We start from the raw sequence: 114,990 nt of genomic DNA on the forward strand, positions 1-114,990 counted from the left end.
ACTTGGCGGTACTCATTGTTCTAATGAAAGGGCAATTTTTGGCTGCCACAACTGTCGATCTTGAAACATGTGATCATGAACCGATCCACCTCATAGGCGCGATACAGCCGCATGGCGCCCTAATTGCTGCCAAAGTGCCGGATTTGCAAATTGACTTCGCTAGCGCGAACACCAAATCTTTCCTTGGAGCCCGGCCCGAGGACATCCTTGGCCGGAACCTGTCTGACGTGATCGGAATTGATAATGCCCGGCAGCTTCTTGATATGCCGGTCGAGCTGTCGGTGCCCGACCTTCTCAAGCCTTGGTTCATACGTTTTGAGGGAGTTGATGGTGAGGCCATAGATGCCGAATGCCTGCCTCACCGCATCAGCAGCTACATCGTTTTGGAATTCCTACACCCCGAAGACGCACCCGTTGCGGTCTGGGAAGACGAAATCCTCCGGCGAGGAGTGATTTCGGAACTCATCAAACCTGGCGCCCTTCTGGAACTGGCCGAAGCCAGCGCGCGGATCATACGGGAAGTGACGGGTTTTGACCGGGTGATGATCTACAAGTTTGCAGAAGACAAACACGGCGAGGTTATCGCCGAGAGCACCAATCGGCCCGATAGTTTCCTTGGTCTGCACTACCCGGCATCTGACATTCCTGATCCTGCCAGGCGGCATTTCCTTTTGAATATTATGCGCTCGATTCCTGATATCAACAGCCCGCACATCCCCATTCTCGATCAATCCGGAATCGCTGCAAACGCTCAGTCGGATCATCCGTTGGACTTGACGTATTCCAAGCTGCGGGCCGTCGCGCCAGTGCATGTCGAATACCTAAATAACATGGGCGTTGGCGCAAGCCTGTCGATTTCTCTTATCACGAATAACGAACTTTGGGGGCTAGTGGCCTGCCATCATTATGGAACGCGTTTGATCTCCTCGAGCAGGCTCAGGTTCGCAGAATTGCTCGGCAGCACTACCTCCGCCCTATTGCAAAGCATCGAGAACACCAAACAGCTCGAAAAAAGCATCGTTGCCGAAAAGACCGCTTATCAGATTGAATTGAACGCGCGATCCGGCAGGTCATTGCGCGATTTGATCCAGGATCAGTCGCCAAACCTGATGAAGCTTTTTGATGCGCATGGCATGGTGTTGATGCTGGATGATGAGCATGTTGAAATCGGACGGGTGCCAACGCCGTCCATGGATTTCAGCAGTTTGCTGGGTTTCCTTGTCGATGGGGTCGCGACCACTTCACATTTGTCGAGCGTCATTGAAATGAATGAGGACCAGATGCAGGTGGCGGCGGGTGCTGCAATGCTTGATCTGTCTGAAGACGGGCGTGACTACTTGGTGCTGCTGCGCAGTGATTTCGATCAGACAATCAAATGGGCCGGAAAGCCTGACAAGGTGGCCAGCAAGACGCGTGACGGGGTCACGCGTCTTTCGCCCCGCGGGTCGTTCGAACTCTGGCGGGAGGAGCGGCATGGCAAGAGCCGGCCGTTCGACGCGATGGACCTCGACGCATTCCGGATCATTCGCCGAGCCCTTTTTGCACTGAACAGCCTAGAGCGTGAACGCGCCGCGCGCGAAGCCCAAAAAATTGCTGAAACCGAAGAAAGCCGTCTGCGCCATGCGTTGCTGGATTCGGCGCGAGCCAACTCCATGGGTGAACTTGCCTCGGCCATCGCACATGAGCTGAACCAACCGCTGTCTGCGGTTGCAAATTTCGTGAATGCCTGCCGCCAGGAGTTTGCCAATGCCGGTGCCGATATCCCCGCACGCGCGGAGCAGTTGATGGATGAGGCCGTGGCTGAAACCACGCGGGCAGGAGACCTGGTACATCGCATCCGGAATTTCATTTCCAAAGGGGATCTGAACGCGGAGGAAATCAACATCAATGATCCGGTGAAACAGGGCGTCGATCTGGCTATGGTGTCGAGCGAATTGCCGGATTTGCACGTCAATCTCATCCTGCCGCCGGATGTGCCCCGCGTGCTAGTTGATGGTGTTCAGATTGCCCAGGTTGTCCTGAACCTCGTTCGCAACAGCATCACAGCCATGGAAAGCGCTGCAAAACAGGTATTGACGGTCGAAGTGATCGACACGGAAAGCTTCATCCAGGTGCATGTTCGCGACACGGGTTGCGGCATCGCGGTTGAGCAGGAAAGATACCTTTTTGAGCCATTCTACGCGTCAAATTCCAAAGGGATGGGCATCGGGCTGTCGCTCTGCCGCTCAATCGTAGAAGCGCATGGCGGAACTATCCGGTCGCTGCCGAGGTCAAACGGCGCTACGTTCTTGTTCCAGTTGCCCAAGGCGGATGTGAACGATGGATAAGGCAACAGATTTTTTCTCAATCTACGTTGTCGAGGATGATGAGGCTGTAGCAAGATCACTGTGTGCGTTGCTGGACGCACATGGGCATTCCACGATCCCCTGCGGATCAGCCGAGGCATTTCTGTCGCAGTTCGATCCCCGGTTGCGCGCCTGCCTGATCCTCGATCTGCGTTTGCCCAGTGTCAGCGGATTACAGCTTCAGGCGCAACTCAATGACATGAAGGTTGCCATCCCGGTCATTGTAGTCACGGCGCATGGTGACGTTTCGATTGCCGTGCAGGCGATGCGGGCAGGGGCCATTGATTTCATAGAAAAACCTGCCGAAGAAACGCGTCTGCTTGAAGCCATTGAAATGGCGCGGGCAATCTTGTTCGACAGCAAACCGCCCGATTTGCCAAAGAAGGTGATAGCGGATCGCCTGTCCAAACTGACGGAACGTGAGCGCGAAGTTCTCGATCACCTGCTCCTAGGCAAGTTGAACAAGGAAATTGCCATCACTCTGGGCGTCAGCCAGAGGACCGTCGAAGTTCACCGCGCGCGAATTCGCGAAAAAATGCAAGCCCGTGGTGTCGCCGACCTCATTCGCATGATTGGCTGAGTTTCTCAGGCCCGGCATAAGTAGTTTTGCGTAGTGGTATTTGCGAACTATCTGACTCTCCCGCAGGAACATATCCTGTAAAGAGTTCATCGTGCGGCCAGACAGAGACATCCATGCCGTCGAGCCAAACAGCAGATCTTGGGTGGACGTGCTGAAGGGTCTTGATGATTATGATGCGATTTGCCCGCGCTCTGCCTAGCAAAAGTGAAAGTCATGAGCACAGACACTGAAAAGGGCTGTTCGACAACGGCTGATTGGCTACGAAGGGGTTTCGAGAGATTGCATCGCAGATTGCAATCGAACCAAATCGCGTGCCGCAGGGCGACAATGCGGCTCATGATGCTGTATCGCATAGGTTTTTGCGTGCTGTTGTATCCGGGCACAAAGACATGGCCATGGAACTGATCGACCAGCTTGGCGACGGTGACCACTGGCTGAAGCTCATCCTTCTGACCGCAAAGACGCTGGAACAGGAATGGCTGGATCAAAAGCTGTCGTTGTCCGATGTCACGCAAGGCTTCTGGACCACGCAAAACATTTTTCGGTGGATGCGTGGGCGATCGGAGGGATCAAGGATCACGGAGTTTGCTGCCAGAACTTGTGTGTTCTGGGTTCAGCCGGGTGACAGCCATACCCTGGGCGCACACCTCATGAGTGACATGTTCGAATTGGCAGGGTGGTCCGCCGAGTTGTTGGTAAACGACGCGGCAGAGACCGTACTGACCCATCTGTCGGACAACGAAATTGATGTTCTGGGCGTGTCGATTGGATGCGATGAGCATCTTTTGGGAGTCGCGGACTTCCTGACAGAGGCACGTATTAGGAGCCTCAATCCCGGACTGAGCCTCATGGTTGGTGGTCCGGCGATGGAAGGGAATTTGTCACAATATCGTTTCTTAGGAGCAGATATCCTTGCAAAAGACGCCGAAAGTGCATTAGTCCAAGTTGGTGGTAAGCGTGGCGCTTGAATCTGTGATATGACCGAGAGTAAGCCTTTTTCCCGAGACCTTCCTGCTTTGTCGGCCCAACAATCGCAAAGCCTAGCGTTTCAGTGTTCAGATATCGTTCTGAATTTGAGCCATGACATGGTGGTCTTGGACGTGGCCTGTTCCGGCAGTGTCACTCGAAGAAGCATCGAAGGATGGGAGGGGCGCGACTTTGCATCTCTCGTTTCTGAAGACAGTCAGCCAAAAATCGAAATTCTGCTGAATGATAACTCGGCAATGCGGGATGTCGGCGGAAAATGGCGGCACTTGAATTTCCTGTCCGCGCACTCGGAAGAACTGCCGCTTCTGATCAAGTTTTTTCGCTTTGCGCATGAAGGCACGGCAACCAATCTTGTCTGTGCCCGCGACCTGAGGCCGCTGTCCGAAGCCCAGGAACAGTGGCAAAATATACAAATCTCGCTGCAGCAAAATTACGAAAGCGAACTGGCCGATCTGCAAAACCAGCTTCGGATCGACCGCGTGTTGCATAACATGGTCACTCAAGTAGGGACGCAGCCGCTGGGCAGTCTAGTGTCTCATTCCTTGAAATACCTAGAGAAGAAGTGCTGTGTCGAAGCCCTCCGCCGGAGCAACGGCGAACTCACGGCTGCGGCTGACCTTCTGGGTGTCACCGTTGATCTCTTGGAGCTGAAACTGGCCGAGGAGTAAGAACACAGCTGGAACGGCGCGTCGCGCCAGCCCGTTGAATTAAAGAAATTTGTTTCCCTGGGTCCGCGTTTGCGCCCCATTTCCATCGGATCCTGTCGTGTGATTGGACGCACCGGACGTCAACGATTTGACTATAAGAAAACTTTTTCTCGCGCCACTGGTGATCCTTGCCAGATCCTCGGCTCCAGCGCCGGCGGTTTCGATCGTCGACGTAACATACGCCCAGGTCTTCTTCGAGATATGCAGATTGATAAAGGCATTTGGCGCCTTAGGTAGAATCTTAGTGATATTTTTGTTGGATTGCATTCGACCAAAAGTCGCTCCAAAGGCTACATAAAGCCCGCCTAGCATTTCGACTTCGTCGATAAAACAAATTGTAGATCGGCCGACGGGTAAAGAAGGCAGATCCCTTTTTAGTGCGCAGCATTCCTTGTTCAATGACATGTACTGCCAATCGAAAAAACGCAAACGTTCCGTTTCGACGTGATGGTAAAACGAGTGAAAGACCGTTAGGGCTCTTAAATAGTCATGCAGCGTTACGTCTGGTTCAATCAAACGACAAAGTATCGGATCTTTATGCAGTTCAAGGTGAATTGACCGGGTTGCATTGATAATCTGTTTTCGAACACGTTCCATAATTTGTTTTGTCGCGCAAAAATCAATTTTCGACAACGAAGATCCGATTGACGCAGGTTTTTACATAAGGATTTTGCTGCCAAATTACGCAAGTTTCCATAACCCAACTGCCTTGCTGTCTCCCAAATTAGACACCGTGGCGAGTTCCAAAAATGGAATTGCACGGCGAACTGAGAGGGCAATTGTGGAAATACCAAAGGGATTTGTGCGTGGTTGATAAGAGAAGCTAGTTTGGGTTCTGAGCAGGCATGCGCTGCACATATCCAACCCCATGATATTCTCAACCGTCAACATCGGGTTGTCGTTGTGGGAGGGCGTGGCGGATCGGAGGATCAATCATGGATATACCAAACTTACCCGCCATTCGCGCACTCAGGCCCGCCTGGAACAAGGGCCGCATCGTTGGCCAGAAACGCCCACTGAAGCCGAAACATGTTTGGGCCATCCGCGTTCGCCTTGAATTGGCAGAAAATCATTGGGATCTCGCTTTGTTCAACATGGCCATCGACAGTAAGTTGCGTGGCTGCGACCTGGTCAAAATGAAAGTTGTCGATGTGATGGCGGCTGGCCAGATCAAGGAGCGTGCATCTGTTCTACAGAGCAAAATCAATAAACCCGTTCGGTTTGAGATCATGGAAGGCACACGGGTCTCGCTCGAACGCTGGATGGAAGACCCGCTGATGGTCGGGTCCGAGTATCTCTGGACCGGGCGATTTCACGAGCGCCTTCACATCTCGACACGACAATATGCCCGGATTGTCAGAGATTGGGTGACGTTCATTGGCCTTGAAGCAACAGCATATGGCACACACTCGATGCGCCGCACGAAGGTCACTCACATTTACAAGAAAACAGGCAACCTGAGAGCGGTCCAGCTTTTGCTAGGTGACACCAAGATGGACAGTACTGTCCAGTACCTGGGCGTCGAATTGGAAGATGCACTGGCCATCGCCGAAGCCATCGAAATCTAAAAGGCTGGACCGCTCGATAAGGGTGGCCCAAAGCCGACATTGAGCATGGTCTCGGAATGCTGCGGTCGCAGCCCGCATAGCGGACATCGGCACTTGCGCGCACTATCAAGAGCTTTTCGTTGACTGGTATGCGGGACACAGTGGACTTCCTTGCGTCCTCTTTGGCTCTAAGGTTCTTCAATTAGTGACTTGTTAAATGTCCGCGCTGATAATTAGACGTCTTTATTGAGGTAAGCCATGAACTTTTATCACTGCTCAATTGATCTACGTAACGATGCAAAAGCTTTGTCGTTTGCATTGGCTGTCGATAGTTGGATGAAAAACTTGAAAGCAAGTGGCTCGATCCAGTCCTGGAGACTTTGCCGTAGGAAACTGGGATTTGGTGCGCCACATGCGCGTGACTTCCTTCTAGAAGTCGAAGTGCGGGATCTTTCACAACTGGATAGCGCCTTTCGGTACACTGGCAGCCGTGATGAAGAAGTTGAGCGCCTGTATTCGACAGTCCATCAGATGATTGGAGAATTCGATGTTGCACTTTTTCGCCCTTTTCCAGATCAAGAGAATGCGGAAAGAATGGCTTTGATCTGAACTAAACAGAGGTAGCCGGTCATTGGGTCGTACCGACAAGGGCTTGAACATTGATTCCAGAACGCGAAAATTCTCAGTAGTTCAAAAATACTCTAAGAGCGCGGAGGTCAGACAGCAGGGATAGCGGGCTACTTCTTTGAATAAGTCAACGTACCTCTTGCGCGGATCGTTCCTTGACAGATCGCCAAGCAAAGAGTTCGCCGTGCGCTGCTCGTTAGCCGCGGTGATTAAACAGAATTGTTTACACGGCCAATTTTTTTTGCGTTTCTGGCGACTACAACGATCCCTGTGGTCCTTTCGCCAGTCAACAAAGCCCCGTAGCTTCCACATCGACAAAAGAAGCAACGACATCTCTTTCACTAGGCTGAGTTCGATGCACTCCAACCACATTTGGGCCAGACCTCATCACGCATTACACATGCACGCACCAGTACCTGAATCCTCATATGAGATAATTCAAATCAATTGTACTAAAGCTGGGGTTGTACAGCTAAGGGTTCACGAATTAGCTGCTCACTAGACAAGGACGAATTAGACTGCCGAAGTTATTAGAAAATATACAGACCAGAGCGCTCAAAGAACGAAGTTTGCAGCTAGACTGGAATTGTAGATTTTAACTTGGGCAGTTCTATTTGTGTTTCCAGGACCGAGCCCAACCGGTCCGTTGATGACGCAAAATATAACCAGTGTTTCTATTACCGCCGCGTCGCCGCAACAGGTTCGGAAAAAGATTTTCCTGTTTCAGTTTGTAGGAAAAGTAAGAGTATTGCTGGTTTAAAATATCGATATACTGATACGTAAAGAATTCGTCGTAGTGTGCGAGTGATTGTCATTATTGAGCGAGGTTTCATTGAGAATATTGTTGGCAGATGATCATGAGCTTGTTCGGGAAACCATCGCTGCGTTTCTTGAAACTGAAGATGGTTTTAGAGTCACGCAGGCAAGCGATCTTGAGGGCGTAGAAAAGGCCTTTCAAACGCATGACCCTTTCGATCTTATACTACTCGACTTTGAAATGCCCGGTATGGACGGGCTGAATGGTTTGCAAAAAGCCATGGACCTGGTCGGGCGCAAACCCGTGGCATTGATTTCTGGTGCCGCCAACAAGGCAATCGCAGAACAGGCGCTTGATATGGGTGCCGCCGGATTCCTTCCCAAAACGATGGCGGCGTCCTCATTGGTGAACGCGGTCAAGTTCATGGCGATGGGGGAAAAATACGCCCCTATCGATTTCATGACAAAGGAAGAAGAAACAAAAAAACACCCCTACCATGATCTGTTGTCAGAACGGGAAATGCAAGTTTTGTCCGGGTTGGTACGCGGTTTGGCCAACAAGGAAATCGCGCGCGAGATTGACTTGCAGGAGGTCACTATTAAGCTCCATGTCAAAACGCTTTGCCGCAAGCTTGATGCAAAAAACCGAACTCAGGCCGCAATAATGGCCAAGGAGACGGGCCTTTTCTGACCCGCCTCTAAATCGCACTATAGCTCGATGCCATCACCGACATGACTGAAAAACGTCTCGCCCAGATCGCCATGATCCAGCAAATGCACGGACAAGTTCCCGATATCAATCGTGACACTGAAATCGATGTTCTGCGTGACGTGCTCCAAAATCCAGTCAACGACCGATTCTCCTACATCAAGCAGTGAGAGCCCGCGGAAATCGAGGCGGTCGTTTTCGACCCCGTCATGCGTGTAATCACCGATCGTGTCCGAGCGACCGTCGACATCGTTGGCGTTGAAAACAAACCAATCCGTGTCCAGGCCGCCATAGGCCAGATCGTAACCGCCACCCATCAGGATCTTGTCGCGGCCATCCCCGGCGTAGATAGTGTCGTCGCCGATGGATGCGTTGATATAATCACTGCCGCTTCCACCGTCGATGACGTCATTCCCAGACCCGCCGTAGATCTTGTCTTTGTCAGCACCGCCGTTCAGTACATCGTTGCCGGTGCCACCCTTGAGTTCATCCCGGGCTTCGCCACCGGACAGCGTGTCATTACCGGATCCGCCATCAAGATAGTCCGCGCCGGTGCCACCGGTCAGCTGGTCATGACCGCTGCCGCCGCTTAGGCTGTTGGCTCCGGATGAGGCACTGAGCACATCGTTTCCGGTGCTGCCTTCCAGCGTGTCATCACCTGCACCCCCAATAAGGTTATCGTTCCCGATGCCACCCTGAAGCAGGTCATTTCCAAGCCCGCCATCCAGAATGTCATCACCGGTACCTCCTTTCAGAGTGTCTGCGCCGGCATCACCATTCAACGTGTCTTCGCCGTAACTGCCGACAAGCATATCATTGCCGTCACCGCCGCTCAGGTCGTCCTTTTCCGACCCGCCGGACAACATGTCGTCTCCGTCACCACCCAGCAGTGTATCGAAACCTGATCCGCCATTTAGACTGTCATTGTCGATTCCACCATCCAGAAGATCATGGCCAGCCGACCCGAAGAGCGCATCTTCGCCGCTTTCACCGTAAAGGATGTCATCATCTGCCTTGAGCAGGTTGCCGTCGAAGTCAAAGCGATTGCCGTCCTCGTCGTAGTAGCTGAAGATCGGTGGCTGAACCTGGTCGGCATTGCCGCCATACAACCTGTCGTTTCCCGATCCCCCCATGAGGCTGTCACTGCCACTTTGTCCAACTGCGGTATCATCACCAATACCCGCGCGGATTTCGTCGCTGCCGGCGCCTGTTTCAATCGTGTCGTCATAGGTGTTTTCGCCATCCGCCGTGGCGACAAGCTCGATCTGTCGTATCAGGATCGCTGCAGACTGATCCACGTCGGCAAACGGGTCCATTGCACGTGGATCAGCGGTGCCGTCGTTTGAGCGGGATCGTGGGCTGTCGCTCACCAGTTCCAGAATGGTCTGACCCGAACTCTCATCCTCAACAACGCGGTAAATTCCGCCGGATGACGCAGTCGCGTCGTTCATGTCGTGATCGCCGCTGTTGCCTGCGACGTAGAGGTTTCCATCGGCATCCTGAATTGCGGCGCCAAACGTAATCGCGGGAATGCCGGACTTCAGGGTACCATCTATCACCGTGCCCGAAATCTCCGTTGTCTCGAACACCGGTTCGCCACCGGATGAAACCGCCGAGATATCGATTGTGTAGAGAAGGGCGTTTTCGCCTTCTGACTTGGGGCGCGTGACGCCATAAAAACTGTTGGAGCCGGCATCAAAAGCCACGTCCCACAATTGATCGGTGATCATAGAGGTCGGAAATTTGAAGGTGAGCGAGACTACGGCGCCCGAGGCATCGACGTTATCGACATCGATCATCGTCAGGCGGTCCATGCTTGAGTGAAATGCCCATAGATTGCCTTCGGCGTCGAAGTCGCCGGTCCAGGACCTGTAAGGCGTTGACCCGATGCGATAGCTGGCCCCCTCGGCATCCAACATGACAAGGTCGGCTTTTGACACCGCCGTGCCAAGACTGTCGAAGCCATCGGATACAGCGATGCCATAGATCAGGTTGTCTTGCGTGTTGAACCCTATCGCATTGACCGTGACGGTCGCGTCCTGTCCGGCCTTGGTGTAAGTCGCCGTTTGCGGATCAAAAACATAGAGAGTGCCGTCGATCACCTGATAGATATTCGCCTGGGCCTCGGCGAAGGCTTTGACCGTTACGGTCGATCCGCCGATGTTTTTTTCTTCATCGTAGTAAAAGATGGGGCCGTCCGTATTGATGGCCGGTCCGCTGTGTGTCGCAGGATCAACCGAACGGAACGTAAGATCACCGATCCCGCCTGTGCCAACGAAGCTCAGCGAGGATTGCGAAAACTCGGCGCTGTTGGTGCCGAAACTTCCGATTACCTCGCCATTCCAAAGGACTTCGACCGCGCCACTTACCGTGCCTGAGCCGTAGTTGGCGGCGAGATCAAAGCTGATCGTGTAAACCTCGCCGGTTTGCGTTTCCACGGACTGGCTCATGCTTGTGCGGCCATCGGCGTCGTCGATGACACTCCACTCTCCGGTCGCTCCGTATTGAGTGAAGCTGGTTGCACCTTCCGTGCCGGACAGCAGACTTCGGTCCTGAAAATCACCGTGCACGACGTCGTCGCCGCCCGCACTGATGATCGTGTCATTGCCTGACAGGCCCACGATCGTGTCAGCCGTCATGTCGCCCAGCAGATCTTCGGATATGTGAGTTCCGACCAGAACGGATTCATACTCTTTAACTGGCATAGTCTTTCCTTACGTTTTGATGGATGAAAGGGGGTGGTTACCAACCAATCCCCTGGTAATTCCGTGACACCATTTCGGGGTTCACGATGCGAACCACGTCGATGACGGGTTTGCCTTCAACGTTCATGACCACGTCACGGTAAACAGCATTGTCGTGCGTGACGATCAGCGCATCCGAGGCCTGCACAACCTGATCCACGTCGGCACGCATCATGCCGGGTAGCTCGTCGGCCATTTTCTGGAGGCCGGTGCTACCGTTCAGAACATAGGCCAGCTGCCCCGCCAAGGGTGTTTGAGGCGTTATGGCCGGATCATGGATGGTGACGTCTACGCCGTCTTCCCGCAGAGCGGCAATCACTTCGAGAATTGGACTTTCGCGCAGGTCGTCCGTGCCCTGCTTGAAGGCCAGCCCGAGGATGCCCACCCGCTTGGCACCCGTTGCACGGGCCATTTCAACTGCTTCTTCGATATGAGCTGCGTTGGAAACACCGAGGCTTTCGATCATTGGAAGATCAACACCCTGTTGCCTGGCAATATGGGCCACGGCACGTACTTCCTTGGGAAGGCATGACCCGCCAAAAGCAAAACCCGGTTTCAGGTAGTAGGGTGACAGGTTCAGTTTCGTATCCTGAACAAACACATCCATGACCGCGTGGCTGTCAACGCCAAGCGGCTTGCACAAGCGACCTACTTCGTTGGCAAAACATACCTTGGCGGCGTGCCAGACATTATCGACATACTTGACCATCTCTGCGGTCTCGACCGAGGTCACGATCGGCGCATCGTCAACGGCATCGTAAATGCGGCTCAGGATGTTGGCGCTGCGGTCGTCATTAGCGCCAATAACTGTTTTGGCTGGGGCGTAGAAATCGTCAACGGCCACGCCTTCACGGAGAAACTCAGGGTTAAAACAGACACCGAATTCTTCTCCCAGCGTCTTGCCGGAAACCTCTTCGATGATCGGGGCCATGAAACCCATCGTGACGCCGGGCGGGATGGAACACCGCATTACGACAACATGGAACGTGTCCTTGCGGCGCAAGCCCGCGCCAATCGCACGTGCTGCTGCATCGATATAGCTGTGATCGCATCCGCCATCTGCGGCGGTTGGTGTGCCGACCGAGACAAAGGTGACATCGGTGTCGACAACGGCCTGTTCCAGGTCATCTGTTGCGGATACGAGCCCGTTTTGCAGGCCGTCGGTTAGCAGGCGTTCAAGGTCTTTTTCGTGAATGGGCGATTTGCCCGCGGCAATGGATGCCACTTTCACCGGGTCAATATCCACTCCAATAACCTGGTGCCCGAGGCTCGACAGACAAGCCGTCGAAACGGCGCCGACATAGCCGAGACCCACGATGCTGATTGCAGGTTTTTCGTCAACGATGCGCAGGGGCGCGGTGGGTTGAATTTGTGACTGTACGGGGCCGAAATCAAACATGTTACTCATCCTTCATTGCAGTTTGAGAGATGTGTATCTCTTTGAATTAAAATGATCTTTGTTCTGTCAGGATAGTGCGATCAAACTTCGTATTACCGCGCTATTCTTTGGGATAGCGCCCTTTCTCCATTCGAGTCGGCACAAAAAAACGGCGCCCAAAGACGCCGTTGAAGGTGGTGTGAGAGTGCTTGTTCTTCTTGGTTTATGCCACTTTGTCACGCGCATAGATATCTTCGTAACGCACGATGTCATCCTCTCCGAGATAGGCGCCGGTCTGCACTTCAATCAGGTGAAGCTCGAGCTTGCCGGGGTTTTCCAATCGGTGGATTGCACCGAGCGGAATGAAGACAGATTGGTTTTCCGAAACGAGCTTTACATCGTCCTCGACGGTCACGTTCGCGGAGCCTGCAACCACGATCCAGTGTTCGGACCGATGCACATGGCTTTGCAGGGACAGGGCCGCACCGGGTTTGACCACGATCCGCTTGACCTGGAAGCGTTTGCCAAGAGAAAGCGTCTCGAAATAGCCCCACGGGCGGTGATCCTTTGGAAAGCTTTCCGCCTGTTTCACCTGTTTGGCTTTCAGGTCTTTTACGGCGGTTTTCACGGCTTCACCACGGTTCATGTCGGCCACGAGAACGGCGTCGCCCATTGCAATGGCCGTGATATTGTTCAGGCCGATCCCAACCAGCTCAACACCGTCGGTATCCGATCGCAGAAGGGTGTTCTGGCAATCGATGGCTGTTGTCTGACCTGTTTGAACGACACCGTTTGCGTCAGCCTTCCCGTTTTCCCAAACAGAAGACCAGCTTCCCAAATCGGACCATCCGCAATCCATGGGAACAACAGAAAGGAGTCGCACAATTCCATCACGGCGTAATCGATGGAGATATTTTCGGCGGATTTATAAGGTGTCTCATCCAGTCGGAAGAAGTCCAGATCCTGGCGTCCGGATTGGACTGCGCGTCGCACAGGAATCATCAGACGCGGACACAGAACTTCAAAGGCTTCGAGGATTTCTGCCACCCGGAACATGAAGATACCCGCGTTCCAGAAGTGCCGACCAGAATTCAGGAATGTGTAGGCCGTTTTTTGATCTGGTTTTTCAACGAAGGCCTTGAGCGGTTGTGCGAACGATGCTGCCGTCGTGATTTCATCAAAGGTTTCAAGATATCCATAACCGGTTTCCGGACGGTTGGGTTTGACACCGAAGGTCACCAGTTTTCCAGCTTCCGCTGCCGCTTGACCGGCCACTATGCCCGTCATGAAAGCTTCTTCATCACTGATGGCATGATCGGAGGGCATTACCAGCAACACTGCATCGGGTTTGTCTTGTAAGTGCTGCGCCGCGGCAAGTATTGCAGGGGCCGTATTGCGCCCTTCGGGTTCTATCATGATCGTCGATTTTGTGTTGTTCGAAACTTGCAACTGCTCGGCCACGGTGAACCGATAATCGGCATTTGTCATGATAACCGGTGCCTCGAACTCTGGGCCCTGAACCCGCGCCACGGTTTGTTGAAACAAGCTTTGCTCGCCATTCAGAGGGGCAAATTGCTTGGGGTAGCTTTTGCGGGACAGGGGCCACAGGCGCGTGCCGCTTCCGCCACACAGGATAATTGGATGGATCATTTCTTTACTCCTTACACTCTCACTTGGCTTTGTGGCCAATAAGGAGGTTCTAGTCTGTACCCAGAGAAGCGTCATTCCACCAAGAGAACAGGAAAGACAGATTTGGGATGGGTCGCATAATCGAAAGTATATTTCGGAAAATATACATACCAATCAATAAATTAGATTGGATACCAAGGTGGGGGGCGGGATCAGTCCGATGAATACCGCGAGGATTGTGACAAAGCCAACCATAGTCGTTATTAGCTGAAATTTTGCCATCGAGTTTTGTGCCTTGTCGATGAACCCCGTGCCATTTCCAGCAGTCTGATTGCCGCGATTGGACCATTTTTGCTTGCTTAGGTGGAAAATCATGAAGACCTTCACCCCTGCATTGATGATTTGATTGAAGTAAAGAATGAATGGCCAACTAAGATCAGTTGAACGGGCATACCGGAAAAGAAACAGACACAAGATCATGCGTGACAACACGATCCATATCACGCAGTGAAACAAGTAGACCGGGGTCACAAAGAGCGTCAGCAAGGCCAACGTTGGACTGACTAGCATGGTCCACATGGCGATCCGCTGATCGACAAGGCACCACCAGATAAACGGGGTCACGATCCGTGGTCCCAAAGAGATTGCGCGCGATCCGTTGCGCAACATGTTACCTGACCAGCGGCGGAAGTTCTGCACCATGCGTCTGCTGCCTGAACCCTGGACCTGTTCGATCGTGTAAACACACGCGTCGGGTACATATGTCATTTTTGCGCGGCAGCTGAGTAGGTGATACCAGGTGCTTTTGTCATCGCCTGAGAGAAACCGAAACCGCCCCCAAAGCCAGTGGTCCAGATGGTCAGCTTCGATCGTTCGGATGAATTTGGCATCCATTATGCTTCGTGCGCGAAAAACGCTCATCCTGCCCGTGAGTGTTAGAACCTTGTCTGACAGTGCGTGGCTTTGCATGGCTAACCGGCGCTGCGCAAACCGCATCGATAGCCAACTTTGAATCCATTTAGGTCCGTAGCAGATGACCTCTTCGTTCGTTGTCAGTGCCTGCAATTCTGGGTCCGCACCAAACATCGAGCAGGTTTTTTCCAACACGTCATGACCAAAAACGGCGTCCCCATCCATGAAAATCACGAGGTCATCTTTCTGGATCCGTGCACGGTTCATGGCACGCAGGATCATCCCGATTGCCATACGTTTTCCCGGCTGGTTCTGACGTAGAAAAACCAGATCTGCTTCGACATCCTGTGCGTGGGTACGGATGAAATCTGTGATGATTTCTTCGTCATACGACGAGCCCGTTCCGATGTAGAGCGTAGTTGGAATACCCTCGCGCCGAATCTGTCCAATGATTGAGCCGATGACACGGCGGGTAATGGCCGGTTCTTCGTAATATGTCGTCATCTGGATGTGCAGCATCCTTGGACGCCATCCGTCCTGCCAGACATTACGGGCTTTTCTTCGCATGCCCGGCCATTTGGTACGCGCATAGACTTCGGCCCGGATGGCATGGTTGAACCACCAGCCGAAGCGCCAGAGCCCGAGGCCGCCCAAAACGAAGGTAACGACGAGGAGATCGGGATCGAGAAAAGCGTTGGGCCAGAAAACCAATGCGGACAGAAGCGACATAAGTAGTACAGAAAACCGAGCCCAGAAAGTCGATGTCCACTTCTGAAGGCCCGTCGGCGAAGGCCCAGACAAGCTCGCAAGCCAGCTATCAAGGTGCTTTTCGAAGGCGTAAATGGTCTCAGGGGCTTTCATGATTGCCTCCGCCCAAAACACCTTTCAATGGTTGTCGCTGCAATTGGATTTTTGCGGGCGCGTTTCTCCGAAACCATTTGCGGGATTTCAAAAGTCCGACGCCTTCGGCCTTCACGGTGACAACCATGCCGTATTTGTCAGGTTGGTTCGTGTCTGATCCGGCCTGCAGATCAACGACCGTGCCGTGCACGGACTGTGATTGGCCGCGGAAACTGTACTGGATTTTTGCGGGCATTCCGATGTAAACGCTGTTGACCATGTGATCGTCCAGCCATCCAACTACATGTCTTGGCGTATCTTCTTCGATTTCGGCGATCGTCTCTCCACGGCCAACGAACTCTCCCTTTCGCGGATGGACTGCAAAAACCGTGCCGCTGGTTCTGGCGCGGATAACGTATTCGTCGGCTGCGGATTTACGGTGCCTGAGTTCGCGTTTCCACCGCCGTAAATCGAGGTCAAGTTCCTCGACCTGCCGAAGAAGGTCGGTCTCGATTGCATGAAATCCGCCCGGCGTGACGTCATGCCCGCGATCAAACCGATAAAGCCTGTCCCAGGCCCTCTGAATGTCTGCGGGATAGACATCGGCGCGTGGGTCATGGGCGCGCCATGGGCGCCAGAGGCGTTCGAATTCTTGCTGAAGCGGGGCGCGATATCTGGGCTTTTCGGTGATGTGTTGGGCCAGTCGCTCTTGCCTTGAGGCAAGACGGCGCTCGGCAATCAGGATTTCGGCCCGAACTTCCTCAACAACGCTTTCGCGGTCCGGGTCTTCCAGACGCGCGATAATATCGCCTTTTTTGACCTTTTCGCCGATGCGAACATGGAGACGCTCGACATAGCCAGTGTCCGGCGCTTGATACTGTGTGACCGGCGCGACGAACCTGCCATGATCAAGAGTGATCTGCGAGAGGCGTTGCCAGATCTGCCCCCCCACAAATCCGCCAAGGAAGAGGGCCAGACACAGATAGAAGGCGATGTTCCAAAGAACTCGCAGCGCACGCGGTTTCACCTTGGCCAACCCTTCGGCCTTTTCGCTGTCGGTTTCACCCATCGGTACAAGATCGACGGGGGTGTCGAGACTGGTGATGATATCGTCTGTTGCCACCATCTTGCCGGACAACACGCCTTGGTAGAACACCGCCAGCGTTTCGCGCTGTCTGACAGTCAGCTCAACAAAGGCGTAACGCCCTGCCTCTTCCGTGGTTGCAAGATTGATTGGGAATGAGACGTCGACGCCCTGAAAAGGCACGCACAATGTTGTGCCACACGTCAGGTCGTAACCTGCCGCATCAATCCAGATGCCTTCAAGCGACCAGCGTCTTGCGTTCAAAATCGTACCATCCGAAGCCTGAACAAGCAGGGGTGCGGCGACCGCAAAAGAAAGGTCAGGCAGCGGACATTCGTGGCGAATGTTCATTGCATACTCCAGTTTAGTACCAGTTTCCTGGCGACTCTCACCAGGATGGCTTAGCAGGCCTTCCAGCGGCGGACGTCGCCTCTGAAGGACAGTGGCCGGAACAAAGGGACAAGGGTAATAGCCGAATGGATAGTTCTAGATCGCGGAAGTCAGCGCAGTCTTGGTTCTGGGCCAGTTTTCAAAAACGGCAAGAGCCGCGACCTTTGCCCCTTTGTGATCACCCGAGCGGGCGGCCTGCTCCAAGGCTCGCAAATCAAGCTGATAGCTCAGAGCCCCCATCATGCCGGCCGATCCGATGCACTTATGGCATCTTTGCCCCAGCGGTTCGAGGTCTTCGGAAGACAGGTGATTTGGCAGGTCATGGATCAATGCGTTGATTTCGCTTTCAAATTTTTCAATCAACTCGGCGAGTGTGTCGGCCTTCAAAATCTTCTGGAGATTGCCGAAAATATCTTTGTCTAAAACAGCTTGGTGACTTTGGTGCACCTCCTGTGCGCCAGGGGCCGTGCCGCCGAACAACACGTCTGACAGTGCACCGGCCAATTCATCCTGCGTGACGGGTTTGTTAAGGCAGGTATTCATTCCTGCCTTCAGGAAGCTTTTACGCTCTTCTTCGAGAGCATGAGCCGTGAGGCCCAGAATGGGAATGTTATCGTTTGGATTTTCTTTTTCGCGAATTTTTTTGTGGCGTCGACGCCGTTCATCTTAGGCATACTCACGTCCATCAGGATGGCGGCATAGCGTGCTTTCTGCGCGGCTTTGACCGCCTCGAGCCCGTTATGGGCTTCCGATACACGAAGCCCCTCGTTTTCCAGCATCTCACGAATGATCAACCGGTTGATTTCATTGTCTTCCACCAACAGCACGTGGTGACCCTTCAACTCCGGCCTCTCCGTGCCGGTTTCTGCGCTTACATATGCTTCGGGCGATTGATCCGTCAGTTTCAGCGGAACTGAGACACTGAATGTCGTGCCTTCGCCGGGTTCGCTTTGCAAAGCGATATCGCCGCCCATCTTGTCTACGATCTGTTTGCAGATCGTCAGCCCAAGGCCTGCGCCTGACGCCAGCCTGTCATAAGACTTTTCTTGAGTGAAAAAACGTTCGAAAACCTTTGCCTGATCCTCATATGGGATGCCTACACCGGTATCCTTGACGTCAAATTCCAAGCGTAAACCTTCCGGCGTTTCCCGGGTCTTGGCTGACAGTGTGACCGTGCCATTATTGGTGAATTTCAACGCGTTGCTGATGAGGTTGAAGGCCACTTGCCGCAAGCGTTGTTCGTCTGTTAACGCAGCAGCGTCAGGCAGATTGGATACGTCGAGAAGCAGCTTGTTGCCTTGCGCCACGGCGCTTGGTTCATTTGTCGTGATCACACCACGGAAGAACTTCGCGAGGTCGAAAACGTCCTCTGAAAACTCGAGTTCGCCGGCATCGATCCGGGTCATGTCCAAGACATCATTGACATGCAGTAGCAGGATGTCACCAGACTTCTTTGCAATGTCGAGATACTCTTTTTGCGATTTCGTAAGCCGCGTCTTTTTCAGAAGTTCTATCGTGCCAAAGATCCCGTTCAGCGGTGTCCGCATTTCATGGCTCATCACAGCAAGGAAATTTGATTTGGCCTTCTCCGCCAAAAGAGCTTCATCGCGCGCCTGTTTCAGCTCCTTTTCCGCCGCCGATCGTTCGGTGATGTCACGCAAATACGAAATGAAGATGGTCCCGCGGTGGTCCTGCGCCTGCCCAATGGAGATTTCGACAGGAAATTCCTCGCCGGACTTTCGCAGTGCAGTGATCTCAATTCGTCCTTGACCAACAAGCCGCGGCTCCTTGGTTTTATTGAATCTTTTCATGCCGGCGTAGTGCGCGTCACGCAAATGTCCGGGAATGATGAGCTCGGCCATTTGAGCGCCAAGCGCTTCTTCACGGGCATAACCAAACACCTTTTCAGCAGCTTCATTGAAATCGAGGATAATACCCTGATCATCAGCAACGACGATCGCGTCCAAGGACACTTCGAATGTGGATTGAAGCCGGGTATTCGCGCGTTCGATCTCTCCCGAGATTTTGCGGTGGGTCCGTTGCTGGCGCAGTTGAAAGAACAACATCAATGCCAGGAACCCGATTAGCGTGAGCGTTATGGCCGCTGCGACCCAGAGAAGTTGGGAAAACCCGGTTCTTTCTTGGTCCGAGGATTGAGACCGCAGCCTAATGCCCGTCAGCGCAAGATCATGCGCTTCCTGGCGGACGAGGGATAAATCCTGTCCAAAATCAGGGAGCGCCTGTCGCAAGGCCGTGTCTTCCCCGTCAATGAGAGGTATCAATTCGTCCAGATGCGATTTGATTTTTGCCAGCTGCCCGGCGAAGGTCTGATCGCCGAGCATTGGTATAAAGACCGCGCTTTGGCCGATACCGGATACGCGGCTGTAAAGATTATCGAACCTGCGACGAACATCCTTGATTGGACTGTTGGGATCCTGTGCCGTCTCAGAGGCTTCTTCGGAGAGCAACAGAACCTCGATTTCCACCTGGGACAATGCCCAAGTCAAATTGTCTCCGGGGGCTTCGCGCAACAGGTTTAGTTTTTGCGTGATCACAAAGAACAGCACCAGCAAAGCAGTAATGCTGATGCTTATGATGGTAAGCGGCAGGATACGTCTAAACGCCGTTCTCTTCCGGATCAAATCAGCATCCATCGGTTGTGCTACTCAACCGCGACTATACGATCCAATTGCCAAATGGAACGTGAATAAACCACTTCGCTGCGAAACTTCGCGTTTTCATCGTAGGGATAGACAATCCAGAGCGGCCCCTTGTCTCGCGCTGACATCTCCTTGCCGTTCATCAAGTAGGCGATGATCGGAGCACCGTCGTCAATATCGCTCGCCGGAATTTCAACCTTGTAGTCGTTCAAGGCGACAGCTTCGATATTTGAACCTTCGAAACCGGCGTGATCCAACACGTGTCGCAAGCTGACACCGGTGAATTCAACTGGAGTCTCAGTCCAGATGGTTGAAGTCGTGAACTGTACTTGCGGCATTGCCTCAAGCATGTTTCGGTCCAGCAGAATTACACCATCTCGGGTTTCATTCTGGATTTCGCCGGAAATGGTTAGCAATACATCCCCGTTAGGTTCAGGCAATGACCCGGCGGTTGACGACGTCGCGATGTACAGGGCGGCACAAGCGGTGGCCAGAAACGTTTTCATGTCTACATCCAATCTCACACATCAGGATGCCGCTTAGATACTACCTCACGCGTCTTGAACCCATCGGGCATGCGTATAGGCCACTATACCAAGGTATATTGGCCCATATGCTTTCTATTTTTCCTCATTTTATCAGATGGATAGTGATATCGTTCGCTTCTTTTGCCAAACGAATTTTGAACCGCTTCACGTCTTTGATCGGTAACGCGGCCAGGGAAAGGGACCACGTGTCACTCCGGGCTTCCGCTGTTACACGATCGGATTTGACAAGGTTGGTTCGTATTTTCTGACCATTGGCATCATAGAGTTCGACGCCGAGCTTGCCCTTGGTCACGCTCGGAGTCTTGAGGTGCAACGCTGCGAAGTTTTCAATGGAAAACCCATGATCGACATTCATCCAGTCCGAGCCGACAGAGCCCGTGTAGACATGTGTGGCTTCACCATTTTCCTGCAAGATGCCAAGGATTTGGCGCAGACCACTGATATTGGTCAAGGGTGCGGTATAAGGGGTTTCCCAGATCACGGTGTCGTACTGTCCGCTGGAAAATGCCTCGCTGCGCAGGAAAGCTTCCATTGCACCCGTCATTCCACCGCCGGTGACGGAGAAGTTATCAACCGGCTGATCCAGCGCGTGTGTCAGTGCACTGGCCACTTGATACGCATCGCGCTGGTAACGGTCAGAAAAACTGGTGCCGATGAGCGCGACTGACGCATCGTCTTGAACTGATAAGAGTGTGGTCGCGTCACCCTGTGTCGCAAAAACAGGTGCGCTGACAAGCTCGGTTTCCGGTCTAGTGCCACAAGTTGCCTCAACAACCGTGCTGAGCGACCCTTTTTCCGTGTACGTTTCGTCGAAAGACACGTTCGCAATTGTATCTGCTGCCGGCTGACCTGTAACTGCCGCAGAAAGATGTGCGGCAGCGATGGCGGCGCCGGCAGGTGTCCAATGCGTATCGCGGGCAAAATAGAAATCGGCTGCGTGGGATGTGTCGCGCACGACGCTCAGGTCTGGGGCGGGAATACCTGATGTGTTCATGGCGGCGATATACGATGAGAACGCCTCCTGCGCCGCGATGGCGTTGTAAGTGCCAGGCAAGGCGTTTTGAGGCGCAAACAATGGACGTGGCGGTGCTGTCAGGACGACCAGTTTGACACCTTTGGTATCAAACCCCTCGACGAGCGCGTTCCACAGTGCAGAGGTTTCTTCCGTCACGTCGAACTCTGTCTTGAGCTGATCCTCTCCGACAAGCCAACCACTTGGCGGATCGACATGAAAGGGTGCTCGCTTGGCGTATTTTTTCGGAACCTGATCAGGATCCGCAAGAGCGGAGCAATATGGATCGGCCACGGCCGCGCCCGCCAGGCCAAGGATCGCGGCAAGTGCTGCAGGTATGGTAAGACGTTTCATTGTTACTTGTCCTTCGAGATGTATCGTGCAGGGATTTCCCAGATCACGACTTTTGGGGGAGTTGTTTGGAAGAATTCGGACGCAAGGAATGCGTCCATAGGTGCAAAGGGGCCGCGGCCCTCCTGAGCGAAATTGACGAGATCGGCTTGCAGGGCGTGTTTTAGGAAACCTTCGAAGTGCAAGTCGGGCTTCGCGCTAAAGCTTGTGCCTACAAGCACCACATCGATGGAAGCGTCGCCCAGAAGACCGGCATTGTTCTGAACCGACGTCTCAAAGCGTTCTATGGATTGCTGTGCAGGGCCGACAAGCCCACGAAGCGCGCCCGTTGGAACGAAGGCAAGAAGGTCGCCATCGAAGGAAGCCTGGCCCCTTGAGATCGTTGTAACGTCGGCTGCCGTGAAGTTCATCCCCGTCAGCCAGGAAGCAACTTCCATCGCGACTGCACGGCTGCCTATTGGTGACCAATGTGTGTCATCCTTCAGGAATACCTCCCCGTGGGCCTTTGCTCTTGCAAGGGCATTCGACGCATCGATATGGATAACACCGGCTTCGTTCAAACGACGAATCAGCGTGGGTTTTCGTGTCTTGATGAGATCCGGCCGCGCGATGCCAAGCTGGTTTTCGTAAATTTCTGTCTTGTCCGGAACAATCACCGGTAACAAGACGATGTTCTGGCGAGCCAGTTCATGGTGGACTTTGGCAATGCGCTGCGCCGATGTCTCGATGTTCTTATTGAACGTCGGCGTGGCAGAAAGTTCTTCCGCCGTAAAAATCCAGCCATTTCGGCCGACGATTGCGCCCGGAGCCGCTTGCCCGAAAACCGCGTACTTCATCGCTCCCATCGCGGGAATGGCAAATTGTTTCATGGGGTTGGCAGATGTGAAACCGTCTTCGTATACCGTTTGGGCCGACCCATCGATCATGCGTGACAGGTCAAGGCCAGTCGTATGGCCAATGTGGCTCCCCAAGCCCATGGTCGCGAATGCCGCAAGGATCAGTGCCGATGTGAGATTGGATGAAGTCAGAGTAGGCATCGGATATCTCCTTAGAATTGAAAGTACAGGAACGGGGAATGCGTCTGTGCGACCAAGGCTGTGCAAGACAGCGTCACCAACCCACCCAAACCCGTTGTGCGAACTGCCTTTGGCGTTGCGTGCACAATCATCATCATGCGAGCGCCGAAGACGCTGATCAGTCCACCGGCAATCAGAGCAACCCATTCCGTCGTCTGGATTTGCCACGCCAGGTCCGACGAGATTACCCAACCGTTCAGACCCAGCATGCCACCATAGATACCGGCCGCTTGCGTTAGTGTTTCCGCCCGGAATAGGACCCACCCGATCATCACGAGGACCATCGTGATGGGCCAGGCCAAGACCGGCGGCCAGATACTTTTGCCTTGGCGCGCGCCCAGCATCCGTTCGAATGCCAAGCACGCGCCGTGCCACGCCCCCCAGAGCATAAAGGTCCAATTTGCCCCGTGCCACAATCCGCCCAGAACCATCGTCAGCATCAGGTTCAGATAGGTGCGAGCAGCGCCACGACGGTTGCCGCCCAACGGGACATAGAGATAGTCGCGCAACCAGTGCGAAAGGCTGATGTGCCAACGGCGCCAGAATTCGGTGATGGAACGACTTGTGTACGGGGCATCAAAGTTTTCGATGAAGCGGAAGCCGATCATCAGACCCAAACCTATCGCCATTGCAGAATAGCCCGCAAAATCGAAAAAGAGCTGGACCGAGTAAGCGAGTGTTCCGGTCCAGGCCTCCGCAGCCGTCGGGCCAGTCGTAGAGAAAACACGATCGGCAAGCGGGGCGACGTTGTCCGCGATCAGAAGCTTCATGGCCAAACCTTGGGTGAACCTCACGAGGCCCTTGTTGAATTTCTCGAAGGAATGGATGCGGCGCTCGAACTGATCTGCCAGTTCCTTGTACCGCAACACCGGTCCAGCGATGAGTTGGGGGAAAAGCGAACCAAACGCCAGGAAGTCCACGAGGCGCCGGGCCGGTGGTGCATCTTTGCGTGCGACATCAATGATATAACTGATTGACTGGAAGGTATGAAAACTAATTCCGATGGGCAGGATGATCGAGGGTACCGTGATGTCGTACCCGCCGAACGCCGCGGACAAATCTGCGAGACCACCCATCAGGAACATCGTGTATTTGAAGTATCCCAGGATCAGAAGATCGAAACCGACGCCACAGCGCACAGCCCATTTTCGTGTCGTGGCTTTGTCGGCTCGAAAGGCAAGGCTTGCCGCGACATAGCTGACCAGTGACATGCCGAAAACAACCGCAAGGTAGTCAAGCCTCCACCATCCATAAAACGCGTAACTGCCCAGAAGGATTACCCAGGATTTCGCTTGTTTTGGCACCGAATAGTAGATGGCCAGGAAGGTCGGCAGAAACCCGAAAACGAATATGGTACTGGAAAAAATCATGACGGTGGTTCCTTGGCGGCGGAGTTAGAACGCAACTGCTCCGAAACGGTTCTCGATCATTCGGATGCCAGCTTGATCAGCGATGAAACTGATGTTTTGGCCGCGTTTCAGGGTGACGTCGAATTGGGCCAATGGGATGTCTGATCCATTCTCGAAAACACCAAGAGTAACGGTGACCGGGTTCACGCCGCGTTGCGCGGCACTCCCGGTTTGAACCGCGTCGATGACCGTTGCACTATTGTCGGCAAGACGCAGGTCAAGCGCGCGGTGAGACGCGTTTACAAGGAACAAATGGACCTTTGATGAGGTATCGCGCGGTCCCTCGATGATCGTTGTGTTTTGCCCTTCTTCGCCACGTAAAACGGTCACGAAAAGGCCAGCCGGTACGTTTTCCAGCAAAGCACTGGATACCGGGATATACGCGGTCGCGTCTTCCTTATTAACCTCGAAAGATTTGCCGCCAAATTCAGGTGCCTTGCCTTCGTTAAAACCGAAAAATCGCACAAAACTGGCGTCCTCAGGCACTGTTTCGGCATAGAGGCTGTTGTCGAGGGCCAAGGCTTGATTTGCCATTGAGGCGATGGCCAGTGATGTCAGAAGCTGCTTGAACATGGTCTTCATCCTTTTGACTGAACTAAAAATACGTGGTGAAACGGGCGTAAAAACGTTTGGCAGGTTCACGGTTTGCAAAAGCTCTGCCGGGTTTGAAGACGCCTGCGCCGAACTCGACTTTGGTCTTCTTGCTGGGCCGCCATGCACCTACGAGACTCACCTCTGATCCCAGATACGAGGACCGGCCGGTCATGGTCCCCGTTACGCGAGCATCGGGTGATTGGGTCGAACGGGTTAGTTGCGCGTAGGCATGGCCGTAGAGGTCCAGGGAAAACTTACGCGACGGGCGCAAACCCAAACCTACAGTGGCCACAACCATGTTCGTCAATTCGGGTTGAAGGACATACCCGAACCTATGGAACTGTGTCTGCCCACCATCATAAGTTTTGTTGCTTTGAAGGCCCGACGGACGATACCCTTTTGTGCCTGCCGCGAACCCAAAAGTGATCTGCGGTTTTCCAGGCTGACTCGAAAAACGATGCATGGCCCGGAAATCCATGGCAATTCCGGATGTTTCCCCATTTGCCGCATCTCCAAACACGGCCGCACCATTCAGGGTGTAGCTCAGGTTCGACGTTGGTTTGCCGTTCAGGTAAGCGGCCAGATGCAAGCGTTGGTCATGATCGTTCTCTTCGGCCAGAATGTAAAAACCGGAGCTTCGTGTCTTGGAAAACCGCGTCGCATGCAACATGGCGTAGTTGCCGCGGTCTTTGAAAACATCTCGAAAAAAGGCCGCTTCAAGCGCGCTGTTGGGTGCCTTGAAAGCGTAATGCACGCCGTCTACAGAAGCATCTGCCATCGATTTATTGGTGTCGGCAAAGCGCAAGCGCCCCGCGCTGATTGTCTGGTTACTGGTCAGACGAACCGCCAACAGAGCTTCTTTTACCTTTAATTTGGTCTTGACTGCGTATGACTTGCTGTGGCTCGTTTTCTGCCGGATATCAAGCTCGGCATGGCCGAATGCCATAACCCTGGAGGACAGATTTGCCCTGACAGCAATTCCCAAGTAAGCGGCGAATTCGTCGGAATAGTCTGAGCGTTCGTCGTCGAGGCGGATGTTTCTTTCGCCTTGGTACCGCGCGCTGGCATAGGCGAAGTAAGACAGGTACTCGGTGACCTGTGTCTTGGTTTTCTTACGTTTGGATGCGTCAAACGCCAGACGCGAATGGTCTTTGGGTGCCTTCTGGGCGTTCGCCGTTTGGCCGGTCCCAGTCAATACGAGACCAACCAACCCCAAAACCGTCACAACATGACTAACTCTTTCAATCGTAAACACAGTACAATCCTCACACTGACTTGGTAAGGTGTGTTTATTCAAAGGGAGATCATGTCGTCATTTCAGCAAAGGTTTAGCCAAAGTGGAAAGAGAATAGAGAGGTTATACTTCGGTATATTCAGGCGTGTTATCCCTGTCGTTTCGTTCTCGCCGCAAGCGACCCACCTTTACTGAATACACATCAATTCATTGAATGTCCGTTTCCTCGGATCTTCAATGAAAGTGGCGCGTTCGCAGCGAATGACCGCTTTCCGCCCAAATTACAGTTTATGATTCAGAATTGATGCTGTGAAGTGTGGTATACATTGTGGTTTTAACGCGAAAACAGAGATTTAAGTATATAAAAAACAATAAGTTAAAATGAAACAAATGAAGATCCTCGGTCCGCAGTCACTACACTTGCTGGTCGGCACGCAATTCTGCCTTGTGCGACTGCCCTTTGCCATTCACGAAACGTAGATTTCCTTGCTGGCTTTGTGGTGGGATTGGTCGTGATTTCTATTTCAAATCCAAATCTAAACCGCGACCCAAAACGGGTCCGCGGAAGGTGTCGCACCAAGTAACGAAACCTTAGACGGAATCTGTTTGGGTAAAGCGGAACCTCGATCTCAGGTAGCTTTGTAAAACAAACCTGATCGGTTTGTTCGAAGTTAAACTTCCAGAACAATCTTGCCGATATGGGTCGAGCTCTCCATTAATTCATGGGCTTTCACAACATCAGCCAGTGGAAAGGACTCCGCCATTACCGGTTTCACTTTTCCCGCTTCGATCAGAGGCCAGACCTTTTCTTCGAGGTTGCGGGCGATAGCTGCCTTTTCGTCGTTAGTGCGTGGACGAAGTGTGGAACCGCTAAGTGTCAAACGCTTTGCCATAACTTGGGTAAAGGTGATTTCGGCTGTTGCACCCTGGAGGAATGCAATGCTGTGGATGCGACCCTGATCGGCAGCCAATTCGATATTCTTTTGAAAATACGAACCGCCAACCATATCGAGGGTCAGATCGACACCCTTACCATTCGACGCTTCCTTCAGTACCTCAACAAAATCAGCATCGCGGTAGTTTACCACAACATCTGCGCCAAGTTCCTTGCAGACCTTTGCTTTCGCCTCATTGCCCACCGTTGTGTAGACGGTAGCGCCAAAGGCTTTTGCCAACTGGATCGCTGTTGTGCCAATCCCGGAAGACCCGCCGTGGACAAGAAACGTTTCGGCTTTGGCCAGCGCACCGCGGTCAAATACGTTGGTCCAGACAGTAAAGAATGTTTCCGGCAACGCCGCCGCTTCCGCCATGCTCAAGCCTTTTGGAACGGGCAGGGCGTGATCCTGGTGCGTGACCGCGTATTCTGCGTAGCCACCGCCTGGCAGCAGGCCACATAGCTTGTCACCAATCGACCACCGGGTCACGTTCTTGCCAAGGGCAACAACCTCGCCCGATGCTTCAAGGCCCAGAAGGTCCGATGCGCCGGGTGGCGCTGGATATGCGCCAGCGCGCTGCAAGCAATCCGGGCGGTTCACACCGGCAATTTCTACCTTGATCAAAATCTGGTTTTCACTCGGTGTTGGAACAAGGCGTTTCGCCGGTGTCAAAACATCGGGACCACCGGGCGCCGCGAACTCTATGAATTTCATTTCTGTCGGGAGTGTCATCGTCAATATCCTTTGGCTTTAGCGTTTTCGTCGTCTTCAAATTTCGGGCTGAGTGGTCTCGTTGCCTTGAGCGATAGAGCTGTTCTTGCTTGACTGCAAGACAAATCTTACATATACATAGGTAACATATATTGGGATACACATGGCTTCTACACGCACAAAAATTCTCGATTTATCTGCGGAATTCACTCGAAAAGTGGGTTTCAACGGGTTCAGCTACCTGGATCTCGCCAAAGAGATCGGCGTGAAGCATGCGGGCATTCACTATCACTTCAAAACGAAAGATGATCTTGCATTGGCCTTGGTCGATAGCATCCGCGACAGAAACGCAGCCGCGAGATCACAATTCGAACAACAGTTTGATGATCCCAGGGAACGCTTGGAAGCAATGGTAGGCTTTTTTGCCGATTACCCGAGTAAAAATAAATTTTGCATGTGCGGCATGATGGCCGCGGAGTTGGCAACATTTGGGCCCGAAGTCAGGCGATCACTCGCCACGTATTTCAAAGAATTCCAAAATTGGCTTGCTGTCCAATATGCGCTTTTGGATCACGAAGATCCGCAGCGATCCGCCCTACAGTTCATCAGTGGTCTTGAGGGGTCGCTGCTTATTGCCCGTCTGGAAGGCGACGCGGGTGTTGTCACCAGAGCAATGGCGCGTTTCGCCATGCAAGAGGACAAAACTCACTGATCGACCTATGCTTATGTCAGTAAGCTCTTCAACATAAAAACTGACAATTAACCGGGCACTGCGCCCTAATCCAGGAGATGACTATGCCACTTGTCCGAATTTCACTTCGTGAAGGAAAACCCGCAGAATACCACGCCACGGTGATGGAGCAGATATATCTCGCTATGCGAGAAGCCATAGGAACACCCGAAAATGACCGTTTCGCAATTATCCATGAACATAAAGCAAGTGGTTTTAACACCAGTGGCGACTATGCCGGGGTCGATCGTTCAGATGACTTGACCATCATTCAGATCACCATGTTGGCCGGTCGTACCGTTGACCAAAAGAAGGCGCTCTATGCCGCCATTGCAGAAAAGCTATCTCAAGACCCGGGCGTCCGGAAAGAGGATGTCTTTGTGAACGTGTTGGAAGTCGCCAAAGAAGACTGGTCGTTGGGCAATGGGATCGCCCAATACGCTTGAACTGGGATTGCTGCACTAAATGGGTTGGTCGCGGAATGCGCGACCTCGAACAGAAATCTGCAACTACTTCTCACGTTCGAAAAGCAATCGACATCTGGATGCAGTCGCGTCGGTGTTGGAAAACAGCAAGTTCATTTAGTGTAGCGGTGTCAAAACCGTAATGATCCCGCCATGCCGAGCTCTTAACGAAGTGGCTCCGCCGATCCAGCTTCAGTGTGTGGACCGGGCGGACTCGCAGCCGCAAACCACTGGGTTCGCTGACGTGTTCCTTAATTTGGTTGGTCAAGCATTGTTGTTGCAGCGAAGGAAACGCGATCAGTTACGTTGAGCTGAAGTTGGGTTTAAACATCTCAATCAACCCCACGAACTAACTGCTTGCACATGCAACAAGACCGAGCACGTAGCTCAAAGATCACAGCAAATAGCCTGTTTTCCGATGACAGGTTTCGGCTGCCATTGTGACTGCACAGATTGGCTGGTCCGAGCGGCGTCAAGAATGAGGCCGGATAACAAGAAAGCTGAAGGGAATAAACAATGCCAAATTTTACGCTGCGCACTGAGGAAACAGCGCCAAAGGAAAGCAAGCCGGTGATGAAAATGGTGAGGGAACGCTACGGTTTTGTTCCGAACCTGACGGCCAGCTTCGCGGAGTCTCCAGAACTGAACGAAGGGTATTGGGCTTTGTCTGATCTCTTTGACCGCACGGCCCTCAGCCCGGCAGAGCGCGAAGTCATCCTGATGTCAAACAATCGGTTGAATGGCTGCCACTATTGTATGGCGGCTCACACTCTTGACGCGAAAATGAGCGGTGTTCCAGAGGACGTCATCGAGGCGTTGCGCAAAGGTACGGCAATTGCCGATCCAAAGCTGGAAGCGCTGCGTAAATTTGCAATCAAAATGAACGAGTCTCGTGGTTATGTCAGCAACCAGGATATGGACGCTTTGCTGGCTGCCGGCTACACCAACCGGACAATTTTTGATGTGGTATTGGGCACCGGTCTCAAAGTACTTTCAAACTATACCAATCATGTCGCAAACACTCCGGTCGATGAAATCTTTCAGAAGACCGCCTGGAGCCCCGAGGAAGTTGTCGGCGCTACGGAAGGATGAACCTGATGCACTTTGAACATGGTTGATCAGGTGCGATGACTTGTGTCGGCAATTTTGATTTTGGCGGTTATCCTTTGCCCAGACAATAGCGGCGACATCGAAGCAAAATAGTCGGGTCAATTTTATCCGCACTTGCGCCTGAAACGCGGTGTTTTCTCTGCCGCGACTAAGCGGCGCGAAGAAATAGCATCATGGTTTTGTTGAAGTTCGTGAGGTTTTGTTTGTCATCTTCGATCTTACGTTTCAAGACCGCGCCCTCCAGAGCTGTCACGACAAACTCCGCAAGCGCCTGTGCAGTCTCGTCGTCGCGGATGGTGCCGTCTTTTTGTCCTTCCAAGATGCAGGCCTCAACGTCGGCAATCCAATCATCATAAAGGTTTCGAAGCGTTTCCCGAAATTCAGCCGAATTGGCCATTTCGCCTGTAAAGTTTCCGACAAGACAGCCAGATTTACTCACGCTAAATGCTGAAATATGCGCGTCGATGCGGTCCAATGGACTTTGCTCCGGATTTCTCAACGCCGCACGAGCATCCTCATACTGACCCCAGTAGAAATTCAGGACTTCCAGTCCCAGTTCATCTTTACTTTTGAAGTGGTTGTAGAACGACCCCTTTGGGACACCAGCATGATCGACGACAGCTTGCACGCCACTCGCGTGGTAGCCAAATTCGTGAAAGACAGCCAATCCGGATTGGATGATTTTGTCTTTGTGGCTTGGTTTCGGCATCGATTGTCACCCTTTGATGAACGAAAGTGCGGGCGGGTTGAATCGCACTCGCACTTGTTTTTTCATTTACACTGTTCGATCAAGACGTGACGAGCACAATTTTGCCTGTGCGTCCGCCCGCCTCGATTAGACGATGCGCTTCTGCGGCTTGGTCAAGTGGCAATGTTTGTTCAACGACAGGTCTGAGCAGGCCACGAGCCGTCAGCTCCCCAAGACGGTTGAGGCGTTCAGCGCTTGGTGTCAGGAAGACCAGATGAATTTCAGCATTAAAGTCCCAACCGGCATATAGGCTTTGTGGATTTGGCTGGTCGACAATGCTGACAACACGTCCAGCAGGTGCCAGGAGACTCAGCGATTTTTCGATCGCATCGCCACCAACCAAGTCGACAACCACATCATAACCTCCACCGGAGTGAGCCGCGAGTTGATCCCATGCATTGGCGTCGCGGTAATCAACGATCTTGTCGGCGCCAAGGCTTTGGACAAACTCTTGCACATCCTTACGGCTTGTTGTGACGACTTCGGCACCAGCAAGACGCGCGATTTGCACAGCGTAAAGACCCACACCACCGGAGCCACCGTGAATCAGCACACGATCACCCGCTTTTACACGGCCGCGTTCAATCAGGCAGACCCAAGCGGTGCTTGCCGCAATTGGCAGAGATGCCGCTTCCACGAAAGACAATCCAATCGGTTTTTTGGCGATCAGTTGTGCCTGCTCGACATGATACTCAGCGTATCCGCCTTCGTTGGATAGGACACGGGTGCTGTAGAACACGTCATCACCCACCGAAAGAGTGTCAACGCCTTCCCCGACTGCCTCAACGGTGCCGGATACGTCCACACCCATTTTGAACGGGGCAGGGACGTATTCCGCATAGTCTCCACGACGGATCTGAACATCCAGCGGGTTGACAGAGGCTGCTTCGACTTTGACCAGAACCTCGCCAATGCCTGGTGTAGGTTTTTGGACATCTTTGATTTCGAGGACCTCAGGGCCCCCATTTTTTTCAGCTAAAATAGCGCGCATGGTTTCATTCCAATATCACGGGGGAGGGAGAGAGAGGGTTTGGGTGCCGGTGACACCGGCACCCGTTCAACTTAGGTGGCATAGCGCCATTCTTCTGGAACCCATTTGTATGAGCCGCTCGCACCACGATCGACATAACCGAAGGATGGGAATGGCAGGTGAGTCGCTGTGACCAGGGTGCGATCCTGAGCGGCTAGATCAAAGACTGTCCGTCGGGATTTTTTGCCGTCTTCTGCATTTGTGTCCCAAATGGCGGAAGCATCAGGGTTCGCAAATTGTACGGCAGCACTGATTACAGCGTCGCCGATGATCAACAGCGTCTCGCCGGCACTTTCAACACGATATCCTGTGTGACCAGGCGTATGACCAGGCAGCGGGAAAGCCGAGATGCCGTCACCTAGGTCTGTCTCACCTTTGAAGGTCGAGATGCGGCCGTCGAATGCAGTTTTCCACTGACGCGCGATGTCGAACCATGGTTTTGAAATTTCGATGGCTTGCGCTTGAGCCGTCTCGCTGGTCCAGAAATTGAGATCGGCTTCATCGACAAGAATTTCTGCGTTCGGAACGGTCACTTTCCCGTCGGGTGTGTACAGGCCGGCAACGTGATCTGGGTGAACGTGCGTGATCAAGACTTGATCGATGTCTTCAGGCTTCACACCAACAGCGGCAAGATTGTTTAGAAACTGACCTGCGTTGGGTCCAAAGAGGTCGCGCGCGCCGCTATCAACAAGGATCAGTTTTTCCCCGGTATTGATCAGGTAAGCATTCACGCCGTTGCGCATAGATTCCGTAGGCAAAAACGCGTCTGAGAAATGACCCTCCAATTCCTCTGGGCTGACATTTGCCCAGATCTGGTGAGGAAGATCGAGGTAACCATCCCCGAGAACTGTGATCTCGTAGTTGCCGAGTTTGCGGCGATACACGTTTGGTATCTGCGCCCCGACAAGTGGGGTAGCTGCGTGCGCTGGCATTGGAAGTGAGGTCATTGCCACACCACCAACCGCAGCGGTGGCTGCGCTCGAGAGGAATGAACGGCGGTTGAAACGATTTTCTGATGTGTCTGACATGATTGTTCCTATTGGTTGAACTGTTAGTGAATCTAACTGCAAATGCAAAATATGACCGGTCGTCTTAAAATTCAAGTGACAGCTGGTTTGTTGAATTCACAATTTCGTGACAGGCCGAAAACTAGTCTAGTGGCGAGCTATGGAGTCAGCTTGGAGCGTGAGGACTGCGTGTTGAGACTAGCTAATGCGATCAAAATTTATCAGGACAAAAGTCACCGAGAAGCTAATCAGGTAAGTACAGCGTCTAGTACCCTTGGAGCAAAAAGCCCGAATTTTGGATTATTGCTGCGGAAAAATCGCTTTTCGTCAGGTTATGGACTGGGACAGAAACATACGTTCGCGCGTTGAGGGAGTTTCACTTTCGGGACTGGGTTTCGCTCTAGACTTCATCAAAAAGCCGTTTGCTTGCCGTCAATGCGCAATAGGCAGCAACGAGACACGTAACGCAGATCGCAGAGGCGGCATGTAGGAATTGAGCTTCTGCGAGTAGGGCGACGGCGGCAATGCCGCCGAGACGTGCAAAAGTGATATCCAGGCTTGTCGAAATGGCGCTCATTCCAACAGGTGCAAACCTCAGGACCAATTGTGTGGATGGGGCGTTGCTGCATGCCAAGCCTGAACCGACAAGAAACGAAGACACGAGCAAGAGTAGGACGTTGTCATTGTGGTGTGAGAGAAGCAATCCGACGATGATAAGGAGCGGAGCAGAAACCATAATTGTACGGATATGGGGGCTGTCCACCAAGTTACGCAAAATGGTGCTCAAACCAGAGAAGGTCAGCCACAAAACAGAAAGGGCAAATCCGAGGCTTGCCACTTTGACGTCGCTTTGGGACAGCCAGACCGGCAGCTGAAACAAATAATAGGTTATAGATCCATAGGTGCAGAACACGTAAATGTACGTCAACCATAGGTCTCGTGATCGGAACAAATCCGAGATGCCTGTCGATGGGCTGGAACGACGTACGGGTTCATCGCTTGCTTGGAACCCGTATAAAATTAGCAACGCTAAGACTGCTAAAATGGCTATGAGCACGAATGCAAAGCTCCACCCGAGCTCGTCCAGAAAGCTACCGTAGAAGAGCGGTGCCAAGGCGGCAACATACCCTGCAATACTGCCCCAGACGATCAGGACTCGTCCCGGTTTGTGCGGTGAAGCGCGCGTCAGTAGAACCGGTACAAGTGGTGAAAATACGCCTCCTCCTAAGCCTTGCAATGCGCGGCCGGCCAATACGGTCTGGAAGTTATCTGCGGATGCCACCAAGAGAGATCCCGCTGCGAAAAGCGCAACGCCAATTCCGAAGACCTTCCTTGTGTCAAAAGCGTCCCCAAACAATCCACCGAACAGAACGCCAACGGCAACGGCAATGCCATAAGCATTGAAGACCCAAGCCAATTCGCCAACTGTCGGAGCGAACTGCGATTGGATTGCGGGCAACAACAAAGGCACCAGCGTGAGTTCCATGACAAATGCGATATTTGCAGCGATCGGACCGAAAATGACGCTGCGTGGCGGCGCTGCCAATCGGCGAGCCTTATCTATTTCCGGCGTATGGGATGTCATTTTTCAATCCAACCGGTCAGACATTTGCTCTGGCGTCCAGGTGGCCATTCGCATCAATAGAACTCGCCTTGGTCTGCAACGTCGAAAGGCTGGATGAACGTTCGAGGCTTTGTGGTGCACGGGCAATCAAATTGGCCATGTCATTTGCGGCCATCCAGATCAGGTAATCCTCTTCTGTCACCTGTTTGTCAGGACCGAGCCAACGACCGGGTTCGCAATGAGAATAGCAGTACCGCAAATGGGCACCCTTCGCGGCCAATTGTTTGGGCACAAGCGCGAAAACAAATGAGGGGTTCCATGCTTTGATCATGATCTCGAGCAGAACGCGCGACAAAAGTGACGTCGCGCCTTGGCTGCGCGGACCACCAAGTCCGCGGGATGCAAGCCAGAATTCGCCCTGATAGCAGACTTTCCCGGTGATCGTTTTGAGCGCTTCCGGCCCTGAGTAATAGGTGAGGTCCGGATCGGGCGTTGAGTCGGGCGTAATGTATTTATGACGGTGGGTATTGAGGTGTGTCGCGAGCGAAATACCCGACAGGTCCAGAAGACGCACAGCCTGCGTGTGAACCAAGTCGCCACTGGGGTCAAACCCGCATATCCAGAAGCCATTGGTATGGTCGATGTAAGAGCTCGCGACATCGAACATTGGGTATATCGGACCACGATCCGGCTGCTTGCTTCGGTGAGAACGGTACTTGGCAAAGTCATCGCCAATCTCAACACGAATGCCGCCCCCTTCAAGATCGTGAAGGATGCCGGACAGATGCGTTATCAATTCAAACAGTCTGCTTGGAGATATCCCCATCCAAATATTCCTCTGCTCCCGGCGTGAAGAGCAAATTCCCATTAATTGGTTAACTATGTGTTAGTTGCACTTCGCAATTTCCGAATTGCGGGTCTTTTTTTCTGACCTTTTTCGAAGGCTTGCTCGGTCGGATTGCCCGTCCTTGACAGAGCCATTTGTACTGTCTTCTTGGTCCAATTGCCCGTGCCCAGAGCTTGCCGGACAAAGATCACGGATATGGGGGAGTTTAAAGTGGCACGCCACGTCTTAAGCGGCTAAATTAAGGAGATTCCTTAAAATTATATACATCAGACAGCCCGTTTAGTCTGGCTGTTAAGGCGCCGTTTTTATGAGGAATTCCGTTGGCTTTTGTTCCTTTTCTGACATCTCACTCCGCCTTCGTAGTTGGATGCAGCGGTGTTCCAGTCGCAAATGCGACGCCTTGAGGGCGAACTATCAGGTGCAGCCATATTTTGGCCAAGTCCGGCCGGATATATGGGTGCACGAAAGGAAACGTGATGAGTGTGATTGAACTGTTTGATTCTTCGATTGTTGTAGCTTGCCCGCCACCTGGATCGGTGAACGTGCGCACCGGAAAGGCCATTGAAGGGCCTGGCGGGAGATGGATTCCCTGCGCGTCCGCAACTGAGGATGGCGCTTATGTTTCTTGCGTCTTCGAAGTTGGTACAGGCCGAAAACAAGTATGTGCCCCAAATCGTTCGACCGACTGTGTTGACGAAGCACTATTTTGTGCAATTGAACTTGCTCGAACCGCCGCTGCCTAAGACGACACTCTAAAGCTTTTGCCATTCTTGTTGAAATGAAGTCGGACCTTAGAGCGCCCTAGAAAACCCAACGCTTTTTTACCAAACCGCTTCAAACCGTACGCCTCAAAACGCACTGGAAGCGGAGTTGTAAATTAGACTGCTCTGCTGATTCCACGGTCCGTATTGCACTCAAAGTCCCGCAACCCCTGACCCCAGAACGCCCCACCAGTTTCTATCAGTTTGTCGCGCAGATCATCCTCGCTCATTGGCTTGCCAAAATAGAAGCCTTGCAGATAATCACAGCCCATCTCACTCACGACCTGCGCATGCTCTTCGGTTTCGACGCCTTCTGCAACCACATGCATGCCCAAACTCTTGCCAATGCCGATGATTGACGCGGCCAACATTCTGGCACTTGTATCCGCAACAACTGGCTGGATGAAGTGACGGTCAATCTTCAGAATTTCAGGTCTGATTTCCAACAACCCGCGTACTGATGCATGTCCCGTGCCAAAGTCGTCGAGTGCAATCGTGACACCAAGCTCATCCAGCTCATCGATGGTCCATCGAACGACATCTCCCATACGGTCCAGATAGACCGATTCAAGAATTTCAACCGTCAATCTTTCCGGTTTGATACCAGAGCTTTTGATGTCGTGGATGAAGGTTGGGTCCGCCAATCGGGCAGCCGAGACATTCACGGCCACGCGGGGAAGATCAACGCCTGCTGCGTCAAAGCGCGACAGCGCGCCATGCACGCTCGCAAAGACGATTTCATCAATACGCTTCAAAATCCCCATATTTGCGGCGGTGTCGAGAAAGGCGGCCGGCGCCAGAATGCCCTTGGTCGGGTGCGCCCATCTGACAAGCATCTCTGCGCAAGCAATCCGACCAGTTTTTGCATCGATCAAGGGCTGGAAATACGGAATAAATTCATGTCTTTCGCATGCCAGCAACAAATCTGATGCCAATTTCTTCGTGGCGATGGATTTCGCATGCATTTCTTCTGTAAAGAACGACCATCGACCCTTGCCTTGGGATTTTGCGTGGTAGAGCGCGGCATCTGCGTCTGCGACGACCTGCTCGGGGTTGTCCATTTTAACGTTCGCAATCGCAACGCCGACACTTGCACTGCAGGCGGTCGACTTGCCTTCGCAGGTGAAGGGGGCCTGCATCCGGTGAACGATTTCATCCGCCAAACTACTGACGTTGAGAGCGCTCTCGCCGAGCGGCTTCAAGATGACAAATTCGTCACCGCCAAGACGCGCAACAAGGTCGGCGTCATCGGTCAGTTCCCGCAACATGGTTGCGACAGAAACCAGCAATCGGTCCCCCGCATCATGACCCAAAGTGTCATTCACAAATTTGAAACGATCCAGGTCGATGTAAAGTACGGCGAATTCCGTCCCCTGTTTTTCCAGGTTCTCAATCCACGTCTTTAGCTCGACCTCGAAATGACGGCGGTTTGAAAGGCCGGTCAACGCGTCTTCGTTCGCATCCTTGGCCACCGATTTGGCAAGTTTGTGCAGGCGTGTATTTTCTTTCTCCAGACGATGAACTCTTTCGACGACTTTCGCGTAACCTTCCCGATCGGAAATCGTTAGTTCTTCTGTTACGATCTTGGCAGGTTCAGCCTGCTCCGCCTCCAGTTCGATGATTGAGCAGAGCCACCAATGACGTCCCGTCTCGGGGTCTGAAAGATGTACCCAGCTCATTCGCTGCCAATAGACCTCTCCATTTTTGCGATTGTTGAGGGCCTTGGTCGAAAAATTCTCCCAATTCATCAGTTTTTCAATGATGTATAGGTGAACGCCCTGCTCCAGATCCGGGCCGATCAGAATGGTTCCGCGTTGTCCTATGGCCTCATCTGCTTCGTATCCGGTGATGTTGGTGAAAGCCCTATTGCACCACTGGAACTCCATGACCGCTCCGTCGTCATCCGACGCCAAAGCAAGTGCAAGGCCTTCGGTGCACTTGTCATTGATTTGATTGAATATCTGAGCAGGTATCAAGTTCGGGGCCTACATAGTTTCACCCCTCTATCGCATCCAAACGATTAGTTACGGTTAAACCATTTGGACACATCAATTTTTTTAGTGAAAAGTGGAATGATTTAGAACAAGGAGGATCTTTAAACTTCCCCTCAACTGTCGCAGAGAAAGCGCCCGCACATGATTGGATGATGGATACAGATCACGAAGACCCAGCTACATGCAGAGGTATTTCGATGCGATGATGCGCATCATTTAAACACGTCATAGTCGCACGGATCAGGCAGGGTGAGGGCTGTTCAAACCCTCCTTGCCCTGCGCATGATTAGTCTTCTTGTTCCGCAAGAAATTTCTCGGCATCCAATGCCGCCATGCATCCCATACCCGCGCTGGTAACCGCCTGACGATAGACATGATCAGTCAGATCACCCGCGGCAAAAACACCGGGAACAGAGGTGCGGGTACTGCCGGCCTCGACCTTGACGTAGCCGCCATTGTGCAATTCCAAAGTGTCTGAAACCAATTCTGTTGCCGGGGCATGTCCGATTGCAACAAATACACCTTTGCAGGCAATTTCGTGTATTTCATCAGTTTGGTTGTTCCGGACTTTTACGCCGGTCACGCCTTTGGGATTATCATCGCCAAGCACTTCAACCAATTCGTGAAACCACAACGGCTCGATCTTGGGGTGTTTCAACAAACGGTTCTGCAGGATTTTCTCTGCGCGCAATTCATCACGGCGGTGGATCAAGGTGACTTTGGACGCGAAGTTGGTCAGAAACAAAGCCTCTTCCACAGCCGTATTGCCGCCGCCAATCACCACGATTTCCTCGCCACGGTAGAAGAAGCCGTCACATGTGGCACAGGCGCTGACACCAAATCCCTTGAACGCCTCTTCGCTGTCGATCCCAAGCCATTTGGCGCGGGCGCCTGTGGCCAGAATAACTGCATCAGCCGTATAGATCGTGCCGCTGTCGCCGGTTGCGGTGAAGGGGCGCTTGGACATGTCGAGATCCGAGATGATATCGCCGATGATTTCGCATCCCATTGCCTTGGCGTGGGCTTCCATACGCACCATGAGGTCAGGTCCCTGAACTTCTGTGTCACCGGGCCAGTTTTCGACCTCGGTTGTGGTGGTCAACTGCCCGCCGGGCTCAATCCCCTGGACCAATATCGGCGATAGCATCGCGCGGCTGGCGTAAACGCCCGCCGTGTAGCCCGCGGGGCCGGAGCCGATGATCAGGGTTTTGGTGTGACGGGTTTCGGCCATTTCGGGCACCTTTCGGGATGGAGAGCAGACTTTCGTTCACCTGATATAGCGACGTGTCGCAGCGCTTGAAACCCCCACTCAATACAGTTGCAAATCCACTGCGATCCGCGACAAAGATTTAACGATCTTGCGCTGTCACGAAAGATTATTGCGCGCCCGACCAGAGGTGATATAACAATCGCGAATATGGGAGTGTTCAGAATGCCATCAACCCGACTTGATCCTATCGACCGCAAGATTCTGGCCGAGTTGCAGGCTGACGGGCGAATGACCAATGTTGAACTTGCAAGCCGTGTCGGGATATCGGCGCCACCTTGTTTGCGCCGCGTGCGTACCTTGGAAGAGCAGGGATATATCCGCGGCTATCACGCGGATGTTGATGCGCGCGAACTTGGGTTCGAGGTGCAGGTCTATGCGATGGTTGGACTTCAGAGCCAGGCCGAGGCGGATTTGAGCGCCTTTGAACAACGTTGCGAGACATGGCCGCTGGTGCGCGAGTGCCATATGCTGAACGGCGAAGTTGATTTCATCCTGAAATGCGTGGCGCCTGATCTTTCAACGTTTCAGAGTTTTTTGACCGAAGAACTGACCGCGGCTGACAATGTCGGCAGCGTGAAGACGTCACTGGTCATCCGGGGCGCCAAGGATGAACCCGGCGTGCCCTTCGATGTGTTGGAGGATCGATTAAGCCGCTCAGCCTGAGCGATTGCTTACCCGCTGATTGTTTCCACCCTGTCCGCAAGGTTGGCCCGCGCCCGAGGATGCGCCAAGGGGCCAAAATCCGATGGCGTATGGATATGCGGGAAAAACGACAGGAACAATGACAGCATGTTTTGCCCCATGTAGTTCTGAAATCCGCGGCCGGGGTGAAAGGTTTCGACCTCCATTCCGGCGGCGGTAATCGTCGCATGGCGATGCAGGCATAGATGATACAGCGTGACAGGCCGGGGGGTGTGACATCAATGATGTGAACGCCGTCCACCAAATCACGCACGGGCGTCAACACGCGGTCTGCGCCAACAATATCATGCATGTCGGTTGGACGTACCAAAAGGCGCGCACCCGGTCCCGCAATCAAATCGCAAGGGGCGTGGGTCAGATCATCGCTGTCGCCCATGATCCGCGTCAACCGGGGATCCTTTGCCCCAACCGTGTCGCGTTTGGGCATCCAAGTCATGGAGCCGATCCACAGCACCGGCATCGGGCCGGCTTCGCGCGTGATCAACTGCATACCAGGCTGCATGTCTTCAATGGCCACAAGCCCCTCGGTCGTTTTGATGAGCGTGCCCCGGGCAAATGCGGAAAAGGCGGATTCGAACATCGGACTGGCGGGGCCAATTTGATCGGTTGAATAAATCTCGCCACCGCGCGTCAGGCTGTCTATCTGAAATTTTCGCATCACAAGGGGCGCAGAGGGGTTCTGTGCGTCAGGCGATAGTGTGGATGTTGGTGTGCGGAGGGTTTGGGTGGACTCGCGCGGAAAGGCGCGGTGCAATGGGGACAGGGTCACGTTTTACTACCTACTAACAAGGGTCTCAACCGCGTCGGCCCCCACCGACAACCCAGAAAGACGTTACTGGAACCCCGCAAAGATGGCAAAATTGCCCTTATTCAGTCAAGTTTTTGACGATTTCGTATCCGAAATTTAACCAATTCGGTCTTCGGGCTGGTTTTGTTTCCAGCAAGCCGCACCCGTGGCCACAATTGCCCCACGATAGGGCTTCGAATCAAATGGATCGCCCCGTTTCCGAGACGATCCACCCTTGCTAACTGATACGAAAAGTACTCGTGAACCCTTCGTTAAAGGCCGCCCCGTTCAGGCGGTCTTTAATTCTTTTAGATGCGTTACTGCAGTGTCCTGCTTGCGGGCAAACCGCACAGACCGGTGAAATGGCAACGCCTCGGTCTGGGTCTTGCTGGCTTTGATGACTGAATTCATCCAACGCTTTTTCATCTCTTCTTTTCCTCTGCTCTCACTGTGCCTTGTTTGGCTTTGTTTGTTGTGTTGAGACCGATCATGGCGTCACTTTGAGGCTATGTTTTGACAATTTGACTTAAATTGAAAAATTTACGTGGATGTTTGATGGGTAAATTAGAAGCTCAAAATACAACCTGATAACCACATGAAAAATATAACAAACCCTATTGAGGGGTGACCTAAGGTCAATTTGTGGTTGTCATGAATTTGGCACGGTTGACCCTCACGGCGCCCCGGTCTTGCCCAATTTATAAACGAATGGTTGATATCAGCCGACCGTAATCTGCCTCTCCGGCATGGGTGGTTCGGCGGTAAGAAAAGAACCGGCTGGGGTCTGAATAGGTGCAATGCCGCGTCCATTCGGCATGACCCACACCTGCGCTACGCAATCGGTGTACGCCGTAGCCTGTCAGATCAAATTGATAGTGACCCTCTTTGCCATTGGCAAAAAATCGACTGTTGTCGGGGTCCTGATCCAGAAACGGGTCGATAAATTCAGGCCCGACCTCATACGCCTGTTGGCTGATCGATGGGCCGATCACGGCACAAATGTCTTGGCGCCGCGCCCCCAAATCGACCATCGCTTCCAAAGTGGCCTCCAGCACGCCATCTAGGGCCCCGCGCCATCCGGCATGGGCCGCGCCAATCACACCTGCATTCTGATCGGCAAAGAGAACCGGCTGGCAATCGGCCGTCAAAATGGCCAGCGCAACGCCTGGGGTCGACGTTACCATCGCATCGGCCTTGGCGGGATTGGCCATTGGACCATCCACAACCTGAACATCCGCTGAGTGGACCTGATACACGGTCACTAGCTTATCCATGCCGATCTGCATCGCTTCGGCCACACGGGCGCGGTTGATTTTGACAACGTCGGCCTGATCCGATGACCCCAAACCACAATTGAGGCCTTCAAACACACCGGAAGACGCGCCCCCTTTGCGGGTGAAAAAGCCATGGCGCAGGGGCGCCAGACAATCTGCCGTCAGGATTTCAAGTGTCATGGTTCCAGTCCGGGTGGGGGCGTGGCCCCGTCGGGGTAAAATGAAATTACTTTGAACAGCGTCCCCATTTCCTGCGGGTGGGTCAAGCGCCGATGTGCGGCTATGTGTCTGTCCTTCGCTTCGCCGGTCAGGTTTTGCGCAAGTTTTTGAGCCCGGGCCGTGATGCCCAATCGTTCCAGAAAAACACCTTGCGGTGTGAGGCGGCTGTAACGCGAAGGTGTGGCCGCTGCCAACGCTTCGAAATCCACATGCGCGGTCAGATCTGCGTCACCGGGGGTGGCGAGTGGGTTGACCGGCGCGTGGTTGGTCAGCGCCTGAAAAGTATCCCCCTGCGATCGCCAATCCCCGTAATCCACGATCAAAGCAGCACCACCATATTGGCTGACACGCGTGCCAATCTCGGCGGCGACCTGTTGCGCTGCCGGACAAATTTCGACAATGTCGCCCGTTTTTGTATCACCCAGCCTGTGATCCAACTCCGCAGGCACGACCGGGCCCGAAAGGCCAAATGTTAAGATATCATCTTGAACGCCCACCACACGTTCGCGCCATGTGTCGCCGTCGCGCTGAAATTGGCGGATGGGCAGGGCGTCAAAAAACTCATTTGCAACCAAAAACAGTGGGCCCTCGGGGAGCGTATCAACGGCCTGATGCCAAACGATATCGCGATGGTCGATGGTGTGCCGTTGCACCGCCTGCAATGGTTCGGAGCGTTCAATCAGATGGAGCTGCAAGGCGTCATGGAAACCGGGCACAGCCTGCGTTGCGCGCAGAATGTCGGCCATCAAGGTGCCACGCCCCGGTCCAGCCTCAACCAGCAAGACAGAGGTTGGCGCGCCTTGGTCGATCCAGGATTGCGCCAAGCTGAGCCCAATCAATTCTCCAAACATCTGGCTGATTTCCGGGGCTGTTGTGAAATCACCCCCGGCACCCAACGGATCACGCGTGGCATAATACCCATGGGTCGGATGCAGCAGACAGTCAGACATGTAGTCGGCAAGTGTCAACGGACCTGCCGCGTTGATCCGATGGATCAGGTGCCGGCTGAGCGCAGTCATGCGCGTCGACGGGCCAACGTGATCATCAATAGACCAAAGGCGATCATCGGCAGGGACAGCAGTTGCCCCATGCTCACGCCCGCCGGGCCCAGTTGCAAGACATAGCCAAGTGGGTTGTCAGGGGTGATAAAATGCGCATCTGCCTGACGGACAAACTCGACGATAAATCGCGACAGGCCGTAGCCAACAAAGAATACGCCCGTGGCAAATCCGACGCGTTTCAGCGCACCACGTCTGTACACCAAAAACAACAGGACAAGCCCGAGGATCAACCCTTCGAGCAGGGCTTCATAAAGCTGTGTGGGGTGGCGCGCGCATATGCCTTCGATCGCCGGGCAATCCTGTGCTGCGGCCCCCGGAAACGCCACTCCCCACGGCAGTGATGTCGGGCGTCCCCAAAGTTCGGCATTTATGAAATTGGCCAATCGGCCCAACAGCAGCCCTACAGGCGTGGCCATGCAGAGCACGTCCGCGACTGAAAACCCACGAATTCCGCGCCGCCATGCAAAGGCGAAACACGCGATAATGACGCCGATCAACCCGCCGTGAAAGGACATACCACCTTGCCAGACCTGAAGGATTTCGGCCGGGTTTTGCAGGTAATAAAGCGGTTTGTAAAACAGGACAAAGCCAAGGCGACCACCCAGAATGACGCCCAGAATAACCCAGGTCAGCAAGTCCTCGACATCCGACACGCTCATGACTGATTTGTCTTCCGGCCAAAGGTGCGGCCGCTTAACCGTTGCCACAACCAAACGCCAGCCGATCAGAATACCCACGATATAGGAGAGCGCATACCAACGCAGCGCAAACTCCATGCCGAAAAGCGAGATGCTGAAAATCTCGGGCGCGATGTCGGGAAAGGGGATCATTGCCTGCATGGGGCAATGTGTGTGGTGCCACGCGAGGGAAGTCAACGCCGAAGTCGGTTGGCATGCTGTTGGTTTTGTATAGGCAAAAGCGCTGCGGCAATGTCGACCTTGTGAATGGAGGCAAAACGCCCCATATACCCTGATGATTGATCTTTCGGAGGCCTGCCATGCAGACGCGTAACAAAGTGCTTGATGACATCTCAAAGCTGATGACCAACGCAATGGGCGTGGCACAAGGCGCGAAGGATGAAGCCGAAACGGCGATGAAATCCATGATGGACCGGTGGCTGGCAGATCGTGACTTTGTGACCCGTGAAGAGTTCGATGCGGTGCGCGCGATGGCGCAAAAAGCCCGTGAGGAAAATGAAGCCCTCAAGGCGCGGATCGATGCACTCGAAAGCGCGGGCAAAAGCTGACGCAGATATCCTGCGGTAGCGGGTTCCCAAAGCGACAAATTCCAATTCCACTGCCCTGAACTTCCAGCAATTGCAGGTCAGAAAAGCGTGTGCGCGTTGGTTTTCCAGAGCGAGTTATAATTGATTGGGTGGGTATCGCCGATCGCAGCCACAGTCGAAGTGCGCGCGCTTTGGCTAGGAGAACAGCGCGTTTTACGCTCCTCATTGGCCGAAATTTGGTCTAGATTGGCCAAATGCGGCGATCTCAATCTGACCCTACTCAAATCCTGTGTCTGGTGACGCCTCACTTTAATTTGGCCAGCACGATGGCTTTTCTGGATCCGTTCCGGGCGGCAAATTACCTCCACGGCCGGGCTCATTTCACGTGGCGAATGGTGTCGGACGAGGGCGGGTTGTGCCGGGCCAGCAACGGGCTCGCGGTTGAGGTGGAGCCATTGGACGCCGTCCGTTCGGTTCAGCCGGACCTGCTCATCGTGTCCAGTAGTTGGACACCTGAGGCTTTTGCCAGCCCCGCTCTTCTGTCGATGATACGGCGGTCGTCGCGCGGGGGCAGTTACGTAGGCGCTGTTGACACGGCGGCTTTTCTGCTGGCCGAGGCGGGTTTGCTCTCGGGGCGGCGGGCAACGGTTCATTACGAACATATAGATGCACTGGGCGAGCGGTTTGCAGATGTAGAGGTTGTTGAGGACCTGTTTGTGCATGACGGTACGGTTGGAACATGTTGCGGCGGAAGCGCGGCCACAGATTATGCCCTGTTTCTATTGCGGGAATTGGTGGGCGACGCATTGACCAATGATTGCGCCAAATATCTCTTCCACAATGCTGTTCGCGGTCCTGGAACGCGGCAGACAGACGCGCATCTCGAACCTCTGGGGAACACCGCACCGCCCAAAGTGCGTCGTGCGATCGAGATTATGGAAGCCAATTTGGAGGACCCGATCCCTATCCCTGAGATTTGTGCACAGGCTGATGTGTCGCAAAGGCAATTGATCCGGCTCTTTCGTGACTATGTCAAAACCAGCCCTCAGCTCTATTATCGTGATATTCGGTTGGACCGGGCGCGAGGTCTTGTGACACAGACCGAATTGCCAATGGCGCAGGTGGCGTTGGCGTCCGGATTTGCCAGCCAGGTGCATTTCAGCCGGGCCTACAAGGCGCGATTTGGTAAGCCACCCAGTCAGGACCGGATAGACGGGCGCGTGCCGTTCGAGTTTCGCGCCTGGCCGATGTATCGCCATGCAGAGGGGCGGAATTAGGCAATTTAGATCAAAATTCCGGCGAATTGTGCACAGACGATCCATAGCATGATCTCTGATCATCGGGTCAAATACAGTATGATATCCGGGGGAGCCGCGGTGACGAACCTGCCATCCAAATCACAATTCGCGTCCATCTCGCGCGGCTATTCGGCGAATGAAGGGAATTCCCTTTCTCTCAATGCCGATGCCTACACGCGCGCGGAGTGGTTCGCGGCCGACACGCAGGCCATTTTGGCAAGGTCCTGGCAATGGGTGTGTCACGTCGAAAAACTGCGCGAGCCCGGCGCGTTTACCACGGTCGACATCGCGGGCCATCCAATTGCTGTCGTGCGGGATCGTGATGGAACGCTGAGGGCATTTTACAACGTTTGCAAACACCGCGCGCATCACCTGCTGACGGGCGAAGGCAACACCACGCGGATCATGTGCCCTTACCACGCCTGGGTCTATAAGCTGGACGGGCATTTGGTGCGTGCACCCGAGACCGAGCATCTGGAGAACTTCAATACGGGCGAGGTTTGCCTCGATCAGGTGCAGGTCGAAGAGTTTGCGGGCTTTGTCTATGTCAATCTGGATCCGAACGCGGCTCCGCTGCGCGAGGCGTCCGGTAATCTGGAAACGGAAATTCGCCACTGGGCACCGGATATTGATCAACTGACATTCGGGCATCGGCTGACCTATGACATCAAGTCAAACTGGAAGAATGTCGTCGACAATTTTTTGGAATGCTACCATTGCCCGACCGCGCATAAGGATTTCTGTGATCTCGTGGATATGGATACTTATAAGGTCACCACCTATGGCATCTATTCCAGCCATATGGCCGAAGCGGGCAAGGGCGCAAATTCGGCGTATGATGTGTCGAATGCCACGGTGCGCACCCATGCGGTCTGGTGGCTTTGGCCCACAACCTGCCTGATGCGCTATCCGGGCAGGTCATCGATGATTGTGCTCAATATTATCCCGATGGGCCCGGACCGGACGCTTGAAACCTATGATTTCTTTCTCGAAACGCCAGAGCCTGATGCGATGGAACTGGACGCCATGCGGTATCTCGATGAGGTGCTGCAGGTCGAAGATATCGGTCTGGTGGAAAGTGTGCAGCGCGGGATGAGCACGCCAGCATTTTCGCAAGGCAGGATTGTGAATGACCCGTCGGGATCAGGAAAATCCGAGCATGCGGTGCATCATTTTCACGGGCTTGTGTTGGACGCGTATAAGCAGGTAGCGCCGTGACGGGCCTGCCCCACCACAGCAGCCCGGTCAAAGCCCACCCGCCCACCCCTTTGCCCAGCCCGCTGCGGTGGGGCAGGCCTGTTGGTGGAGGTCACTGATGCGCTCGAATATCGTGGTGGTGATGGCCGATCAATTGGCGCCGCAATGGACGGGCGCCTATGGCCACAAGGTCGCGAAAACGCCGCATATGGATGCCTTGGCGGCGCGCGGCATGCGGTTTGATGCGGCCTATTGTAACTCCCCGCTGTGTGCGCCGTCGCGTTTCGCCTTCATGTCGGGTCAGTTGATCAGCCGGATTGCGGCCTTTGACAATGCCAGCGAATTACGCGCCTCGGTTCCGACTTTTGCCCATTACCTGAAGGTACTGGGGTATCGCACATGCCTGAGCGGCAAGATGCATTTTGTCGGTCCCGACCAGAAGCATGGATTTCAGGACCGGGTGACCACAGATATCTACCCGGCTGATTTCGCCTGGACGCCCGATTGGGAGGCCCCGGATGAGCGGATCGACAAGTGGTACCACAATATGCAGACCGTCAAGGAAAGCGGCGTGGCGCAGGCCACATTCCAGATCGACTATGACGACGAAGTCGGGTTCGCCGCGCGTCGGTGGCTGTTTGATCGCGCCCGGGATTGCGCGGCAGGGGACGACACACCGTATCTTATGGTGGCCAGTTTCATCCACCCGCATGACCCTTACGTCGCGCGCCCAGAATGGTGGGACCTCTATGAGGGCGAAGAGATCGACATGCCGGATTTTGTGCCCCCTTTGGAGGCGCAGGATCCGTTCTCGCGCCGGGTCATGGACGGAATCGAGGCAAGTGCCGTGCCCCTGACCGACGAAGAAGTGCGCCGCGCCCGCCGGGCCTATCTGGCCAACGTCAGCTATTTTGACAGCAAGGTGGGGGAAGTCGTGCGCACGCTGGAAGAGACCGGCGAGATCGACAATACGTTCGTCATCGTGACGGCTGATCACGGTGACATGCTGGGGGAACGTGGCCTTTGGTACAAGATGAACTTCTTTGAACACTCCGCTCGGGTGCCGCTAATCATGGCGGGGCCGGGCATTTCGCGGGGCAACGCCGCCAATGCCTGTTCTTTGGTCGATCTGATGCCCACTTTCGTCGAGATCGCCGGTGGTGATCCGTCGATTTTCGGAGAACCGGTCGATGGCCGGTCACTCATGCCGCTGGCCCGTGGTGAAGAAGACCCGATCGACGAGGCAATCGGGGAATACTGCGCCGAGATGACACCCTATCCGGTTATCATGATCCGCCGGGGTGATTTGAAATACATCCACTGTGATGCGGACCCGCCGCAGCTCTATGACCTGGCGCTTGATCCACAGGAAACAAAAAATGTGGCTACCGATCCGCGATACAAAGATCGCGCGGCAGCTTTCGCCACTGAAGTGGCCAATCGTTGGGACAGTGAAAAACTGCGTGCCGATATCATCGCCACCCAGAAATCCCGGCGCGCGCTGCATGCGGCGATGGAGGCGGGCGCAGGCGAGCCATGGGACTACAACCCGCCACGAGATGCATCGAATGAATATGTGCGCAATCATATGGACTGGACAGAGGCCGCAGGCCGCTACCGATTTCCACCGCTGAAGGAGACCGACACATGATGCTCAAGGATAAAACTGCGCTGGTCACGGGCGGGCGCGGCGGGATTGGGCGTGCGGTTGTTGCGCGGTTCCTGCGTGAAGGGGCGCAGGTCTATGCCGCCGACCTGACAGCGGAAGGGTCATTGGCCGCGCATGACGATGACGGAAGTCACTTCGTCAAACTGGATGTCACACAGGAGGCAGATGCCATCGCTGCGATGGAGATTGTTGGCGCGAAAGCAGGCAAGCTCGACATCCTCGTCAATGCCGCCGGTATCGAGATTGAAAAGACCATCGAGGAGACCTCGCTTGAAGAATGGAACCAATCCTTTGCGGTCAATGCCACCGGGACGTTTCTGACATCGAAATACGCGCTGCCCCTGATGCGCACGGCGGCCAATGGTGGAACCTCGGCCAGTATCATCAATTTCGGTTCTTATGACGGGTTCATCGCTGATCCCGGGCTAGCGGCCTATTGTGCCACCAAGGGCGCGGTGCATGCCCTGACACGGGCGATGGCTTGCGATCACGGCCCAGAGGGCATTCGGGTCAACGCGATCTGCCCGGGTTATGTGGACACGCCGATGTTGCAGAGCTTTTTCACTGGGGACGGCTCGGGCGGGTGCGGCAAGACCATTGACCAATTGCAGCAGGCGGTGCGCGATGTACACCCGATGCGAACCTATGGCACGCCCGAGGACATTGCCAACCTGGTCAATTGGCTGGCGTCGGATGAAGCGCGGTATGCGTCGGGGCAGCTTTGGGTGCTGGATGGTGGGTTGAGTGCTCAGGTGCAGCAGATGAAGCTATGAGCAAACCCGTCATCATCACCTGCGCGCCCACGGGGGGCATCCACACGCCCACCATGTCCAAGTATTTGCCAATCACGCCCAGTGAAATCGCAGAAGCCAGCATCGGTGCGGCCGAGGCCGGTGCGTCGATCATCCATCTGCACGCGCGTAACCCGGACACGGGCCAGCCCGATCCTGATCCCGACCTCTTCATGCAGTTCCTGCCGCGGATCAAGCAGGCCACAGGCGCGGTGATGAATGTTTCCACTGGTGGTGGCCTTGGCATGACCCGCGAACAACGGCTGCGCGCGGCGCTCAAAGCCAGCCCCGAGATGGCCAGCATGAACATGGGCAGCATGAATTTCGGTATTTTCCCGATGATGCAGAAATACTCCAATTGGCAGCATGAGTGGGAGCCGGAATTTCTGGACATGACGCGGGATTTCATTTTCCGCAATACGTTTGCGGATATCGAGTTTGCGATGCGCGAGCTGGGCGACGCCCATGGCACCAAATTCGAGTTCGAATGCTATGATCTGGGACATCTCTACAACCTCGCCTGGGTGGTGGATCAGGGGTGGGTTAAACCGCCGTTTTTCGTGCAGATGGTCTTTGGCATTCTGGGTGGCGTCGGGGCCGATATTGATAACCTCATGCACATGCACACGATCGCCGAAAAGCTCTTTGGCGATGATTATGAATGGTCGGTGCTGGCTGCGGGGCGTTATCAGATGATGTTCACCACCCAAGCGGCCATGTTGGGTGGAAATGTGCGGGTCGGTTTGGAAGACAGCCTTTACATCGGTCCGGGCGAAAAGGCCAAATCCAACGCAGAGCAGGTGACCAAGATCCGGTCGATCATTGAAAACCTTGGCAAAACCATCGCCACCCCTGAGGAGGCGCGCAAACGTCTTGGGCTCAAGGGTGCAGATAAAGTGGCGTTCTGAAAAGGGAATCAAATGCGGCTCAAAGGGAAAAAGGCACTGGTCACAGGCGGTCGTCAAGGTATCGGGCGCGGCATTGTCGAGGCATTTCTAACCGAAGGCGCCGAAGTGTTGGCCTGCGGACGCGGCCCGCTGCCGGATGGCCTGCCAACCGGGTGCGGGTGGCAAAGTGCCGACGTGTCGGATGCGGCGCAGGTGGCGGACCTTGCCGACGCTGCGGGGGCAGTCGACATATTGGTCAATAATGCGGGCGTGCAGGTGGAAAAGACCGTTGTAGACAGCACTGACGCCGACTGGGATCTGGTCATTGGTGCCAATTGCCGGGGCGTATTCAACACGTGCCGGGCCTTGATCCCGCAGATGCCCAAGGGGGGTTCGATCATCAATATCGGCTCGATCTCCGGGCACATGTCGGATCCGTCCATGGCGCTCTACAACGCCTCGAAGGCTTTTGTACATGGGCTGACACGGTCTATCGCGGTCGATCACGGCCCGGACATTCGCTGTAACGCCATCTGCCCGGGTTGGATCGAAACGGGGATGTTGGAGGCAGGGTTCGACCTGTCGAGCAATCCGGAAGCCGCCCGCAAGGACGCGCTGGCGCGCCATGCAACGCGGCGGTTCGGTAAACCGGCGGATATTGCCGCAATGGCCGTCTGGCTGGCCTCGGATGAGGCGGCATTTGCCACGGGGCAGATGTTTACGGTGGATGGCGGCATGACAGCCGCGTCGCCCATCAACACAGGGCTTTTTTGATGGTTGATACGTCTCGTACCGCCGTTCTGGGGGCCGGTGTTATTGGTGCCAGCTGGGCTGCGCTTTTTCTGGCATCGGGGCGGTCTGTCGCCGTTTTTGATCCTGCGCCGGAGGCACAGGGCACCGTACGGGCCTATGTTGATCAGGCCTGGAAAACAATGTCAGAACTGGGCCTGACAGACCGGGGTGACCCGACGCGCATCACTTTTCACAACTCGGCGGCCGAGGCAGTAGTCGGTGCTGGTTTCATCCAGGAGAACGTCCCGGAACGCCTGCCGATCAAACATGCCACCTTCGCCGAAATCGAACCGGCGCTCGCAGAGGGTGCGATAGTCGCCAGCTCCGCTTCCGGGCTGACGCTTGGCCAGATGCAGGGCGGATGGTCTGATCCCGCACGGTTCGTTCTTGGCCATCCTTTCAACCCACCGCATCTGATTCCGCTCGTCGAAGTGATGGGCAATGACCGCACGGCACCCGGTGTCGTGGAAAGCGTCGAAGCCTTTTATGCGGATATCGGCAAGGTCACGATCCGGGTGAAAAAAGAAGTGCCGGGTCACGTGGCCAACCGGTTGCAGGCGGCTGTTTGGCGCGAGGCTATTCACCTTGTGCAGTCCGGTGTGGCCAGTGTCGGCGACGTAGACAAAGCCATGTCTGCGGGTCCCGGTCTCAGATGGGCGGCAATGGGGCCGACCATGCTTTTTGGCCTCGGCGCGGGGCAGGGCGGGCTGCAGGCGTTTTGCGATCATTTTTCCGAGACGTTCAACGGCTGGTGGGACGATCTGGGACAACCCTATCTTGATCCGGACGTGACGGCCAAACTGGTCGATGGTCTGGCGCAGGCCACCGATGGCGCGCCGGTTGAGGAACTGGCGGCTCGGCGCGATGCCATGATTGTGGCGATGCAAAAAGCGTTGGAGAACGCGCGCAGGTCCTAACGTCTGGTTAAAACTCTTGTTCTACGCTGCGTGCATCCATGGGTGTCGCTGTTGCGCGTTCGTGAAGGCCGGCCGAAATTTACGGAACCCGCTATAAATGGTGATGCAAGAATAGTCATCCACAACTTATTGCGGTTATCCACAACAAATAGCTTTACAGGTCGCCTGAAACGCCGCACCATATCTTGTATGGGCGAGGGGATTAGCCCCCGCTCGTAGAGCAGGCACCTAGCGCTTGGGGCGCTTCCCGCCCCACGACGCTACAGCAAAAAGAGGTGGCGCAATGAGTTTGTCCGAGCATCTTATGGAAGAAGATCTTCACCCCATCGATATTGTGGAGAATATCGCGGAATACCACGACTGGGATTTTGATCGTATCGCCGATGATCAAATCGCGATGGCGGTGGAAGGCCAGTGGCGCACCTATTCGATCACGCTGGCATGGTCTGCTTATGATGAAACATTGCGCTTGGTGTGCAGTTTCGAGATGGAACCGCCCGAAGACAAGTTACCAGCGCTTTATCACGTCTTGAACGACGTAAACGATCAATGCTGGGCCGGGGCGTTCACATATTGGAACGAGACCAAGCTGATGGTCTATCGCTATGGGTTGGTGATGGCCGGTGGTCTGGGTCCAAGTCCTGAACAGATCGATACGTTGATCACAGCTGCCGTGCTGAGTGCTGAGCGGTATTACCCGGCCTTCCAATTGGTTGTCTGGGGAGATCGCGCGCCGAAAGATGCGCTGCAAGTCGCCATTGCAGAGGCGTACGGCCGGGCGTAAACCTAACCCCGCGATGTGGTGCATTAACGCGGGGGTCCCTTCATGGACATGTCATTTGTGGCCGAAAACGGCCTTGTATTGCTGGGCTGCGGCAAGATGGGCTCGGCCATGTTGCAGGGCTGGTTGTCGGATGGATTGCCGTCCAGTTCTGTCTGGGTGATTGATCCCATGCCGTCGGACTGGGTCAAATCCACGGGCGTCCACATCAACACCGAATTGCCCGCAAAACCCGCCATTGTCCTCATTGCTGTAAAGCCTCAGATGATGGGGAGTGCATTGCCTGCGATTGCCGCAATGGGGAATGGTGAAACGCTTTTTGTATCCGTGGCCGCAGGCACGCCGATTGCTGCGTATGAGGCCGCACTGGGTGCGCAAAGCCCGATCATCCGCGCGATGCCGAATACACCTGCTGCCGTGGGTCAAGGCATCACGGCCATGATCGGAAACGCTCATTCCAACGCCGTTCATATGGATTTGGCCGAAGGGCTGTTGCACGCCGTGGGTGAGGTCGTGCGGCTGGCGGACGAAGCACAAATGGACGCAGTTACAGGCGTGTCCGGATCAGGACCCGCTTATGTTTTCCACATGATCGAATGCCTGGCGGCGGCGGGCGAAGCACAAGGGCTGACCCCGGTTTTGGCCATGCAATTGGCCAAGGCCACAGTGGCGGGGGCAGGGGCGTTGGCGCAGGCCGCTGATGAAACGCCGGCGCAGTTGCGCGTGAATGTGACCAGTCCCAATGGGACAACCCAGGCGGGGCTTGAGGTGCTGATGCGGGAAGATGCAGGATTGCCGCCCTTGATGGCCGCAACGGTCAAGGCGGCAACTGATCGATCCAAGGAACTGGCGCATGGCGGATGACCTTACGTTTGATGAGTTTCTGAAGGTTGATATCCGTGTGGGCCGGGTTGTACGTGCCGAACCATATCCAGAAGCGCGCAAACCGGCGATCAAGATGTGGATCGACTTTGGACCGGAGCTGGGAGAGAAAAAGACCTCGGCACAAATCACGGGACATTACACGCCAGAGGGCGTGATCGGACGCCAGGTGATGGCCGTTGTTAACTTTCCACCCCGACAAATCGGCAAGTTTATGTCAGAAGTGCTGGTGCTCGGGCTATCCGATAGCGGCGGGGAAATCGTTCTGCTAACCCCGGACAGGGACGTGCCTGTCGGAGAACGGATGCATTGAAAAGAATCTTGCTGACCCGGCCGATGCCGGAGCGCGTGGTTGAAGCCGCGCGCGCTCGATTTGATGTGGAAATACGGGACGAAGCGGAACCGCTTAAAGTGGGCCAGATGCGTGCGGCACTGGCGCTTTACGACGGCGTGATGCCGACCCGGGGCGATATGTTTCAGGCGGAAGTGTTCAACGGGTTCGACAACCCCAGATGCAAGATTTTGGCAAACTTTGGGGTGGGGATCAGCCATATTGACGCTGAGGCGGCGCAGCGTGTTGGAATTTCTGTGACCAATACCCCGGGTCCGGTGGCGGATGCGCGCGCTGATATTGCCCTGACATTGATGCTGATGAATGCGCGTCGTGCGGGTGAGGGCGAGCGTATGGTGCGCGCGGGCAACTGGCAGGGCTGGACCCCCACGCAGATGCTGGGCATGCATATGACCGGAAAGCGGGTTGGCCTTGTTGGAATGGGGCCGGTCGGGCAGTCGATCGCGCGGCGGTGTCATTTCGGTTTTGAAATGTCAGTGAGCTATGCCCGTGGGGGCGGAGACATAGACCTTGGATTCCCAACCGAACCCTTGAGGTTGGATGATTTGCTGGCAACATCGGATTTCGTCGTGCTGTGTATGCCCAGTACAGAACAGACGCGCCATCTGATGAATGCCGAGACCTTCGCGTTGATGCCGTCGCGCGCCTATCTGATCAACGTCGTTAGTGGCGATATGGTTGATGAAGTTGCGTTGATAGACGCGCTGCAATCTGGTCAGATCGCGGGGGCGGGGTTGGATGTCTACGCCAATGAGCCGGACATTCCGGAAGCGTTGAGGGAATTGGAAAACGTGGTTCTTTTGCCGCATCTGGGATCCGCCGCACGAGAAGTGCGGGAGGCCATTGGGATGATGGCATTGGAAAACCTGCAGCTCTTTTTTGAAGGATCTGTGCCACCAAATCGCGTCGTGTGAGAATACCCCTGCAGAGCGACCCCACCCACCCGTCGCTCTGCAGGGGGTTTATGCGGTTTTCCGCTCCGTTACGCTTGACGTAGGCCGCGGCATGGGATGATCTGTTGTGATCCGCGCAAAGGGCACCACATGCACATTCCCGCCATTACCGGCACTGGCGTTTTCACGCCGGACCAGACCATCACCAATGACGAACTGGTTGAAGCGTTCAACGCCTATGCTGATATGTTCAACGCCGAAAACGCTGATGCGATTGCAGCCGGAGAGGTGGACGCTAAGCCGCATTCATCGTCGGAGTTCATTGTCAGCGCTTCCGGTATTCATCAGCGGTATGTTCTGGACAAGACCGGTGTGCTCGATCCGCAGGTTATGCATCCGCATTTGCCGCCGCGCGCGGATGACGAACCCTCATTGATGGCCGAAATGGCGCTTGATGCCTGTGCCAAGGCCTTGGCGCAAGCCGGGCGCACTGCAGACGAGGTTGATTTGGTGATCTGTGCTGCCAGCAATCATGAACGCCCCTATCCCGCGATAGCTGTGGAAATTCAGCAGCTATTGGGCGCCGGGGGATTTGCCTTTGACATGAATGTCGCCTGTTCGTCGGCAACGTTTGGCATGCAGGCGGCGGCGGACATGATCCGCGCGGGGTCCGTCAGATGCGCGCTGGTTGTAAACCCTGAGATTTGCTCGGGCCATCTGGAATGGCGCGACCGGGACTGCCACTTCATCTTCGGTGATGTCTGCACGGCCGCTGTTTTGGAACGCGCCGAGGAGGCGCAAGGCGCACATTTCGTGATCCGCTCCACGCGCTGTGCCACGCAGTTTTCCAACAATATTCGCAATAATAACGGATATTTACGGCGCACACGCGACTGCCATATGGCGGATCGTCGTGACATGCTTTTCGTTCAGGAAGGCCGCAAGGTTTTTAAAGAAGTGCTGCCGCTTGTGTCCAAACACATTGCTGATCACATGGCCGACGAGGCCGTTGAAGCGCAGGATCTCAAACGGCTTTGGTTGCATCAGGCCAATAAGGCGATGAATGATTTTATTGGTCGCAAGGTCATGGGGCGTGTGCCCGAAGCACATGAGCAACCCAACATTCTGCAGGATTACGCAAACACCTCGTCCGCCGGGTCGATCATCGCGTTTTCCAAGTATTCGGATGATCTTGAGCCGGGCGATACCGGACTGATCTGCTCGTTCGGGGCGGGGTATTCGGTCGGGTCAGTGCTGGTTGAAAAGGCATGACCCATCGGAGCGTGCTTCGTTTGAAAGTGTGGAATGAGGGTGAGACCGTTGCAGCCGGGCCTGTGCCATCAACTGGAAGCAAGCTTCCGGGGATGGAACGTGATGGCACTATATGTGCCGGCCTTGTGGGTGATGGGGAAAGGACATTCCCAAAACACCCCGGTCTCACCCATGTGCCCAATCTTGGGGACGTTGAGCACCCTTTCATCCCGGAAAACGTTGGGATTGTTTTACAAATGACATTTCGCGATAAAGCCATTAATGGGAAAACGTCTGGTGCTTTCCCCTGCCGTCGGCAGGGTGCACGACCTTGGGGATGCGTACATGTCTAAAATGGGAAGTTATCTGAAAAAACACACCGAGGCTTTGGTCAAGGATGTGGGAATCGAACCGGCCTGTGAATTGACTGGTAAATCCAAGGCGACACTTGGGCGGTACTATTCTGATCACGACGAACACGCCGACCGGTTCATGCCGATCGATGCGGTCGCCGCGCTGGAAGAGGCCTCATCTTACCCGCATGTCACCAGTGCCTTGGCTGAGTTGAAGGGCATCAACCTGACCTTTGACGAGCGCCGCCGGAACACGGATGACAAGGGCGGCGTGAATGCGGATGTCATCGCGTTGAGCCAGCGGTTTGCGATGTTGATGGCCGAATATCAGCAATCGATTGATGATGGCGTGATCACTGTCAATGAAGCCAAGCGGTTGCTCAAGGAAACCACGATGCTGCAACAGGTGCTGATTGATATGAAACTGCATCTGGAAGACGAAAGCGTCTGAACCCGGCGGCAGCGTGCCATCACACGCGACGTTCCAGAAAATTTCGATACTGACACCGTAAATCCGAGGATACCGGCATGACTTTGATTACCCGCCACGACACAAAACAACGCATGAGTTCGGCCGTTCGCCACGGTGACACGATTTATCTGGCCGGTCAGGTTGGAAACGCCGAAGACGGCGTTGCGGATCAGACGCGGACCTGTCTGGAAAAGGTCGAGGAACTTCTTGCCGAGATGGGCACAGATAAATCGCGGCTTTTGCAGACCACGATCTGGCTCGCTGATATGGCCGATTTTGCCGAAATGAACGCGGTGTGGGACGCGTGGGTGCCGGAAGGGTATGCGCCGGCGCGGGCATGCGGCGAAGCCAAATTGGCCCGGCCTGAACTCAAGGTCGAAATTTTGGTTGTGGCGGCAGCAGCGGCCTCTCCAAACGATCAGGTTGATACCATTCTGCCGGGCAGAAAGCACGTGGATACCGGTACCGGTCAGCGCTAAGCAACACCTGTTTCGCTGGATGGACGCGACCAGCTGGTTGCGCTATCAGGCAGGTGATAACCACTCTCGAAAGGCGCGCCAATGTCTGGCCACGGCACACCGATTCCCATGACTTCCGCCAAATGCGGGCCGCTGAAGGGCACCGCGGATGTGCCGGGGGACAAGTCGATCTCGCATCGCTCGCTGATCCTCGGTGCGATGGCGATTGGCGAAACCCGCATCATGGGCCTTCTGGAGGGTGAAGATGTATTGGACACGGCCAAGGCCATGCGCGCCTTTGGAGCCGAGGTAACAGATCACGGCGGCGGTGAATGGTCTGTGCACGGCGTCGGTGTCGGTGGATTTGCCGAGCCCGATCAGGTTGTTGATTGTGGCAACTCCGGCACCGGAGTGCGGTTGATCATGGGGGCAATGGCAACGGCGCCCATCACGGTCACGTTCACGGGTGATGCATCCCTCAACGGCCGGCCAATGGCGCGGGTCACGGACCCTTTGGCGCTGTTTGGTACCTCCGCCGTGGGCCGCAGCGGAGGGCGTTTGCCAATGACCATCACCGGTGCACTAGATCCGGTTCCGGTCCGGTACACGGTGCCCGTACCATCGGCTCAGGTGAAATCAGCCGTTTTGCTGGCGGGATTGAATGCGCCGGGCAAAACCGTGGTGATTGAAAAAGAAGCCACCCGTGATCATACCGAACGTATGCTGGCCGGGTTTGGTGCCGAGATTACCGTTGAGGTGACCGATGAGGGTAGGCAAATCACCCTGACCGGACAGCCAGAGCTGCAACCGCAGACCATCGCGGTGCCGCGTGACCCCAGTTCTGCTGCCTTTCCTGTCTGTGCTGCGATTATCACGCCAGGGTCGGATGTTTTGGTGCCGGGTATTGGCCTCAACCCGACGCGGGCGGGTCTCTTTACTACGCTGCGCGAGATGGGCGCGGATTTGACATTCGAGAATGAACGCACCGAAGGCGGTGAGCCGGTGGCAGATCTGCGCGCGCGCTTCTCGCCCGACCTCAAGGGGATCGAAGTGCCCCCCGAACGGGCGGCAAGCATGATTGATGAATACCCGGTTCTGTCCGTTGTCGCCTCCTTTGCGGTGGGCGACACGGTTATGCGCGGCGTCAAGGAATTGCGCGTCAAGGAAAGCGATCGAATTGACGCGATGGCCGTGGGACTACGTGCCAATGGCGTGACCGTCGACGATGGGCCCGATTGGTGGACAGTCACAGGTCTTGGCCACGGCAATGTGCCCGGTGGTGCCACCTGCGCCAGCCACCTTGATCATCGCATCGCCATGTCGTTCATGATCCTTGGCATGGCCACGCAAAAACCTGTCAGCGTGGATGATGGCGGTCCTATCGCCACCTCCTTCCCGATTTTTGAGCCTTTGATGGCCTCGCTCGGGGCGCAGATCAGACGTGGCAACAGCTGAGCGGCCCACCGATCGATCGAGATTGAATTCCTGAGGCAAATCACGCCTTATACAGGGATAAAAGCTCTCATTTTGTGTGAAAAGGTCGAATGAGCACACCAGACATAGTCGTGATTGGCGGCGGTATCGCGGGGATCAGCGCCGCGGCGATGCTGGCGCAGGATGCCAATGTGCTCGTGCTCGAGCGCGAAGAGCAGACGGGATACCATTCCACCGGCCGGTCGGCGGCAACATACATCCGCAACTACGGCAATGCCACGCTGCGTGCGCTCAATGCCGCATCCGAGCCGGTCCTGACAGATCCCACCGGCATTGCCGACAGTTCGCTATTGTCACCGCGCGGAGAGTTGCTGGTCGCGCGCGCGGATGAGATGGACGCACTCGAAGACTATGCCGCAGGGGCACAAGGAGTTGATCGCATTTCGCCCGAAGAAGCTGCGCGCATGATGCCGGTGCTGAAATCGGAAGGGCTTGTAGCGGCGCTTTTTGAAGACAGCGCGCAGGACATAGACGTGGATCGGTTGTTGCAGGGGTATATTCGTTTGTTGCGGTCACGTGGTGGCGTGATTGAGACCAATGCAGAGGTCACAGAGATCGCGCATCAGGGCGGCATATGGCAGATCACCACGCCCACGCGAAAAGTAAGTGCACCCATAGTGATCAATGCCGCCGGGGCCTGGGCTGATGTGATGGCACAGAGGGCGGGTGTTGCAACAATCGGTTTGCAGCCCTATCGTCGCTCGGCTGTCCTGATGGCGGTCCCAGAGGGTCTGGACGCGGCGCGCTGGCCGCTGGTCGCTTCGGCATCCGAAACCTGGTACGCCAAACCCGATGCTGGCAAGCTTTTGATTTCGCCCGCCGACGAAGATCCGGTTGATCCGCAGGATGCGTGGCCCGACGACATGGTCCTTGCCGAAGGTCTGCACCGGTTTGAAGAAGCCACAACCTTTCCCATCACGCGACCCACCCATAGCTGGGCCGGGTTGCGCAGCTTTGCGCCTGATCGGACACCTGTGGTTGGATTTGCGCCGGGTGCCGATGGGTTTTTCTGGCTGGCGGGGCAGGGCGGGTACGGTGTGCAGACATCACCTGCAATGGCGGCGCTTACCCATGCCTTGTGCTGCAAAACCGAACCAAATGTCGCGCCAGAGGTCGTTTCAACACTCAGCCCGGCGCGGTTTGCGGTCGCCGCATGATTATCCGGCCCTGATCTTGAGACCTGCGCGTTGATCCTCTAGGCAAGGATCGGGGGAGACCAAATGGCATTCACCATCGCAATCGACGGACCCGCCGCCGCGGGCAAAGGCACCATTTCGCGCGCCGTGGCGGAACGGTTTGGCTTTGCGCATCTGGACACGGGCCTCCTCTATCGCGCAACGGGTCGTCGCACTTTGGATGGCACCGATGCGGCGGATGCCGCACGTGCACTCAGCCCGGAAGATCTGGAAGCGGATGATCTGCGTTCGCCCGAAGTGGCGCAGGCCGCAAGCCGCGTGGCGGCGATACCAGAAGTGCGCCAGGCCCTGTTGGATTTTCAGCGTGCCTTTGCGACCCGCGATGGTGGGGCTGTGCTGGATGGGCGCGATATCGGCACGGTCATCTGCCCGGATGCGCAGGTGAAGCTGTTTGTCACCGCCAGTGATGCGATACGGGCGCGCCGGCGGCACGCGGAGTTGACAGGCAAAGGGCACGTCCTGACGGTTGAAGACGTTCTGGAAGATTTGCGCGCGCGCGATGCCCGCGACCGGGCCCGCGCCGCTGCACCGCTGAAACCCGCTGAGGATGCCGTGCTTTTGGATACAACCGAGATGTCAATCGAGGCGGCGATCGAGGCGGCCATTGCGATTGTAGAAGTCAGAATCGCGCCCTGATTTGCGTTGCAAAATCGGGGTGCTGTAAGTGCTCGGAAGGCCTTAAAATAAAGCCACGTCAATGCCGGTTGGCGCTGTTGACAAGTAATCAGCAACCCCCTATACGCGCCTTCATCCGGCCAAGGGGGTCGCCCCGGCAGCCGAAATCAAAATTGAGATGGTCACGATCCGGGCCTTTTTGTGTGCCCCGATCCTCTGAATAGCCAGCCGCGTCGTTTGCCTCGGAATGGAAACGATAGCGGCGTTTGCGCTTTGCGGACGCGTGATGTGCAAGAAACGACTGAAACCCGCATGGGGGCCCCCATGCAGAACGATATGTTGAGAGACGGGAAGAGACCGGAATGCCAACGATCCAGCAGCTGATCCGCAAACCGCGGCAGCCTAAAGTAAGAACCCAGAAATCGCAGCACCTGCAAGGGTGCCCGCAAAAACGTGGCGTGTGCACGCGCGTTTACACAACCACACCCAAAAAGCCGAACTCGGCCATGCGGAAGGTTGCCAAAGTGCGCCTGACCAACGGCTTTGAGGTTATCAGCTACATCCCCGGTGAAAGTCACAACCTGCAAGAGCACTCGGTCGTTTTGATCCGTGGTGGTCGGGTAAAAGACCTTCCGGGTGTCCGTTACCACATCCTGCGCGGTGTTCTGGATACCCAGGGTGTTAAAGACCGTAAACAACGTCGTTCGAAATACGGCGCCAAGCGTCCGAAGTAAGAGGAATAGTCAATGTCCCGTCGTCACGCCGCTGAAAAACGCGAAGTCCTGCCCGACGCCAAATTTGGTGATCTGGTTCTGACAAAATTCATGAACAACCTGATGATCGATGGCAAGAAATCGGTCGCAGAAAAAATCGTCTACAACGCGCTGGATCGTGTTGAGGACAAAATCAAGCGCGCTCCGCTGGAAGTTTTCCACGAAGCGCTTGACAACATTCAGCCCTCGGTCGAAGTGCGTTCGCGCCGCGTGGGTGGTGCCACCTATCAGGTTCCTGTCGAAGTGCGCCCCGAGCGCCGTCAGGCTCTGGCAATCCGCTGGTTGATTACAGCCAGCCGTGGCCGCAACGAAAACACGATGGAAGAACGTCTGGCCGGTGAATTGCTGGACGCCGTGCAATCGCGCGGTTCCGCCGTGAAGAAACGTGAAGACACTCACAAAATGGCCGAGGCGAACAAAGCCTTCAGCCATTACCGCTGGTAAAAATTCAGAGGCAAGAAACCCATGGCACGCGATTATCCGCTCGACCGTTACCGTAACTTCGGCATCATGGCCCATATCGATGCAGGCAAAACAACCTGCAGCGAACGGATCCTGTACTACACCGGCAAATCCCACAACATTGGCGAGGTGCACGATGGTGCGGCCACCATGGACTGGATGGAGCAGGAGCAGGAACGTGGGATCACCATCACGTCGGCTGCAACCACCACATTTTGGGAACGCACCGAAGATGGCGAAACCGCCGATACACCCAAGCACCGCCTGAACATCATCGACACACCCGGCCACGTGGACTTCACCATCGAAGTTGAGCGCTCGCTGGCGGTTCTCGATGGCGCCGTCTGTGTTCTCGACGCCAACGCTGGTGTTGAGCCGCAGACCGAAACCGTTTGGCGCCAGGCCGACCGGTACAAGGTGCCGCGGATGGTTTTCGTCAACAAGATGGACAAGATCGGCGCGGATTTCTTTAACTGTGTGCGCATGATCGAAGATCGTACCGGTGCGACGGCTGTGCCGGTTGGCATTCCAATCGGTGCCGAGACCGAGCTGGAAGGTCTGGTTGATCTGGTGACCATGGAAGAATGGTTGTGGCAAGGTGAAGATCTGGGTGCGTCTTGGGTCAAAGCACCTATCCGTGATAGCCTGAAAGACATGGCCGATGAATGGCGTGGCAAGATGATCGAAGCGGCCGTCGAAATGGACGACGACGCGATGATGGAATACCTGGAAGGCAATGAGCCCGACGTTCCAACCCTGCGCGCGTTGCTGCGCAAAGGCTGTCTGTCGCTGAGCTTTGTGCCAGTTCTGGGCGGGTCCGCGTTTAAGAACAAAGGCGTACAGCCACTGCTCAACGCTGTGATTGACTATCTTCCCAGCCCGCTGGACGTTGTTGATTACATGGGCTTCAAACCCGGTGACGAAAACGAAGAGCGTAACATTGCCCGCCGTGCGGATGATGACATGGCCTTCTCGGCGCTGGCGTTCAAAATCATGAACGACCCTTTCGTGGGCTCGCTGACCTTTACCCGCATCTATTCGGGCACCTTGAACAAGGGTGATACCCTCTTGAACTCGACCAAGGGCAAGAAAGAGCGCGTTGGTCGGATGATGATGATGCACTCGAACAACCGTGAGGAAATCACCGAAGCGTTTGCAGGTGACATCATTGCGCTGGCCGGTCTGAAAGACACCACAACAGGTGACACGATCTGTGCGGTCAACGATCCAGTGGTTCTGGAAACCATGACCTTCCCCGATCCAGTGATCGAGATCGCGGTTGAGCCAAAAACCAAGAACGACCAAGAGAAGATGTCGCAAGGTCTGGCCCGTCTGGCCGCCGAAGACCCATCGTTCCGTGTTGAGACTGATCTGGAATCCGGTCAGACCATCATGAAGGGCATGGGCGAACTTCACCTGGACATTCTGGTGGATCGTCTGAAGCGCGAATTCAAGGTTGAGGCCAATATCGGTGCGCCACAGGTGGCGTATCGTGAGACCATCGGCCACGAGATCGAGCATACCTACACCCACAAGAAACAGTCGGGTGGTTCAGGTCAGTTCGCCGAGGTGAAAATGATCATCTCGCCGACGGAGCCTGGCGAAGGGTACTCGTTTGAGAGCCGCATCGTTGGTGGGTCCGTTCCCAAGGAATACATCCCGGGCGTTGAAAAAGGCATCAACTCGGTCATGGATAGCGGCCCGTTGGCAGGCTTCCCCGTGATCGACTTCAAGGTTGCCCTGATCGACGGGAAGTTCCACGACGTTGACTCCAGCGTCATGGCGTTCGAACTGGCGGCACGTATGTGTATGCGCGAAGGTCTGCGCAACGCCGGTGCGAAACTGCTGGAACCGATCATGAAAGTCGAAGTGATTACGCCGGAAGAATACACCGGTGGCATCATTGGCGATTTGACCAGCCGTCGCGGTCAGGTTTCGGGTCAGGAACCCCGTGGTAATGCAATTGCAATCGACGCAAACGTGCCGTTGGCCAACATGTTTGGCTACATCAACACGCTGCGTTCGATGAGCTCGGGCCGCGCCCAGTTCACCATGCAATTCTCGCATTACGAGCCTGTTCCGTCGAACATCTCGGAAGAGATCCAGGCGAAATACGCGTAAGGATCGGTTTGGGATGATTGGGCGCAGAACGTTTCTTGGACTTGCATCGGCACTTGTGCTGATGGGGTGCGAGACTACGCCTCTTCTCGAAGTGGACGCACGGGATGTGTATTCCGTGCGTCAGGTTAACGTTGATACCGCTGCCTTTGCTGGCGTGTCCGGTCGGGTGAATGCGTTTTCCAAAGACAAGGTTGCGCGTGACGTGCGCGCCAGCCTGACCAACCGGTTAAAAAATGGGTCGCGCGGCACGCGGCCTGTCGATGTGACCGTCCATATCACGCGCGTGCATCTTGTCTCTCCCGGCCAATCCCTTCTGATTGGCGGCACCAGTAATATCACTGGCGTCATGCGGGTCAAAGATGCCGCAACGGGCAAGCCTGTGCTTGATCCCACCGACGTCTATGGAACCGCTAAAGGCACATATGCGCCGGGCGGTGTGATTGGGGCGCTGTCTACACGCAGCGTCGATAATGACTACGCCGCAACGGTCGCGGGATTTTCCAGTGACGTTGAGCGACGCCTTTTTGGCACGGCCAGCAAGCCAAAACCCGCTGCAAAACCTGCGACGTCAAGCTCGGATGATAATGAACCCAAGGATCTGGAAACCAGGGTAAGAGAAGCGCAACGCGCCGCCGAACGCGAAGCCCGCCGGCGGCACAGCGGACCGTGCATAAGTGTTCGGTGCGAAACGGACATCCAGCGCTCCCGCAAGGAAGCCGAAGAACGCGTTCGAAGAGAAGCCGCTCTAGAGAGCAACTGAAAAACAAAGACAAGAAACAGATATCGAAGGAAAGGTGCCCAATATGGCAAAGGAAAAGTTTGATCGTTCGAAACCGCATGTGAACATTGGGACCATTGGTCACGTTGATCACGGCAAGACGACGCTGACGGCGGCGATTACCAAGTATTTTGGTGATTTCAAGGCGTATGACCAGATTGACGGCGCGCCGGAGGAGAAGGCGCGTGGGATCACGATCTCGACGGCGCATGTTGAGTATGAGACCGATGCGCGCCACTACGCGCATGTGGATTGCCCCGGCCACGCCGACTACGTGAAGAACATGATCACGGGTGCGGCGCAGATGGACGGTGCCATTCTGGTGGTGAACGCGGCCGATGGCCCGATGCCCCAGACCCGCGAGCACATCCTGCTGGGCCGTCAGGTGGGCATCCCCTACATGGTTGTCTACATGAACAAGGTCGATCAGGTTGACGATGATGAATTGCTGGAACTGGTTGAAATGGAAATCCGCGAGCTTCTGAGCTCGTATGACTTCCCTGGCGACGACATTCCTGTGATCCCCGGCTCGGCGCTGGCGGCGATGGAAGGCAACAACCCAGAGATTGGCGAAGAGTCGATCAAGAAGCTGATGGCGGCCGTGGATGAATACATCCCGACCCCTGCGCGTGCGGTGGATCAGCCGTTCCTGATGCCGGTGGAAGACGTGTTCTCGATCTCGGGCCGCGGTACGGTTGTGACCGGCCGGGTGGAGCGTGGCGTGATCAACGTGGGCGACGAGATTGAAATCGTCGGCATCCGCGACACGGCGAAAACCACCTGCACGGGCGTTGAAATGTTCCGCAAGCTGCTGGATCGCGGTGAAGCGGGCGACAACATCGGCGCGCTGCTGCGCGGGATCGACCGTGACGGTGTTGAGCGTGGTCAGGTGCTGTGCAAGCCGGGTTCGGTGACACCACACACCAAGTTCGAGGCCGAAGCCTATATCCTCACCAAAGAGGAAGGCGGGCGTCACACGCCGTTCTTCGCGAACTACCGCCCGCAGTTCTATTTCCGGACAACGGACGTGACCGGCACGGTTGAACTGCCAAGCGGCACCGAGATGGTGATGCCGGGCGACAACCTGAAGTTCGTGGTTGAACTGATCGCGCCGATCGCGATGGAAGACGGCCTGCGCTTTGCGATCCGCGAAGGCGGCCGCACCGTCGGCGCCGGCGTCGTCGCCAAAATCATCGAGTAAGGCTTTGCCTTCGGGCATCTGAGTTCGTTCGAGGTAAGTTTGTGAACGCGGTAACAGTGATAAAGCTCTATGGCGAGAGGAATACGGGGACGAATTACGTCTCCCAGCTTCTCGCCCAGAACTTCGCTGTACCACAGATGCCCGGCGGTGAACGCCGTCCGGAACTTTTGCTTCGGACGGTGAAGCTACTTCGCTATGGCAGGCAACTGCGTTTGGCGAATTGGCTTATGCGCCGCAACTCGGATCGGTTTTTCGAGCAACATTTCGATGAAACACTCGGTTGGAAACATGCTCGGATTCCGGTGGACAGGGTCTGCCAAAACGCGCCAGATGGATTGGGGGTTCTTGCACTGATCAAGAACCCTTATTCTTTTATCCTGTCGCTTTACAGGCGGCCCTATCATGGTAAGTCACAGGGCAGTTTCGAAGCCTTTGTAAAGCAGCCCTACCAGCCGCATAAACGCGAACTACTCAGCCGGCAATTGTTAACGCCGGCTGAGCTTTGGAACGAAAAAGTCGCCTCATATTGTGAGCTTCAGGAAAAATTGGGGACAACCCAAATCCGCCGCTACGAAGACTTTCTGGAAGACGAATTCGGCGTTCTGGATGAGCTTGCGGATGCATGGCAATTGTTTCGCCCGGACGCGTGGCACGGCGTGCAGGCGTCCACAAAGGATGCGGACCGAAATCGCGAATTTTACCGGGACTATTATCTTGGTGAGAAATGGCGGTCAGACCTTAATGAGCCAAGTCTGGATGTCATAAACGCGCAATTGGACTTCGGTTTGGTCGAGCAATTCGGCTACTCCCGGATCGAAAGCGCATCCGTTTAGTTGCGCCACCCCGTACCGAACCCTGCGTGGGAGCAGGGGGATGGAATCGCAAAGGTTTTCACTCTGCAGCAAAGTATTTTTCGATGAAATGACCGTTTACTATCCCATTATTGCACAATTGTGTGTCGGGCTGTTCACGCCTGTGGTGCTAATCTACGCGATAGTGCGACGGTGGAAAAACAGACGCATACGGTCATTCTCAAGCTTCGCCAAGCTGGCAGCGATTATCATTTGCGTGCTCGTCTTTTCATTTTATTTGAGCTTTTACGTAGGCATGTTGGTCTCTTGTACGCTTCATCCCAGTCGGGATTGTGAACACTATTTTGATCCCTGCCTGCGTGAGGCTTGGGCGGCGAAAACGTCACATGAGTGCGAAGGTCACATCTGAAGACCAAAGCAGATTTTCCCGCGCAGAAACAACTTTGTCAGGGCACATTGGGAATTTGCCATTTCAGTGGTTCTGCTTGGATTTTTTGCCGGGTATCAAAGGGCGCAATTCTCTCTACAGAAACCATCTATGGCACAACGGTTGGAACAGGCAAAAAAGCTTGCGCTTTGGTAGCGAAAGGTCGTTGCATTTTGAAAACGACTCCCCTATACCCCGCCCACGAAACAAGGGCCGCGTTCGCGCGCCCTTTAATGTTTCGACCAAATAGGACGCGATGAGGCGGTGCGATGAGCGTGCCCCCTCCAATCCGTTGAAATCCCAAAGTAAGGGATATGCATATGGCCGTAGCTAGCCAAAACATCCGCATTCGCCTCAAGGCGTTTGACTATCGGGTGCTTGATGCCTCCACTCAGGAAATCGTCAATACCGCGAAACGTACAGGCGCCGACGTTCGGGGGCCTATTCCGCTTCCCAACAAGATCGAAAAATTCACTGTTCTGCGTGGCCCCCACGTGAACAAGAAATCCCGTGATCAGTTTGAGATCCGCACGCACAAGCGTTTGCTGGACATCATTGATCCTACGCCGCAAACTGTGGACGCGCTGATGAAGCTCGACCTGGCTGCGGGCGTTGACGTTCAGATCTCGGTTTAAGGAGGGCACCTGATATGTTGCGCTCTGGAGTAATCGCAAAGAAAGTCGGCATGACCCGGCTTTTCATGGAAGACGGACGGCAAGTGCCGGTGACCGTTCTTCAACTGGACAAACTGCAGGTTGTTGCTCAACGCACACCCGAAGCCCACGGCTATGCCGCGGTGCAACTGGGCGCGGGCACGGCCAAGGCCAAGCGGACCTCGAAAGCCATGCGTGGTCATTTCTCGGCTGCCAAGGTGGAGCCCAAGCGCAAGGTCGCTGAATTCCGCGTGGCCCCCGATGCAATGATCGCCGTGGGTGAGGAAATCACCGCGAACCATTACTTTGAGGGTCAGTTCGTAGACGTCTGCGGCACCTCGATCGGTAAAGGGTTTGCGGGCGCCATGAAACGCCACAACTTTGGCGGTCTGCGTGCCACGCACGGTGTGTCTATCAGCCACCGTTCGCACGGTTCGACCGGTCAGTGTCAGGATCCGGGCAAGGTTTTCAAAGGCAAGAAAATGGCTGGCCACATGGGCGCTGCGCGGGTGACCACGCAGAACCTGCAAGTGGTCAAGACCGATGCCGACCGTGGCCTGATCATGATCAAGGGCGCGGTACCGGGTTCCAAAGGGGGCTGGGTGACAGTCAAGGATGCGGTCAAGAAGCCGTTTCCGGAAAACGCCATTCTGCCCGCTGGTCTGAAATCGATGGCTGCTGAAGCCGAAAAAGCTGCTGAAGAAGCAGCTGCCGCAGCTGCGGCCGAAGCAGAAGCCGCCGCAGCCGCAGCCGCCGAAGCAGAACAGGCCGCACTTGAGGCCGCCGAGGCAGAAGAAGCCAAGGTAGATACGGTTGCCGAAGCGGAAGCCGCTGAAGCAGAGAAGAAGGAAGGCGACGAATGAAACTCGACGTGATCAAACTGGACGGCAAGAAGGCCGGCTCGGTCGATCTGGGCGAAGAGATCTTCGGCCTGGAACCGCGCGCGGATATCCTTCACCGTGTCGTCCGCTGGCAGCGCAACAACGCGCAAGCCGGTACACACAAAGTCAAAACCCGCTCAGAGGTCAACTATTCGACCAAGAAGATCTATCGCCAAAAAGGTACCGGTGGCGCACGCCACGGCGCCCGTTCGGCACCGATCTTTCGCGGTGGTGGCGTCTACAAGGGTCCGGTTGTCCGGTCCCACGGCCACGAGTTGACCAAAAAGTTCCGCAAGCTTGGCCTCAAGCACGCTCTGTCGGCCAAGATGGCGGCGGGCGAACTGGTGGTGATTGATGAACTGAAGTCAGCCGGCAAAACAGGTGCTCTGGCCAAACAGGTCAAGGATCTGGGCTGGAAGCGCGCGCTGATCATCGATGGGGCTGAGGTGAACGCTGATTTCGCCAAGGCGGCCCGCAACATCGAAGGTCTGGACGTGCTGCCGACCATGGGCGCAAACGTTTATGACATCCTCAAGCGTGACACACTGGTGATCACCAAGGCGGGTGTCGAAGCACTGGAGGCTCGGTTGAAATGAGCGCGAAGGCAGAACATTACGACGTGATCCGCAAGCCGATCATCACCGAAAAGGCCACCATGGCGTCCGAAAACGGCGCGGTTGTCTTTGAAGTGGCGATGGACAGCAACAAGCCGCAGATCAAGGAGGCCGTCGAGGCGCTCTTTGGTGTGAAGGTCAAAGCGGTCAACACCACGATCACTAAAGGCAAGGTCAAACGGTTCCGCGGCTCGACCGGACGCCGCAACCATGTGAAAAAGGCCTATGTGACTTTGGAAGAAGGCAACACGATCGACGTGACCACCGGTCTTTAATCTAGCGCCTGATTGAAATCTAGGAGGCCCTCGCATGTGCGGGGGCCTTTTTCATTTTTGACAAGGTCCGCTTTGAGCCTACGTCGACCGATGCTGCATGAAGCATGAACGGCGGCATTCGGTTGCCCCACTCATCCGACCCGTTTCTTGCTGTTTCGACGTGGTGCGTTCTAGAGGCGCATGAAACGGGTCGTTCTATCCTCGTTAAATTCACTAGGTGCCAAGGATGCAACTAATGAAAGGCAGGAGCATGGAACTCAAAGACAAAACGATAATCATCACGGGGGCGAGCAGCGGTATTGGCGCGGCAGCAGCACTGTTGTTTGCGCAAGAAGGCGCGAATGTTGTGCTTGGCGCAAGGCGCGACAAGGAGATGAACACCTTGGTCGGGCAAATCACGCAAAGCAATGGGAAAGCAGCCTACCTTGCTGGAGACGTTCAGGATGATGACTATGCAATGGCACTTGTCGCGTTGGCCGAGCAGCGTTTCGGCGGTCTTGATGGTGCTTTCAACAATGCAGGTATGATGGGTGAGATGGCCCCGATTCCTGCGATGGAAGTTCAGAATTGGCAATCTGTCGTTGCAACCAATCTCTCCAGTGCATTTTTTGCGGCCAAAGCGCAGCTTCCCGCGATGCAGAAACGGGGGGTGGATCGATGGTGTTTACAGGTACGTTTGTTGGGTTCAGCAACGGCGGTATGCCCGGTATGGGAGCCTATGCCGCATCCAAGGCAGGGTTGAACGGATTGGTGCAATCGCTGGCTTCTGAGCACGCAGCTCAAGGTATTCGCATCAACACGATTCTACCGGGAGGCACCAAAACGAATATGGCGGGCGACGATCCGGCTACGCACGAATTCATTGCTGGTTTGCATCCCGTGAAGCGGATGGCGGAGCCGAAAGAGATTGCTCAGGCCGCTCTGTTCTTACTGTCTGACCGATCAAGCTTCGTCACGGGCGCTCCGTTGGCAGTAGATGGCGGCATGGCTACCCGGTTGCTCTAAAGTTTTGCCGTTGGTCAGTGTTTGGCCAACGGCAGCAAAATCCGCAATGCAGTCTCTTGGGGCTTTGAGTAAATCGCGCGGCTTGCGTTGGGTGGTGTGAAATGCGCTAAAGGGCAGGATTTCTTGGCGCTAAGGCTTGACCCCCAGCATTCTCTCTCGTAAACGACCCCATCGGCCAAGCCCCGGATTCGTCCGGGGCTTAGCTATTGTTCGTAAGAACGCCAAAGCCGGGGACCTTCGGGGCCCTATACCCTGGGTGGCCAAGCCGCCCAATCACATAGGCAGAACAGGTTTCTGCCGTTTGCTAAACGGAAGACAGAAAGCATGGCACTCAAGTCGTATAAGCCAACGACGCCGGGCCAGCGCGGGCTGGTGCTGATCGACCGTTCGGAGCTGTGGAAAGGACGCCCTGTCAAAGCCCTCACCGAGGGTCTGACGAAATCGGGTGGCCGGAACAACACCGGACGTATCACATCACGCCGACGCGGTGGTGGGGCAAAACGCCTCTACCGGATCGTTGATTTCAAACGGAACAAATTCGACGTGGCGGCCACCGTCGAGCGGATCGAATATGACCCGAACCGGACCGCGTTCATCGCCCTCGTTAAATACGAAGACGGTGAGCAAGCCTACATCCTGGCACCTCAGCGTCTGGCTGTGGGTGACAAGGTCATCGCCGCCGCCAAGGCGGACATCAAGCCGGGCAATGCAATGCCATTCGCCGGCATGCCCATCGGTACCATCGTTCACAATATCGAGCTCAAGCCCGGCAAAGGCGGTCAGATCGCCCGTGCGGCTGGCACATATGCTCAGTTCGTGGGTCGTGATGGTGGCTACGCTCAAATCCGTCTGAGCTCGGGCGAACTGCGTCTTGTGCGTCAGGAATGCATGGCAACTGTTGGTGCCGTGTCGAATCCCGACAACTCGAACCAGAACTACGGTAAAGCGGGCCGCATGCGCCACAAGGGCATCCGCCCATCGGTGCGTGGTGTGGTCATGAACCCGATCGATCACCCTCATGGTGGTGGTGAAGGCCGGACTTCGGGTGGTCGTCACCCTGTTACACCTTGGGGTAAACCCACCAAAGGCGCACGTACCCGCAACAAGAACAAGGCGTCGCAGAAGCTGATCATCCGCTCGCGTCACGCCAAGAAGAAGGGCCGCTAACACATGGCACGTTCTGTATGGAAAGGCCCCTTTGTGGATGCTTATGTGCTTAAGAAAGCCGAAGCATCGCGCGAAAGCGGGCGTAATGAAGTCATCAAAATCTGGTCGCGCCGCTCGACGATCCTGCCCCAGTTCGTGGGTTTGACGTTTGGCGTCTATAACGGCCGGAAACATATCCCCGTCAACGTCAGCGAAGACATGATTGGTCAGAAGTTCGGCGAATACAGCCCAACCCGCACCTATTACGGTCATGCCGCCGACAAAAAAGCGAAGCGGAAGTAAGTCATGGGCAAGGAAAAGAACCCCCGCCGCGTGGCAGACAACGAAGCAATGGCAAAACTGCGCATGCTCCGTACAAGCCCGCAGAAACTGAACCTTGTGGCCGCAATGATCCGTGGCAAGAAGGTTGAAAAGGCGCTGACCGATCTGACGTTTTCGAACAAGCGGATCGCGGAAGACGTGAAGAAATGTCTTCAGTCTGCCATCGCCAATGCTGAAAACAACCACAACCTGGATGTGGACGAACTGATCGTGGCCGAAGCCTATGTGGGCAAAAACCTGGTCATGAAGCGTGGTCGTCCTCGGGCCCGGGGCCGGTTTGGCGCGCTGCGCAAGCCGTTCTCTGAGCTGACAATCAAGGTCCGTGAAATCGAGGAGCAAGCCTGATGGGTAACAAAGTAAATCCGATTGGCATGCGCCTGCAGGTGAACCGCACCTGGGACAGCCGCTGGTACGCCGACACCAAGGACTATGGCAATCTGTTGCTTGAGGACATCGCGATCCGCGAGTTCATCAACAAAGAGTGCAAACAGGCCGGTGTCAGTCGTATCATCATCGAACGTCCCCACAAGAAGTGCCGTGTGACCATTCATACCGCGCGTCCGGGTGTGATCATTGGCAAAAAAGGTGCGGACATCGAAGGTCTGCGTCGTAAGATTGCCGCGATGACCGACAGCGAGTTGCACCTCAACATCGTCGAAGTGCGCAAGCCTGAGCTGGATGCCGCCCTGGTGGGTGAAAGCATTGCACAACAGCTCGAGCGTCGTGTGTCGTTCCGTCGTGCGATGAAGCGCGCGGTTCAGAACGCCATGCGCATGGGTGCATTGGGCATCCGGGTCAACGTCGCGGGCCGCCTTGGTGGTGCCGAGATCGCCCGAACCGAATGGTACCGCGAGGGCCGTGTGCCTTTGCACACCCTGCGTGCCGATATCGATTATGCCAATGTCGAAGCGACGACACCTTATGGCATCATCGGCATCAAGGTCTGGATCTTCAAGGGTGAGATCATGGAGCACGATCCAAGTGCGCGTGATCGCAAAGCCCAGGAACTCCAGGATGGTCCCGCGCCCCGTGGCGCCGGCGGCCGTCGTTAAGGAGAGATTAGATGCTACAGCCAAAACGCACTAAATTCCGCAAGCAGTTCAAAGGCCGTATCCACGGTCTGGCCAAAGGCGGTTCGGACCTGAACTTCGGCACATACGGCCTGAAGGCAACCACGCCAGAGCGTGTCACTGCCCGTCAGATCGAAGCTGCACGTCGTGCCATGACGCGTCACATGAAACGTCAGGGCCGTGTCTGGATCCGGATCTTCCCCGATCTGCCTGTTACCTCGAAGCCAACCGAAGTTCGGATGGGTAAGGGTAAAGGCTCGGTCGATTTCTGGGCGGCCAAGGTCAAGCCGGGTCGGATCATGTTCGAGATCGACGGCGTGAACGAAGCCGTTGCGATGGAGGCCCTGCGCCTTGCCGCGATGAAACTGCCGGTCAAAACCCGCGTCGTGGTCCGCGAGGACTGGTAAGCGGGCAGAAGCCTTTTTCGGTCTTCGCTGACTAATCAAACCCCCGCCGGGAGACTGGCGGGGGTTTTTTGGTGCCGGGGCGGAGCCCGAACGCGGCTTGACTTTTTTCCCTTCTGCGTTTGTCTGGTTTGAGTCCAAAGAAGGCGCAGCTAAAAGGGCGAGCGACGGACCGTGGGGTGGCGCCGTACGGTATCAGCCTGTCACTTTATCGCAGCCAACCTCGTCCAATCTCTCTGGCATACGCAACCTCTGAGAAGCGCCAGCCCGTCCGGACGGTCCGGCGCTCGCCCGGCGCCTGCGGCTTGATTCCGGGCGGGGTGTGACTTCAGAAGGCGGCTTTGTTCTCATAGTCGCCCAAGACGGCTTTGCGCTCATTGCAGACATCCAATTGCGCAACTAAAATGCTCATCCAAGATTTAAGGGAGATGGGATTGCCGTTGTTTCACTACATTTTAAAGTGTGAGGATGACACCAGGGCTACTAAACTGAGAAAGAGCAACCCTCAAGGTTGGCTGCTTGAAGCGGTGGAAGCCACGTTTCCTGAAATAGCGTTGCGGCGCGCGGGCGACATCCGGCGACTTCGACTAAAAAGAGTTGAAGGATGCAAAGAAACGTGGAGAGCAAAACTCGATGACGACCCAAGTGATTTATACATCCACGTGAGCAAGGCTTGAAAGTTAACGTCGTCCACAACGCGGCATTCGTCTTGCCTCGCCAAAAGAGAACGCCTGAGGTATTGCTCAGGTCATGCCCAAGATCGATTCACTTTTTGTCACCCGTCTTTATCGCGCCGCTCTGTCGGAGTTGGGAGACGCACCTGATCAGGCCGAGCTTGAGGCGTCATGCTATTCCATTGCCGAGGATGACGCGGCGGGGCAAGCGTGGTGTGAGGAAAACGGGTACCCGGGCTATACATCATATGCCTCTCTGACGGATCTCGGCTGGCGGTTTCCGATCTTTGCTGACCTGGTGAAAATTCTGGATACGCACGTTTCGACCTTCGCTGAGGATCTGGCTTTTGATCTGGATGGGCGGGACCTCAAGCTGGAGGATATCTGGATCAACATCCTGCCTGAAGGTGGCAGTCACGCGAGCCATATCCACCCGCATTCGGTCATTTCCGGCACGACATATGTCGCCATGCCAGACGGCGCCAGTGCGCTGAAACTGGAGGACCCGCGGTCAGCAATGATGATGGCTGCACCCGCCCGCGTAAAAGACGCGCCCGAAGAACTGCGCAGCTTTGTTTATGTTACCCCGACGGTGGGCGATGTGCTTTTGTGGGAAAGCTGGCTACGCCACGAAGTGCCGATGAATATGTCCGAAAATGAGCGGATAAGCGTCAGTTTCAATTACGCCTGGGCGTGATTTAACTTGCATATTCGACAGATGTGGCGCATGACGCCCTTGCTTACGTTCTTCTTTTTCGACCTTCTGTCTCCCTTAACACCGGCGCTCAGTCCTTCGATCCAGACCAACCACGCCGGGCTGTCGCACTCACGCGGACAGCGTTTATAGGAGACTACGGATATGGCCAATGGCACCGTAAAATGGTTCAACGCAACAAAAGGCTTCGGCTTCATCGCACCTGAAGGTGGCGGCAAAGACGTGTTTGTACACATCTCGGCCGTTGAGCGCGCTGGTCTGACCGGCCTTGCCGACGATCAGAAAGTGACTTTCGACGTGGAAGCTGGCCGTGATGGCCGCGAGTCAGCATCGAACCTGGCGCTCGCCTAACTCGACCTGATCTGAATTCGCACGCGGCGTCGGGGAAACCCGGCGCCGTTTGTTTTTTTGGTATGCGAATACTTGTTGCGATGGATTGTAAAGGAAAGACAATTTCATCCGTGCATTTACCATTGCAACCGAAAGTTTGATTGAAGGGCGCGGGCCGCTGGATCGGGTGAGGCCCTCTGCACCCAAGTGCTCATGTTTCCACGCGAATTCGGCGTTTTTGCCGCACATGGAAACTTATCCCTTGCCCTCTCAAACCGCCTCCCTTATACGGCCCCATCTGATGAATCTCGGGTGACCGGGATTCGTCTTGTTTTACATTGATCCACCAGGTCTCGGGTTACCCTGAACCAATGTCAGGGGCTTGCTGGTGTTTTGAGAGAAGGAAAAAGGCGAATGAACGCCCAGGAACTACGTGATAAAACGCCTGATCAGCTCCGCGATGAGTTGGTGGCTCTGAAGAAAGAACAGTTCAACCTGCGCTTTCAGTCGGCCACGAACCAGCTGGAAAACCCCGCACGCATGCGCCAGGCGCGCCGTGACGCGGCCCGTGTGCTGACCATCTTGAACGAAAAAGCTGCGGACGCAGCCAAAGACGCTGAATAAGGAGCCATATCGATGCCCAAGCGTATCCTGACTGGCACCGTGACCAGCAATGCCAACGAACAAACAGTAACCGTATCGGTTGAACGTCGCTTCAAGCACCCGGTTCTGGCCAAAACGATCCGTAAGTCCAAGAAATATCGGGCTCACGACGAGAAGAACGCTTTCAAGGTCGGTGACCAAGTCCGCATCATCGAATGCGCACCGAAATCGAAAACGAAACGCTGGGAGGTTCTGGAGGCGTAAGCCTTTGAGCCTTTCGGTTTAATCGAAACCCTGGGGACAAGGCAATGAAGCCCCCAAAGGTCGGGAGAAACCATATGATCCAGATGCAGACCAATCTGGATGTTGCTGACAATAGCGGCGCGCGCCGTGTTCAGTGCATCAAGGTCCTGGGTGGTTCCAAGCGTAAATACGCATCCGTCGGCGACGTTATCGTTGTCTCGGTCAAGGAAGCCATCCCACGCGGTCGCGTAAAGAAAGGGGACGTCCGCAAGGCCGTTGTCGTACGCACCGCCAAAGAAGTCCGTCGTGAAGATGGCACAGCAATCCGCTTTGACCGTAACGCCGCCGTGATCCTGAGCAACTCAGGTGAGCCGGTCGGTACCCGTATCTTCGGGCCGGTTGTTCGCGAATTGCGTGGCAAGAACTTCATGAAGATCATTTCACTTGCCCCGGAGGTGCTGTGATATGGCTGCGAAACTGAAAAAAGGTGATGAGGTCATCGTCCTGTCCGGCAAGGACAAGGGCAAGAAAGGCACCATCGCATCCGTCGACCCAAGCGCCGGCAAGGCCGTTGTGGACGGGGTGAACATGGCTGTGCGCCACACCAAGCAAAGCCAGTCGAGCCAGGGCGGCCGCATCCCCAAAGCGATGCCGGTTGACCTGAGCAATCTGGCCTTTCTGGACAAGAACGGCAAAGCAACCCGCGTCGGCTTCAAAATGGACGGCGACAAGAAAGTGCGTTTTGCCAAGACCACGGGGGACGTGATCGATGCTTGATACTGCAAACTACACCCCGCGGATGAAAACCGCCTATCGTGAGACGATCCGTCCCGCGATGAAAGAAGAGTTCGGCTACAAGAACGACATGATGATCCCACGTCTGGACAAGATCGTTCTGAACATCGGCTGTGGTGCCGAAGCGGTGAAAGACAGCAAGAAAGCCAAATCAGCCCAGGAAGACCTGAGCACGATTGCCGGCCAACATGCTGTGATCACCAAAGCCCGCAACTCGATCGCTGGTTTCCGGGTTCGTGAAGACATGCCGATGGGCGCGAAGGTTACCCTGCGCGGCAACCGGATGTATGAATTCATCGACCGGCTGACCACCATCGCGATGCCCCGTATCCGCGACTTCCGCGGCGTATCGGGCAAATCGTTCGATGGGCGTGGCAACTATGCCATGGGCATCAAGGAACACATCGTTTTCCCCGAGATCAACTTCGACAAGGTCGACGAGATCTGGGGCATGGATGTCATCATCGCAACCACGGCGCAAACCGACGCTGAAGCCAAGGCGCTGTTGAAGCATTTCAACATGCCCTTCAACAGCTGAGCGGCGGGAGGAAAGACTTATGGCTAAAAAAGCAATGATCGAACGCGAGAAGAAGCGCCAGAAGCTGGTTGAAAAGTATGCTGCCAAGCGTGCTGCGCTCAAAGAGATCGTGAATGACGAAGCCAAGCCTATGGAAGAGCGTTTCCGCGCCTCCCTGAAGCTGGCGAAACTGCCGCGCAACAGCTCGGCCACCCGGCTGCACAACCGTTGTCAGCTGACCGGTCGTCCACATGCGTATTACCGCAAACTCAAGGTTTCACGGATCGCGCTGCGCGAGCTTGGCTCGAACGGCCAGGCCCCCGGCCTCGTGAAATCCAGCTGGTAAGGGAGATTTGATATGAATGATCCTATCGGCGATATGCTGGCCCGTATCCGCAACTGCCAAATGCGCGGTAAATCCACCGTCATGATGCCTGCCTCGAAAATGCGCACACGCGTTCTCGATGTTCTGGCGGACGAAGGATATATCCGTGGCTATGAGGCGACCACCGGCAAGGATGGTCACCCTGCGATCGAAGTCAGCTTGAAATATTTCGAAGGCGAGCCTGTCATTCGCGAAATGAAACGGGTCTCCAAACCCGGTCGTCGCGTTTACCTGAGCGTCAATGACATCCCCGTTGTCCGTCAGGGCCTGGGCGTGTCGATTGTCTCTACGTCGAAAGGCGTGATGTCGGATGCAAGTGCCCGTAGCCAGAATGTTGGCGGCGAAGTGCTCTGCACCGTATTCTAAGGGGGCTTTGAAATGTCTCGTATCGGAAAACAACCCGTTGCATTGCCAAGTGGCGTGACTGCGTCTCTCTCAGGTCAGACCATCGAGGTCAAAGGCCCGAAAGACACGCAGAGCTTTACCGCCACCGACGATGTCACACTGACCGTTGAAAACGATCAGGTCACCGTGACACCGCGCGGCAAATCCAAACGTGCGCGCCAACAGTGGGGCATGACCCGCACCGTGATCGCGAACATGGTTCAAGGCTGCAACGAAACGTTCAAGAAAGAGCTTGAGATCCGCGGCGTGGGTTATCGGGCAACGGTTCAGGGCAATATTGTCAAACTGAACCTTGGTCTGAGCCATGACGTGGATTTTGAAGTACCTGCTGGAGTGACTGTGACGGCCCCCAAACAGACCGAACTGGTCGTTGAGGGCACGAACAAGCAACTCGTCGGTCAGGTCGCGGCCAACATCCGCGACTGGCGTCGCCCCGAGCCCTACAAGGGCAAAGGCATTCGCTACAAGGACGAGTATATCTTCCAGAAGGAAGGCAAGAAGAAGTAAGGACGCGATAAAATGGCAAACAGCAAAAGAACACTGTTCCTTAAGCGCCGCCTGCGCGTTCGGAACAAACTTCGCAAGGTCAATGCGGGCCGTGTACGCCTCAGCGTTCACCGCTCGTCGAAGAACATCAGCGCTCAGCTGATCGATGACGTCAACGGCGTGACACTGGCCTCGGCCTCGACCCTTGAAAAGGGCCTGGGTTTGGTTGGTAAAAACAACGTCGAAGCGGCCACGAAAGTGGGTGCCGAGATTGCGAAGCGCGCCAAGAAGGCCGGGGTAAGCGAAGCTTATTTCGACCGTGGCGGTTTCCTCTTTCACGGTAAGGTCAAGGCCGTTGCCGACGCCGCCCGTGAAGGTGGTTTGAAAATCTAAAACAGCGCAGGTGGCCCGCATCTGGGCCACCTCGATGATCCGGGAGCTTCATGCTCACTGGGATCGAGACAAACGAGGCGCCAAGCGCCACATTGAAAGGACGCCATCATGGCAAGAGATGACAACCGCCGCGGAGGTCGCGATCGCGACGAAGCGCCGGAATTCGCCGATCGTTTGGTTGCAATCAACCGCGTATCGAAAACAGTTAAAGGCGGTAAGCGCTTTGGCTTCGCTGCTCTGGTCGTTGTTGGCGACCAAAAGGGCCGCGTCGGTTTCGGCAAGGGTAAAGCCAAAGAGGTGCCCGAGGCGATCCGCAAGGCAACAGAACAAGCCAAGCGCCAGATGATCCGTGTGCCGCTGCGCGAAGGCCGTACGCTGCACCACGACATCGAAGGCCGTCACGGCGCCGGTAAAGTGGTCATGCGTACCGCCCCAACCGGTACCGGTATCATCGCCGGTGGTCCGATGCGGGCTGTGTTTGAGATGCTGGGTGTACAGGACGTTGTGGCCAAATCAATCGGCTCGCAGAACCCCTACAACATGATCCGCGCCACGCTGAACGGCCTTGGCCGCGAAGCCAGCCCGCGCATGGTAGCTCAACGCCGTGGTAAGAAGGTTGCCGACATCCTCAAAAAAGATGACGCACCGGCTGCCCCTGCCGAAGCTGAAGCGTAAGGAGAGCGACCAATGGCAAAGACTATCGTCGTCAAACAGATCGGTTCCCCGATCCGCCGTCCGGGCAAACAGCGTCAGACGCTGATCGGTTTGGGTCTGAACAAGATGCACAAAACCCGCGAGCTGGAAGACACCCCAGCCGTGCGCGGCATGATCGCTAAGATCCCGCATATGGTTGAGATCGTCGAGGAAAAGGGGTGAGCGCCGACTAGGAAATCATCCAGCGGATGATTTCAGGTGCGAACGGGCGGAGCCCCGGCCTTGCAAAATAGAGCACCCCGGCCAGAAATGGCTGGGGTTTTTTCGTGAGGAGGTTTGAGTGACCGAACTATTATCAGAAACGGAAATTGCCGTTCGCGACTTGAAACGGTTGATTCATTCGGTACCCGATGAAGTGTTATGGCAAATCGCTACGGCGGACAGTCATGCAGACACCTACGAGCGCCAACAACACTTTTCGGCGCTCAAGAAGCTCATCGAAGAACAGGCTTGTGAAGTTATGGATGATGAAATGTACTGGTACCCTTTGGAAGCTATTGAACTTAGGGCTCATGTATATGCGCCCGACTGCGAAGAGGCGTTTGCAGTTTCTACGGCTTTGTTGCTGATTGATGACATCAAAAGAGATCACATGGACTACATGGACTTCCGTATGAGAAGCATTGGCATAGCAACTTACGAAAAACTTCCGACTCACCTAGCTCAACCTCTGCTGAAGGGTATCGCTGTGTTGCAAAGACGGTTTTCCGAAGATAAATTTTCGTGTTCTCTACAGCTTCCTGCCAAATGAATTGGCTCCGCCCAGCTTGCCCGGGCAGCGCCCGACCCTCCACACCGAAGGGCGCTTTTGCGACGTTTCACATGGAATAAACGTTAGCGGAATTGGCGACGAGATCGCGGAGAAACAACGTTTTGGGCGCCCACCCAGGGTCGGGCGCTGCCCTGTGTTGTTATGTGGGATGTCTAAGCGTGGGAATTTGCCCAATCAACGCACATCCAAGCGTGTCCTGCAGTGCTTCGGCCAGTTCATCCACAGTTTCCGTCGATACATAGGTGCCACCGGTACCATCACTGAGGCATTTGGCGACGGACGCGCCATCGGAATAGATGCCCGCCTCCGGGCTGTCCCAGGCAAACGGGTCAGCGACAACGCGAAATCCGATGACATGGATCGTAAGATCCAGCGCCGAAAGGGCCAATTCCTTGCCCGTTGCACAGGGGCGCCCGCCACAGGTTTCATTGCCATCCGTCACCAGAACGACAATGGCCGGTTTGGACCGGTATTCCAGCACGTCGGCCGCCTTGCGCACAGAGGCGGTCAGGGGGGTCAGGCCGTTGGGATCAACCGTGTCAATTGTGTCGATGATCCTCTGTCCCGCATCCCGGACCGGCGCGAAACGCAGGTTGACGCCCTCACACGACCCTTCCGGGCCAGGCCCGTAAACCAGAAGCCCGATGCGCCGGATTGGCGCGATCTGGGGCATGGCACGGCGGATGGCCTCGCGGGCGTCGTCAATGCGGGTTGGGGCGCTTAAATCAAACCCCACCTCGGCCATGGATCCCGATCCATCAAAGACCAGCATGGCATCCGCAGCGCAGCCTGACGATGCACCGGCAGGGGGCGGCGCCCCCGCAACAAGCGAGAGTGCCAGTGCTGCGCACAGACATGCCGCAGATCGGTTGGGAACGGTTTTCATACCCCAAGTCTGGCACTAGAGTGCCTTGAAAAGCAATGAAAGGACCGTGCGATGTTCATCAAATCCCTGTCAAAGACGATCGACACGCCTGACCATGTGACCGGCGAAGGCTTTGAAAGTCGGCGGTTGCTGTTGGCACGTGATGGGCTGGGTTATTCCTTCCACGATACAATCGTCAAAAAGGGCAGCACGCAGGTTCTGGAATACAAAAACCACGTCGAGACCAACTATTGCATCGAAGGCGAGGGAGAGGTGGAAGAGGTGGCGACCGGGCGCATCTGGCCGTTGGGGCCCGGCACGATGTATGTGCTGGACCAGCATGACGCGCATATCATTCGTGCCACGAAAAGCGATCTGCGTTTCATTTGCGTCTTCACGCCCGCCCTGACGGGTCATGAAAAACATGACGCAGATGGCAGTTATGCGGCGCCGGAATAAGAAGATTGCGCTGCTTTCTCGCGATTGACCGTGCGATAGGTTTCTCTCTGGCCCAAAAGAACGGCCAAGACGATCGCGCCGTTCAAAGAGAAAAGATAGAGCGGGTATGCCAGGATCACCGGATCAAATTTCCCAACCGCCAAAATTGCGAAAACGGATGCGATACATGAGCAGCCCCAAGTCGACAGCGTTTCGCTTGCAGGGTCGAGATACGCTTTGCGAATGGTTACGACCCCGCCCAACAGGCTGATTGTGATGGTGATGGCCAAGGCATAGATTGCAGTGCTTGTCAGATACCACGCTACCAGTCCGCCCGCTGCAAGCAGCAGGACAATGACATCCTGACGATTGAGAAACCCGCCGACACCGAGCCAGATGGACAGCAGGAACACGGTGATCGTGCCGCTGACCTGCACGCCGGCAAACCACAGAGAATTGGAGGCCCCTTCATAGAGCTGCGAAAAGAAGGCAATAGAGCCCAATACCGACCAGATGAGCCATGAGGCACGTTGAGGTTGCGTGCGCTTGAGCAGCGTGTCGCGGATATAGGGCAGATAGGCAACGGTCGAGAGAGAGGCGGAGATCAGCCCAAAAAGGGCCAGAGGAGAGGCGAAAAAATCCGTCAAAGAAATAGTCCTGATATTAGGGGGTATTCGTAAATTGCAGGGCGGAAAAAGCCGTGCGGAAGGTGATTTGAAATTGGGCCTCTCTTGATGTCTCTATGCGACAAATCTGCGATGAAAAGTTGCCCTAGCGTAAGTCTGGATTTCCTTACCTTTTTCCCAACGGGCTGATTGGCACACCAAGGGATCGCGAGATGTCTTGCATCGTGCTTCGGTTGGGTCTATACGCCCCCGGTGGTCTCTCAGGCCATGGATTCAAAAATCAAGAAATGCCGTGGTTGACCCGTTACGCTTCGGGGGTCACATCCGGCTTAGGAGAAGCGAAATGAAACTGAATGAACTGCGTGACAATCCAGGCGCCACCAAGAAACGGAAGCGCGTTGGTCGTGGCCCGGGCTCGGGCATGGGTAAAACCGGTGGCCGTGGTATCAAAGGTCAGAAATCCCGTTCGGGTGTGGCAATCGGCGGTTACGAAGGCGGGCAAATGCCGCTCTATCAACGCCTGCCAAAGCGTGGCTTCAACAAGCCAAACCGCAAGCAATTTGCCGTTGTAAACCTGGGCCTGATCCAGAAATTCATCGACGCCAAGAAGCTTGATGCGAAAAAAGCCATCACCGAAGATGTGCTGCTCGAGAATGGCATTATCCGCCGCAAATTGGACGGCGTGCGTGTCCTCGCCAAGGGCGAAATCAGCGCAAAAGTGAAGCTGGAAGTCACCGGTGCGTCCAAATCTGCCGTCGAAGCGGTGGAAAAAGCGGGCGGTTCGCTGACAGTCACATCCGCGCCTGCGGCTGAATAAGAGGTTGTGAGAGGCGCCCCCGCGCCTTACATACTCCTTTAAGTTTTCCATTTGACGCCGCCCGAGCTGGAAAACAGCTTGAGGCGGCGTTGATTTTAGAGAGAGACCGCGAATGGTATCTGCAGCAGAGCAAATGGCCGCCAACACCAGCTGGTCGGCACTTGGCAAGGCAACCGATCTTCGCAATCGCATCCTTTTCACGCTTGGTTTGCTGATCGTTTATCGTCTGGGCACCTATATTCCGGTGCCGGGGATCGATGGGGCCGAACTGCGCGCCTTCATGGAACAAGCCTCGCAAGGCATCGGTGGTATCCTGTCGATGTTTACGGGCGGTGCTTTGGGCCGGATGGGCATTTTTGCCCTCGGGATCATGCCTTACATCAGCGCCTCGATCATCGTGCAGTTGATGACGGCCATGGTGCCAAAGCTCGAACAGCTGAAGAAAGAAGGCGAACAGGGCCGCAAGAAAATCAACCAATACACCCGATACGGGACGGTGTTTCTGGCGACGTTGCAATCCTACGGTATGGCGGTCAGCTTGCAATCCGGCGGGTTGGCAACCGATCCGGGCATGTTCTTTATTGTCTCGTGCATGATCACCCTTGTGGGTGGCACGATGTTCCTGATGTGGCTGGGTGAGCAGATCACCGCACGCGGCGTCGGCAACGGTATCTCACTGATCATCTTCGTCGGCATCATCGCCGAACTTCCTGCCGCTCTGGCGCAGTTTTTTGCCAGTGGCCGCAGCGGTGCGATCAGCCCTGCTGTGATCATCGGTGTGATGATCCTGGTGGTTGTCACGATCGCCTTCGTGGTGTTCATGGAACGCTCTCTGCGCAAAATCCACATTCAGTATCCGCGCCGTCAGGTGGGGATGAAGGTCTATGATGGCGGCTCCAGCCACCTGCCGGTCAAGGTGAACCCGGCGGGCGTGATCCCTGCGATCTTTGCCAGCTCGCTCTTGCTGTTGCCGATCACGATCAGCACATTCTCGGGCAACCAGACAAGCCCGCTGATGTCCACGGTTCTGGCCTATTTCGGACCGGGTCAGCCGCTCTACCTTTTGTTCTTTACGCTGATGATCGTGTTCTTCGCGTATTTCTATACCTACAACGTGTCGTTCAAACCGGAAGAGGTAGCGGAAAACCTGAAGAACCAAAGCGGGTTTGTACCGGGCGTCCGTCCGGGCAAGAAAACCGCAGAGTATCTGGAATACGTGGTCACCCGTGTTCTGGTGTTGGGTTCGGCCTATCTGGCGGCGGTTTGTTTGCTGCCGGAAATCCTGCGCAGCCAGCTGCAAATCCCGTTCTATTTCGGCGGTACGTCTGTTCTGATTGTGGTTTCCGTGACAATGGATACAATCCAGCAGGTTCAGTCGCACCTTCTGGCGCATCAATATGAGGGTCTGATTGAAAAATCACAGCTCAGCGGTAAAGGCCGCAAGCGTGCGCGCAGGAAAGGGACATCTCGCCGATGAACATTATTCTTCTTGGACCACCGGGTGCCGGAAAAGGCACGCAAGCGCATCTTCTGGTCGAAGCGCGCAACATGATCCAGCTTTCAACCGGCGATATGCTGCGTGAAGCCAAGGACAGTGGGACCGAGATGGGTAAGGTTGTGGCCGATGTTATGGCGCGCGGCGATCTGGTCACCGATGAGATCGTGATTGGCCTCATCCGCGAGAAATTGCAGGGCGACAAGCAGGGCGGGTTCATCTTTGATGGCTTCCCCCGGACGCTGGCACAGGCCGATGCCTTGGCGGAGTTGCTGGAAGATACCGGCGAAACGCTCGACAAGGTCGTGGCGATGGAAGTCAATGATGACGCCCTAGTGGCCCGGATCACCGCCCGCTCGACCTGTGGCGGGTGTGGCGCTGTCTACAACGATATCACCAAGCCGATCCCGGCAGATGGCAAATGCGCGAATTGCGGCAGCACCGAATTCAAGCGCCGCGCCGATGACAACGAAGAAAGCCTCAAGAACCGGCTGATGGAATACTACAAGAAAACCTCGATGCTGATCGGCTATTACCACGCCAAGGGAAATCTCGGTTGGGTCGACGGCTTGGGCGAAATCGACGAGGTGCATGCGGAGATCAATGCCACTTTGGACGGCTGATACGGTCAAAAACCGCTTATTGTAGTCTTGATGGGGTCGCGGCAAATCGCCGGGGCCCTTTTTCATTTAAATACCGTGGGTTCCGTTCTGGTGCAGTACGGATCAAGCCAAATCAGGGCTGTATCTCACCCAGGCAATACCCAGGGCACCATGACCTGATCCAGCGGCAAGATCGACCACAACGGGCATAAATGCTAAGGTAGGACATTATTTTAGAAAGCAATTTTGATATCTGACAGGAGAATTGTTTTGAAACGTATTCGTTTATTTCTTGGTTTGGCAGTGTTGTTCCTGAACCCAATCGCCGCCAGCGCCGCCACGCTCGATTTCTTTTTCATCGCCAGTATAGGTTTTCGGTCTGGTCCGTACGTCGCTGACCCGCCCATCGCGAATTTTGCGCCATTCACAGGCAACCTGCGGGTCGAGTATGATGGTGATCCAGACACGCTCTCGGTTGTCTCGGCCGATATGACCATAGGCGGGTTCTCCTATGCGACGACTAATTCCAGTAACCTGACGACCTTTGTTGTGAACGATACAGCGATAAACCCGGCTGGCCCGACGGATTTCCTCCGGCTGAGGTTGGACAACATCACCGGTCCCGATCTTGACGGGCTGTCGCCGCTGATGTTCGAGTTTCGTTTCAACGATTTTTCGCAAACAATGTTTGCAAGTGATATGCCGACGGTCGAAGAGTTTCTTGCGATGCCGAGTTTCAATGGCGACATGTCAATCAGATGGGGGGACGAGACAACCATTGGTGTATATGGCGGTTCCATCGATCTGTTTATTGCCACAAACCTGACGCCGCCCTCGGTTGTCCCATTGCCATCCAGCCTGGGGTTTCTTGCTACTGCGCTTGGAGGATTTGGCCTGTTCCGGCGCAGGTATCGGGGATAAAGTGTCATGTAGAACCGGGTATTAAAAACCGTTGGGTTCGCGGTGATACGACCCATTGGCTGTGACGGAAGCGAAAATCCTTGACACGGGCTTGACGGGCCGGGCGATTCCTCATACTCACCACCATCTCGCATGAGAATTGATTCTGATTTGGGTCGCGCCCAAAGACGGATCAGATCATAGAAATTCAGCTGCGGCCCGGAGCGAAAACGCCTCGGGCCTACGTTGTGAAAAAAGGTTCTGGAGCTACGGAACCGCAACGAAAGGAAAAGACACGTGGCACGTATTGCCGGCGTAAACCTCCCGACCAACAAACGGGTCCCAATCGCCCTGACATATATCACCGGAATTGGCCATTCGACCGCCAAGGCCATCTGCGAAGCCGTAAAGATCGACGAAACCCGTCGCGTCAATGAGCTGAGCGATGCCGAGGTTCTGGCCGTTCGCGAACATATTGATGCCAACCTGAACGTCGAAGGCGACCTGCGCCGTGAGACGCAGATGAACATCAAACGCCTGATGGATCTGGGCTGTTACCGTGGCCTGCGCCATCGTCGTAACCTGCCAGTCCGCGGTCAGCGCACCCACACAAACGCACGTACCCGCAAAGGCCCCGCAAAGGCCATTGCCGGTAAGAAGAAATAAGGGAGGGCTGATCAATGGCACGCGATACCAAACGCACCAAAAAGAAGGTCTCCAAGAACATCGCCACAGGCGTTGCTCATGTAAACTCTTCGTTCAACAACACAAAGATCCTGATCTCGGACGTGCAAGGCAATGCCATCGCATGGTCTTCCGCAGGCACCATGGGTTTCAAAGGCTCGCGCAAATCCACCCCTTACGCGGCTCAGATGGCCGCCGAGGATGCGGGCCGCAAGGCACAAGAGCATGGCATGCGCACGCTGGAAGTCGAAGTGCAGGGCCCGGGTTCTGGCCGCGAAAGCGCATTGCGCGCGCTGGCGGCTGTTGGGTTCAACATCACGTCGATCCGTGATGTGACACCGATTGCACATAATGGCTGCCGCCCGCCGAAACGTCGCCGGGTCTGAGCTATTCCTACCTTTGGGGCTGCGTGTTTTCACACGGCCCCAATTCGTCATTTTAACCTCGGGCGTTCCGCCTTTTTGGACATGAGGGCTGAACAGGAATGGAGGGACATATGATCCACAAAAATTGGGCTGAACTGATCAAGCCAACGCAGTTGGAGATCAAACCGGGCAATGACCCGATCCGCCAGGCAACTGTTGTGGCCGAACCGCTGGAGCGTGGTTTTGGTCTGACATTGGGCAACGCGCTGCGCCGCGTTTTGCTGTCGTCGCTGCAAGGCGCGGCCATCACCAGTGTGCAAATCGACAACGTTCTGCACGAGTTCTCATCCGTTGCGGGCGTTCGCGAAGACGTCACTGACGTTGTTCTGAATCTCAAGGGCGTAAGCCTGCGCATGGAAATCGAAGGGCCTAAGCGTCTGTCGATCAATGCCAAGGGCCCCGGTGTTGTCACAGCGGGTGACATCTCGGAAAGCGCGGGCATCGAGATCCTGAACAAGGATCACGTAATTTGCCACCTTGATGAGGGCGCAGACCTGTTCATGGAACTGACCGTGAACCAGGGCAAAGGTTACGTTGCTGCCGACAAGAACAAGCCAGAGGATGCGCCGATTGGCCTGATCCCGGTGGATGCGATCTATTCGCCGATCAAGAAAGTCAGCTATGACGTGCAGCCGACCCGTGAAGGTCAGGTGCTGGACTATGACAAGCTGACCATGAAGGTCGAAACCGACGGTTCGATCACACCCGATGATGCCGTGGCCTATGCCGCGCGGATCATTCAGGATCAGCTTTCCATCTTCGTAAACTTCGAAGAGCCCGAAAGCGCCAGCCGTCAGGACGAAGACGATGGCCTCGAGTTCAACCCGCTTCTGCTCAAGAAAGTGGACGAGTTGGAACTGTCGGTTCGTTCGGCTAACTGCTTGAAAAACGACAACATTGTTTACATCGGCGATCTGATCCAGAAGACCGAAGCAGAGATGCTGCGCACGCCGAATTTCGGCCGCAAGTCGCTCAACGAGATCAAGGAAGTCCTGAGCGGCATGGCGCTGCATCTGGGCATGGATGTCGAGGACTGGCCGCCGGACAACATCGAAGATCTGGCCAAGAAATTCGAAGACGCGTTTTAAAGCGCGTCTTCACAACTGCCCGGGATGAGCCGGGGACAACATGGGCAATCCCGCCCCAAGGAGAGTGGCTGACACGCATCAGACCACCGGACAAAGCAAAATTGAGAAGGAACTAAGAAAATGCGTCACGCACGAGGCTACCGCCGCCTGAACCGTACCCATGAGCACCGCAAGGCGCTTTGGGCCAACATGGCCGGCTCGCTGATTGAACACGAACAAATCAAAACCACGCTGCCAAAGGCCAAAGAACTGCGCCGTATCGTGGAAAAGCTGATCACCCTTGGCAAGCGCGGCGATCTGCATGCGCGCCGTCAGGCCGCCAGCCAGCTGAAGCAGGACCAATACGTCACGAAACTCTTTGACGTCCTTGGCCCGCGCTACAAAGAGCGTAACGGTGGATACGTCCGCGTCCTCAAGGCCGGTTTCCGGTATGGTGACATGGCGCCGATGGCGATCATCGAATTCGTCGAGCGCGATCTGGATGCCAAGGGCGCAGGCGACAAAGCCCGCGTCGCAGCCGAAGAGGCCGCAGAAGAATAAGATCACCGGGCCATTCGCCCTTCGATCAACCCCCGCGCGGACCTCCCGGGCGGGGGTTTTCTTTTGCCTTTTTTATCGGGCGGCGTCTGGGCCATGTTCTGACGCCGTGTTCAAAATCTTGTGGTTGCGGCGCGAATTGCATTTGTGTCTGCTTGCGTTGCCGCACCGACGCACGCATATCTTTAGGTAAGATTTGGGAGGTGGCCATGCTCAGACTATTCGCGATCCTGCTGATAATGCCCTTTGGTGGCATAGCCGCTGCCAGCGACTCCCAAAGCACAGTCCCCAATTCTCAGGCACAGATTCAGCTCAGCTTCGCGCCGGTTGTCAAAAGTGCCGCACCCGCTGTGGTCAATATTTACGCCAAGCGGATTGTTAGCACCCGCGCTAGCCCATTCAGGGGAAATCCGGCATTTGACGGGCTGTTTCGCGATTTCGGGATGCCCAAACAACGGGTCGAGAATTCATTGGGCTCCGGTGTGATCCTGTCGGAAGACGGCATCGTTGTGTCCAATTACCACGTGGTGGGCATGGCGACGGAAATCCGCGTGGTGCTGACCGATCGGCGCGAATTTTCTGCGCGTGTTCTGCTTGCGGATCAGGAAAGCGATCTGGCGATCCTGCAGATTGACGAAGCGGACGGCGTGTTGCCAACGCTGGAATTCCGCAACAGCGATAGCGTAGAGGTTGGCGAGCTGGTTCTGGCCATCGGCAATCCCTTTGGCGTTGGGCAAACCGTCAGCAGCGGAATTGTTTCGGGATTGGCGCGCTCCGGCGTCGCGGTCGGGACCGAGCGGGGCTATTACATCCAGACCGACGCGCCGATCAATCCAGGCAATTCTGGCGGCGCGCTTGTGGATATGGCCGGGAGGTTGATCGGAATAAACACATGGATTCTGTCACGGTCGGGTGGCTCAAACGGTATCGGATTTGCCATACCCAGCGCGTTGGTGGCTGAATTCGTGGCGCAGGCCCAGCATGGCCATGACACGTTTGTACGCCCCTGGGCCGGGTTGAGTGGACAGCCGGTGATGGCAGATATGGCCGAAGGGTTGGGTCTTGATCGCCCGGGCGGGATTGTCATTTCGCAAATCCATCCCCAAAGCCCGTTTCAGGTCGCAGGCGTTTTGCCAGGTGATGTGATCACCGCCGTCGACGGGCTTGCCGTGAACACGGCGCAAGAAATGATTTTTCGCATGTCTGTCGCCGGCATGGGCAGCGAGGCCGAGGTTGATCTTTTGCGCGACGGCACCGAGCGCACGGTCACGGTATCTTTGATCCCGGCCCCGGATATGCCAGACCGCATGCTGATCAAAACAGGTAAAGCATCGACCATTCCCGGCATGCAATTGACCAATGTAAACCCGGCGGTGATTGCGGAATATGGCCTGCCGCTGACGGCGTCTGGTGTGGTTGTGGCAGATCCCGGCCCGGTTGGCGCGCGGGCTGGCCTTCGCAGAGGTGACATTTTGCGTGGGGTTAACGAAGAAGAGGTCCGGGACACCAGTCGCGCCAAAGAACTGCTGGAAGAACGCACACGCTGGTTATCATTGGACGTGCAACGCGGCAACAAGCGTAGTGTCCTGCGGTTCAGGCTGTAACGGGTTGGCTGATCTCTTCGATACCGCGCCGGGGGCCGCTGTTCCCGACACCGCGCCGCGCCCGCTGGCGGATCGGCTTCGGCCCCGCAAGATTGCGGATGTAATCGGTCAGGCCCAGGTCCTGGGGCCCGACGCGCCGCTTGGCGTGATGCTATCTTCGGGCTCGCTGAGTTCTTTGGTGTTCTGGGGGCCGCCGGGCGTGGGAAAAACCACAATTGCCCGTCTGCTGGCGGATGAAACCGATCTGCATTTTGTTCAGATCAGCGCGATTTTCACGGGCGTTCCAGAACTGCGCAAAGTGTTTGAGGCGGCCCGGTTGCGGCGCTCGAACGGGCAGGGGACGCTGCTTTTTGTCGATGAAATCCACCGTTTCAACAAGGCACAGCAGGATGGATTTCTGCCGCATATGGAAGACGGCACCATCCTGCTGGTTGGTGCAACAACTGAAAACCCCAGTTTCGAGTTGAACGCCGCTCTTCTGAGCCGGGCACAGGTATTGGTGCTTGAGCGGCTTGATCTGGCGGATCTGGAAAGGTTGACGCAGCGGGCGGAGAAAGAGCTGGGTATGGCGCTGCCGCTGGATGGACCAGCGCGCGAGGCGCTATTGGAGATGGCGGATGGAGATGGCCGGGCGCTCCTCAATCTGATCGAACAGGTTGCGGCATGGAAGGTCGACGGCAAACTCGACACCGATGCTCTGACCAAACGCCTGATGAGACGCGCAGCCAAATACGACAAGGGTGGGGATGAACACTACAACCTGATCAGCGCCCTGCATAAATCCGTGCGGGGCTCCGATCCCGATGCGGCGCTTTACTGGTTCGCTCGCATGCTGACAGGGGGGAAGACCCCCGATATCTGGCACGTCGGATCACCCGCATGGCTGTTGAAGATATCGGTCTGGCGGATCCGCAAGCGCAGGGCATTTGCGTGCAGGCGTGGGAGACGTATGAACGGCTGGGTAGCCCTGAAGGTGAATTGGCACTTGCCCAGGCTGTAACCTATCTGGCGTTGGCGCCGAAATCGAATGCGGGCTACGTGGCCTATAAGGCCGCAACGAAGGAGGCCAAGCGCACAGGGTCTGAGCCGCCCCCAAAACACATCCTCAATGCACCGACGGCATTGATGAAGGAGCAGGGGTACGGAGATGGCTATGCCTACGATCACGATGCGGAAGATGGATTTTCCGGCCAGAATTACTTTCCCGACGGTCTCAAGCGCCCTGTGCTTTACCAGCCCGTAGAGCGCGGCTTCGAACGCGAGTTGAAGCGGCGGTTGGATTACTTCAGTAAATTGCGCGCAAAGCGACCGTGATGGGCACGTCCCCGTTGTTGTAGACGCAATCGCGGTTAAGCAAGGGGTGTCGTTTTCTGACCATTCGGTCAGATTGTACCTGGCCATGGGCAGCGGCCTGGTGACAAAAATTGGCATTGAAAATATAGAAAAATTTGAAAATAGGCGAGAATTTATTATACTTTTGGATATGGCTTGGGGATGGCCTGAAATTTGTGGTTTCATATCGAATATGTCGCAAACAGGCCGTCTGTTGGCGCTATGGTCAGAGAAAGTTCGACCGAGCGGCCAGACCATCGACACGTCTAACTGACCAAAAAAAGACGCACTCACAGGGAGAAAACATGACAAACGCCCACAATCAGATGATGATTGACCGCCTTGCAGACGCTGCCCGCGAAGGCAAAATCTCGCGCAGGTCCTTCATGAACTATTCGGTTGCAGCAGGGATGACCGCAACGGCCGCGACGGGCCTATGGGGTACATCCGCCAAAGCCGAACCCAAACGCGGTGGCAAATACCGCATGGCGCAACATGACGGGAACACGTCGGATCAACACGATCCGGGTCAGTACCAGTCCAACTTCGAAATTTCGATGGGCCACACGTTCCGGGCCTATCTGACAATGATCAATCAGGATGGTACTCTGGGTGGTGATGTCGCCTCGGAATGGTCGGCGACGCCGGACGCCAAGGAATGGACCTTTGTCCTGAACCCTGCGGCGACGTTCCACAGCGGCAACAAAGTGACGGCAACGGATGTGCTGGCATCGATGAACCATCACCGCGGCGATGCCTCGACATCTGCGGCCAAAGCACTGTTGTCCACGGTTGAAGACATCGTCGACAATGGGGATGGTAGCGTGACGTTCAAACTGTCTGCCGCCAATGCCGATCTGCCTTGGATCATGCCTGACTATCACCTCGCGATTGTACCGGCCAATGAAGACGGCACGGCCAACTGGCAGTCCGGCGACGGTTGTGGCCCTTACAAGATTGTTGATCTGGAATTCGGCGTCGGGGCCCGTCTGGTGCGCCACGAAGAATGGCACGGCGAGGGCGCGTATTTTGACGAAGTTGAATACATCGTCATCAACGACCCGAACGCGCGTCAGACGGCCCTCGTAACCGGCGATGTGGACGCGGCAAGCTTGCTGGAGAACAAGACGCTGGCACTGCTCGGTCGCCACCCTGACGTCGAAATCGACAATGTGTCGTCGTCGCAGGCGATCACGATGCCGATGCATTGCGACACGGCGCCGTTCGACAACAACGATGTTCGCCTGGCGCTGAAGCACGCGATCAACCGGGAAGAACTGGTCGAAAAGATCACATTCGGTGCGGCCACAATCGGCAATGATTTCCACCATTCGCCCGCGATGCCTTATTTCCCGGAAAGCATCGAGCAGCGTGCGTATGATCCGGACAAGGCCAAGTTCCACCTCAAGCAAGCGGGGCTGGACAGCCTGAACGTCGATTTCTCGACGGCTGAGTCCATCACGACCGGCGCCGTGGATGCCGCGATCCTTTATGCCGAACACGCAAAGCCGGCTGGCATCAACATTAACGTCGTGCGTGAGCCGAACGATGGCTACTGGTCGGATGTTTGGTTGAACAAGCCCTGGTGCATGGTCACCTGGGGCGCGCGCCCAACGCCGGATGTGATGTACACGCTGGCCTATAAGGACGATGCGGCCTGGAACGAGTCGCGTTGGCAGCACCCACGGTTCAACGAATTGCTCTTGCAGGCCAAGGCGGAATTGGACGATGCGAAGCGCGCTGAGATGTACACCGAAATGGGTCAGATCTCACGCGATGAGGGCGGCACGGTCATTCCGTACTTCCCGAACTTCATCTACGGACGCCGCAAAAACGTGAAGCATATCGGTCAACTTTCGCCCGCTTGGCAGATGGACGGATACCGCCACGCAAGCCGCTGGTGGTTCGAAGGATAAGGCTGATTTCGACGAACCCGGCGCTAGATGCGCCGGGTTTTCGCTTTTCGGAACCCAAAAATTGTGTAGGGTTTCAGAACAACCTGCCTGACTGCGGAAAGATTTAATCTGATTTCTGCCCGCATTAGGCCAATAAAATTAAACGCCTTATCTCTGCTTGCGCCTTTATCGCAGGGCTAAGGTGCCATCACAGGAGGGACAGATGGGAGACATACTTGGGCTCGTTGGTAAACGGCTCGGTCTCGGATTGGTGATTCTACTAGTCATCTCAATCATTATTTTCTTCATGGTCGAACTGCTGCCGGGCGATATTGCCCAAGCGGTTCTGGGCCAGGGAGCGACCGAGGACAACCTTGCAGCACTGCGCAAGGAAATGGGGTTAGATAAACCCGCAATCGTACGATATCTGGGCTGGTTGTCCGGCGCCGTGACATTCGACTTCGGAGCATCCGTCGTCACCAAGGAGCCGGTCATTGCGCTCATTGGTGAGCGCTTCATGAACACGCTCTTCCTGGCGGCTTACGCTGCTGTGATCGCGGTTCCGGTTGCTATCGTACTGGGCATCCTGGTTGCGCTGCTGCGTAACTCGATCTTTGACCGGGTGGCTAACGTTGCGACACTGACATCGATCTCATCGCCTGAGTTTTTCCTCGGCTACATCCTGATCCTCTACTTCTCGGTCAAATGGGGCATGTTCCCCGCGATCTCGAGCCTGAGTGACGGAATGAGCTTTGGTGAATTGCTGAACCGAACCTTCCTGCCAGCCCTTACGCTGGTTCTGGTGGTTGTGGCTCACATGATGCGGATGACACGTGCCGCGATCATCAACCTGCTGGCCAGCCCTTACATCGAGATGGCCCGGCTCAAGGGCACACCGCCCTGGAAGGTGATTGTGAAACACGCACTGCCCAACGCCTGGGCACCGATCATCAACGTTGTGGCCCTGAACCTTGCCTACCTTATCACCGGTGTTGTTCTGGTTGAGGTGGTGTTTGTGTATCCGGGCATCGGCCAGGCCCTGGTGGACGCGGTTTCCAAACGCGACTTCCCGGTTGTACAGGCCTGTTGTCTGATCTTCGCCGCGACCTTCATCCTGCTGAATCTTGCAGCGGACGTTGGCGCAATTCTAACCAACCCGCGTCTGCGGCATCCGAAATAAGGGGGTAGAGAGATGAGTATATTCGTAATCGGCTACTACACCCTGCTCTTGGTGGTGTCCTGCCTGGCAGCGTATTTCAACAAGCGGCAGGTCTTCCTGCTGGCCTTCTCGCTGACGCTGGTGTCGTTCATCCTGGGGATCGTCGGTGGGACCGGCGCACTCAGGGCAGTGGCGATCTGTGCCGCACTTCTGGGTCTGACCGCGATGGTGTCTTATGCCTTCCGTGAGTTCCTGATCCAACTTGCAGAAAGCAACGTCGGCAGCGCCTTCGTGAACAATCCGCCAGTGATGTACTTTTGCCTGATCGCTCCGATCATCTGGTGCATCATGTCATGGCTTGCGGGCTGGCCTCTGGGTGAGATTGCCTTCGCACTCGTCATCATTGTCATCCTTCTGATGGCGATGACCACTGAGGTGGCAAAGGAGTTACGCACTGCGCCGCTCACGGCGGCGTTCGGGATGTTCGTGATCTTCACCTATGCAATTGCGGGCATCTTTGCGAACTACATCGCACCGCATGGTGAGGCCGAAGTGATCTCGTCCGCCTTTGCACCAGCTGATGCAGAAATGCTTCTGGGTGCAGATCAGCTCGGACGTGACATGTTCAGCCGGATTATCTACGGCGCACGTAACTCGGTTGGCTTGGCGCTCAGCGCCACGGTTGCCGCGTTCATTCTGGGCGCCGGAGCGGGTCTGTTCGCAGCCACCAAAGGCGGCTGGTTTGACCAGTTCCTAGCGCGGTTCGCCGATGTGATCATGTCGATCCCGTCGCTGATCTTCGCTCTGCTGATGCTGTCGATCTTTGGTTCCAGCACGTTTGTCATCATCTGCGCCGTGGCCATCATCTACGCGCCACGCGTCTTCCGCCTGACACGGGCGGTGGCGGGCAACGTGGTGGTGATGGACTACATCGAAGCGGCCAAGCTGCGCGGTGAAGGTACAGGGTATCTGATCCGCCGCGAAATCCTACCCAACTCGACTGCCCCTCTGGTGGCCGAATTTGGTCTGGAATTCTGCTTCGTGTTCCTGCTGGTTGCTGGTCTGTCGTTCCTGGGTCTGGGTATCCAGCCACCGACAGCGGACTGGGGATCAATGGTGCGTGAAAACGCGACGCTGATCTCGTTCGGTGACATCACACCGCTTATCCCGGCGGCAGCCATCGCGCTGCTCACGGTGGCGGTCAACTTTGTGGTTGACTGGATGCTGTTCCGGTCCTCCGGTCTGAAGGAGCAATAATCATGACGAAGAAAAAAGAAGTTCTTCTGAAAATCCGCGACCTGAAGATTCAGGGGTATTCGGATGAAACATGGGTCGACATCATCAAGGGTGTCGACCTGACCCTCCACCGCGGCGAAGTGATGGGCCTGATCGGGGAATCCGGTGCAGGTAAATCCACCATCGGGGCGGGTGCTATGGGCTATGCCCGTGACGGCACGCGCATCGTGGAAGGCTCGAAGATCGAGTTTGACGGGATGGAACTGACCACGGCGACCGAGGCCGAAAAGCGCGCTTTGCGCGGCTCTCGGATCGCCTATGTGGCTCAGTCGGCTGCGGCCTCGTTCAACCCGGCGCACAAGATCATCGATCAGCACACCGAAGCACCGCTGCACTATCGCATCCAGAAGCGCATGGAGGCGCAGGAAGATGCGATGGACCTCTATGAGCGGTTGCGTCTGCCGAACCCGAAAGAGATCGGCTTCCGCTATCCGCACCAGGTGTCCGGTGGTCAGTTGCAGCGGGCGATGACGGCGATGGCCATGTCGTGCCGGCCGGACCTGATCATCTTCGATGAGCCCACCACGGCGCTTGATGTGACCACACAGATCGAGGTTCTGGCCGCGATCCGTGACATTGTGGATCAGTTCAACACTGCGGCGCTTTACATCACGCATGACCTCGCGGTTGTGGCGCAGATGGCGGATACCATCAAGGTGCTGCTCAAGGGCAACGAGGTCGAGGAAGCATCGACCGAGGAAATGCTGAACAACCCCAAAGAGGATTACACCAAATCCCTCTGGGCGGTGCGCAGCTTCGAAAGCCCGCAGCGCGAGCGTCCCAAGGACACCGTGCCGCTGATCTCGGTCAAGAACGTGGATGCATCCTATTCCGCCGGTCCCAAAATTCTCGATGATGTCTCGTTTGACATCTACGAGGGGATGACCGTCGCTGTTGTTGGCGAGTCCGGATCGGGTAAATCCACGACAGCGCGGGTCATCACGGGCCTTCTGCCGCCGTCAAAGGGTGAGGTGCTCTTCAAGGGTGACCCGTTCCCACATGACTACCGGAACCGCGACAGGGACCAGCTCCGTCAATGCCAGATGATCTATCAGATGGCGGATACGGCGCTGAACCCCAAGGTCAAGATCTCGGAAATTATCGGACGTCCGGCGCAATTCTATTCCGGCCTTAAAGGTGCGGATCTGAAGAACAGGGTCGATGAACTACTGGATCTGATCGAACTGGATCCGGCCAAGTACTACAACCGCTATCCGCCCGAGCTTTCAGGTGGTCAGAAACAGCGGATTGGTATTGCCCGGGCGCTGGCGGCCAACCCCACATTTATCGTCTGTGACGAGGTCACCTCGGCACTCGATCAGCTTGTGGCGGAAGGTATTCTGCGGCTTCTGGACAGGCTCCAGAACGAGCTGAACCTGGCCTACATGTTCATCACGCACGACCTTGCAACCGTGCGTTCGATTGCCGATGAGGTGATTGTGATGCAGCAGGGTAAAGTTGTGGAGCAGGGGCCGAAGGACGACATGTTCACGCCGCCGCACCACCCCTATACCGATCTGTTGCTGAGTTCGGTACCCGAGATGGATCCCAACTGGTTGAGCACGCTGCTCGAAGAGCGGGGCATCGACAATCTGGGCGACGCGGCAAGCGCCAAGATGGGTGGCTGACACCTGCGGCAGATGCTTCGGCATCCCGCATACAAATTGGAACGGGCGGCCAATGGGCCGTCCGTTTTTTTGTGCACCAACAGCCAATGCCGGCTGATTACATGATGGCCATAGCCGACAGGACCATCGTGCCGACGATCAGTGCATAGACAATCACAACAGCTTGCCATGTGGCGCTGTGCATTCTCAGTTCGCGGATGAGTTCGTCACGGTTCATTGGGTGCCTCCGTTACAATCGGAAGGGAACGCCCTGTCACGGTTCCGGTTGGGAAAAACAAGCGCCGCATGGCATGTCCACCACCGGCGCTTTACATGTGATTTTGTCGTCAGGCCATTTTTGGCCGATGCTATTTAGACGATCGCCATCGCTGAAACAACCAGCGTGCCAACCAGCATGCCATAGACAACAAGCACGGCGGGGAAGGTGGCGCTGTGCATACGAAGTTCGCGGTTCAGTTCGTCGCGGGTCATGAAGGCCTCCTAAAGCTGACGATGGTTGTTATGCAGATTTCTCTGCCTCGATGATCCTCAAATAGGCAAAAAATCTTATGTTGCAATCAAAATTTCTGAAAAAATCTATGCAATTTCTGCAACCCTGATCCGCGTTCCCAGCATACCGGTCAAAACTCAACGCAAGTAGTTGTTAAATATGTAAAAAATAGTGTTTCAATTGTGGCATTTGCCGTCGCTATTTGCCAAAATGACACGAACTTATTTCAGTTTAATTCATTGCAACACGTGATGAGGGGCGATCCCTTGCAAAACCCATTGGTCCGGACCCTTCTCGCGTCGCAAAATTCACAGAACGCGAGCGTCACTCTACCCCTGCAGTGGCATCACCTGTATCTCACCTTCCAGACGTGCCTGCATGGCCTGAGCTGCGGCATGCGCAGCGGCGGCAGTGGTGTAGTAGGGGATTTTGTCATAGAGCGCGACGGACCGGATTTCGCGGCTGTCCTGAACGGCCTGCGCCCCTTCGGTGGTGTTCATCACAAGGCTGATCTGCCCGTCTTTCAGCATATCGACAACGTCCGGACGGCCTTCATAGACCTTATTGACCACCTCGCAGGCAATTTCGTGACCTTCAAGGAAGGCTGCAGTGCCGCGCGTGGCAACAATCGCGAAGCCCATATCAACCAGCATCCGCGCGGTTTCTACAAGCTGGGGTGTCTTGTCATCATCCTTGATGGAAAAGAAAACCTTGCCGCCTTCGGGCAATTGCGTGCCTGCGCCCATCTGCGCCTTGAGAAACGCTCGTGGGAAAGACACGTCCCAACCCATCACCTCACCGGTTGATCGCATCTCAGGCCCCAGGATCGTGTCAACACCGGGGAATCGTGCGAAGGGCATGACGGCCTCTTTCACTGAGAACCACGGCATTGCCGGGTCGGCCAGTGTCATCTGGTCTGCCATTGGCATCGTGCCGGGCTTGGCATCTGCCGGGTAAGGCCCGCGGTGGGTGAAGCTTGTCAGCTTTTCACCCGCCATCAACCGTGCAGCAATTGATGCAATCGCTGAATCCGTGGCCTTGGCAACAAAAGGCACGGTGCGTGATGCGCGTGGATTGACTTCGATCAAGTATATATCGTTGCCCTTCACCGCAAATTGCACGTTCATCAGACCGACAACGTTCAACGCCCGCGCCAGTGCTTCGGTCTGGCGATTGATTTCGGCAATTACATCGTCCGACAGGGAGTAGGGGGTATCGAACAGGCGCTGTCGCCCGAGTGTACGCCGGCCTCTTCGATATGTTGCATAATGCCGGTGACGTGGACGTTTTCGCCATCGCACAGCGCGTCGACATCGCATTCGATCGCGCCCGATAGATACCCGTCCAGCAGCACAGGGCTATCGCCCGATACCACCACGGCCTCGGCGATGTAGCGTTCCAGTTGCGCCATATCGCGTACGATTTCCATCGCGCGGCCGCCCAATACGTAAGATGGGCGGATGACCAGCGGGAAGCCGATCTGCTCCGCAATGGCCAGCGCCTGTGCATCTGTCGATGCGATACCGTTATTAGGTTGTTTCAACTCCAACTGATTGACCAGAGCCTGAAAACGTTCGCGGTCTTCCGCCAGATCAATCGCGTCGGGGGACGTGCCCAGGATCGGGATGCCTTCGGCTTCCAGCGCATTGGCAAGCTTCAGCGGTGTCTGCCCGCCGAATTGAACGATCACACCGTGCAACGTGCCGTTTTCCTGCTCTACGCGTAGGATTTCCATCACATGTTCGAAGGTCAGTGGCTCAAAATAAAGCCGGTCCGAGGTGTCATAATCGGTGCTCACCGTTTCCGGGTTGCAGTTGATCATGATCGTCTCATAGCCCGCCTTGGTCAGCGCATAGCAGGCATGGCAGCAGCAATAATCAAACTCGATCCCCTGGCCGATCCGGTTCGGGCCACCCCCCAGAATGACAACCTTTTTGCGATCACTCGGGCGCGCCTCGCATTCAACCTCGCCCATCATCGGGGCCTCGTAGGTGGAATACATATATGGCGTTTGCGCCTCAAACTCGGCGGCGCAGGTGTCGATGCGCTTGAACACCGCGGTCACGCCCTGTGCCACACGCGCGCGCCGCACATCGGCCTCGGTAAAGCCCGTCAGCGTGGCCAGCCGCGCATCCGCAAAGCCCAGCATTTTCAATGCGCGCAGGCCCTTTTCATCTTTGGGCAGACCATTTGCACGGACATCTTCTTCGGCCTCCACAATCTCGCGGATACGGGCAAGGAACCACGGGTCAAAAGCCGTGGCGTGCTGTATTTCATCATCGCTGAGCCCATGGCGCATGGCCTGCGCGATTACACGGATACGATCGGGGGTCTGTTGGCTTAACGCCTTGATCACTGCCGCCTTGTCAGGGGCACCGTCGATTGTAATCTCATCAAATCCTGTCAGGCCGGTTTCCATCGACGCCAACGCTTTTTGCAAGCTTTCGTGGATGGTACGGCCAATGGCCATCGCCTCGCCCACGGATTTCATGGCTGTCGTCAGGTAAGGCTCAGAGCCCGGGAATTTCTCAAACGCAAAGCGCGGGATCTTGGTGACCACGTAGTCAATCGTTGGCTCAAAGCTCGCGGGCGTGACCTTGGTGATGTCATTGTCCAGCTCATCCAGCGTGTAGCCCACGGCCAGTTTCGCGGCGATCTTGGCAATCGGGAACCCGGTCGCTTTGGAGGCCAGCGCCGATGAGCGGCTCACCCGTGGGTTCATTTCGATCACCACCATGCGGCCGTCTTCGGGATTGATCGCCCATTGTACGTTCGACCCGCCGGTCTCAACCCCGATTTCGCGCAGTACCGCAATGCTCTCGTTGCGCATGATCTGGTATTCTTTGTCCGTGAGCGTCAGCGCCGGTGCCACGGTGATGCTGTCGCCGGTATGCACGCCCATCGGATCAACGTTTTCGATCGAGCAGACGATAATGGCGTTGTCGGCCTTGTCGCGGACAACCTCCATTTCGTATTCCTTCCAGCCAAGCAGGCTCTCATCGATCAGAATTTGATTGACCGGCGACGCATCAAGCCCGGACTTGCAGAAATGCTCGTAATCGTCGCGGTTATAGGCCACGCCACCGCCGGTGCCGCCCAGAGTAAAGGCTGGCCGAATGATCGCAGGCAGACCGATGTCTTCGAGGGCGGCCATGCATTCATCCATCGTGTTGGCGATGGTCGCGCGCGGGTTTTCGATGCCCAGACGGTCCATTGCCTCGCGAAAGAGCTTGCGGTCTTCGGCCATTTCAATGGCTTCGCGGTTGGCCCCGATCAACTCGACGCCGAATTTTTCCAGAACGCCCAGATCGGCCACCGCCAGGGCGGTGTTCAGCCCGGTTTGCCCACCCATCGTTGGCAAAAGCGCATCCGGGCGTTCCTTTTCGATAATGCGGGCGACAACTTCGGGTGTGATCGGCTCAATATAGGTGGCGTCCGCCAGTTCTGGATCGGTCATGATAGTGGCAGGGTTCGAATTCACCAGGATGACCCGGTAGCCTTCTTCACGCAGCGCTTTGCAGGCCTGGGCACCGGAATAATCGAACTCGCAGGCCTGACCAATAACAATGGGCCCCGCCCCGATGATCATGATGGACGAGATGTCAGTTCTTTTTGGCATGGTGATCCCCAGGGCAACTATTCGCGCGGCAGCTATATCGGCGCACGCCAAGGCCCGCGTACGCAAATTGTTGTGGGTTATATCCATCATCCGGCCCAGTGCAAGGGGGGCCGTGGGAGGCATCGCAAATCCGCAGGAAAAGGACGTTTTTTAGGGTGTCATTCGCCGGTGAGGGGGCTAGATACGATGCCAGACCCGCGGCAGAGGACCGTTTGCGTGCAGATTCGCTTTGATCATGGCCCCGACGGCACAGCCTGCAGTTTTGCGCGGGCACAGCGGTTGATCGTTGCTGAGACGCCCGAGCAAGTGCCAGCAGCACTGGCGGCATTGGACGAGGCACGTGCAGCTGGGATGTGGCTGGCGGGCTACGCCACCTATGAACTGGGTTATGTGCTCGAGCCTAAACTGGCCCCGTTGATGCCCGAAAACCGTCGCCTGCCTCTGCTGCAATTCGGCGTGTATGACTGGCCATCGATTGCAGATGAACTGGACCAGGACGCAGCCGCGTTGGGGGCGTTTGCACCGGAATGGGACAATGCGCGCTATGCGGCCGGGTTCCGGACCGTGCATGACTATATATGCGCCGGCGATATCTATCAGGCCAATCTGACCTTCCCGATTTCCCTCTCTGCAACCGGCACGCCCAAGGCGCTCTACAACGCGCTGACGCAGGTGCAACCGGTCAGGTTCGGAGCACTGGTCGAGGCGGAGGGACAGCCCGCCTTGCTTTCGCGATCTCCGGAATTGTTTTTCCGAACAGATGCCACAGGCGCGATTCAGACGCGCCCGATGAAGGGCACGCAGCCCCGCAGCGGGGACGCCGCCGAGGACGCACGCCGCCGTTTCTTCTTGCAGACAGACGAAAAGAACCGCGCCGAAAATCTGATGATTGTGGATTTGTTGCGCAATGATCTTTCGCGGATCAGTGAGCCGGGCAGCGTTCAGGTGCCTGAACTGTTTTCGGTGGAAACCTACGCGACCGTGCATCAAATGACCTCGCTCATCACGGGGCAAATGGTGGCGGGCACGGGGCTGTCGGATATTTTCCATGCGCTCTTTCCCTGCGGATCAATCACCGGCGCCCCCAAAGTACGGGCCATGGAGATATTGCGTGATCTGGAGCCTGATCCGCGCGAAATCTATTGCGGCACGATCGGTTGGGCAGCACCCGATGGACGTTCGGAATTCAATGTTTCAATCCGGACTTTGTTGCTGGAAAATGATCAGGCAACGCTGAATGTTGGCGGTGGGCTGGTCTATGACAGCACCGCGACCAGTGAATATGAGGAAGCGCTGTGGAAAGCCCGCTTTGCCCACCAGCTGATCTCGGATTTCGTCTGATCGAAACGTTTCGGTGGGAGCCGGGCAGGGGGATCATTCGCCGCGACAGACATGAGGCGCGGCTGGCACGTAGTGCCAAGAGGTTGGGTATTTCGCCCAGAGGCGTGAAGGCCGCTCTGGACGCCGTAAGTGGCACCGGACCGTTGCGTGTGCGATTGACCGTGGATGCCAAAGGCATGACAGAGATCAGCCATGCGGCTTACCAACCTCTGCCGGCGGGTGCAGTTTGGCGGGTGTGCGTTTCGGACATCCTGCTGGCGTCGGATGATCCGTGGCTGCGCGTGAAGACCACCCAAAGGCACATCTACGATACCGCCCGCGCGCAATTGCCCGATGGGGTAGACGAAATACTGTTTGCAAACGAAAAGGGCGCGCTTTGCGAGGGCACAATCACCAATCTATTTGCTGATCTAGGTCAGGGTTTGGTTACTCCACCGCTCTCCAGCGGGGTTCTGCCCGGCATTTTGCGTGAAGAATTGATCGAGACCGGTCGTGCGTCAGAAGCCATTCTGACACGCGCGGACTTCAGGCGGGCGGAAGTCGCATATGTGGGCAATTCCCTACGCGGGTTGATCCCGATCAAGTTGATGTAACGCGCTATTCCGCCGCGTGGCGCAGCTTGTCATCCCGCCGGTACAGGTAATCGCGCGTCAATGGCACCGCATCCTGTTGTTTGGTCAGCTGCATTTGAAAAACCACCTGCCGATTGAGCCGAAAGGTCAATTCGCTTGCCACAAGGTAGTACCGCCACATGCGGCAAAAATGGTCATCATAAAGCGCGCGGGCCTTTTCGATATTGGCCATAAATCGGTCATGCCAATGGCGCAGTGTTTCGGCATAGTGCAGCCGCCAGATTTCAACATCCGTTTGGATAAGACCCTGATTTTCAACGGCCTTCATGGCCTCCGACAAGGAGGGGCAATACCCGCCGGGAAAGATGTATTTGGTGATCCACGGGCTGGTCGCGCCGGGCGGCCGCGCGCGTCCGATGGTGTGGATGAGCGATACTCCGTCATCGGTCAGACGGTCCCGGACATTGGCGAAATATTCGTTGTAATGCGGCACGCCCACATGTTCGAACATGCCAACCGAGACAACGCGGTCAAACTGGCCCGTGACTTTGCGGTAATCCTTCAGCTCAAACCGGCAACGATCCGCAAGACCCGCTTTTTCGGCCCGTTCGTTGGCCAGAGCGTGCTGTTCTTTTGACAATGTGACACCGAGAACATCCGCGCCATAGTCGCGGGCCAGTGTCAGTCCCATGCCGCCCCATCCGCACCCGATATCGAGCACGCGCATGCCCGGCTCAATCAGGAGCTTTTCTGCAATATGGCGTTTCTTGGCGTCCTGTGCGGCGTCCAGCGTCATGTCCGGATCGCGGAAATAAGCGCAGGAATACTGCCGGTCTTCATCCAGAAAGAGGTCATAAAGCTCACCGGACAGATCATAGTGATGCGCCACATTGGCCTGTGCGCGGGCGGTCGGATTGAATTGCTGCAGATGGCGCAGCATGTGATGGCCCATTTCAAGTGGACGGCGGAACCAGGGTTGACCATTGGCGGCGATATTGGTGATCGACAGGGTCAAAAACCCGTATAGGTCATCATCTTCAATTGTCAGGCGCCGGTCCATATATGCTTCGCCCACGGCCATTTCCGGTGAAAAGGCGATTTTGCGCGGCAAGGTTTCATCGTGCAGTGTAATGGCGACGGTTGGGCCGTTTTGCCCAGAGCCATAACGCCGTGCAATGCCATCCGGATACGTAACCGTCAGCGACCCCTGCCGCATCATATGTGTCAGAAGCCGGTCCAGAATTGTGGTCCACATTGTCCACACCCCCGTATTTTTCTGCGCCCACCGATGGCGCATATTCCTGGCGATGCAAAATCAACCTCGCGTGACAAAACTTGAGGTCGAGGCGCCAAGTGGCCGTGATTTTCGCGCAAAACGGCAGACCTGTAAACGATTTTGCCAACTTGCGCGGGGGCTTGCCGATCTGCGCCCCCTTGACTTTGCCCCATAGGCAAGGTGTATCGGCCCGAACCAATGCCAGCGGCTCCCGGTGGGGCCAGATGAGGACGTCATGCACACCTTTCGCAGCCATACCTGTGCCGAGCTGAACAAAACCAATGTGGGCGACACAGTGCGCCTGTCCGGTTGGGTGCACCGCATCCGAGATCACGGTGGCGTGCTCTTTGTCGATTTGCGCGATCACTACGGGATGACGCAGGTTTTGTGTGATCCGGATAGCCCGGTTTTTGCAGACGTTGAAAAGCTGCGCAGCGAATGGTGCGTGCGCATCGATGGTGAGGTCAAGGCACGTGACGAGAGCCTGATCAACGCCAAGATACCTACCGGTGAAATCGAAGTGTTTATCCGCGACATGGAAGTGTTGGGTGGTGCCGGGGAATTGCCGCTGATCGTCTTTGGTGATCAGGAATATCCCGAGGAAACGCGCCTGCGCTATCGCTACCTCGATCTGCGCCGCGAGGCGATGCAGGAAAACATGAAGCTACGTTCCGATGTCGTGGCCTCGATCCGCCGCCGCATGTGGGACACGGGCTTTCGCGAATACCAGACGCCGATCATCACCGCCTCCAGCCCCGAAGGCGCGCGCGACTTTCTGGTGCCAAGCCGTCTGCATCCGGGCAAGTTCTACGCCCTGCCACAAGCCCCACAGCAATTCAAACAGCTGATTATGGTTTCGGGCTTTGACAAGTATTTCCAGATCGCACCGTGTTTCCGCGATGAGGACCCGCGCGCTGATCGGTCGCCCACGGATTTCTACCAGCTTGATCTGGAGATGAGCTTTGTTGAGCAGCAGGACGTGTTCGACACGATCCAGCCGGTGATCTCGGGCATTTTTGAAGAGTTTGGCAAAGGCCGCAAGGTCGACGCCGAATGGCCGCAGATTTCCTACGCCGACGCGGCGATGTGGTACGGCACCGACAAGCCCGACCTGCGCAACCCGATCAAGATGCAGGATGTCTCGGAGCATTTCCGCGGCTCTGGCTTTGCCATCTTTGCAAAACTTCTGGAGCAGGACGGCACGCAAATCCGGGCCATTCCGGCCCCCACCGGCGGCAGCCGCAAATTCTGTGACCGAATGAACGCTTTCGCCCAGAAAGAGGGTCTGCCGGGGATGGGCTATATTTTCTGGCGCGATCAGGGTGAAGGGATGGAGGCCGCGGGACCGCTGGCCAAGAACATCGGACCGGAACGCACCGAAGCCATTCGCCAGCAACTGGGGCTTGATGTGGGCGATGCGGCGTTCTTCCTTGGTGGTAAACCAACGGCATTTGAAGCCGTGGCAGGCAAGGCGCGCACAGTGATCGGTGAAGAACTGAACCTGACAGACAAAGACCGTTTTGCCTTTGCCTGGATCGTCGATTTCCCGATGTATGAGGCCGATGAGGAAAGCGGCCGCGTTGATTTTAGCCATAACCCGTTTTCTATGCCTCAGGGTGGGCTGGACGCGCTCAACGGTGATCCGCTCGCCGTTTTAGGTTATCAGTATGATCTGGCCTGCAATGGCTATGAATTGGTTTCCGGCGCGATCCGGAACCATAAGCTCGATATCATGATCAAGGCGTTTGAGCTGGCAGGGTATGGCGAAGACGAAGTGCGCAAGCGCTTCGGCGGGATGGTCAACGCCTTCCAATACGGCGCCCCCCTCACGGCGGCTGTGCTGCGGGCATCGACCGGATCGTGATGCTTCTGGCGGATGAGGCCAATATTCGCGAGGTCATCATGTTCCCGATGAACCAGCGCGCCGAGGATCTGATGATGGACGCACCAAGCGATCCGACCAGCGATCAGTTGATGGAACTGAGCTTGCGTGTGATCCCGCAGGACTAACCCACACGCCATTGTGACGGGATTTTCGCCGATTTTTTCGACGGAACCTGAACTTTGACCCGTACTATGCTAAGTTACGACTGGCAAAGTATGGTGCTTTATCATGGTGTTTGATCCCGAACGTGCAGAAATTAGGTTTGGCTGCGGCCTGTCCCCCCGAATTGCGCCTGCATCTTCGGTGGGTGATATGCTGACGCGCCTTAAGGGGCCGGATACGGCGGCCGAACGGTTCGACATTCCAACCATGAAAAGCCTACTGCCGCGCACGCGGAAGTTTGATAAGCTTCGAAAAATCTATTTTCGACCGGATTCTGAAGCCCAAAAAGAAAGTGTCAAAAAGAAATTCAAAGCCCAAAGCCGCGAGATGCGGCTGGATGGGCTGAGCTTCTTTGGTCGGATAGTTTTGCGCCGAGCGCTGGGAGAAGACCCGTTTCGCGAACGACTGACGGCCTTTTGGGCGGATCACTTTACGGCAGTGGGCCGCGACGTGATTACGGTCATGGCCCAGCCGATCTATGTAGATGAGGCCATCCGCCCGCATGTTTCCGGGCGGTTTGCGGATATGCTGAAGGCGGCGATCACGCATCCTGTCATGATGATTTACCTCGATCAGCACCGGTCGCAGGGACCCAACAGCCCCGCCGCTCTCAATCGCCGCCAAGGTAAACGGGGGTTGAACGAAAACCTGGCGCGGGAACTGTTGGAATTGCACACGCTGGGCGTGGATGGCCCTTACACGCAAACAGATGTTCGGCAACTGGCCGAATTATTGACGGGCCTGCGCGTTTCGCGCGCGCAAGAGTTTGAATTCAATCCGAAATTCGCCGAACCGGATGCAGAGACTGTTTTAGGTGTAACCTACGGTGGCGACACGCCCGCATTGGCGGATGTGCACGCGTTTCTGGACGATGTGGCGCGTCATCCCAGCACGGCTGCCCATTTGGCGCGCAAGCTGGCGGTGCATTTTGTCTCAGACCAGCCGGACAAGGGCATGATCGCTGATATGACAGCACGGTATTCGGAAACCGATGGCGATTTGCATGCGGTATACGAGGTTATGCTTGCGCACCCGGCAGCGTGGGATTTTTCGACGGGCAACGTAAAGCAACCGATGGATTTCGTTTGTTCGGCTTTGCGCGCCTTGGATATCTCTCCAAAGATCATTCCAAAATCGAAACCCACACGATTAGTCGGCCATTTGACGCTCCCCATGATCATGATGGGTCAAAACTGGGGTAATGCGCCAGCGCCGGACGGCTTTCCCGAAGAGGATGACAAGTGGATCACGCCGCAACGTCTGGCGGCGCGATTGCAATGGTCAATGAATATGCCCGTTCGGTTCAAGCGGTCCTTGCCTGATCCACGCGCGTTTGTGGACACGGCTCTGGGGCGCTTTGCGCCGGAGGCTGTTCGCTTTGCGGCCCGCGCCGCCGAAAACCGCAGCGAAGGGATCGGGTTGATCCTTGCGTCCCCCGCGTTCCAGCGCATGTGAAAGGAGACGAGCCATGACATCTCGACCACATACCCGCCGGAAATTCCTCGGCAACGGCCTTGCTTTGGGGTGCTCGCTGGCGGCAAGCCCAATTCTCACGCCCGTGACACTGGCCAGTGCACCTTTGGAACACAGACTGGTCGTGATCATCATGCGTGGCGGCATGGATGGTCTGGATGCGATCCAGCCTTACGGCGACCCGGCATTTGAAGGAATGCGCTCAACTAACTTAAACGCGCTGCATGATCTGGATGGTTTCTTTGGTTTGCATCCGGCGCTCGCAAAGCTGATGCCCCTCTGGCAGGCCGGGGACCTTGGATTTGTGCATGCCGTCTCGACGCCCTACCGCGACAAGCGCAGCCATTTTGACGGTCAGGACATTCTCGAATCAGGCATCGGCCTATCCTCACAGGGCCGCATCCGGGATGGATGGTTGAACCGGATGCTGCAACATGTGCCCGGAGTCGAAACCGAAACCGCCTATGCGATTGGCCGATCTGACATGCTGCTGACCCGTGGCAAGGCCGAAATCGCGAATTGGTCACCGGATGCCTCATTGACGCTCAGTCCACAAACAGAACGTTTGCTGGAACAGATCATGCATGATGATCCGTTGTTTCGGGACGCAGCGGTCGAGGCAATTGCCCTTTCAGTGGCTGATCTCTCCGGCGGTAACGCGGATGGTATGAGCGATCAGAACGGCGGCATGATGAGTGGCATGGAAAATTCCATGCGTGCCGTGAGAGGTGCGGGTAAACCTGATGTTATTGCCAAGTTTGCGGCCGAACGGTTGCGTGGCGACACACGCATCGCGGCTTTTTCTCTCAACGGTTTTGACACGCATGCAGGCCAGCGTACGGCTTTTCCCCGCGCGCTTGACCAGCTGCAAACGGCCATTCTGACCCTTCAGGAAAACCTTGGCCCAATCTGGGAAAAAACAGCCGTTGTCGCAATGACGGAATTTGGCCGGACTGTGCAACTGAACGGCAGTGGCGGTACTGATCACGGAACGGCAGGTGCGATGGTGCTGGCGGGTGGTGCAATCAGGGGCGGACGGGTGGTGACGGAATGGCCCGGACTGGAGGAAGCGGATCTTTACAACCGACGTGACCTGATGCCGACACGGGATTTACGGGCACATACCGGTTGGGTGCTGCACCAGCATTTTGGCTTTGATCGTCACCTCATCGATTCCGTCGTCTTCCCCGACCTGGATCTGGGAAGTAATCCTGGTCTGATCCTGTAGAAAAATTTTTGCCACTGGTAGGGTAACGGTCTAACGTCTGCCTGTTCTGTTTTGGAGGCAGCATGTCAGATGTGACACGGCCCGTTGGCCCAATTGTGCAAAATTGGTCGGTCCCGCCATCGCCCGCAGGGTTGGTGATTGAGGGCCAGTATGCGCGGATTGAGCCGCTGTCGGCAGATGCGCATGCCGCCCTTTTGTACAAGGCGTTTGATGGGCATGATTGGGTTTGGGATTACATGCCAGCCGGGACTTTCGCGTCGTCATCGCAATTCCATCGCTGGATGCGGGAAGCGGTTGTTGAAGACGGGCTCGTCTTCCACGCGATTTTTGACAAGGAACAGCAAGCGTATGGTGGGTTTGCATCGTATTTGCGGATCAAACCGGCGTCAGGATCGATCGAGGTGGGTTATATTGCCATGTCACCGCAATTGCAGCGGACACGTGCGGCAACGGACGCAATGTATCTGATGATGAAATGGGCGTTTGAGGCCGGATATCGCCGGTATGAATGGAAATGCGATGCGCTCAACAAGCCGTCGCGCCGCGCGGCTCAGCGGCTTGGTTTCAGTTTTGAGGGCATTTTTAGGCAGGCAACAGTGGTCAAAGGCCGCAACCGTGACACGGCGTGGTTCGCCGCAATCGATCGCGAATGGCCCGCCTTGCGGGAGGCATTTGAGCTTTGGTTGGCGCCCGGGAACTTTGATGGCGACGGCCGGCAGCGCGAAAGGCTCAGCGATTTGACAAGCCTTGTGCGCGCATCAGGTGATCCAACGCTCTAGGGTCTACATGGCAACCCGGTCGTTCAGGCGATCCTGAACCAGGCCCGCCAGATGCGAGATTTTAGCCTTCAGGTCAGATTTGTCCGTCAGACTTCCCGCGAGATCGTGAGTGGCTTTTTCAAGTTGTTTGTCTTCAGCACTGCGGGCAACGCCGCCCAGAAACTGCAACACATATTCCAGCACTGGCCCATCCTGATGATCGTCGAGCAGGTTGGCCACATGGCTCATATCATCGCGATATGCCAACGGATCCGGATCGACGACATCTTCGCTCAGTACACGTGGACCAGATGGCCGACGATCGGCTGGCAGTTTGTCCAAAATTGCCTGTTGAAACGCGCCAACGCTGCTCAGTGGTTTGGGCAAAAATCCATCGGCGCCTGATTCAATTGCCTGCTCTTGCAGGTTATCGTCACCGCTGGTGGCCATGATCACACCCACACGTGGGTTGGCGGCATTGAGATCTTCGATCAGCTCGGTGCCGGACCCGTCCGGTAGGCCTAAGTCAACAATTGCAATCGAGGGGCGATACACGCGCAGATGGCGTCGCGCTGAGCGCAGACTATCGGCGCGCCTGATCCGCGCACCACTGCGCAAACACATAAGCCGCAATGCTTCGCAGGTAAAACGGCTATCTTCCACCACAAGTACGGTCATGCCCAAAAGCGGGCGATTGCTTGTGGGCATCCGCAGCGGCGGCAGGTCGCTTAAATCATCCATGTTTCAGCTCCTCAGGCAGCTTTCTCCATTCAAGAATTACGCGGACATGCCTAACGCTTGGTTAATCGCGGGGTTGCGTCCCTCTGTCGCTTGTCAGCGGCGCCAGACGCGCCCATAACAACGCCAAATGTTCTGCAGAAGGAATTGACCCATGATTGGACGCCTGAACCATGTTGCCATTGCTGTGCCCGACCTCGAGGCGGCCGCAGCCCAGTATCGCGGCGCTTTGGGCGCCAATGTGGGCGCGCCACAGGACGAGCCGGATCACGGTGTCACGGTCATTTTCATCGAATTGCCCAATACCAAGATCGAACTTTTGTATCCGCTGGGTGATGATAGCCCGATCAATGGTTTCCTGGAGAAAAACCCATCGGGCGGTATTCATCACGTGTGTTACGAGGTTGACGACATCCTTGCCGCCCGGGACCATTTGCAAGAGACCGGTGCGCGTGTCCTCGGCAGCGGGGAGCCCAAAATCGGGGCGCATGGCAAGCCGGTTCTCTTCCTGCATCCAAAAGATTTCAACGGCTGCCTGGTTGAGCTGGAGCAAGTCTGATGGGTATCGCGTCGGGCCTTGTGCTCTATCTGGTCATTTGGTTCATGACTTTTTTGGTCGCCCTGCCCATTCGCATCCAGACCCAAGGCGAAGCCGGCACCACAGTGCCTGGCACCCATCATGGTTCGCCGCAACAACATCACCTTAAGAAAAAGGCGTGGATAACCACGATTATCGCAGGTGTTCTGTGGGCAGTGGCCGCTTATGTCATCATCACTGGCTCAATCACTGTGCGTGATATCGACATGTTCAACCGGATGGCGCCGTCTGCGACCGAGTAGCGTGGTAGATATGCGTGAACGTGGCTGCCCCCAGGATCGGGATCAGCAGGTTGATCAATGGAAGTGACAGCGGCACGGCCATCAAAATACCCGCGAGCCAGATCGTGCCCCGATGTGCCTTGCGCAGGGCGGCCGCCTTGGACCGGCCCAGACGACGCATGGCGGCGAGTTGGAAATACTCCATGCCCAGCAAATACCCGTTCAAGGCCCAGAAGATGAAAATCGAGGCGGGGGGCATGATTGCATACAAGGCAAAGGCCAGAATGTTGGCCACAATCAGAATGCCCAAGAAATTCAGCGTGTCCCTGATCGAATCCCAAAGCGGAACTTTGGGTGCGGCCGGCAGCCCGGGGTAATGGCGATCTTCAACGGCTTTGGCGACCTCGTCGAGAAACATGGACGTGATGGCCGACGCGACGGGAACCATCAGGAAAACGGATAAGACCAACATCAGGAGCAGACTGCTCCAGCCCAACAAATCGTCGATCCATGTCACGGTCCCAATCAAGGGCAACTCTGTTCCGTCGCCGAGGGCCCACTGCAAAACGCCAAGAAAACCAAGATAGACGGCGATCAAGAGCGCAATCGTCAAACCAACCCCAAGCATCAGAACCTTTCGGAACCGTGGGTCGCCAAGTTGTCCTAGTGCTTTGAAAAAGGACGTAAATATCATTCTTCGAGCCATGTGATGATGTGCGCGGGGTCCGGGCGGGGCCGTTCCGGCGGGGCATTGGTTTCGGTGCCGATATGGATAAATCCGGCAACACGCTCATGCGGAGCAAGACCAAGCGTCTGGGCCACGAAATCGGGGTCGTGGCTCGCCCAACCGCTTAGCCAGTTTGCCCCCCAGCCACTGGCCAGCGCCGCGTTCAGCAAGGCCAGGCAAACGGCTCCGGCCGAGTAGGATTGTTCGATCGCGGGCACTTTAAGCGATGGTTTCTGGACCTCGATCACGGCGACAGCCAGCCCCGCATTGGCGAATTGACCTTGCGCCTTGATCACCTCTTCGTCACTGCGCCCCAGACGGTTGCCAACCGCGGGGACCGCTTCGGCCAGCCGGAGGAGAGCGGCGCGCTCCAGCACGATCAACCGCCACGGCTCCAGTTTTCCGTGGTCCGGGCTGCGCAAGGCTGCGGTCAGGATGGGGGCCAGTTGCGACCGGGTGGGCACAGGGCCGGTCAGTGTCTTCGCGGGGCGGGACCGGCGCATCTGCAAAAATTCAAGCGCAGCAGGGTTGGGATCAGGCATTACGACCTCTGACTGAAATTCATGCTCTACATGTCGGGAGTTGCCGCCGTGGGGTCAAGAGGGCTGCGTAGCCTCAGTGCGCGTAACCGACGTGATTTCACGCTTCAGAACCCAATTACTCCGTCATTTCAACAGGCGATCCAGCATTGGGCCGGCAAGCGCCTTCCTGGCAGCGCGGCACGACTCTAGGGGGTGTCCCGGTTCAGGCTATAGACGCCCTCCGGCAGGTTCAGCGCCGCGCCCAAATCGCGCAATTGCGCCATCGACAGGGTGACCTTCTGGCTCCGGTCGTGACGGGGGTCATATTGCTCAATCGTCACGCATTCCTCGAATGCGTTCACGATAACATCCTCTTGCAGCGGGGCCTTGCCGTCATCAACAAGCGTCACCACCGTTGCGTCAAATTCGTGCTCGATAGAAAACATGCGGCCACCCTGACCTGACCGGCATGTCTTTGCAAGCTGCGATAGGGCAGAGAGCAAACGGGGTGGCGCAGGTGCCGCTCCGCGACTAATATAGGCGGGCAGTTATCAGTGAGGATCAGATATGCGTTGGATTGTTCTAGCCTGTAGCGTGGCCTTGGCCGGTTGTGTTGCGACCACTCAAGCGCCGCCGCCCAACAAACCCGCGCCAACGCAAACCGCGCAGAAAAAACCCGCCAAAAAGCGTGTGATCCCGACCAAAGCGGAAATGCAGACCTTTGCGCGTGTTGTTCGAAAGATGGAGCCGGTGGCCGAACGGGAATGTCGCCGCCGGGCGCCGAACATGAACTGTGACTTCAAAATCGTGGTGGATGATCGTCCGGGCCAGCCTGCCAACGCCTTCCAGACACTCGACAGAACGGGCCGCCCGATTCTTGCTTTCAACCTCGCCTTTATTGCTGCGGCTCGAAATCAGGATGAATTGGCATTTGTGATGGGGCATGAGGCCGCGCACCATATTTCCGGTCATATCGCACGGCAACGCCAGAATGCCGCCGCCGGTGCGATTCTGTTGGGTGGTATCGCCGCAATCACCGGTGCGGGGTCGGGAACGATCAGTACGGCACAGGATATCGGTGCGTCTGTGGGTGCGAGAACATATTCCAAAGACTTTGAGCTGGAAGCGGATGCATTGG

At 55.8% G+C, this 114,990-nt stretch carries 113 protein-coding genes and 5 pseudogenes (1 of these 118 only partly in view); 83 read left to right on the plus strand and 35 right to left on the minus strand.

Annotation, left to right across the window (positions count from 1 at the left end; translation table 11 throughout):
* The first annotated feature begins 38 nt into the window (after positions 1–38).
* The 4 genes from ACZ1HJ_RS08780 to ACZ1HJ_RS08795 all read left to right on the plus strand — a co-directional run bounded on the left by ACZ1HJ_RS08780 (position 39) and on the right by ACZ1HJ_RS08795 (position 4,580).
* Positions 39–2,327, plus strand: coding sequence for an ATP-binding protein (locus ACZ1HJ_RS08780; protein ID WP_472721916.1), 2,289 nt, complete (start codon positions 39–41; stop codon positions 2,325–2,327).
* A complete protein-coding gene (locus tag ACZ1HJ_RS08785) occupies positions 2,320–2,925 on the plus strand; it encodes a response regulator transcription factor (RefSeq protein ID WP_472721917.1) in 606 nt (201 codons plus the stop codon). The genes ACZ1HJ_RS08780 and ACZ1HJ_RS08785 overlap by 8 nt, the downstream gene beginning before the upstream one ends.
* A 395-nt stretch (positions 2,926–3,320) precedes the next feature.
* The gene (locus ACZ1HJ_RS08790) at positions 3,321–3,893 is read left to right on the plus strand and encodes a cobalamin B12-binding domain-containing protein (protein WP_472721918.1); all 573 of its coding nucleotides are present in this window, start codon (positions 3,321–3,323) and stop codon (positions 3,891–3,893) included.
* A gap of 9 nt (positions 3,894–3,902) precedes the next feature.
* Complete coding sequence (locus ACZ1HJ_RS08795; protein ID WP_472721919.1) at positions 3,903–4,580, plus strand: hypothetical protein; 678 nt, start codon at positions 3,903–3,905, stop codon at positions 4,578–4,580.
* Positions 4,581–4,619: 39 nt separating this feature from the next.
* Here the strand turns inward: ACZ1HJ_RS08795 and ACZ1HJ_RS08800 are convergent, their stop codons facing one another.
* Entirely contained in the window at positions 4,620–5,252 is a 633-nt protein-coding gene (locus ACZ1HJ_RS08800) for a heme oxygenase-like domain-containing protein (protein WP_472721920.1), read from the minus strand.
* Between the two features lie 302 nt (positions 5,253–5,554).
* Between ACZ1HJ_RS08800 and ACZ1HJ_RS08805 the strand changes: the two genes are divergently transcribed.
* The 3 genes from ACZ1HJ_RS08805 to ACZ1HJ_RS08815 all read left to right on the plus strand — a co-directional run bounded on the left by ACZ1HJ_RS08805 (position 5,555) and on the right by ACZ1HJ_RS08815 (position 8,240).
* The gene (locus ACZ1HJ_RS08805; protein ID WP_472721921.1) at positions 5,555–6,187 is read left to right on the plus strand and encodes a tyrosine-type recombinase/integrase; all 633 of its coding nucleotides are present in this window, start codon (positions 5,555–5,557) and stop codon (positions 6,185–6,187) included.
* 237 nt (positions 6,188–6,424) lie between these two features.
* On the plus strand, positions 6,425–6,775 hold the full coding sequence (locus tag ACZ1HJ_RS08810) for a DUF6614 family protein (protein WP_472721922.1): 351 nt from the start codon (positions 6,425–6,427) through the stop codon (positions 6,773–6,775).
* An 850-nt stretch (positions 6,776–7,625) separates the two neighbouring features.
* A complete protein-coding gene (locus ACZ1HJ_RS08815; RefSeq protein ID WP_472721923.1) occupies positions 7,626–8,240 on the plus strand; it encodes a response regulator in 615 nt (204 codons plus the stop codon).
* Between the two features lie 17 nt (positions 8,241–8,257).
* Here ACZ1HJ_RS08815 and ACZ1HJ_RS08820 read toward each other — a convergent pair whose 3' ends face one another.
* From ACZ1HJ_RS08820 to ACZ1HJ_RS08885, 14 genes and pseudogenes are all read right to left on the minus strand, one after another.
* Positions 8,258–10,963, minus strand: a complete 2,706-nt coding sequence (locus tag ACZ1HJ_RS08820; RefSeq protein ID WP_472721924.1) for a DUF6923 family protein — start codon at positions 10,961–10,963, stop codon at positions 8,258–8,260.
* 37 nt (positions 10,964–11,000) lie between these two features.
* Positions 11,001–12,401: a nucleotide sugar dehydrogenase gene (locus ACZ1HJ_RS08825; protein WP_472721925.1), complete on the minus strand. Its 1,401-nt coding sequence runs from the start codon at positions 12,399–12,401 to the stop codon at positions 11,001–11,003.
* Positions 12,402–12,603: 202 nt separating this feature from the next.
* Positions 12,604–14,030, minus strand: a pseudogene (locus ACZ1HJ_RS08830) (mannose-1-phosphate guanylyltransferase/mannose-6-phosphate isomerase).
* Between the two features lie 153 nt (positions 14,031–14,183).
* On the minus strand, positions 14,184–15,782 hold the full coding sequence (locus ACZ1HJ_RS08835) for a glycosyltransferase (RefSeq protein ID WP_472721926.1): 1,599 nt from the start codon (positions 15,780–15,782) through the stop codon (positions 14,184–14,186).
* Positions 15,769–17,196: an HlyD family secretion protein gene (locus ACZ1HJ_RS08840; RefSeq protein ID WP_472721927.1), complete on the minus strand. Its 1,428-nt coding sequence runs from the start codon at positions 17,194–17,196 to the stop codon at positions 15,769–15,771. The genes ACZ1HJ_RS08835 and ACZ1HJ_RS08840 overlap by 14 nt, the downstream gene beginning before the upstream one ends.
* A gap of 135 nt (positions 17,197–17,331) precedes the next feature.
* A complete protein-coding gene (locus ACZ1HJ_RS08845; protein ID WP_472721928.1) occupies positions 17,332–17,778 on the minus strand; it encodes an Hpt domain-containing protein in 447 nt (148 codons plus the stop codon).
* Between the two features lie 8 nt (positions 17,779–17,786).
* Positions 17,787–19,877, minus strand: a complete 2,091-nt coding sequence (locus ACZ1HJ_RS08850; protein WP_472721929.1) for an ATP-binding protein — start codon at positions 19,875–19,877, stop codon at positions 17,787–17,789.
* A gap of 20 nt (positions 19,878–19,897) precedes the next feature.
* The gene (locus ACZ1HJ_RS08855; protein ID WP_472721930.1) at positions 19,898–20,401 is read right to left on the minus strand and encodes a putative pterin-binding protein; all 504 of its coding nucleotides are present in this window, start codon (positions 20,399–20,401) and stop codon (positions 19,898–19,900) included.
* Between the two features lie 124 nt (positions 20,402–20,525).
* Complete coding sequence (locus ACZ1HJ_RS08860; protein ID WP_472721931.1) at positions 20,526–21,809, minus strand: alginate O-acetyltransferase AlgX-related protein; 1,284 nt, start codon at positions 21,807–21,809, stop codon at positions 20,526–20,528.
* A 2-nt stretch (positions 21,810–21,811) separates the two neighbouring features.
* Positions 21,812–22,843: an alginate O-acetyltransferase AlgX-related protein gene (locus ACZ1HJ_RS08865; protein WP_472721932.1), complete on the minus strand. Its 1,032-nt coding sequence runs from the start codon at positions 22,841–22,843 to the stop codon at positions 21,812–21,814.
* A gap of 11 nt (positions 22,844–22,854) precedes the next feature.
* Positions 22,855–24,252: an MBOAT family O-acyltransferase gene (locus tag ACZ1HJ_RS08870; protein WP_472721933.1), complete on the minus strand. Its 1,398-nt coding sequence runs from the start codon at positions 24,250–24,252 to the stop codon at positions 22,855–22,857.
* A 24-nt stretch (positions 24,253–24,276) separates the two neighbouring features.
* Entirely contained in the window at positions 24,277–24,864 is a 588-nt protein-coding gene (locus ACZ1HJ_RS08875; protein WP_472721934.1) for a hypothetical protein, read from the minus strand.
* Between the two features lie 22 nt (positions 24,865–24,886).
* Positions 24,887–26,140: an alginate export family protein gene (locus ACZ1HJ_RS08880; protein ID WP_472721935.1), complete on the minus strand. Its 1,254-nt coding sequence runs from the start codon at positions 26,138–26,140 to the stop codon at positions 24,887–24,889.
* Between the two features lie 650 nt (positions 26,141–26,790).
* On the minus strand, positions 26,791–27,786 hold the full coding sequence (locus ACZ1HJ_RS08885; protein WP_472721936.1) for an NAD(P)H-quinone oxidoreductase: 996 nt from the start codon (positions 27,784–27,786) through the stop codon (positions 26,791–26,793).
* 142 nt (positions 27,787–27,928) lie between these two features.
* Here ACZ1HJ_RS08885 and ACZ1HJ_RS08890 point away from each other — a divergent pair, with 142 nt between their 5' ends.
* The 3 genes from ACZ1HJ_RS08890 (at position 27,929) to ACZ1HJ_RS08900 (ending at position 30,051) form a co-directional block, all read left to right on the plus strand.
* Positions 27,929–28,477: a TetR/AcrR family transcriptional regulator gene (locus tag ACZ1HJ_RS08890; RefSeq protein ID WP_472721937.1), complete on the plus strand. Its 549-nt coding sequence runs from the start codon at positions 27,929–27,931 to the stop codon at positions 28,475–28,477.
* An 83-nt stretch (positions 28,478–28,560) separates the two neighbouring features.
* Positions 28,561–28,941 carry a tautomerase family protein gene (locus ACZ1HJ_RS08895; RefSeq protein ID WP_472721938.1) on the plus strand — a complete coding sequence of 127 codons (381 nt, stop codon included), beginning with the start codon at positions 28,561–28,563 and terminating at the stop codon, positions 28,939–28,941.
* A gap of 534 nt (positions 28,942–29,475) precedes the next feature.
* Positions 29,476–30,051: a carboxymuconolactone decarboxylase family protein gene (locus ACZ1HJ_RS08900; RefSeq protein WP_472721939.1), complete on the plus strand. Its 576-nt coding sequence runs from the start codon at positions 29,476–29,478 to the stop codon at positions 30,049–30,051.
* Positions 30,052–30,217: 166 nt separating this feature from the next.
* Here the strand turns inward: ACZ1HJ_RS08900 and ACZ1HJ_RS08905 are convergent, their stop codons facing one another.
* From ACZ1HJ_RS08905 to trxB, 7 genes are all read right to left on the minus strand, one after another.
* On the minus strand, positions 30,218–30,778 hold the full coding sequence (locus ACZ1HJ_RS08905) for a TetR/AcrR family transcriptional regulator (protein WP_472721940.1): 561 nt from the start codon (positions 30,776–30,778) through the stop codon (positions 30,218–30,220).
* 79 nt (positions 30,779–30,857) lie between these two features.
* On the minus strand, positions 30,858–31,808 hold the full coding sequence (locus ACZ1HJ_RS08910; protein WP_472721941.1) for a quinone oxidoreductase family protein: 951 nt from the start codon (positions 31,806–31,808) through the stop codon (positions 30,858–30,860).
* 71 nt (positions 31,809–31,879) lie between these two features.
* Positions 31,880–32,875 (minus strand): MBL fold metallo-hydrolase, encoded by a 996-nt coding sequence (locus ACZ1HJ_RS08915; protein WP_472721942.1) that lies wholly within the window; start codon positions 32,873–32,875, stop codon positions 31,880–31,882.
* A 379-nt stretch (positions 32,876–33,254) separates the two neighbouring features.
* Entirely contained in the window at positions 33,255–34,439 is a 1,185-nt protein-coding gene (locus ACZ1HJ_RS08920; RefSeq protein ID WP_472721943.1) for an MFS transporter, read from the minus strand.
* 16 nt (positions 34,440–34,455) lie between these two features.
* On the minus strand, positions 34,456–35,244 hold the full coding sequence (locus tag ACZ1HJ_RS08925; protein WP_472721944.1) for a hypothetical protein: 789 nt from the start codon (positions 35,242–35,244) through the stop codon (positions 34,456–34,458).
* An 898-nt stretch (positions 35,245–36,142) separates the two neighbouring features.
* Complete coding sequence (locus ACZ1HJ_RS08930; RefSeq protein ID WP_472721945.1) at positions 36,143–38,002, minus strand: sensor domain-containing protein; 1,860 nt, start codon at positions 38,000–38,002, stop codon at positions 36,143–36,145.
* Positions 38,003–38,306: 304 nt separating this feature from the next.
* The gene (trxB, locus tag ACZ1HJ_RS08935) at positions 38,307–39,251 is read right to left on the minus strand and encodes a thioredoxin-disulfide reductase (protein ID WP_472721946.1); all 945 of its coding nucleotides are present in this window, start codon (positions 39,249–39,251) and stop codon (positions 38,307–38,309) included.
* 201 nt (positions 39,252–39,452) lie between these two features.
* On the opposite strand from trxB, the gene ACZ1HJ_RS08940 reads away from it, so the two are divergent.
* The gene (locus ACZ1HJ_RS08940) at positions 39,453–39,953 is read left to right on the plus strand and encodes an Lrp/AsnC family transcriptional regulator (protein WP_472721947.1); all 501 of its coding nucleotides are present in this window, start codon (positions 39,453–39,455) and stop codon (positions 39,951–39,953) included.
* Here the strand turns inward: ACZ1HJ_RS08940 and ACZ1HJ_RS08945 are convergent.
* From ACZ1HJ_RS08945 to lgt, 5 genes are all read right to left on the minus strand, one after another.
* The gene (locus ACZ1HJ_RS08945) at positions 39,880–40,761 is read right to left on the minus strand and encodes a Hint domain-containing protein (protein WP_472721948.1); all 882 of its coding nucleotides are present in this window, start codon (positions 40,759–40,761) and stop codon (positions 39,880–39,882) included. The genes ACZ1HJ_RS08940 and ACZ1HJ_RS08945 overlap by 74 nt on opposite strands.
* Before the next feature lie 306 nt (positions 40,762–41,067).
* Positions 41,068–41,205: a hypothetical protein gene (locus tag ACZ1HJ_RS08950; RefSeq protein WP_472721949.1), complete on the minus strand. Its 138-nt coding sequence runs from the start codon at positions 41,203–41,205 to the stop codon at positions 41,068–41,070.
* A 272-nt stretch (positions 41,206–41,477) separates the two neighbouring features.
* Complete coding sequence (gene pgeF / locus ACZ1HJ_RS08955; RefSeq protein ID WP_472721950.1) at positions 41,478–42,233, minus strand: peptidoglycan editing factor PgeF; 756 nt, start codon at positions 42,231–42,233, stop codon at positions 41,478–41,480.
* On the minus strand, positions 42,230–43,291 hold the full coding sequence (locus ACZ1HJ_RS08960; RefSeq protein WP_472721951.1) for a class I SAM-dependent methyltransferase: 1,062 nt from the start codon (positions 43,289–43,291) through the stop codon (positions 42,230–42,232). The genes pgeF and ACZ1HJ_RS08960 overlap by 4 nt, the downstream gene beginning before the upstream one ends.
* Entirely contained in the window at positions 43,288–44,172 is an 885-nt protein-coding gene (gene lgt / locus ACZ1HJ_RS08965) for a prolipoprotein diacylglyceryl transferase (protein ID WP_472721952.1), read from the minus strand. The genes ACZ1HJ_RS08960 and lgt overlap by 4 nt, the downstream gene beginning before the upstream one ends.
* Before the next feature lie 158 nt (positions 44,173–44,330).
* Here lgt and ACZ1HJ_RS08970 point away from each other — a divergent pair, with 158 nt between their 5' ends.
* The 48 genes and pseudogenes from ACZ1HJ_RS08970 to ACZ1HJ_RS09205 all read left to right on the plus strand — a co-directional run bounded on the left by ACZ1HJ_RS08970 (position 44,331) and on the right by ACZ1HJ_RS09205 (position 80,831).
* Positions 44,331–44,579, plus strand: coding sequence for an accessory factor UbiK family protein (locus ACZ1HJ_RS08970; protein ID WP_472721953.1), 249 nt, complete (start codon positions 44,331–44,333; stop codon positions 44,577–44,579).
* 305 nt (positions 44,580–44,884) lie between these two features.
* On the plus strand, positions 44,885–45,835 hold the full coding sequence (locus tag ACZ1HJ_RS08975) for a GlxA family transcriptional regulator (RefSeq protein ID WP_472721954.1): 951 nt from the start codon (positions 44,885–44,887) through the stop codon (positions 45,833–45,835).
* Positions 45,836–45,934: 99 nt separating this feature from the next.
* Positions 45,935–47,074, plus strand: a complete 1,140-nt coding sequence (locus ACZ1HJ_RS08980; protein ID WP_472721955.1) for an aromatic ring-hydroxylating oxygenase subunit alpha — start codon at positions 45,935–45,937, stop codon at positions 47,072–47,074.
* 97 nt (positions 47,075–47,171) lie between these two features.
* Positions 47,172–48,704: a choline-sulfatase gene (gene betC / locus ACZ1HJ_RS08985; protein WP_472721956.1), complete on the plus strand. Its 1,533-nt coding sequence runs from the start codon at positions 47,172–47,174 to the stop codon at positions 48,702–48,704.
* On the plus strand, positions 48,701–49,495 hold the full coding sequence (locus ACZ1HJ_RS08990) for an SDR family NAD(P)-dependent oxidoreductase (protein ID WP_472721957.1): 795 nt from the start codon (positions 48,701–48,703) through the stop codon (positions 49,493–49,495). Before betC ends, ACZ1HJ_RS08990 begins: the two co-directional genes overlap by 4 nt.
* A complete protein-coding gene (kce, locus tag ACZ1HJ_RS08995; protein WP_472721958.1) occupies positions 49,492–50,421 on the plus strand; it encodes a 3,5-dioxohexanoate:acetyl-CoA acetone transferase in 930 nt (309 codons plus the stop codon). Before ACZ1HJ_RS08990 ends, kce begins: the two co-directional genes overlap by 4 nt.
* A gap of 12 nt (positions 50,422–50,433) precedes the next feature.
* Positions 50,434–51,174 carry an SDR family NAD(P)-dependent oxidoreductase gene (locus tag ACZ1HJ_RS09000; protein ID WP_472721959.1) on the plus strand — a complete coding sequence of 247 codons (741 nt, stop codon included), beginning with the start codon at positions 50,434–50,436 and terminating at the stop codon, positions 51,172–51,174.
* Positions 51,174–52,109 (plus strand): 3-hydroxyacyl-CoA dehydrogenase family protein, encoded by a 936-nt coding sequence (locus tag ACZ1HJ_RS09005; protein WP_472721960.1) that lies wholly within the window; start codon positions 51,174–51,176, stop codon positions 52,107–52,109. The genes ACZ1HJ_RS09000 and ACZ1HJ_RS09005 overlap by 1 nt, the downstream gene beginning before the upstream one ends.
* 283 nt (positions 52,110–52,392) lie before the next feature.
* The gene (locus ACZ1HJ_RS09010) at positions 52,393–52,893 is read left to right on the plus strand and encodes a type III secretion system chaperone family protein (RefSeq protein ID WP_472721961.1); all 501 of its coding nucleotides are present in this window, start codon (positions 52,393–52,395) and stop codon (positions 52,891–52,893) included.
* A 42-nt stretch (positions 52,894–52,935) separates the two neighbouring features.
* Positions 52,936–53,754 (plus strand): pyrroline-5-carboxylate reductase, encoded by an 819-nt coding sequence (proC, locus tag ACZ1HJ_RS09015; protein ID WP_472721962.1) that lies wholly within the window; start codon positions 52,936–52,938, stop codon positions 53,752–53,754.
* Positions 53,744–54,085 carry a tRNA-binding protein gene (locus ACZ1HJ_RS09020; RefSeq protein WP_472721963.1) on the plus strand — a complete coding sequence of 114 codons (342 nt, stop codon included), beginning with the start codon at positions 53,744–53,746 and terminating at the stop codon, positions 54,083–54,085. Before proC ends, ACZ1HJ_RS09020 begins: the two co-directional genes overlap by 11 nt.
* Positions 54,082–55,038, plus strand: a complete 957-nt coding sequence (locus ACZ1HJ_RS09025; RefSeq protein ID WP_472721964.1) for a 2-hydroxyacid dehydrogenase — start codon at positions 54,082–54,084, stop codon at positions 55,036–55,038. Before ACZ1HJ_RS09020 ends, ACZ1HJ_RS09025 begins: the two co-directional genes overlap by 4 nt.
* Before the next feature lie 129 nt (positions 55,039–55,167).
* Complete coding sequence (locus tag ACZ1HJ_RS09030; protein WP_472721965.1) at positions 55,168–56,289, plus strand: beta-ketoacyl-ACP synthase III; 1,122 nt, start codon at positions 55,168–55,170, stop codon at positions 56,287–56,289.
* 324 nt (positions 56,290–56,613) lie between these two features.
* Entirely contained in the window at positions 56,614–57,072 is a 459-nt protein-coding gene (locus tag ACZ1HJ_RS09035) for a hypothetical protein (protein ID WP_472721966.1), read from the plus strand.
* A 77-nt stretch (positions 57,073–57,149) separates the two neighbouring features.
* On the plus strand, positions 57,150–57,572 hold the full coding sequence (locus tag ACZ1HJ_RS09040; RefSeq protein ID WP_472721967.1) for a RidA family protein: 423 nt from the start codon (positions 57,150–57,152) through the stop codon (positions 57,570–57,572).
* An 81-nt stretch (positions 57,573–57,653) separates the two neighbouring features.
* Positions 57,654–59,006: a 3-phosphoshikimate 1-carboxyvinyltransferase gene (gene aroA / locus ACZ1HJ_RS09045; protein WP_472721968.1), complete on the plus strand. Its 1,353-nt coding sequence runs from the start codon at positions 57,654–57,656 to the stop codon at positions 59,004–59,006.
* A gap of 89 nt (positions 59,007–59,095) precedes the next feature.
* Positions 59,096–60,202, plus strand: a complete 1,107-nt coding sequence (locus ACZ1HJ_RS09050) for an NAD(P)/FAD-dependent oxidoreductase (protein ID WP_472721969.1) — start codon at positions 59,096–59,098, stop codon at positions 60,200–60,202.
* 63 nt (positions 60,203–60,265) lie between these two features.
* Positions 60,266–60,877: a (d)CMP kinase gene (locus ACZ1HJ_RS09055; RefSeq protein WP_472721970.1), complete on the plus strand. Its 612-nt coding sequence runs from the start codon at positions 60,266–60,268 to the stop codon at positions 60,875–60,877.
* Positions 60,878–61,218: 341 nt separating this feature from the next.
* Complete coding sequence (gene rpsL, locus ACZ1HJ_RS09060; RefSeq protein WP_085800764.1) at positions 61,219–61,590, plus strand: 30S ribosomal protein S12; 372 nt, start codon at positions 61,219–61,221, stop codon at positions 61,588–61,590.
* Positions 61,591–61,602: 12 nt separating this feature from the next.
* Positions 61,603–62,073 (plus strand): 30S ribosomal protein S7, encoded by a 471-nt coding sequence (gene rpsG / locus ACZ1HJ_RS09065; protein WP_299848320.1) that lies wholly within the window; start codon positions 61,603–61,605, stop codon positions 62,071–62,073.
* A gap of 21 nt (positions 62,074–62,094) precedes the next feature.
* The gene (gene fusA / locus ACZ1HJ_RS09070) at positions 62,095–64,212 is read left to right on the plus strand and encodes an elongation factor G (protein WP_472721971.1); all 2,118 of its coding nucleotides are present in this window, start codon (positions 62,095–62,097) and stop codon (positions 64,210–64,212) included.
* A gap of 13 nt (positions 64,213–64,225) precedes the next feature.
* On the plus strand, positions 64,226–64,972 hold the full coding sequence (locus ACZ1HJ_RS09075) for a DUF6778 family protein (RefSeq protein WP_472721972.1): 747 nt from the start codon (positions 64,226–64,228) through the stop codon (positions 64,970–64,972).
* A 43-nt stretch (positions 64,973–65,015) separates the two neighbouring features.
* A complete protein-coding gene (tuf, locus tag ACZ1HJ_RS09080) occupies positions 65,016–66,191 on the plus strand; it encodes an elongation factor Tu (protein ID WP_472721710.1) in 1,176 nt (391 codons plus the stop codon).
* Positions 66,192–66,403: 212 nt separating this feature from the next.
* Positions 66,404–67,024, plus strand: a complete 621-nt coding sequence (locus ACZ1HJ_RS09085) for a hypothetical protein (RefSeq protein WP_472721973.1) — start codon at positions 66,404–66,406, stop codon at positions 67,022–67,024.
* 726 nt (positions 67,025–67,750) lie between these two features.
* Positions 67,751–68,065 (plus strand): 30S ribosomal protein S10, encoded by a 315-nt coding sequence (gene rpsJ / locus ACZ1HJ_RS09090; protein ID WP_472721974.1) that lies wholly within the window; start codon positions 67,751–67,753, stop codon positions 68,063–68,065.
* A 14-nt stretch (positions 68,066–68,079) separates the two neighbouring features.
* A complete protein-coding gene (rplC, locus tag ACZ1HJ_RS09095; RefSeq protein WP_472721975.1) occupies positions 68,080–68,946 on the plus strand; it encodes a 50S ribosomal protein L3 in 867 nt (288 codons plus the stop codon).
* The gene (rplD, locus tag ACZ1HJ_RS09100; protein WP_472721976.1) at positions 68,943–69,560 is read left to right on the plus strand and encodes a 50S ribosomal protein L4; all 618 of its coding nucleotides are present in this window, start codon (positions 68,943–68,945) and stop codon (positions 69,558–69,560) included. Before rplC ends, rplD begins: the two co-directional genes overlap by 4 nt.
* Positions 69,557–69,853, plus strand: a complete 297-nt coding sequence (locus ACZ1HJ_RS09105; protein ID WP_472721977.1) for a 50S ribosomal protein L23 — start codon at positions 69,557–69,559, stop codon at positions 69,851–69,853. The genes rplD and ACZ1HJ_RS09105 overlap by 4 nt, the downstream gene beginning before the upstream one ends.
* Positions 69,854–70,103: 250 nt before the next feature.
* A pseudogene (locus ACZ1HJ_RS09110) lies at positions 70,104–70,858 on the plus strand (SDR family oxidoreductase).
* 324 nt (positions 70,859–71,182) lie between these two features.
* Positions 71,183–72,025, plus strand: a complete 843-nt coding sequence (rplB, locus tag ACZ1HJ_RS09115) for a 50S ribosomal protein L2 (RefSeq protein ID WP_472721978.1) — start codon at positions 71,183–71,185, stop codon at positions 72,023–72,025.
* Positions 72,026–72,028: 3 nt separating this feature from the next.
* A complete protein-coding gene (gene rpsS / locus ACZ1HJ_RS09120; RefSeq protein ID WP_085801961.1) occupies positions 72,029–72,307 on the plus strand; it encodes a 30S ribosomal protein S19 in 279 nt (92 codons plus the stop codon).
* Positions 72,308–72,310: 3 nt separating this feature from the next.
* Positions 72,311–72,691 carry a 50S ribosomal protein L22 gene (gene rplV, locus ACZ1HJ_RS09125; protein ID WP_472721979.1) on the plus strand — a complete coding sequence of 127 codons (381 nt, stop codon included), beginning with the start codon at positions 72,311–72,313 and terminating at the stop codon, positions 72,689–72,691.
* Positions 72,691–73,398, plus strand: a complete 708-nt coding sequence (rpsC, locus tag ACZ1HJ_RS09130) for a 30S ribosomal protein S3 (protein ID WP_472721980.1) — start codon at positions 72,691–72,693, stop codon at positions 73,396–73,398. The genes rplV and rpsC overlap by 1 nt, the downstream gene beginning before the upstream one ends.
* Positions 73,399–73,409: 11 nt before the next feature.
* On the plus strand, positions 73,410–73,823 hold the full coding sequence (gene rplP / locus ACZ1HJ_RS09135) for a 50S ribosomal protein L16 (protein WP_472721981.1): 414 nt from the start codon (positions 73,410–73,412) through the stop codon (positions 73,821–73,823).
* 747 nt (positions 73,824–74,570) lie between these two features.
* Positions 74,571–75,191, plus strand: coding sequence for a 2OG-Fe(II) oxygenase family protein (locus ACZ1HJ_RS09140; protein ID WP_472721982.1), 621 nt, complete (start codon positions 74,571–74,573; stop codon positions 75,189–75,191).
* 162 nt (positions 75,192–75,353) lie between these two features.
* Complete coding sequence (locus ACZ1HJ_RS09145; RefSeq protein WP_472721983.1) at positions 75,354–75,560, plus strand: cold-shock protein; 207 nt, start codon at positions 75,354–75,356, stop codon at positions 75,558–75,560.
* Between the two features lie 393 nt (positions 75,561–75,953).
* Positions 75,954–76,163 (plus strand): 50S ribosomal protein L29, encoded by a 210-nt coding sequence (gene rpmC, locus ACZ1HJ_RS09150; RefSeq protein ID WP_472721984.1) that lies wholly within the window; start codon positions 75,954–75,956, stop codon positions 76,161–76,163.
* A 12-nt stretch (positions 76,164–76,175) separates the two neighbouring features.
* The gene (gene rpsQ / locus ACZ1HJ_RS09155; RefSeq protein ID WP_472721985.1) at positions 76,176–76,406 is read left to right on the plus strand and encodes a 30S ribosomal protein S17; all 231 of its coding nucleotides are present in this window, start codon (positions 76,176–76,178) and stop codon (positions 76,404–76,406) included.
* Positions 76,407–76,480: 74 nt separating this feature from the next.
* Entirely contained in the window at positions 76,481–76,849 is a 369-nt protein-coding gene (gene rplN, locus ACZ1HJ_RS09160; RefSeq protein WP_472721986.1) for a 50S ribosomal protein L14, read from the plus strand.
* A gap of 1 nt (position 76,850) precedes the next feature.
* On the plus strand, positions 76,851–77,162 hold the full coding sequence (gene rplX / locus ACZ1HJ_RS09165) for a 50S ribosomal protein L24 (protein WP_472721987.1): 312 nt from the start codon (positions 76,851–76,853) through the stop codon (positions 77,160–77,162).
* Entirely contained in the window at positions 77,155–77,718 is a 564-nt protein-coding gene (rplE, locus tag ACZ1HJ_RS09170) for a 50S ribosomal protein L5 (protein ID WP_472721988.1), read from the plus strand. The genes rplX and rplE overlap by 8 nt, the downstream gene beginning before the upstream one ends.
* Before the next feature lie 19 nt (positions 77,719–77,737).
* Complete coding sequence (rpsN, locus tag ACZ1HJ_RS09175) at positions 77,738–78,043, plus strand: 30S ribosomal protein S14 (protein WP_085802462.1); 306 nt, start codon at positions 77,738–77,740, stop codon at positions 78,041–78,043.
* 12 nt (positions 78,044–78,055) lie between these two features.
* Positions 78,056–78,448 carry a 30S ribosomal protein S8 gene (gene rpsH, locus ACZ1HJ_RS09180; RefSeq protein WP_472721989.1) on the plus strand — a complete coding sequence of 131 codons (393 nt, stop codon included), beginning with the start codon at positions 78,056–78,058 and terminating at the stop codon, positions 78,446–78,448.
* A gap of 12 nt (positions 78,449–78,460) precedes the next feature.
* Positions 78,461–78,994, plus strand: coding sequence for a 50S ribosomal protein L6 (gene rplF / locus ACZ1HJ_RS09185; protein ID WP_472721990.1), 534 nt, complete (start codon positions 78,461–78,463; stop codon positions 78,992–78,994).
* A gap of 12 nt (positions 78,995–79,006) precedes the next feature.
* Positions 79,007–79,366, plus strand: coding sequence for a 50S ribosomal protein L18 (rplR, locus tag ACZ1HJ_RS09190; RefSeq protein WP_472721991.1), 360 nt, complete (start codon positions 79,007–79,009; stop codon positions 79,364–79,366).
* Between the two features lie 108 nt (positions 79,367–79,474).
* Positions 79,475–80,041, plus strand: coding sequence for a 30S ribosomal protein S5 (rpsE, locus tag ACZ1HJ_RS09195; RefSeq protein WP_472721992.1), 567 nt, complete (start codon positions 79,475–79,477; stop codon positions 80,039–80,041).
* Positions 80,042–80,053: 12 nt separating this feature from the next.
* Positions 80,054–80,242 (plus strand): 50S ribosomal protein L30, encoded by a 189-nt coding sequence (rpmD, locus tag ACZ1HJ_RS09200; RefSeq protein ID WP_472721993.1) that lies wholly within the window; start codon positions 80,054–80,056, stop codon positions 80,240–80,242.
* Between the two features lie 118 nt (positions 80,243–80,360).
* Positions 80,361–80,831 (plus strand): hypothetical protein, encoded by a 471-nt coding sequence (locus ACZ1HJ_RS09205; RefSeq protein ID WP_472721994.1) that lies wholly within the window; start codon positions 80,361–80,363, stop codon positions 80,829–80,831.
* Positions 80,832–80,991: 160 nt separating this feature from the next.
* Here the strand turns inward: ACZ1HJ_RS09205 and ACZ1HJ_RS09210 are convergent, their stop codons facing one another.
* Complete coding sequence (locus tag ACZ1HJ_RS09210; protein WP_472721995.1) at positions 80,992–81,738, minus strand: vWA domain-containing protein; 747 nt, start codon at positions 81,736–81,738, stop codon at positions 80,992–80,994.
* A gap of 51 nt (positions 81,739–81,789) precedes the next feature.
* On the opposite strand from ACZ1HJ_RS09210, the gene ACZ1HJ_RS09215 reads away from it, so the two are divergent.
* A complete protein-coding gene (locus tag ACZ1HJ_RS09215; protein ID WP_472721996.1) occupies positions 81,790–82,176 on the plus strand; it encodes an ectoine synthase in 387 nt (128 codons plus the stop codon).
* Here the strand turns inward: ACZ1HJ_RS09215 and ACZ1HJ_RS09220 are convergent.
* The gene (locus ACZ1HJ_RS09220) at positions 82,158–82,802 is read right to left on the minus strand and encodes a hypothetical protein (RefSeq protein ID WP_472721997.1); all 645 of its coding nucleotides are present in this window, start codon (positions 82,800–82,802) and stop codon (positions 82,158–82,160) included. The two genes, ACZ1HJ_RS09215 and ACZ1HJ_RS09220, sit on opposite strands and share 19 nt — an antisense overlap.
* Positions 82,803–83,124: 322 nt before the next feature.
* On the opposite strand from ACZ1HJ_RS09220, the gene rplO reads away from it, so the two are divergent.
* The 14 genes and pseudogenes from rplO (at position 83,125) to ACZ1HJ_RS09290 (ending at position 98,243) form a co-directional block, all read left to right on the plus strand.
* Entirely contained in the window at positions 83,125–83,598 is a 474-nt protein-coding gene (rplO, locus tag ACZ1HJ_RS09225) for a 50S ribosomal protein L15 (RefSeq protein WP_472721998.1), read from the plus strand.
* A 112-nt stretch (positions 83,599–83,710) separates the two neighbouring features.
* A complete protein-coding gene (gene secY / locus ACZ1HJ_RS09230) occupies positions 83,711–85,075 on the plus strand; it encodes a preprotein translocase subunit SecY (protein ID WP_472721999.1) in 1,365 nt (454 codons plus the stop codon).
* Entirely contained in the window at positions 85,072–85,716 is a 645-nt protein-coding gene (locus ACZ1HJ_RS09235; RefSeq protein ID WP_472722000.1) for an adenylate kinase, read from the plus strand. Before secY ends, ACZ1HJ_RS09235 begins: the two co-directional genes overlap by 4 nt.
* A gap of 249 nt (positions 85,717–85,965) precedes the next feature.
* Entirely contained in the window at positions 85,966–86,616 is a 651-nt protein-coding gene (locus tag ACZ1HJ_RS09240) for a VPLPA-CTERM sorting domain-containing protein (RefSeq protein ID WP_472722001.1), read from the plus strand.
* Positions 86,617–86,892: 276 nt separating this feature from the next.
* Complete coding sequence (rpsM, locus tag ACZ1HJ_RS09245; RefSeq protein ID WP_472722002.1) at positions 86,893–87,261, plus strand: 30S ribosomal protein S13; 369 nt, start codon at positions 86,893–86,895, stop codon at positions 87,259–87,261.
* Between the two features lie 14 nt (positions 87,262–87,275).
* Positions 87,276–87,665: a 30S ribosomal protein S11 gene (gene rpsK / locus ACZ1HJ_RS09250; RefSeq protein WP_085798477.1), complete on the plus strand. Its 390-nt coding sequence runs from the start codon at positions 87,276–87,278 to the stop codon at positions 87,663–87,665.
* 110 nt (positions 87,666–87,775) lie between these two features.
* Positions 87,776–88,792 carry a DNA-directed RNA polymerase subunit alpha gene (locus ACZ1HJ_RS09255; protein WP_472722003.1) on the plus strand — a complete coding sequence of 339 codons (1,017 nt, stop codon included), beginning with the start codon at positions 87,776–87,778 and terminating at the stop codon, positions 88,790–88,792.
* A gap of 120 nt (positions 88,793–88,912) precedes the next feature.
* Positions 88,913–89,332: a 50S ribosomal protein L17 gene (gene rplQ, locus ACZ1HJ_RS09260; protein WP_472722004.1), complete on the plus strand. Its 420-nt coding sequence runs from the start codon at positions 88,913–88,915 to the stop codon at positions 89,330–89,332.
* Between the two features lie 206 nt (positions 89,333–89,538).
* Positions 89,539–90,933, plus strand: coding sequence for a trypsin-like peptidase domain-containing protein (locus ACZ1HJ_RS09265; RefSeq protein ID WP_472722005.1), 1,395 nt, complete (start codon positions 89,539–89,541; stop codon positions 90,931–90,933).
* Between the two features lie 4 nt (positions 90,934–90,937).
* Positions 90,938–92,247: pseudogene (locus ACZ1HJ_RS09270) on the plus strand (replication-associated recombination protein A).
* A 323-nt stretch (positions 92,248–92,570) separates the two neighbouring features.
* Positions 92,571–94,181 (plus strand): ABC transporter substrate-binding protein, encoded by a 1,611-nt coding sequence (locus ACZ1HJ_RS09275; RefSeq protein WP_472722006.1) that lies wholly within the window; start codon positions 92,571–92,573, stop codon positions 94,179–94,181.
* 202 nt (positions 94,182–94,383) lie between these two features.
* Positions 94,384–95,340, plus strand: a complete 957-nt coding sequence (locus ACZ1HJ_RS09280; protein ID WP_472722007.1) for an ABC transporter permease — start codon at positions 94,384–94,386, stop codon at positions 95,338–95,340.
* Positions 95,341–95,352: 12 nt separating this feature from the next.
* Complete coding sequence (locus tag ACZ1HJ_RS09285) at positions 95,353–96,576, plus strand: ABC transporter permease (RefSeq protein ID WP_472722008.1); 1,224 nt, start codon at positions 95,353–95,355, stop codon at positions 96,574–96,576.
* Positions 96,577–96,578: 2 nt separating this feature from the next.
* Positions 96,579–98,243, plus strand: a complete 1,665-nt coding sequence (locus ACZ1HJ_RS09290; RefSeq protein WP_472722009.1) for an ABC transporter ATP-binding protein — start codon at positions 96,579–96,581, stop codon at positions 98,241–98,243.
* A gap of 819 nt (positions 98,244–99,062) precedes the next feature.
* Here the strand turns inward: ACZ1HJ_RS09290 and carB are convergent.
* Positions 99,063–102,352, minus strand: a pseudogene (gene carB / locus ACZ1HJ_RS09295) (carbamoyl-phosphate synthase large subunit).
* A 216-nt stretch (positions 102,353–102,568) separates the two neighbouring features.
* Between carB and ACZ1HJ_RS09300 the strand changes: the two are divergent.
* On the plus strand, positions 102,569–103,693 hold the full coding sequence (locus ACZ1HJ_RS09300; protein WP_472722010.1) for an aminodeoxychorismate synthase component I: 1,125 nt from the start codon (positions 102,569–102,571) through the stop codon (positions 103,691–103,693).
* The gene (locus ACZ1HJ_RS09305) at positions 103,648–104,286 is read left to right on the plus strand and encodes an aminotransferase class IV family protein (protein ID WP_472722011.1); all 639 of its coding nucleotides are present in this window, start codon (positions 103,648–103,650) and stop codon (positions 104,284–104,286) included. Before ACZ1HJ_RS09300 ends, ACZ1HJ_RS09305 begins: the two co-directional genes overlap by 46 nt.
* Before the next feature lie 4 nt (positions 104,287–104,290).
* Here ACZ1HJ_RS09305 and ACZ1HJ_RS09310 read toward each other — a convergent pair whose 3' ends face one another.
* Positions 104,291–105,520 (minus strand): class I SAM-dependent methyltransferase, encoded by a 1,230-nt coding sequence (locus ACZ1HJ_RS09310; protein ID WP_472722012.1) that lies wholly within the window; start codon positions 105,518–105,520, stop codon positions 104,291–104,293.
* Between the two features lie 256 nt (positions 105,521–105,776).
* Here ACZ1HJ_RS09310 and aspS point away from each other — a divergent pair.
* The 4 genes and pseudogenes from aspS (at position 105,777) to ACZ1HJ_RS09330 (ending at position 111,068) form a co-directional block, all read left to right on the plus strand.
* A pseudogene (aspS, locus tag ACZ1HJ_RS09315) lies at positions 105,777–107,551 on the plus strand (aspartate--tRNA ligase).
* Positions 107,552–107,738: 187 nt separating this feature from the next.
* The gene (locus ACZ1HJ_RS09320) at positions 107,739–109,043 is read left to right on the plus strand and encodes a DUF1800 domain-containing protein (RefSeq protein WP_472722013.1); all 1,305 of its coding nucleotides are present in this window, start codon (positions 107,739–107,741) and stop codon (positions 109,041–109,043) included.
* Positions 109,044–109,056: 13 nt separating this feature from the next.
* Entirely contained in the window at positions 109,057–110,289 is a 1,233-nt protein-coding gene (locus ACZ1HJ_RS09325) for a DUF1501 domain-containing protein (RefSeq protein WP_472722014.1), read from the plus strand.
* Between the two features lie 62 nt (positions 110,290–110,351).
* Positions 110,352–111,068 (plus strand): GNAT family N-acetyltransferase, encoded by a 717-nt coding sequence (locus ACZ1HJ_RS09330; protein WP_472722015.1) that lies wholly within the window; start codon positions 110,352–110,354, stop codon positions 111,066–111,068.
* Between the two features lie 3 nt (positions 111,069–111,071).
* Here the strand turns inward: ACZ1HJ_RS09330 and ACZ1HJ_RS09335 are convergent, their stop codons facing one another.
* The gene (locus ACZ1HJ_RS09335; protein WP_472722016.1) at positions 111,072–111,788 is read right to left on the minus strand and encodes a response regulator; all 717 of its coding nucleotides are present in this window, start codon (positions 111,786–111,788) and stop codon (positions 111,072–111,074) included.
* Between the two features lie 151 nt (positions 111,789–111,939).
* Between ACZ1HJ_RS09335 and mce the strand changes: the two genes are divergently transcribed.
* Positions 111,940–112,344, plus strand: coding sequence for a methylmalonyl-CoA epimerase (gene mce, locus ACZ1HJ_RS09340; RefSeq protein WP_472722017.1), 405 nt, complete (start codon positions 111,940–111,942; stop codon positions 112,342–112,344).
* The gene (locus ACZ1HJ_RS09345) at positions 112,344–112,625 is read left to right on the plus strand and encodes a DUF1467 family protein (protein ID WP_472722018.1); all 282 of its coding nucleotides are present in this window, start codon (positions 112,344–112,346) and stop codon (positions 112,623–112,625) included. The genes mce and ACZ1HJ_RS09345 overlap by 1 nt, the downstream gene beginning before the upstream one ends.
* On the opposite strand, the gene ACZ1HJ_RS09350 is transcribed toward ACZ1HJ_RS09345, so the two are convergent.
* The 3 genes from ACZ1HJ_RS09350 to ACZ1HJ_RS09360 all read right to left on the minus strand — a co-directional run bounded on the left by ACZ1HJ_RS09350 (position 112,594) and on the right by ACZ1HJ_RS09360 (position 114,298).
* Positions 112,594–113,298: an EI24 domain-containing protein gene (locus ACZ1HJ_RS09350; RefSeq protein ID WP_472722019.1), complete on the minus strand. Its 705-nt coding sequence runs from the start codon at positions 113,296–113,298 to the stop codon at positions 112,594–112,596. The two genes, ACZ1HJ_RS09345 and ACZ1HJ_RS09350, sit on opposite strands and share 32 nt — an antisense overlap.
* The gene (locus ACZ1HJ_RS09355; protein WP_472722020.1) at positions 113,295–113,873 is read right to left on the minus strand and encodes a nitroreductase family protein; all 579 of its coding nucleotides are present in this window, start codon (positions 113,871–113,873) and stop codon (positions 113,295–113,297) included. Before ACZ1HJ_RS09355 ends, ACZ1HJ_RS09350 begins: the two co-directional genes overlap by 4 nt.
* A 185-nt stretch (positions 113,874–114,058) precedes the next feature.
* Entirely contained in the window at positions 114,059–114,298 is a 240-nt protein-coding gene (locus ACZ1HJ_RS09360; RefSeq protein WP_472722021.1) for a hypothetical protein, read from the minus strand.
* 121 nt (positions 114,299–114,419) lie between these two features.
* Between ACZ1HJ_RS09360 and ACZ1HJ_RS09365 the strand changes: the two genes are divergently transcribed.
* A protein-coding gene (locus tag ACZ1HJ_RS09365) for a M48 family metallopeptidase (protein WP_472722022.1) crosses the window boundary here: on the plus strand, positions 114,420–114,990 show its 5' portion. Its footprint extends 152 nt past the window's final position; 571 of the gene's 723 nt are visible here — the first part of the coding sequence; the start codon lies at positions 114,420–114,422; the stop codon falls past the right edge of the window.

Source organism: Roseovarius sp. JB2-10, assembly GCF_055693585.1.

Coding starts and splice junctions, on each gene's coding strand:
- ACZ1HJ_RS08785 (WP_472721917.1), top strand. CDS start 2,320: ATGGATAAGGCAACAGATTTTTTCTCAATCTACGTTGTCGAGGATGAT.
- ACZ1HJ_RS08790 (WP_472721918.1), top strand. CDS start 3,321: ATGGAACTGATCGACCAGCTTGGCGACGGTGACCACTGGCTGAAGCTC.
- ACZ1HJ_RS08795 (WP_472721919.1), top strand. CDS start 3,903: ATGACCGAGAGTAAGCCTTTTTCCCGAGACCTTCCTGCTTTGTCGGCC.
- ACZ1HJ_RS08805 (WP_472721921.1), top strand. CDS start 5,555: ATGGATATACCAAACTTACCCGCCATTCGCGCACTCAGGCCCGCCTGG.
- ACZ1HJ_RS08810 (WP_472721922.1), top strand. CDS start 6,425: ATGAACTTTTATCACTGCTCAATTGATCTACGTAACGATGCAAAAGCT.
- ACZ1HJ_RS08820 (WP_472721924.1), bottom strand. CDS start 10,963: ATGCCAGTTAAAGAGTATGAATCCGTTCTGGTCGGAACTCACATATCC.
- ACZ1HJ_RS08825 (WP_472721925.1), bottom strand. CDS start 12,401: ATGTTTGATTTCGGCCCCGTACAGTCACAAATTCAACCCACCGCGCCC.
- ACZ1HJ_RS08835 (WP_472721926.1), bottom strand. CDS start 15,782: ATGAAAGCCCCTGAGACCATTTACGCCTTCGAAAAGCACCTTGATAGC.
- ACZ1HJ_RS08840 (WP_472721927.1), bottom strand. CDS start 17,196: ATGAACATTCGCCACGAATGTCCGCTGCCTGACCTTTCTTTTGCGGTC.
- ACZ1HJ_RS08845 (WP_472721928.1), bottom strand. CDS start 17,778: ATGAATACCTGCCTTAACAAACCCGTCACGCAGGATGAATTGGCCGGT.
- ACZ1HJ_RS08855 (WP_472721930.1), bottom strand. CDS start 20,401: ATGAAAACGTTTCTGGCCACCGCTTGTGCCGCCCTGTACATCGCGACG.
- ACZ1HJ_RS08860 (WP_472721931.1), bottom strand. CDS start 21,809: ATGAAACGTCTTACCATACCTGCAGCACTTGCCGCGATCCTTGGCCTG.
- ACZ1HJ_RS08865 (WP_472721932.1), bottom strand. CDS start 22,843: ATGCCTACTCTGACTTCATCCAATCTCACATCGGCACTGATCCTTGCG.
- ACZ1HJ_RS08870 (WP_472721933.1), bottom strand. CDS start 24,252: ATGATTTTTTCCAGTACCATATTCGTTTTCGGGTTTCTGCCGACCTTC.
- ACZ1HJ_RS08875 (WP_472721934.1), bottom strand. CDS start 24,864: ATGTTCAAGCAGCTTCTGACATCACTGGCCATCGCCTCAATGGCAAAT.
- ACZ1HJ_RS08885 (WP_472721936.1), bottom strand. CDS start 27,786: ATGACACTCCCGACAGAAATGAAATTCATAGAGTTCGCGGCGCCCGGT.
- ACZ1HJ_RS08890 (WP_472721937.1), top strand. CDS start 27,929: ATGGCTTCTACACGCACAAAAATTCTCGATTTATCTGCGGAATTCACT.
- ACZ1HJ_RS08895 (WP_472721938.1), top strand. CDS start 28,561: ATGCCACTTGTCCGAATTTCACTTCGTGAAGGAAAACCCGCAGAATAC.
- ACZ1HJ_RS08900 (WP_472721939.1), top strand. CDS start 29,476: ATGCCAAATTTTACGCTGCGCACTGAGGAAACAGCGCCAAAGGAAAGC.
- ACZ1HJ_RS08905 (WP_472721940.1), bottom strand. CDS start 30,778: ATGCCGAAACCAAGCCACAAAGACAAAATCATCCAATCCGGATTGGCT.
- ACZ1HJ_RS08910 (WP_472721941.1), bottom strand. CDS start 31,808: ATGCGCGCTATTTTAGCTGAAAAAAATGGGGGCCCTGAGGTCCTCGAA.
- ACZ1HJ_RS08915 (WP_472721942.1), bottom strand. CDS start 32,875: ATGTCAGACACATCAGAAAATCGTTTCAACCGCCGTTCATTCCTCTCG.
- ACZ1HJ_RS08920 (WP_472721943.1), bottom strand. CDS start 34,439: ATGACATCCCATACGCCGGAAATAGATAAGGCTCGCCGATTGGCAGCG.
- ACZ1HJ_RS08925 (WP_472721944.1), bottom strand. CDS start 35,244: ATGGGGATATCTCCAAGCAGACTGTTTGAATTGATAACGCATCTGTCC.
- trxB (WP_472721946.1), bottom strand. CDS start 39,251: ATGGCCGAAACCCGTCACACCAAAACCCTGATCATCGGCTCCGGCCCC.
- ACZ1HJ_RS08940 (WP_472721947.1), top strand. CDS start 39,453: ATGCCATCAACCCGACTTGATCCTATCGACCGCAAGATTCTGGCCGAG.
- ACZ1HJ_RS08950 (WP_472721949.1), bottom strand. CDS start 41,205: ATGAAAAAGCGTTGGATGAATTCAGTCATCAAAGCCAGCAAGACCCAG.
- pgeF (WP_472721950.1), bottom strand. CDS start 42,233: ATGACACTTGAAATCCTGACGGCAGATTGTCTGGCGCCCCTGCGCCAT.
- ACZ1HJ_RS08960 (WP_472721951.1), bottom strand. CDS start 43,291: ATGACTGCGCTCAGCCGGCACCTGATCCATCGGATCAACGCGGCAGGT.
- lgt (WP_472721952.1), bottom strand. CDS start 44,172: ATGCAGGCAATGATCCCCTTTCCCGACATCGCGCCCGAGATTTTCAGC.
- ACZ1HJ_RS08970 (WP_472721953.1), top strand. CDS start 44,331: ATGCAGACGCGTAACAAAGTGCTTGATGACATCTCAAAGCTGATGACC.
- ACZ1HJ_RS08975 (WP_472721954.1), top strand. CDS start 44,885: ATGGCTTTTCTGGATCCGTTCCGGGCGGCAAATTACCTCCACGGCCGG.
- betC (WP_472721956.1), top strand. CDS start 47,172: ATGCGCTCGAATATCGTGGTGGTGATGGCCGATCAATTGGCGCCGCAA.
- ACZ1HJ_RS08990 (WP_472721957.1), top strand. CDS start 48,701: ATGATGCTCAAGGATAAAACTGCGCTGGTCACGGGCGGGCGCGGCGGG.
- kce (WP_472721958.1), top strand. CDS start 49,492: ATGAGCAAACCCGTCATCATCACCTGCGCGCCCACGGGGGGCATCCAC.
- ACZ1HJ_RS09000 (WP_472721959.1), top strand. CDS start 50,434: ATGCGGCTCAAAGGGAAAAAGGCACTGGTCACAGGCGGTCGTCAAGGT.
- ACZ1HJ_RS09005 (WP_472721960.1), top strand. CDS start 51,174: ATGGTTGATACGTCTCGTACCGCCGTTCTGGGGGCCGGTGTTATTGGT.
- ACZ1HJ_RS09010 (WP_472721961.1), top strand. CDS start 52,393: ATGAGTTTGTCCGAGCATCTTATGGAAGAAGATCTTCACCCCATCGAT.
- proC (WP_472721962.1), top strand. CDS start 52,936: ATGGACATGTCATTTGTGGCCGAAAACGGCCTTGTATTGCTGGGCTGC.
- ACZ1HJ_RS09020 (WP_472721963.1), top strand. CDS start 53,744: ATGGCGGATGACCTTACGTTTGATGAGTTTCTGAAGGTTGATATCCGT.
- ACZ1HJ_RS09030 (WP_472721965.1), top strand. CDS start 55,168: ATGCACATTCCCGCCATTACCGGCACTGGCGTTTTCACGCCGGACCAG.
- ACZ1HJ_RS09035 (WP_472721966.1), top strand. CDS start 56,614: ATGTCTAAAATGGGAAGTTATCTGAAAAAACACACCGAGGCTTTGGTC.
- ACZ1HJ_RS09040 (WP_472721967.1), top strand. CDS start 57,150: ATGACTTTGATTACCCGCCACGACACAAAACAACGCATGAGTTCGGCC.
- aroA (WP_472721968.1), top strand. CDS start 57,654: ATGTCTGGCCACGGCACACCGATTCCCATGACTTCCGCCAAATGCGGG.
- ACZ1HJ_RS09050 (WP_472721969.1), top strand. CDS start 59,096: ATGAGCACACCAGACATAGTCGTGATTGGCGGCGGTATCGCGGGGATC.
- ACZ1HJ_RS09055 (WP_472721970.1), top strand. CDS start 60,266: ATGGCATTCACCATCGCAATCGACGGACCCGCCGCCGCGGGCAAAGGC.
- rpsL (WP_085800764.1), top strand. CDS start 61,219: ATGCCAACGATCCAGCAGCTGATCCGCAAACCGCGGCAGCCTAAAGTA.
- rpsG (WP_299848320.1), top strand. CDS start 61,603: ATGTCCCGTCGTCACGCCGCTGAAAAACGCGAAGTCCTGCCCGACGCC.
- fusA (WP_472721971.1), top strand. CDS start 62,095: ATGGCACGCGATTATCCGCTCGACCGTTACCGTAACTTCGGCATCATG.
- ACZ1HJ_RS09075 (WP_472721972.1), top strand. CDS start 64,226: ATGATTGGGCGCAGAACGTTTCTTGGACTTGCATCGGCACTTGTGCTG.
- tuf (WP_472721710.1), top strand. CDS start 65,016: ATGGCAAAGGAAAAGTTTGATCGTTCGAAACCGCATGTGAACATTGGG.
- rpsJ (WP_472721974.1), top strand. CDS start 67,751: ATGGCCGTAGCTAGCCAAAACATCCGCATTCGCCTCAAGGCGTTTGAC.
- rplC (WP_472721975.1), top strand. CDS start 68,080: ATGTTGCGCTCTGGAGTAATCGCAAAGAAAGTCGGCATGACCCGGCTT.
- rplD (WP_472721976.1), top strand. CDS start 68,943: ATGAAACTCGACGTGATCAAACTGGACGGCAAGAAGGCCGGCTCGGTC.
- ACZ1HJ_RS09105 (WP_472721977.1), top strand. CDS start 69,557: ATGAGCGCGAAGGCAGAACATTACGACGTGATCCGCAAGCCGATCATC.
- rplB (WP_472721978.1), top strand. CDS start 71,183: ATGGCACTCAAGTCGTATAAGCCAACGACGCCGGGCCAGCGCGGGCTG.
- rpsS (WP_085801961.1), top strand. CDS start 72,029: ATGGCACGTTCTGTATGGAAAGGCCCCTTTGTGGATGCTTATGTGCTT.
- rplV (WP_472721979.1), top strand. CDS start 72,311: ATGGGCAAGGAAAAGAACCCCCGCCGCGTGGCAGACAACGAAGCAATG.
- rpsC (WP_472721980.1), top strand. CDS start 72,691: ATGGGTAACAAAGTAAATCCGATTGGCATGCGCCTGCAGGTGAACCGC.
- rplP (WP_472721981.1), top strand. CDS start 73,410: ATGCTACAGCCAAAACGCACTAAATTCCGCAAGCAGTTCAAAGGCCGT.
- ACZ1HJ_RS09140 (WP_472721982.1), top strand. CDS start 74,571: ATGCCCAAGATCGATTCACTTTTTGTCACCCGTCTTTATCGCGCCGCT.
- ACZ1HJ_RS09145 (WP_472721983.1), top strand. CDS start 75,354: ATGGCCAATGGCACCGTAAAATGGTTCAACGCAACAAAAGGCTTCGGC.
- rpmC (WP_472721984.1), top strand. CDS start 75,954: ATGAACGCCCAGGAACTACGTGATAAAACGCCTGATCAGCTCCGCGAT.
- rpsQ (WP_472721985.1), top strand. CDS start 76,176: ATGCCCAAGCGTATCCTGACTGGCACCGTGACCAGCAATGCCAACGAA.
- rplN (WP_472721986.1), top strand. CDS start 76,481: ATGATCCAGATGCAGACCAATCTGGATGTTGCTGACAATAGCGGCGCG.
- rplX (WP_472721987.1), top strand. CDS start 76,851: ATGGCTGCGAAACTGAAAAAAGGTGATGAGGTCATCGTCCTGTCCGGC.
- rplE (WP_472721988.1), top strand. CDS start 77,155: ATGCTTGATACTGCAAACTACACCCCGCGGATGAAAACCGCCTATCGT.
- rpsN (WP_085802462.1), top strand. CDS start 77,738: ATGGCTAAAAAAGCAATGATCGAACGCGAGAAGAAGCGCCAGAAGCTG.
- rpsH (WP_472721989.1), top strand. CDS start 78,056: ATGAATGATCCTATCGGCGATATGCTGGCCCGTATCCGCAACTGCCAA.
- rplF (WP_472721990.1), top strand. CDS start 78,461: ATGTCTCGTATCGGAAAACAACCCGTTGCATTGCCAAGTGGCGTGACT.
- rplR (WP_472721991.1), top strand. CDS start 79,007: ATGGCAAACAGCAAAAGAACACTGTTCCTTAAGCGCCGCCTGCGCGTT.
- rpsE (WP_472721992.1), top strand. CDS start 79,475: ATGGCAAGAGATGACAACCGCCGCGGAGGTCGCGATCGCGACGAAGCG.
- rpmD (WP_472721993.1), top strand. CDS start 80,054: ATGGCAAAGACTATCGTCGTCAAACAGATCGGTTCCCCGATCCGCCGT.
- ACZ1HJ_RS09210 (WP_472721995.1), bottom strand. CDS start 81,738: ATGAAAACCGTTCCCAACCGATCTGCGGCATGTCTGTGCGCAGCACTG.
- ACZ1HJ_RS09215 (WP_472721996.1), top strand. CDS start 81,790: ATGTTCATCAAATCCCTGTCAAAGACGATCGACACGCCTGACCATGTG.
- rplO (WP_472721998.1), top strand. CDS start 83,125: ATGAAACTGAATGAACTGCGTGACAATCCAGGCGCCACCAAGAAACGG.
- secY (WP_472721999.1), top strand. CDS start 83,711: ATGGTATCTGCAGCAGAGCAAATGGCCGCCAACACCAGCTGGTCGGCA.
- ACZ1HJ_RS09235 (WP_472722000.1), top strand. CDS start 85,072: ATGAACATTATTCTTCTTGGACCACCGGGTGCCGGAAAAGGCACGCAA.
- rpsK (WP_085798477.1), top strand. CDS start 87,276: ATGGCACGCGATACCAAACGCACCAAAAAGAAGGTCTCCAAGAACATC.
- ACZ1HJ_RS09255 (WP_472722003.1), top strand. CDS start 87,776: ATGATCCACAAAAATTGGGCTGAACTGATCAAGCCAACGCAGTTGGAG.
- rplQ (WP_472722004.1), top strand. CDS start 88,913: ATGCGTCACGCACGAGGCTACCGCCGCCTGAACCGTACCCATGAGCAC.
- ACZ1HJ_RS09265 (WP_472722005.1), top strand. CDS start 89,539: ATGCTCAGACTATTCGCGATCCTGCTGATAATGCCCTTTGGTGGCATA.
- ACZ1HJ_RS09275 (WP_472722006.1), top strand. CDS start 92,571: ATGACAAACGCCCACAATCAGATGATGATTGACCGCCTTGCAGACGCT.
- ACZ1HJ_RS09280 (WP_472722007.1), top strand. CDS start 94,384: ATGGGAGACATACTTGGGCTCGTTGGTAAACGGCTCGGTCTCGGATTG.
- ACZ1HJ_RS09285 (WP_472722008.1), top strand. CDS start 95,353: ATGAGTATATTCGTAATCGGCTACTACACCCTGCTCTTGGTGGTGTCC.
- ACZ1HJ_RS09290 (WP_472722009.1), top strand. CDS start 96,579: ATGACGAAGAAAAAAGAAGTTCTTCTGAAAATCCGCGACCTGAAGATT.
- ACZ1HJ_RS09310 (WP_472722012.1), bottom strand. CDS start 105,520: ATGTGGACCACAATTCTGGACCGGCTTCTGACACATATGATGCGGCAG.
- ACZ1HJ_RS09320 (WP_472722013.1), top strand. CDS start 107,739: ATGCTGACGCGCCTTAAGGGGCCGGATACGGCGGCCGAACGGTTCGAC.
- ACZ1HJ_RS09325 (WP_472722014.1), top strand. CDS start 109,057: ATGACATCTCGACCACATACCCGCCGGAAATTCCTCGGCAACGGCCTT.
- ACZ1HJ_RS09330 (WP_472722015.1), top strand. CDS start 110,352: ATGTCAGATGTGACACGGCCCGTTGGCCCAATTGTGCAAAATTGGTCG.
- ACZ1HJ_RS09335 (WP_472722016.1), bottom strand. CDS start 111,788: ATGGATGATTTAAGCGACCTGCCGCCGCTGCGGATGCCCACAAGCAAT.
- mce (WP_472722017.1), top strand. CDS start 111,940: ATGATTGGACGCCTGAACCATGTTGCCATTGCTGTGCCCGACCTCGAG.
- ACZ1HJ_RS09345 (WP_472722018.1), top strand. CDS start 112,344: ATGGGTATCGCGTCGGGCCTTGTGCTCTATCTGGTCATTTGGTTCATG.
- ACZ1HJ_RS09350 (WP_472722019.1), bottom strand. CDS start 113,298: ATGATATTTACGTCCTTTTTCAAAGCACTAGGACAACTTGGCGACCCA.
- ACZ1HJ_RS09355 (WP_472722020.1), bottom strand. CDS start 113,873: ATGCCTGATCCCAACCCTGCTGCGCTTGAATTTTTGCAGATGCGCCGG.
- ACZ1HJ_RS09360 (WP_472722021.1), bottom strand. CDS start 114,298: ATGTTTTCTATCGAGCACGAATTTGACGCAACGGTGGTGACGCTTGTT.